Genomic DNA, 115343 nt, shown 5'->3' with positions numbered 1-115343 from the left:
ATCTGTACCACTTAATATATACCGCTACCTATTAAACCGAAGCTGTGGCGGAGGAAGCTGATAATGCCCAAGCCTGGTTTGGTAAGTGTTCTAGGACGGAGAGGGTGGGATTTGAACCCACGTTAAGATTGCTCCTAAAGTAGATTTCGAGTCTACCGCATTCAACCGCTCTGCCACCTCTCCAATTAAATTGAGATGCGAGCTAGAAGTATCTTACCGCACAGTGCGCCACTTTGTAAATCCTTAGAGAAAAGAAGTTTGATTTTCTTCTGATTCCAGAGTCGTCTTAAATCCCGTTGTGGGTGTCCACTGAAGAGCTCCGTCGCGCCCCGTCCAAAAAATCCGGGTTTTGCTTTGGTGCAGTTTGGCTGCGGTTTCTGGGTCGATTTCGTCTGCAGAGGCGATCGCCACTTGCGGCCCAACTGCCTCCAATAACTCGGCTGTCAGGGTTTTTCCCGACCACAACAGCACTTGCGCCGCCTTGAATGTTCCTGCGGCTGCTAATCTTTTTGATAATATATTTTGGGATTCCGGTGTCATGTCACCGACAATCAACCAAGTACGCCCCCTCACCAATAATTCTACTACCGGAATCTCTGCATCCAAGAACTGCAACCGCGTCGAACCCAAATCGATGGTACTGTTAGTTTCTAAAAGAAAGTAAACGCCTTGCCGAGATTGCACAGCCGTCATAAATTTATCATCGTTGCCGCGGTGAATTTGTTTGGAATCTTTATTATCATAAAATGTTTTAATGGGCAAGCGTTCTAGTAATTTTCCCCAACCGCCGCTCAAACCTAAATGACCGTGAGTGGCGATCGCAAAATTCACAGAATTAATACCTTGCTTCTGCAAAAAAGGCAACACTGTAAACTTCACAGTATTTTCATCACCGCTATTAATTAGCGCCACTTTTCCCCGATCTTGAATTACCAAAACTGGATCGCCAGATGTCGCCAGCAAAGTAACTTGAAACACAGATGATTTAACGTGCCAAGCAGGCAAAACTACGATCGCAATTCCCGCCATTAGCGCCAGCGGGAAAATCCAAGCCGCAGAAATCCGCAGCCGAATAACTCTGGTTTTCGCCTGCTTCCCTCTCCCCTTTCCCTGATTTTTTCCTCTTCCTACTTCCTGCTTTCCTCCTTTTTCTGCCTTGCTTCTTCTATTAGTGACATCCCGTAGATCCGTTACATCCCGCACATTGCTCGTTGCCGAACTTCCCCCCAGCCAAACCCAACAGATTAAAATGTAAAGTGCGATTAACTGAAACACCGATACTTGACCGACAGCTACCGAATTACCTGGCAATTGTGAGAAATATTGGGCGATCGCAATTAAGCCCTTTGCCGGATAGTCCAGCAGTTGCGCCAAAACGCTTCCCGCCGGCGGAAAAATCAATCCTGCTAAAGCACTAACCATCCCGCCAATACTCAAAATCCACAGCAAAGGAGCCGCAATAATATTGACTAAAATGCTGTAAGGTGATACCACACTAAAAACGTAAAGTAGCAGCGGCAGCACCCAAACAGAAGCTGCGATCGGAACCACCACAATTGAAGCGATCGCGGGCGGCATCCAGTCCAACTTTGCCATCAGCGGCGGGGCTGTCACCACTAATCCCAAAGTAGCCAAAAAACTCAGTTGAAAACCTAAATCCCAAATCCACAAAGGGTTAACTAGCAGTAAAATAGTCGCAGCAATTAACAGCAATCCTAATGGCTTAACTTCGCGGCTTAACACCAAAGCAAATAATGTGCCAAATCCCATCAATGCGGCGCGGCAAATTGAAGCTTCAAAGCCTGTTAGTGCCACCAACAAAATTAAAGCGCCTACACCAAATCCAAATTGTAACTGTTTGGAAAAACCCTTGGTTAAAGCTATAACTAAAGCCAAAACCATTGAAACTTGAGTGCCCGAAGCTGCGATCGCGTGGGCCAATCCAGCTTGCACAAAATAGTCGCGGATGTTGTAAGGTAAATCGACGGTTTGTTTGCCGAGGGCGATCGCACTTATCAGCGGGCCTTCGGGAACATTCAAATGCGATAATTGCGATCGCGCGATCCGCATCCGCATCGCTTGAATTGGCGATGGCTGCATCCCGGTTGAGTCCCAGAAAGCGCCAGTTGTGCTGTTAACTCGATTGACATCGGCGATCGCCTTTTCTCTCTTCCAGTCAACCTGACGCCCTTTGAGCCCTGCAAAAGCCCCTTCTCGGGCTAAATATGCTCGAAAATCAAAAGCCCCCGGATTCGAGGGCGGCTGTGGTTTGTATAGCGATCCCACAACTGCGATCGTATTGTCGGCGTACAAGCCCGTTGCTTGCAGTAGAGGTACTGTAACGTAGAGTTTGCCTGATACAGGGCGGTTGACGACTACTCCTCCGTCGCTACCGTTGATTCCGCTAACTACATCTGTGTCTAGCCAAAATTGCGATCGGCCCGATCGGGTTAATCGAGGGTTACTCGCCACTCTACCGCGAACTGTCACTACGACTTCTTGAGTGTTTCCCTCCGCCGGAATCAATTTGCTGATGTCATTAATTGCCGGTTGGGGCGATCGAAATACCAAATAAAAGCTAGCTAAAAATGCCAGCAAACCCGCCATTGCCCAAACCCATTTTGCTCTCGGCAGCACCTCCAACAAACTCAATTTTTCCCTCGTCTCTAAGGGTTCTTCTATAGCATTTTTGGGAGTTCTGGTGCGTCTTTTTTTAGTAGTTTTAAAATGTTTTTTAGTATGCTTGAGCAACAACTTAGGCATCGCGATTGCGACGGCGATTCCCAAAGCTAGTATCGCGTATCTACCCCAAAAAACTCCTGTAGAAATCAATCCCAGAATGTAGGCTAGACAGAAAATGACACCCGTTGCTTGATTCATTAATTAGAAACTATGGAATAAGGCAGAAGGCAGACAAGTCAACATAGATCGTGTCCGATCTATTACCACAAGAAAAACGGTTTGTAGTGCGGGCTTGAGTCCGTAGTACGAACCTTAGTTATTGCGATCGATCGGACATGATATTAGACTTTCCGATCGCCTTTTTTTAAGAGATACTTTAATTCTCTTGTCCCCCTTTTTTTAGGAGGTGCCTGGGCGATCGAGTCTAATCTGAATCACAAAAGACTGGTATTGCGTTAAATAGACAGACCCAATTTTAAACCGAAAGCTGCGTGCAGTACCATAAGTGCTAAAGCCGTCGTGCCTAAATAAGCGTGAACCGCGCGCAGTGCTAGCTTGTTCCCGCCAAAACCAGTCAGCGAAATTAAGCTGCTAACAGCCAACAAAACCAGCACTGTCGAACCAGTCCAAAAATGCGGGCTTTCCATCACGGGCTGATGCTGCATCACCAGCGACAGCAGTCCACCAGTGTAGCCCAAAGCTAAAAATAGAAACATCCACGGTGCCAGCTTGCGGTGATCCGAGCGACTTTTGAGTGCGACATCTTTATCGGTGGCCAAACGTCCCTGCCATCCTGTATAGCCGACAAAACTGCCCATCGCGACTACCACGATCCCCATCATTACAGGGTGTCCCCAATGGGTAATTGGTTCGGGAATTCCCAGACTGCGAAATTGACTGGCGATGGGTTCTAGAAGTTCGCTGAGATTGATCATTTGCTTGAGATTCCTAACTTGGCGATCGCTAATTTTGGTTTAACCAACAACTTACTATAAATAGCAATATACCTATCGTGATTTTCAATCACTGTTTCCAGCCAGAAGTCTGTATAAAATAAAAGAACCGGACACAGGAGAAGTGTATTGCCTAGCCTCAGCAGAGGATCTGCCATTTTAGTTAATTTGAGCTGAGCAGTATCCAGTTTTTTGTCCCCACACCAGTAAGAGGATGCTATGGCAGACGGCGCTATGATTAAGCCTTACCGATTTTTGCAGCGAATTGCTCAACTGTTCGCCTACGCCTACTCAGCACTGATTTTCGGTTATTTGATTCTGAGACTGATCTTTTGGGACAGGCTGTGGCCGGTTGCCTTGATGGGGGATTTTGTTCCTTGGATTTTCTTGCCAATCTTCCTGCTGCCAATTCTAGGGTTTTTTCTCATAAAGAAACGCTGGTTCGCGATTGTTTCATCTGTGGCTAGCCTCTGCCTGCTGGGTTGGCTACACGTCGCCTACTTTTCTCCCCAGCCTGCGAACATCAGTGACTCCCAGCCAACCCTCAAGATTTTTTCTCTCAACCTCGGCTGGCATCGCAAATCCCGACAAGCTTTGGTTAACCTCATTCAGTCAGAAAAACCCGACCTCATTTGTTTGCAAGAAATTAACGAGGATTACGCCGAAGAAGTATTCTCTAAGTTGGCCGTATTATACCCGCACCACCTGGGGCGCGGATACCATGTGATTCTCAGCAGATATCCGATTCGCTCTTTCCAAAAGTTAAAGCTAGCCGGTGGGAACGAACCACAACAACGAGCTATTATCGAAATGAACCAGCAAGATGTAGTTCTTTATAACATTTCAACAACCCCACCGTGGTTTCGCCAGCATAAAATTTTGCCTTTTCTCAAAATCCCAGTTTACGAGTACGGCGACCGACCAGCACAAATTCAAGATTTAGTGCGGCGACTCCAGAAAGAAACGCTGCCGACTATTGCGGCCGGGGACTTTAATCTGACTGACCAGTCTCAAGACTACTATTATTTGAAAGCGGTTATGCAAGATGCTTTCCGAACAGCAGGACTGGGTTTTGGCTTTACTTTTCCTCACGGGTGGGATCTGAGTTTACTGGTTAAACAGTTAAACTGGAAATTAAATTTTCCCCTCGTGAGGCTTGACTATGTTTGGTATTCTCAGCACTGGGGGGCGAAATCAGCCAAGGTTTTACCGGCAATCGGTTCAGAGCATCTGCCGGTGGGGGCAGAACTGCGGATGCGACCGAAATTGGGACGAGTGTAGGGGTGCACAACACTTTTGTGGGCCAACCATAAGGGAATTGGTGTCAATTTAAGCTCCGGGCGAAAATCATGATGATGTTGGCGAATCCGTGAAGGGTGACACCCCACATTGGCTCCCGTCGCACCCCTCTTAGATTTTCAGTAATTGCCCGCAGTTAATTTTTCGGCGTTGCTGATTTATGGTATGAAAAGCTCAAGAGGAAAATCATACAAATGATTATTCACAAAGCTGCTGGATTTTCAACTGATTTTTTTTTCATACCGTGATTAAGCAACGCCAATTTTTCTATTACTCTTTCTCTTTCTTCTTCTTTGGCGTACTGGCATCTTGGCTGTTCACTATTAAACCCTCCCAAGGAAACCAAGTATTGATCCGCCAAAATTCTCATGGAATTCGTGGCTATCCAAACCAGGAATTTTAGACAAATGAAGCTGTTTTCAATCCAGCACACACTAATGGCTTGAATTAAGCCTTGCCGGCTTTGCATTTGACTTCTGAATCCCTCGTTGGTCATACTCCTCGGTCTGCGATTCACCCAATCTTCACAGCCTCATCATCGATCTGGATGTCAAATTTGACCTGCCTGCTCAAAGTTAATTTCAATTCCTTGACTTTTGAATGCCAAAGTGGGAAATTAACATCGCAGCAGACGAGCAGTAGCACTTCTACATTTTGTTTGTTGATCGCTCTCAAGGGAGAGTCAATTGCAGCACCAAAAAACTAGGGGTTCCAAGTTTGAGGCGAATTGCATAAACTATGCCGTCTGACTGGTGGGAGTTCGATCGACTCAGCGCTAAACTGAATGTCTGAAGGCACTCTCAAAGCACCCTTGTCGGTTGAGCTACCATCAGTCTACAACCTTTAAATCCTCTCAATTAAATCGTTGGGGGTTGCCGTTGTAGCAGACAAGCACCGAATTTCGGGCTTAACCTACCTCGGAACCGTACCATCGCTAAACTCACGGCGCCGTCGCCAAAGTAGCTTCCGCAGGTTGGATGTGATACTTCACCAGATTTGCCAGTTCTTGTAACTGACTAATCGCTTCGGCACCTTCGAGTTTCATCAGTTCGCGATCGTCCCGCATCTCAGTCCAAGTGATACCGTAATCTGACACTAAAAATCGAATCAGATGGTTGTCCGTCAAACTGACCATAAATGAGGCACTGTTCATCTGACCCCCGCAAGTGTAGCAGGATGCCAAATAACCCCTACGCTCTAGCACGATCGCCAAAGCCTGAAGGTTCATTACCAAATCTTGGACGAATTTACGGTGTTGTTCTGCAAGTCTCAGAAACACAGTTGTTCTCCTATCACCACGCCGTGTATTTTACACCCAATTTAATAATTTCTTAAGTATTGGGTATTTAGGTGCTGGTTCAGTATATGTTTAGTATGCTCAAAAAAAATCGAATTAGCGACCTCTTCAGCTTACTTATACTAGATTAACCGAGTTGCGAGCGCAACTAAGTATCAGCAGCGACATTCAGCCAAAACAGGCTTTCCTCCGGGACTCCAGCCTCAAAAATATCCTACAATGACGGTTGATTCAGCCCTCGGACAGGCCAAAGATACAAATAACTAATCATAGCAATCGGGTTAGTTAAGAATAAGAGTTCAATCGCCCTGGGGATATTCCTCCCAAAGTGTCGTAGTCTGCCGCAAGCTCAGAAAATCGCCATTTCCCAAGATCAAGTGATCCAGCAGCGGAATCGACAAAAACTGCGCTCCCGCCAGCAACTGTCGCGTCAAAGCAATATCCTCGGGGCTCGGATCGACAATTCCCGAGGGGTGATTGTGCGAGATAATCGCCCGCGTCGCCCCTTGGCGGATCACTTCTCTAAATATATCCCTCGGGTGAGCTAAAGTTTCGGTAGCTGTGCCGATCGTAATTACCTGAGTTCCCAGCAGCCGATTTTTTACATCCAGCAGCACCACAGCAAAACGTTCCTGAGACTGCCACATCAAATCCTGACTCAGAGCATCCGCAGCCGCTTGGGGAGAGTCAACCACAGCCATTTCCGGCGGTCGCGACTGAAACACCCGTTTCCCCAACTCCACCGCAGCCAAAATCGAAGTCGCCTTAGCAGGGCCAATCCCGTGAATTTGAGTCAACTCCTGAACGCTAATACTGCGGAGCACCGCCAGAGGGTCACGGGAATGCAAACTCAACTGATTTAAAATATACTGTCCCAGCCCGACGGCCGAAAGTTTACCTGGCCCCTGACCAGTACCGAGCAAAATCGCAATCAATTCCGCCGTCGCCAAACTTTTCGGGCCGCCCGCCATCAGCCGTTCCCGCGGCCTTTCGCTGGTTGGCAAATCGACAATTCTGAGGCTATAAGTCATAGATGCACTCTTTACCGCAAGCTCAACAATTAGATCATGTTAGCCGATCGATTTGCGTTCTTCACATCAGTAAGATTACCGAAAAAATCCCAGGCCTTAACTGATGTTTTTGGCGATCGTAATTTTCGTGAAAAAAACCGATTTATCGCCCTAACCTGGCATAACTCCTGGTAAAATTTTTCGTAACGCTGCCACAAAAGTGAGGTGTACGGGCAGCTACGTTCAGCGCAAAGGTTCGCTGACCATAGATTCTTGGCATTGAGTTGAGGCTAGCAGCGCCGAAGCAACTGGCTGCGGCGGCTTAGGTGCTGTCACTCCCACCAAAACAAACGAAACTGCCATCAAAACGCCGTATAAACTTATAGATAGCTTGCGATCGCCCATTCCCACCCATTGCGGATTCACCAGACCCAGACAAAAAGCTGGCATTGAAAACATAAAAGTTAAAACAAACAAGCTAGACATCACAGCACCTCCGACTCGCTAACTCCACCGATCAATTACTTCTCTCTTCCATTAACCCATCAAAAATCCGCTAAAAAAAGTTGTAATTGATGATTTATGACTTGGGAAGTATTCCCTGTTACTAAACAATAAAAAAATCAGTTAAATCTACTACTTGAGGTATATGTTAAAAGAATTAATAGCTTTTGATATCATCAATAAATCACGTTTAAAATAGACACTAAATTTCTCAATCAAAATATGCAAGTCCGCTTTAACGTAGTCCGCCAAAATCAAAACGAGGCTCCCCGCGTTCGCGCTTACACCCTAGAGGTGGAAGAAAGCAATACCATCCTAGACTGCCTCAACAGTATCAAGTGGGAACAGGACGGCACTTTAGCTTTTAGGAAAAATTGTCGCAACACAATTTGCGGCAGTTGTTCAATGCGAATTAACGGGCGATCGGCCTTAGCTTGCAAAGAAAATGTCGGTAGCGAACTCGCCAGACTGCAAAAAATAGCTAATTCCAGTTCAGCAGAACAGCCTGCCGATTTTATCCCAGAAATTACCGTCGCCCCAATGGGAAATATGCCGGTAATTAAAGATTTGGTTGTTGATATGACCAGTTTTTGGGACAACCTAGAAGCAGTGGAACCATATATCAGCACCGCCTCCCGAGCAATTCCCGAACGGGAATTTCTGCAAACTCCCGAAGAGCGATCGAAACTCGACCAAACAGGCAACTGCATCCTCTGTGGCGCGTGCTATTCTGAGTGCAACGCCCGCGAAGTCAACCCGGAATTTGTCGGCCCCCACGCCCTCGCGAAAGCTTACCGCACGATCGCCGATTCCCGCGATAGCGAAACCGAAAACCGGCTCGAAAAATACAACGAAGGTACTTCCGGCGTGTGGGGATGCACTCGCTGTTATTACTGCAACTCGGTTTGCCCGATGGAAGTTGCGCCGATGGATCAAATTGGTAAGATTAAACAAGAGATTCTCGATCGCAAAGACGACCAAGCTAGTCGATCGATCCGCCACCGCAAAGTATTGATCGAACTCGTCAAAGAAGGCGGTTGGATAGACGAGCGCAAATTTGGGATCGAAGTAGTAGGAAACTACTTCCGCGACGTTAAAGGTTTGTTCAGTCTCGGCCCCTTGGGCTTGAGAATGATCGCTCGCGGCAAATTTCCCCTGTTTTTTGAGCCTTCCGAAGGTACCGAAACTGTGCGGAATCTGATCGAATCGGTTCAAAATTTAGAAAATTCAGCAGATTAGCTATCGGCTGTCATTTTCCGGTAAATTGGAAGTTGTGCGATCGCAAAACTTCCCAAAAATCTTGTTTCAAAACTCGCCACTCAAAACATTTAAATGACTGCTAAAACACCTCCATCTCCCCAACCAACAGCCCCAAATACCCCAACACCAGCAGCACCAGCCTTTGGCTGGAATGCCTACTCCGAAAGAATCAACGGACGATTTGCGATGGTGGGATTCGTGGCACTTTTGCTGCTAGAATTCTTCACGCGCCAGGATTTTTACACTTGGCTCGGCCTGCGTTAAATCGATCGCCATCTGCGCTAAAAATGCTAGGAAACCTGCTTATTTAACGATTCTATGGCTGTCACCAAGTATTTTTGTTAAAAGACTCGGTTTCTGGCAACCCATGCGTAATATCAAATCAGTTAGCATCGGAATAGTAAATTCAGGCGTTGACTGTTGACTGTTGACTGTTAACATCATGTATGAGTGTAACTGGAATTGATATAATATCGTGTTCGATCGGCGATCGTAACAAAAACTGTTCGTAGTGCGGAATGCGATTCCGCACTACGAACCAATTTTATCTTTTTCAATCGATCGCACACGATATAAAAAATAGATAATTATCTATTTTTTACCTGAATCTCTGCTTTATCAAAGCGGGAATAGAGTTAAGTTGTTGCAAATTTAACCTGTAATTGTGACCCTGGTTTGTAACTCGCAGATCGAGGAATTTTAGAAATAGATAATCGATTTCGAGACAATTAATCTGGTGCTGTTTCGCGGACGGTCAAACTGTACTTACCTCTACCTTTGGGAGGCGCATCGTAAGCATTGACAATGACGCGGTAGCGACCGCTCGCAGATAAGGTAACAGTCAGCTCTGAATTGGAATTTTGCTGCGTGACATCATCATTTTCTGCAAGTAGCTCGCCCTTGGAGTTGAAAATAGCCAGATAAGTATCAAATTCGCTACTTTCTACGCTAATAACCACTTTCTGACCCTGATTCCCTTCAAAGGTATACTCGTCGTACAAACTGCTGTCAGAGGGCAGTACAGAAGACTTAGCAGGGCTGAGTTCTCCCTTTTGATCTAATATGACCTTAGACGAAGCCCCTGCTGGACTTGGCGAAGGTTCGACAGTTGGACTCAGAGTTGGCGAAGGCTTGGGGCTTGCTTGAGCTAGAACAGCTTTGCTTGTAGAACTCGCATCAGGTGAATTTTGAGGCAATTCTGCTGAAATGAGGGTAGAACTGTTGTTAGCAACTCCTTGGGAGTTTGAAACTGGCACCGAGAAAGTCGGCTTGCTAGAAAAAGTAGCTAGTAAAGCAATTGGCGCGATCGCCCAAAATCTAAATTGACGCATGAATTACCTCGATTTGCAACGAAGGAAGAAGGAAGAAGGAAGAAGGAAGAGGGAAGAAGGAAGAAGGAAGAAGTTATTAGTTATTGGTTATTGGTTATTGGTTATTGGTTATTGGTTATTGGTTATTAGTCATCAGGAAGAAGGAAGAATAAAAATAATTCGACCAATGCCCACCCTTCGACTTGCTTCGACTTGCTTCGACTTGCTTCGGCTTCGCCAGCGGACAAGTCGTGATCGGGCAAGATGCCCTGTTTTGCCAATGCCCAATGCCCTGTTTTGCCAATCCCTCCGCTTCGCTGGGGCCAATTCCCAATGCCCTGCGCGGGCCAATTCCCAATGCCCTGCGCGGGCCAATTCCCAATGCCCTGCGCGGGCCAATTCCCAATGCCCAATTCCCAATTCCCAATTTTCAACGGACAGTTAGAGTATAACGACCCCGGCCCGAAGCATCAAAAGCATTGACAACTACGCGGTAGCGACCCGTAGCGGGCAAAGTAACACTCAGAAACGCATTTTTAGTCGCATCGCTCACATCGTCATTTTCTGCCAGCAATCGGCCGTTGGGGCTAAAGATAGCCACATAGGGATCGAAATCTGTACTTTCTAGGGAAATGGTTACAGACTGACCCGATCGACCTTCAAAAGTATACTCGCGATACAGACTGTTGTCAGACGGCAATACCGGGCCGCCTGCGACTAAAGCGCCTTCTTCTTGCAAAATCGCCTGAGAAGGTGCTGTAGAAGCACTCGCTTTCAGTTCTAACGTATAAGCCCCGGACTGCCTAGCTTGGTAGGAATTTGCCAGTAGGGTGTAAGTGCCGTCTGCTGGCAGCCTGAGCGTTATTTTGGCGTTTTTACTACCTGCACCGTCATCGTCTTGCGCGATTTCGCGCTGGTTGGGCCCGAGTAAAATTAAATAAGGGTCAATTTCTTGACTTGTCATTTCAATTGTGATTTCCTGGCCCGCTTTTCCTTCAAAGGAGTAGAGGTCAAAAAAGCTGTTGTCTGCGGGGAGAACGCTAGACTGGGTGGTGAGTTTGCCGCTCAGGGCGGGCCCGTTTAACGCAACTTTTTGAGGTGATTTGTTGCCAAAGGGCGATCGCCTCTGAGCAACGCGGGGAGCTCGCCCTTCTCGCACGGCTGTCAGGAAATCGGGTACTTTGTCTGCTGAAATTGCAAAACCAATACCGATATTGCCTCCACCTTGACCGCGAGTAAAAATAGAAGTATTGACGCCGATTAATTCTCCAGAACTGTTGAGCAGCGGGCCTCCTGAATTGCCGGGATTGATGGCTGCGTCGGTTTGAATTAAGCCCCGCTGCGGATCAATGCGGCTGACTATTCCGACTGTCAAAGTACCTTGAAATTGACCGAAGGGATTGCCGATCGCAAATGCTTGTTGTCCGACTTTCACCGAACCGGGACGGGCGATCGGAATTGTGGGCAAATTGTTTTGACCGCGAATCTTTACGACCGCTAAGTCTAGACCATCTTCGCCGAATCCGACGACATCGGCGACAACTTTTTTGCCGTCTGACAGAATTATATTCACCGTACCGCCTGCGGAAACAACGTGGGCGTTAGTTAACACCATGCCGTCGGGGCTGATAATTGTGCCGCTACCGTTAGATTTATCTGTATCGACGGTGACAACCGCCGGACTTGCTTTTTCGTAAACTCGAATGTTGATTTGTTCTTCGGCATTATTTTGGGCGATCGCACCTGGGAAATGCACCGAGTTAAATTCCTTTAAATCAGCCTCCGGCCGCCCCGGGATCGCCGCAACAACCGCAGCAGGGCTGGCTGCAACCCCAATTGTGACAATTCCTGATACTGCTAAACTTAAAAGTTTGAAATTCATGGTCGTGAATTAGTATTTAACTGCCAACAGGTAGCAGTTAGCTTTTCGGGCTAATGCTAACTGTTACCTCTAATTATTTTAGGACTTGCGCGAGGGTATTGAAAAATTGAAAGTTGAGATTGCTTGAATTTTTCACCTGCGGCTGGGTTTTGGGAGAATTGGTCGATCGCCACAGGGTGAGTTTTTTGTTCGTAAACTACGAGGTTCCAACAGTTTCGGCAATTCTAGAATCGAGTGGGCGATCGATATAATGAACATTAGCTTGCCGCACCTTAGCATCCTCATTGCCATAGAAAAAAGACAGCAAAGCAAAACGCTGCCCGCTAATCACCGGTGTTGCTTCGTGCAGCAGAGAACACGAAAAAATAATCGCCGTACCAAAATCCCCTTTATAACCGTGCGGCGCGTACTCAGGAAACCGCAAAAATCCCCCCGTATACTCCGCCGGATTCAAGTTGAGAGTCATCGCAAATCGGCGGTGCATAGTACCTTTGCTCGTATTGTCGCGGTGCGGCCGGAAATAACCGCCGCTCTCAGCATCGTAACAGCCCACCAAATACCGTTCAAACCTAGTAATTGTAAACTGGAAAGCTTTTTCAACTTCCGGCTGCACCCGGCGCAAAATAATCGCACTCAATCGCTGCTGCAATTCGGCGTCTTCAATATAGAAATCCCGGCGTTTCTTAAAATTATCGTCATGAATGCCAACAGTTTTCCCGTCTATTTGCCTCATAAAGCCCGAGGGACTGCCACCGTGAGTTTTGTATAAATCGATCAAAGCGCCGCAAGAAGCTTTGTCTAAAACGTTAGGAATTACTAAGACGGGGGCGTGTCGAGTAGCTTGTCGGGCTGTCTCTAAGGGCGGCAAATTTTTGAGAAAATCCAATACTTGCAGCGCGTGTTGGTGGGGATCTCCCATCGGGACAATGTTAATTACCTGAAGGTTTTCGTTGAGAACAAAAGTTTGAGGTGCATAGTGAACTCCGGCTACTCCATTTTCTTCGATATCTCGGCAAACGCCGTACTCTTGGCTGAGTTTTTTATCAAAATCCCAGAAAAAGATGAATGACGGAGCAATTGTTGTCCGTCTGTCTTGTTCTTGGTCTTGGTCTGCAGCATCAACGCTAACTCCGAACAGCGGTACTTGCAAGTTTTGGAATTCTGCTGAAAGTTCTTCAAAGCTTTTGAGCATAACTTGAATTTCTGCGAAAGCTGTGCTGGCAAAGAAAAATAGCACAGTTCGTCGGCCGCCAACCGTCGAAAAATGAAATAAGGGGTTATTGGAGGCAGCTATGGAAAACCAAGGCGCGGGATCTCCTATTTGTAGTATTGGCATATTGCTGATTCGAGGTTTGAGATTTCATATTTGAGACCTTTATATTTTTTGTTTGTTCCACAAGTTGTATTTTGGGCGATCGCACAGGTTTGTAGTGAGGACTTTAGTCCTTCTCAAATGCGAACCAAATTCCTTGCTACAAACCTGCAAAAAACGTTGCTTGGGAATATCATTAAATATTTTAAATAGTGTTTCTTGTATTAGTTTTTATTTTTATTTTACTTAATCTAGCTAACTTGATATTCATATTTTGGTGTTATTTTAAAAATATCATAATGTTTGAAAACATAGCATTCTTCCTAAAAATCGGATGAGGTATTGACCGAGGAAGCATCTGGTGTTTTGTATTAAGAGTGCTGTCCCCGATCGCGATTTGTACAAAACTCGCTCTTCGGGGACAGCACTCAAGCAAAAAAATAATTTTTACAATGCAGGAAATGCTTCCTTGACCGATCGATCCCTCAATCCTTCAATCCTTCAATCCTTCAATCTTTCAATCTCAACTTGTTGAGAAAGGCTATAAGTAGATGGGCATCGATAAACGCAACTTAATATTTTGCCTTGCTGGCGCGAGAAATGTTGAGTTTCACCCACCTACTTATAGCGGTTCTCAAGCGTCATGAGGTATGCCCGATGCCCGATGCCCGATGCCCAGCGGCACCTCATCTTTCGCTCGAAATGCTATATATTTTCCTATTTGTCGAAACTGGGAGAATTATCCGGTTGGTCTTCCGGGTATTCCACTGGTCGGTACTCTACGTAGTCTGATGGCGGTGCTTCCACATCGCGGGCGGTGCTGGGGCGAGACCTCGACCCTTCCGCAGGACGGGTTTTTTTGGTTCTCGGCGGTGTGTCGGAACTCGGGTTTTCCGAAGCGGGGGGGCGACGGTTGCGGCTGCGGACCGGTCTTTCTTCGGGGTTGTCTGAAATGTCCCAGTTGTCTGAATCTTGCGCGGGCGGGGTTTCAGGGCGGGAAGGACGTTTGCGCGATGGTCGATCGACCATCGAGTCTGGCTTGGATGTATTAATGCTGCCGTTGCGACTCGAAGGACGACGGCGCGACTCGTCGTCGTAGGTTTCCCGCGAAGAACGGTAGTCTTGGCTACCCCTAATACGGGGACGCTGCGGGTAGTCTTCTTCTGGTTCTAGCTGGTCGATGTCGCTATCGTAGCCCTCGTAAGCGTAGGCGTTGCTGACGGGCCGCTCTTCATCTACGTATTGGGCGCGACTTTTGGCTTGGGCTGTGGTCGCTCCCCGCAGCTTTATGCTTTCGGCTGCAAAAAATATTGCCGAACCGGTGAGCAAGAACTGACCGAAGGCCAGAATTGGATCGAGCCGCCATCCTTGAAATAACAGAATACCGCCACACAGCAGACCGACTGCTGCAAAAAAAATATCGTGGTCTCGGGCTAGTTTGGGACGCCACGATCGCAGAAAGTACAGTCCTGCCCCTGCTACTGCTAGGATGATCCCTAGCAGGCTGCTCCAGTTCAATCCTAAATTGACCATTAGCCTATCTCCTATGTCTTTCCTATGTTAGCGAGTTAGATTTTAGGCGTTGCTTAATCAGGGTATGAAAAAAATAAGTTGAAAATTCAGAAGTTTTGTGGATTCTGGTTTCTATGACTTGCATATTTAGCCTTTCATACCGTAAATCAGCAACGCCAGATTTTAAATCTATCAATAAGTCTGTTATCCCGACTGTACTTTTAAATGGCAGCACCCACCCAGGCTTTCAGCTTGGTTCGGGAACCTTATAGTAATGAGTTTAACGGGAAAAAACCTCAGCGAAAGCCCTCAACCGAAGGTTTTGCCTTCACAGTTGCTGGTAGCCGAGGTTTCTTGGATCGGGGAAATGCCCGACGTGTAGTCGAAAATTGACTTTCACGCCGGACTTAGAAACCCCCAGACTTTTTAGGTGCGCTTGATTTTGTCTTTTTGGCTGATGAAGATCAGACCGATCGTTGCTGGAATCACTACTACCGCCACGCCCGCCAGCAGGCTGTACAAAAAGTTCGCGAGTGAAGGAGTCATAGATTCAAGACCTTTGTTACAAGAGTTTGATTTTTATTAATTTTATCAGCACTCAGTTCTTACGGGGAAGTTCGGCCAAGGATGTTGCAATGGATGTAGGGATGTCGCGGATCTAGGGCCGAAGCAATATTTTCCCTCTCGCCAACTCGAACCCTCGCACCCTCAAAGTCTAGCACTCTGTCGCTTTGAAGGTATAAGACCGGAAAAAATCTGCCGTTTTTGTTCGATCGCACCTGTGAAACGGTTAAAATTATGAAAAGCTGACTTAACAAAACTTAAAATTTCGAGATAAGACCCATGACTGGTATTACCGTTGCAAGTTGGATTCTGGGCTCTGTCCTAGTGGTGATGACTTTACTATTTATTTTTCGCATCGTCCTGACTTGGTATCCCGAAGTAAATCTGAGCAAATTGCCGTTGAGCCTGATTGCTTGGCCGACGGAACCGTTTTTAGCCGTAACTAGAAAGATTGTACCGCCGATCGGCGGAGTGGACATTACACCGATTATTTGGGTCGGTATCTGTAGCTTGTTCAGGGAAATGCTTCTCGGTCAGCAAGGAATCCTGACGATGATGATGTAATAGTCAGTTGTCAGTTGTTAGTTGTTAGTTGTCAATTGTTAGTTGTCAGTTGTCAGTTGTCAGTTGTCAGTTGTCAGTCGTCTTGACTACTGCCAGAAAGAAAATTTCGAGTTCTTAAGGATATTCTTCACCAGATTGACGCGGGCCGCGCAGGCATTGCCCACCTTAATCCCACTAAGGCCCACTGCCCACTGACCACTGCCTACTGCCCACCAATAACAACTGCCCACTAACAACTGCCCACTGCCTACTGCCCACTAACAACTGCCCACTGCCTACTGCCCACTGACAACTGACAACTGCCTAATGACCATTTTGGTTCATAAACTGTTCGACAAAATTCGTATAAACTTCGCCGCTGAGAAATTCGGGGCTATCGAGGATTTTTTGGTGGAAGCTGAGGGTGGTAGGAACTCCGGTGATGGCGCATTCCCGCAATGCCCGTTTCATCCTGCTGATGGCTGAAGGTCGATCGCGCCCCCATACAATTACTTTACCGATTAAAGAATCGTAGTAAGCAGGTATTTCGTAATCGGTGTAAACGTGAGAGTCCATCCGCACGCCGGGGCCGCCGGGAGGCAAATAACCGCTGATGATGCCGGGGTGAGGCCGGAAATTGCGATCGGGATCTTCAGCATTGATCCGACACTCGATGGCGTGGCCGCTGAGAATTACTTGATTTTGCTTGATTTGCAGTTTTTCACCTTGGGCGATGCGAATTTGTTCGGCGATCAAATCCAGGCCCGTAATCATCTCCGTGACAGGATGTTCCACTTGAATCCGGGTGTTCATTTCCATGAAATAGAACTTGCCCGATTTGTCAAGCAGAAATTCGACAGTACCCGCACCGGTGTAGTTGATAGCTTTTGCAGCAGCCACCGCCGCGTGACCCATTTGATCTCGGAGTTTCTGGCTGAGGGCGGGACTGGGCGCTTCTTCCAGAAGTTTTTGGTGCCGGCGCTGAATCGAACAATCTCTCTCACCGAGGTGGATGACATTACCGTAGTTATCCGCGAGAATTTGGATTTCGATATGTCGGGGCTTTTCGATGAATTTTTCCAAGTAAAGTCCCGGATTACCAAAAGCTGCATCGGCTTCACCTTGGGCTGCATGGAAAAGTTTGGGAAGTTCCGACGCTTCTCTGACTAGCCTCATACCCCGGCCTCCCCCGCCGGCGGTAGCTTTAATCATCACAGGATAGCCGATGTCGCGGGCTACCGACAAAGCCTCATGTTCATCTGCCAGCAATCCGCCGCTACCGGGAACAGTCGGAACTTTCACCCGCTGCATAGTTTCTTTCGCCGTGGATTTGTCGCCCATCGCCCGCATTGCTGCCGGGGACGGGCCGATGAAAGTAACTTGATGGTCAGCACAAATTTCGGCAAATCGGGCGTTTTCCGCGAGGAAACCATACCCCGGATGAATCGCTGCGGCGTTGCGCGTCAGGGCCGCCGAGATAATGTTAGGGATGTTTAAATAACTTTTACTGCTGGTGGGGGGGCCGATGCAAACGGCTTCGTCTGCTAACTGGACGTGCAGGGCGTGTTTATCTACGGTGGAGTGAACGGCGACCGTGGCAATCCCCATTTCCTCGCAGGTGCGAAGTATGCGGAGGGCTATTTCCCCCCGATTAGCGATTAAAATTTTTGAGAACCCCATCTTCGCTGCTTAATTCACTCAATATTCTGTACAATAATGCCTTTCGGTATGTTCTGGACAATGCTTTTGCAGAAATTGTTCATAAAAATTTATTTTACATTTTGCGCGTAGTGGTGCTATGATTCTAAATCGGCGGTGCAAAAGGGCAAGTCACAAGTTAAATGTCAGGAACCTCAACCTGTGAATCTTTAACTCGTAACGCAAAAAACCCAGAGATTGCCGGAAAGAGCGGATGTGGCGGAATTGGTATACGCGCACGCTTGAGGTGCGTGTGGCATTATGTCCTTGCGAGTTCGAGTCTCGCCATCCGCATGGAATATGTAAAACAACTGTTGACGGTTTTGGCTGTCGGCAGTTGTTTTATATTTGATTTTGAGGCGTTGCTGAACCAGGGTATGATGAAGTTGTCCTCCGAGCGCCAAAAATAACACACATTTAAAATAAATATTATGCAATGCCCTGAATGCAATTCAACTCATATCAATAAAAATGATCACAAAAAAGGCAAACAGAATTATATTTGTGCGCAATGCAAAAGATAATTTATAGAGGACTATAAGCCTCAAAGAGGATATTCGGAAGAAGTTAAACCTGAATGCCTAAAAATGTATGATAATGGCATGGGCTTTAGAGCAATTGAAAGAGTCAAAAATGTACATCATACTACAATCATTAATTGGGTAAAATCAGCCGGTAACTCTTACCAGATTTTGACGAATCAAAAACAAATCCCGAAGTGGGAGAATTAGATGAATTACAAAAATTGGTGGGCTAAAACGAACAAAGCCTCGCTGTGGAAAGCGGTAGATCATTTTAAGCCAGGTATTTTAGAATTGGTTTTAGGCGACCATAGCGCCAAAATTTTTGAACCACTATGGGCGGAGGTTAGTAAATGAAAATGCTACTTTTCTGTAACAGGTGAGTGGAAAGTTTACCCAAATTTTATCCCGGAAGGATACCCGGTTTTCAGCAAAACCTATATGACAAAAATTGAGGGTAAAATACAATATTTAGACATTATTTGGTCAGGAAAAAAAGAGAATTATTTTGTTATTTTCGCTTATAAAAAAGCCAGGGCATTCAATTAAATTACTAATTCATGATTTAAAATTTGGAGATGTTCCAATTACCACCAAAATTCCAGAAATCATTTTCGGCTCCCCTCTCGTATTTTTGCCCGTATCATACTCTGATTCACCAGCGCCGATCAAATAGGCTTACCAGAAAAATTGGGTTTAAAGCCCTGTCCTTATAGGACGACTTTAGTTTCTACAAAGTGTAAAGAATGATTAAACATACGCATTTTGTAAACATAGTGTTTCGTAGTACGGTAAGATACTTGAATGATCGCATTAGAGTTTAAGTTGAAAGCCAAAGCGAAGCAATACCGAGTCATTGACGAGATGATTAGGACGGCTCAATTTGTCCGAAATAAAACTCTTAGGTATTGGACAGAGAATCAAGGGGTTAAGTTGGTTGACCTGTACAAACAATGCGCCATTATGGCAAAAGAGTTTGAAGGGGCAGGTAAGCTTAATTCGATTGTACGTCAGGCTTCAGCCGAACGTGCCATTTTTGCTATCCAACGTTTTTGGGCTAATTGCAAAGCCAAGAAACCAGGAAAAAAGGGATACCCGCCTTTCAAGAAACACACTCGTTCGGTCGAATACAAAACGTCAGGATGGCTACTTTCTACTGACAAAAGATGTCTGACATTTAAAGACGGTTTTGCTGCTGGGAAGTTTAAGTTGATCGGTAATCGGGATTTGCATTTCTCGGTGCCTGACGAGATCAAACGAATCAGAGTTGTGCGTCGTGCCGACGGCTACTATGCCCAATTCTGTATTAACGTGGAGCGAAAAGAGGAGCCTGTTCCTAATGGTAAAGCTATGGGGATAGATCTGGGATTGAACCGCTTTTACGAAGATAGCGATGGTAAGACGGTTGCCAACCATCGCTATCTTCGTAAAAGTGAAAAAGCTTTTAAAAGATTGCAGAAGCGGATTTCTCGAAAGAAGAAAGGTTCTAGCAATCGAAGAAGAGCGCTCAACAAGTTAGGAAGAAAGCATCTGAAAGTCAGCAGGCAGCGCAAAGACTTCGCCATTAAGACGGCCTTGTGCGCGGTAAAATCTAGCGATTTTGTAGCCTACGAAGATCTTCAGGTGCGGAATATGGTGAAAAACCATAAGCTTGCGTTGCGAATTAGTGATGCAGCGTGGTCACAATTTACACAATAGTTAGAATACTTTGGAAAACTGTACGACAGAACAGTAATTGCTGTTGCAGCTCAGTACACTTCTCAAGACTGTTCAAACTGTGGCAATACTCTCAAAAAAATACTTTCAACTCGCACCCATATTTGCGGTTGCGGTACGAGATTGGATCGGGATCGTAACGCCGCAATTAACATTTTGGGAAAAGGTTTGAAAGCCCGTGCAGGAATCACTTTAAATAGGGTGGGATACACCGAAATTAACGCTTGGAAACCGATCTCTACTCGTTGGTGGCAGCATCAACGAGCAAATTAACTGATTGATCCAAGAATCCTCGCGTCTTCAGACCGAGGAGTGTCAAGCAGTTACTAAACTGATAAGATGCGTTGCAATGCACGCTAGGCCGAGTGAAAGCTTTTGAGGTGAAACATGAAACGTCTGGTTATTTGCTGTGATGGAACTTGGCAACAGCTATCGAGTCCTTACCCAAGCAATGTAGTTAAGCTGGCTCAATCTGTGAAACCGATCGCAAGTGATGGAGTTCCACAGGTAGTGTTTTATGACGAAGGCATTGGCACCGAGAGTCAAAAGATTTTAGGCGGAGCCACGGGACTCGGAATCGATCGCAACATTGAGGATGCCTATCGGTTCCTCAGTCTCAACTATGTAGATGGTGACGAAATTTATCTATTCGGGTTCAGTCGCGGTGCTTACACCGTCAGAAGTCTAGCGGGAATGATTTATTGCGCTGGTCTGCTATCGCGCCCTCACGTGACTAAAACCCACGAAGCTTACGAGCTTTACCGTCATCGAGACGTTAAACCGCGGGATAAAATGGCTGCCGATTACCGCGACACCTATGGCGATCGCGTCCCGATTACCTTGATTGGTTGTTTCGATACCGTCGGTTCCCTAGGAATTCCTAGTGTACCTGCCTTCAAGCAGGTTCACGAACAACTCAACAAGCGCTACAGATTTCACGACACGACTTTAAATAAAGGGATTCAGAATGCGTTGCACGCCGTGGCGATCGACGAAATCCGCGAAGCTTTCGACGTAACTCCCATGAAAAAGCATCCTGATACTGAGAACCAGCGGGTAATTCAAGTTTGGTTTCCCGGCGGACATAGCTGCGTAGGCGGTGGAACGAAAGAATACAGTGGGTTATCAGATGCCGCCTTGCAGTGGATGTTGGATTCAACCCGTAAACTGGGACTTGGGCTAGAATTCGATCCTAGTGTCATTCCAACAGGTATCAATCCTAATTATGAGTGTGACTTTAAGAACGATCCAGGGGTTTTCAAATTAGCAGGAATCAAGTTGCGTGAAGTGAGCGATGCAATTGAAGAACTGCATGAAAGCACGATCTTGCGCTTGCAAAACCGCCAGGATTACCGCCCCAAAAATCTACAACGACATCTCCCAAAACTTGATTCCATCCAGCAGGCAGAAAAGACTGCATCACAATCTGAAAAATTAGCAACATCACCACCTAGAACCGAGCAATACCGAGAATCTGAAAAATTAGCAGCATCACCTCCTAGAACCGGAAAATACCGAGAAAGAAAAACCATCATGGCAAGCAAAAGAGATACTTCACGGGACGGATTTAAAAACAAACTGGAGACGGCAGCTTTAACTGGCTTAAAGCCAATTTGGAGCTTTATTCAAAACAATTCAGGTCTTGCCAAAAAAGTCAATAAGACGCTGATCAACAATGCCATCAATAAGATTCCGGTTCGTCCCTATCAGTTTAGCACTATGTCTCCCTACACATCTTGGGATTCATTGATCGATCGCTCGTACTCTGGACTCCAGTTGCCACCTTTAGATTGGAAACCCTTGACCAACGAAAATCACGTCGGCATTAATTTAGCGCCTACCGAAGAGTTTGAGAAAAATCTGCCGCCGATTCAGGATTTGGAAATTTTGTATCGCAAAGACGGGGAGACACAATACTCGCCCAAATCTTCACTGATGTTTCCCTATTTTGTGCAGTGGTTCACCGATAGCTTTCTGCGTACAGCCCGCGACGATCACCGTAAAAATACTTCCAACCACCATATCGATCTGTGTAATGTCTATGGGTTGAACCCCAAGATTACACAGATGTTGCGATCGCACAAAGGCGGCAAGATGAAAAGCCAATTTATTAATGGCGAAGAATATCCTCCGTTCTACTACGACGAGGATGGACGAGCCAAAGAAGAATTCGCAGAATTACCTCATCTTTACACCGAAAATTCCATCCCAAAATCCGAGACATTCTCTCCCGAAAAAAAACAAAAATTATTCGCGATGGGAATTGAATTAGAACGGGCAAACGTGCAAATTGGCTATGTCATGCTGAACGTTCTTTGCTTGAGAGAACACAATCGCGTGTGCGACATCTTAGCAGAAAACTATCCAGCCTGGGATGATGAACGTCTGTTCCAAACTGCCAGAAACATTGTAGTAGTTGAATTTCTCAGGATTGTGTTAGAAGATTACATCAACCATATTACTCCCTATCACTTCCAATTCTTCACCGATCCACAGGCCTTCACTAATGAAAAATGGTATCGCCATAATTGGATGTCGGTAGAATTTAGTTTGGTATACCGCTGGCACAGTATGTTGCCTGATACTCTCATTCACAACGAAGAGACAGTACCCATGCCTGCCTCCATGTGGAACAACAACATGATTATCAGCAAGGGGTTAGGAGGCATCTTTGAAGAAAGTTGTTCCCAACCCGCCGCGCAACTGAGTTTATTCAATACGCCTGAATTTCTGTTACCAACCGAGTTAGCCAGTATTCGCATGGCTCGTCAATCAAAACTGAGAAGCTACAACGATTATCGTGAGTTGTGCAAGTATCCCCGCGTCACCGATTTTGATCAGATTAGTGGCAATAAAAGAGTTCAACGAGAACTAAAAAGTTTGTACGGACACGTAGACAATATTGAGCTTTATGTCGGACTCTATGCCGAAGATTTGCGTCCCAACTCAGCCCTACCTCCTTTGGTGGGACGATTAATCGGAATTGATGCGTTTTCTCAAGCGTTCACCAATCCTTTATTAGCAGAAAACATCTTCAATCCAGAAACTTTTTCGCCTGTGGGCTGGGAAATTATTCACAATACCAAAACGCTTTCTGAGGTAGTACACCGCAACATTCCTCAAGGTAAAAACTATCGAATTTCGTTTTACCGCTACAATTGGAAACCCGTTTAATCAGCAAACGCATCAAGGAAAATATGAGCAATAAGTTGTTTACAGAATATCCCGAACAGAATGAACGTGAATATTGCGATCGCCTAGTCGAGCAAACAAATATCCGCATGGATAATCTTTATAAGGACAAGGAGCGGGCGCTGCGAGATACTCACACCAAAAGCCATGCTGCTGTTAAAGGAATTCTCGAAATCTTTGACTTTGATGAGGAAGCGATTAAACGCGAGTTGAACAAACGCGCCTCGTTGACTTCTTCCCAACTCAATGCTATTTCCCTGAAGCAAGGCTTACTCTCTTTGCCCAAACAATATCCTGTTTGGCTGCGATTTGCCAACGGGGCTTTCCAACCCAAAAATGATTGCGAACCAGACACCCGCTCAATGGCAGTGAAAGTGATGGGAGTTGAAGGGGAACGGCTGGTGCAAAGCTATGAGTCGAAAACCCAGGATCTGATTGTTCATAATTCAGCGTTTTTCTTTGTTGAAAACATCAAAGATTACTACGGCTTTTTTTCTGCCGTCGTTGAGTCGAAGGAGGCAACAAAGAAGTGGCTGTATCAACATCCGAGGCAATTCTTAGCACTCCTCAAGGGTACGAGTTCGACTCCAAAAAGTTTACTAACAGAACGATATTGGAGCAGTTCAGCCTCTGCTTTGGGTCTCAAACCCGATTTTGATGCTTCCAAAACGAGTCTAGTTCCTGTCGAATATCCGGCTGTGATTAAATATGCGTTTACTCCAGTTTCAGGCGAACCGCCGCACAACAAGATTTTATCTCAGTCTCGACCTGGGATTCCTAAACTTCCTTTTAGCGATCGCGCCAAAGCTTTAGGTTTAGATCCCAATAAACTCGACAATTACTACCGGGATGACATCATTCAAGCCCTTTTCCAACCTGATGCTCAATTTTGTTGGGACTTTGGCATTCAATTCCAAACCAACTCCAAGATGTCGATCGACGATACCACGATTACTTGGAAGGAAAGGGAATCTCCTTTCTTCACAGTAGGTCGTCTCACTGTCAAGCATCAAATCATTAATTTTGAGAAACAATACGATTTCTGTGAAAACCTGCGATTTTCTCCTTGGAACGGTCTAGCAGTCCATCGTCCGGTTGGTGCAATAAATCGGCTGCGTGGCATTGTTTACCCGGTTGTCGCTTCCTATCGCTATCAGAAGCTAGGTCTGAGCGACCCAATCCCAGAACCAACTGGAAACGAGACCTTTTGAAGAAGACTGGGCGGCATGGGGCCTAGGGCATAGGGCATAGGGCATAGGGCATAGGGCATAGGGCATAGGGCTATCCTCACCACGCTTGAGAACCGCTATAGACGCGCTGTAACAAATTTTGAGGGCTTCAGCCCTCACTGCGAACCTAGTTTTGTGCTAATTTGGGCGGGCGGCCCATTAAGCCGGTCATCAGCCGCAAGGATACAAATCGGACTGGGGGAATTGTTCGCAAACACCACAATCCGAAGCGGCGAAATGCTACAATAGGCAGCCAAGTATTAGAAAATAACCTGTCTAGAAAATCGGTAAATCCTAACACAATTAAATTTTCTTTTTTGCGCCAGTTGTGATACCGTTTTAAGACTCGCAAATCGCCGATGTCTTCGCCTTTTTGGTGGGCTTGCTGCAAGATTTGGGCGATCGCCCCTGCATCCCGAATGCCCATATTTAAGCCCTGTCCGCCGACGGGATGGCAGCAGTGGGCAGCGTCGCCAATTAATGCTAATCTGGGCAACACGTAGCGATCGCTCTGCATTAACTGCACCGGGAACAAAAAGCGATCGCTCTCCAACTCCAAACTGCCCAAAATCCCGCCCGTGCGCTGTTCCAACAAAGTCAAAAACTCTGTTTCGTCCATTGACTGCAAAACTTTTGCTTCCGCATGGGGTGCAGTCCAAACTACTTGACAACGGTTCCCAGGTAATGGTAAGACTCCCATCGGGCCGCTCGGCCAAAAGCGCTCAAAAGCGATATCGTTGTGCGGTTTTTCTGCTTTAATGGTGATAGCAATGCAGGATTGCCAGTATTTCCAGCCGCGCGTGCTGATGTTGGCTTCGGTGCGGATGCGCGATTTAGATCCGTCGGCGGCAACTAATAATTTGGTGCGAATTGTGCGAGTTGCACCGTTTTGTGTGATGAGAATTTCAGCCGAATTAGTTAAATATTTTACTTCGACTACTTCGGCAGGACAAAGCCAATTAAAATTCGGGTTTTTTGCCAAAGATTCCTGCAAAGCTGACAGCATGACTCGGTGCTCGCCAACGTAACCTAAAGCTGTTTTTGGTACCGGCAATTTGCCAGTATTTCCCAAATCCGGGCGGTGGAATTCGACGACACCGGGATAGTCGCCGTCGCAGAGACTAATTTGCTCGAAGGTGGTGATTTGTGGCAATATTTGCTCCCATACGCCGATACCTTCTAAAATCATTCCCGACAGTAAAGTAATTGCATAAGCTTGTTTTTTGGCTGCTGCTGCTGCGGGGAGTTGGGTTTCAATTATGGCGATTTTTAATCCTGAATCTTTGAGGGCGCAGGCTAAGGTAGCGCCAACTATGCCGCCTCCGACGATGGCTATGTCAAAGTCGAGTGTTGGTGTCTGGAGGGGGGCCACTGTTTGAGAAAGTTGGTTTACAGGCATTTTCAAGGGATTTTGTCAAAGTTAATTGGATTGTTACTTTTTTATTGTAAAGAGTTATTTCGATTTAGGGCGATCGAGCGACGGAGACGGGAGATGGGGAGACGGGGAGATGGGGAGACGTTGAGAAATTTATGATTAATGACAACCATCAACTGCCCACTATCAACTGTCAACTGTCAACTGTCTAATGACTGCTGACCATTTCCTTGACGTTTTCTGCAGCCAGGGCTAATAATTTCTGGCAAATGGGAATCTCTACGATAAACTCTGCACCTTCCCCGGGTGCGGAAACACACTGCAATTGGCCTCGGTGTTTCTCAACAATAATCTGATAGCTGATTGACAGTCCCAATCCGGTGCCTTTGCCAACGGGTTTAGTAGTAAAAAATGGGTCGAACAACTTGCGAATGATTTCTTGATTGATTCCGATTCCGCTGTCGGCTATCCGAATTGTTGCGGTGTCTGAATTCGCACTGGTGCTAATCCGAATTGTGTTGGGAGGAGAATATATTTCTTGGGAAGAATGATTGCTGTTGTATTCTTCTAGGGCGTCGATCGCATTTGCTATAAGATTCATAAATACTTGATTGAGCTGACTTGGATAGCACTCGACTTTTGGAAAGTTGCCGTATTCTTTGATAATCTTAATAGCCGGACGACCTGCATTAGCTTTGAGTCGGTGCTGCAAAATTAGCAAAGTGCTTTCGATTCCTTCGTGAATGTCTACTAGCTTCATCTGCGATTCGTCGAGTCGGGAAAAGTTCCGCAAGGATACAACTAAGTCGCGGATGCGATCGGCTCCTACTTTCATTGATTCCAAAATCTTCGGAAAGTCGGCCATTAAGAAGTCGATTTCCATATCTTCCGTTGCTTCGGCAATTTCTGGGAGGGGATTTGGGTATTTTTTCTGGTAAAGGTGGAGTAAACTGAGCAAGTCTCTGGCGTATTCGCTGGCGTGGGTGATGTTGCCGTAAATGAAGCTAATCGGGTTGTTAATTTCGTGGGCGACTCCGGCAACTAGCTGGCCGAGTGAAGAGATTTTTTCGGTTTGGATTAGTTGAGTTTGAGCTTGGTGCAAGTCGCGGAGAGCTTTTTCGAGCTGGACTGCTTGCGATCGATATTGTGCGGCTGATTGTTCCATCGCTGCCAAAACTTGCACTCGATCGCTAATATCGGTGTGAGTTCCTACCCACTCGCGAACGCTGCCATCGGCTGCCAAAATGGGGACGGCGCGCACCCAGAAGTGTCTGTAGCTGCCGTCTGCACCCCGCAAGCGGTGCTCGACTTCGTAGAGACTTTTTGTTTCTCTGGCGCGCATCCAAGCTTGTATTGTGCGATCGCGGTCTTCTGGGTGCACTGCTTGTATCCAGTTGTCCGTCATCTCTTCCAAGCTCATGCCCGTGTAAGCCATCCAATCCGGCTGAGGTTTGTCGAAGAGTCCGCTAGCGTTGGTCATCCAAACCATCTGTGCGGTGGCCCTTGCCAGCGATCGATATCTTTCCTCGCTCAAACGCACAAATTCTTCGGCTTGCCGGCTGGCTGTCACGTCGCGCAAAATAGCTGTGAAGATGATTTCGCCTGCAACTTCGAGTTTGGAAATAGAAGCTTCGGCGGGAAATTCCGTACCGTCTCGGCGGCGCCCGAAAATTTCTTTGCGGTTGCCCATTTTTCGGGCTTGTTTAACGCCGCCGAAATTCCTGACGAGGTGACTGTGAGAGGTGGCAAAAGCTTCGGGCAACAGTAGGCTCAGGGATTGCCCGATCGCCTCCGCTGCAGTACACCCAAAAATCCTTTCTGCACCTTGGTTGAACAGGATAATTTTTTGGTCAGCACCGACGGAAATAATCGCGTCGTCGGCAATTTCTACAATCCCGGCGAAACGAGCTTGAGACACTTGCAGCGCTTGTTCAGCTTGTTTGCGATCGCTCATGTCGCGGGCAATAGTTGAAATGTATGCGAGTTTGCCGTCGGATGCCGAGTGGGATAGGATGACTTGGCTGACGGGAATTTCCAGGCCCGATGCTGAGACAAAGGTTGTTTCTCCACTCCAAAAGCCCTCGGAAACAGCGGTGGCGATCGCGCCTTTCAAAGCACTGCGGGCTGAGGCTGCCGTGAATTCTGCAACTTGTCGGTGGGATATATCTGTATTTTCGTCGATACCCACCATTTTTCTGCCTGCTTTGTTGATGTAAACGGCACGTCCTTCGAGGTCGCAGATACCTACAAAATCCGGCGTTGCTTCCAGAATTGCTGCCAGACTTCTGTTGGCAATTTCGGCTTGTTTGCTCTCAGTAATATCCCGCGCGACGCTAACTATTCCGCTGATGTTTCCTTGCCCGTCCCGGTAAGCGTTTTTTGTCGAAAGAAATGTCCGCAAATTGCCTTTAATTGGTAGTTGTTCTTCGATAACTTGCGTTTTTCCCGCTGTTACAATCTGGCGATCTGTTTTCCTAATATTGCTCGCAATTTCGGGCGGAAATAACTCGCTGTCATCTCTGCCGATAATTTCGCCGACCGATTTGCCAATTATACTAGCGCCCGCATCGTTTAGCATGATGTAACAACCATGAATATCTTTGACAAATAGGGCTGTTGGCGTACTGTTAATGACTGTCACCAGCAGGTTGTAGTTTTTTTCAAGCGCCTGCTTTGTTGTTTGAGAATTTATAATTTGTTGCTGCAATTGCTCGTTGGCGAGTTGCAGTTGGAGAGTCCGTTTTTCAACTTGAGTTTCTAAGTCTGATTTAGCTTTCCTAAGTCCCAGTTCTGCTCGATAGCGCTTCCGGTCTGCGGTACACAGAGTTTTCGCGTTCTGCCAAATCAGAACTGTAAAAACGATCGCATTCAAGACACTTAACAGCGATAGTCCTAGCTCTGGTTCGTAGGCTTGAAATCGCTCTCCGTAAATGATTAAAAAACCCGCTAAAGGCGGAATAATGATTGCCTGTGGCAACAAGCGCCTTGCCATGATGCCGCCCGCGCGATCGCTCGCCATTACTGCTATTAATCCTTGCTCTGGATTGGTAAATAAAATGCCGAGGCTGAGCAACATAAATGCTGCGGACGTGTGCAAAGCCATGCCTGTATGATCGCCAATTCGGTAAAATAAAGCTTTGCCGTAGAAATAGCCTATCAAACCCAGAAATGCAATTAAAAATGTACAACAGCTTAATATTTGAACCGGCGGGTATTTAGGGCGGCGTTGTGACAGCAGCAACTGGGCTGTTCCCAGAAATAAAAAAGCAGCAGCAGTATTCGGTGCCATGCGTCCTGGTGTTCCGGGGTTTGGCAAGGTGTAACTTTCTTTAAATAACAGTTGGTCGATGCCTAATTCTAAATTAAAGCTGTATTGAACTAAGGTTAACAGGCTAATGAGTATGATTAAAATGGAACTGCTAACAATTAAAAATTTAGATATTTTTTGAAGTTTTATTGTTGTTAATTTGGCGCGTCCTTGTTGTTGGAGGCACAGAGAAAGCCCGCCCAAAATAAAGCATACCGCTGTATTGGCTTTCATGGTTACGAGTCCGGGCAGAATGCTTTTTAAGAGTTGCAGATCGAAGATCCAACCCAAAATGACTGTACAGCCGATCGCGATTACTGCAATTCCAGCTTTTTTGGCAAAAGACTGGAGCGCAACAATTGTGGTTGAAGGTGGCTGCGCTTGTGCGGGTTCAAAACGTTCCAATTTCTCGATACCTCAAATTATTGGAGTTTATACTTATCTAAGGTAACAATAAAGACTGTCGTTATATTGTTGCGCCTTATACAAAGCTGCTTAATATCTTGTGAAAATTGCCTAGCCCAAAATATTAATTATCTTATCTAATTTCAGAGAGAGTGTCAACTAAAAGTAGAAGGCTAGAGATGTAGAAAAAATTTGGCGTAATTCAAGATTTTTTTGGGCTGGTTAGTGAAAATCAAAGATTGCTTGTTTGTTGTTCCTTCGGTTTTTTTCATTCTATGTCAAAAATTAGCCATCGCCCGATTCATCGGTTCAGGCGAGTGTTTGCAGTCAGTCGTTGGAGGGGTTATGGTGGCGGATTGTGCGATCCTCTACGTTGATCAGCCTCCCATAGGGGCGGGCTGCACTAACGGCACAAAAAATAAGACTCGGCGGTTGAAACCGCGTCTACACAAACTTTCGTCCGCGCAACGCGAGACTCAATAGGGCGTATTAAAACCGGATTTTGGTATCAAATCTCACATCAATGGTCTTGGGTTTCGTTCTTTAACTAATGACTAATGACTAATGACTAATGACTACTGTCAACTGTCAACTGTCAATTGTTGAAGTGCGAGCATTGCTTCGGTTGCTGATGGGTAACGCTGGGGAAAAGCGTACAGCACCATCTGGTCTAAAATGCTAGCAAACTCCGGGGTGACAGTTGCATTTTTCTGCCAGATGAGATTGCCTAAATTATCGACTTTGAGTTGTTTCGGCCGCATCCCTGTCAAGGCTTGAATGCCGATGATTCCGACAGCGTAGATGTCGCTGCAAAATTTTGGCGAACCGATGGCTTGTTCGGGGGGAATGTAGTCTTGCTGGGTGCCGCCGCGCGATCGCGTTTGACCTGTGCTATTTTGCGAAATGTTGATTTCTTTAACTGCTCCAAAGTCAATTAATACAATCTTGCCGTCTGATGCACGCTCGATTAAGTTTTGAGGGTGAACGTCGCGGTGAATTACATTTTGTTTGTGAACGAAGGCCAGGACTTCTAAGATATCTTTTAACAAAGCAATAACGCGATCTTCTTCCCAGGGTTGACCTTCGATTAATTCTTGATACAGGGGTTCTCCTTCGATGAATTGATAGACTAAATAAAAATATCCATCTTCTTCAAATCGAGCTAACAATTCCGGTATCCGATCGTGTTTTCCTAAGCGATACAATACGCGCGTTTCTCGATCGAATAGCTGGCTGGTTCTGTCTGACTGGCTTTTCAGGCGCTTGACGAGACACAAAGGTCGATCGGGCAAATTTTCATCTTCAGCGAGATAGGTATCGCTGTACTCGGTGCTCGCCAAATGTTCTCGGATTCGGTAACGCATCCGCAGCAGTTGTCCCAATATCGGATCCAGAGATTGAGCTGGTTGCGTGCCTTTTTGTACACCTCTGATGATGCAGTCCCAAAGGTTTGCTCCGACTACTCTTTCTTCTGCTTCAATAATTCCTGCTTGCTTCAGTACCTTGGTGAGGTCTTTCCACAAGTTGTAGCCGACATACCGCGCCAGGTAGCCCACTGTGTAGCCACGGGCGGATCGTTTTGCTGAATTTCTTGATACGTCAAACCCCCTAAAACGCCTCGCGCGATCGACTGTTGCAACCGAGTTAGGCGTTTTTGGGTTTGTTCGTACACCAGATTGTCTAAAAAATTTATTGCTTCTTCTACTGTCATATTTTCATGGTTTAAGTTACTCGTGCAGCCGCTATAGGTTTTGTTTTTATGTTTCTGTTATGGGCGGTTTATGTTCAACTGATTAGTCTTTTAGGATCGAAAACTTAATAACTTAAGCACTTCCTACAGTCTTTTCGTATCTAAGGATCGAAAACTTAATAATACCAATTTCATAAAGTAGCGCTAGATATTACCCCCCCCGAACTCGCGGGGGGCTAAGACTTCATCTATAGCACATCTTTAGAAAAATGGTATAACTTAAGCACTTCCTACAGTCCTCTCTCCAGAAGCCGCGAGATAGAAGGAGGCAGAGCCTCCGCACCTGCATTACCGGGCAGAGCGAAAGTAACGAGCAATTTGTTATTTGTTGATTATAATTCCGAATTGCCAACTGCCAACAATCAACTGCCAACTGCCAACTACTTAATCTTGTTTACGTAGCCCCACAAACTGTAATCGCGGCTCAGCCAACCCCGAAAAAAAGCCATTTGACTCGGATCTTCTTGCACCCGTTTGTAGCGGTAAATAATCCGTTCGTTAATCATTTGTAGCGCTGTATTTTTGTTATTAGCGACTTTCAATGCTTCCCTGGTGCGCGAATCAAAAATACCAGTTTGGGGCAATCCTAAAGCTTGCTGCAAAAATGTAATAGAATTGTTAATACCGAAATTAACTGCGGTGTCAAACATGACGATCGCCAAAGCAGGCTGCATAGTTCCCGAAAGACTAGAATCCCAGTAATATTTATAAATTTCTAGGAGCTCTGCTTCCGACATTTGCGTCACGTCAAGGGGCGGCAGCCCGCGACTGTAGCGGTACGAGTTGTATTCTGTTTGCAGGATGCCCCGATAGGTTCTGCCGCCTTTATCGGCTGGGTGATTGCTGAATCCACCCTCAAAATATAAGGTGAAATAAAGAGCAGTTTGAAATACTCGCTGCCGAAAGTTCGCTGTTTGCTGCTGTGCGAGAGTCTTTTGGGCAAAAGGCAAGGGGATTGCTAAGGCTAACAAGAGTATCCCCAGCAGGAGGTTTGGCTTCCACTTGATGTTAGGTTGGTGCTGTGTCGCTTGCTTGTCGCTCATAAATTCTCTGTGACGATCGCGCGTAATTCCGCTAAAACTGGTACTCTGCAAAATAATATAGATTCAACCTTTAACTTGATAGCACAGATAGGCCGCCAAATGAATTCCGATTTTCGCAACCAATCCGAAACACCCCAATTTGAAGATGCTGCATCGCTGACAGTCGTTGCAGAAACCTATTACTCCCAAGGTGATTTAGCAGCAGCAGTCGCTGCTTGTCGCCAAGCTCTGGAATTGCAACCGGATTGCGCGGCGGCTTACGTGACAATGGGTAACGTGCAGCAAGCCAGCGGCCAAATTGAGGAAGCGATGCGGTTTTATTCGGAGGCGATCGCCCTGAATCCCGATTTTGCTGAGGCCTATGCTAATTTGGGCAGTATGCTCTACAAGCAAGGGCGTTTGGTGGAGGCGACTGTCAACTACCAAAAGGCGATCGAACTCAAACCAACTTTGGCCGCTGCTTACTGGAATTTGGCAGGGGCGATGAAGCAGCAAGGGCAGTTTGATGCTGCTGTAGCCTACGAACAAAAAGCTCTCGAACTCAATCCCCATCTGGCTCAGGTAGATTTTTACATAAATTTGGGAGATAAATTAGCGCGGCAGGGAAAGCTAGATGAGGCTGTGGCTGCATGGCAGCGGGCGATCGCATTAAAACCCGATTTACCCGAAGCATACTGTCAAATTGGCATAATTTTGCGCCACCAAGGCAAATTTAAAGACGCCATACCCAACCTGCAAAAAGCCCTAGAAATTAAACCCGATTTTATTTCGGCCCACCAACATTTGTGCGGCATCCTCAGAGATACTAGCAATTTAGCAGCCGCCCGGCAAGCCGTGCACGCATACAGCCAAATGTGCGCCGAAACCGATCCGATTATGACGGCGATTTACTTCGTCAGCACCTATCAAGTATCGGGATTGAATCAAATTGCAGGCGATCGATTTTTAGAATTAGAATCCTACTTGCAGCAAAACTTAGAAACGGCAAGTTCGGTAGAAATTAAATCGCTTTATGCAAACTTCTTATTCAGCACGCCCTATCTGCGAGATGACTTGGCAGCCAACTCTCAACTTTACAGATTAATTGCCAAAAAGTACGTTGACAAATGTATCAAACCTAATTTTCCTCAACCTGCAAATTACAGTTACCAACCAAAAGCCCCAGGTAGCAAATTAAAAATCGGCTTTTTATCCAATCACTTCAGCCGCCATTCTGTAGGTTGGTGCAGCGCTGACATCATTCGCGAATTGTCCGGCATCACACCCAACCTGCATTTATACGCTTCCGAAAGAATTGTTCCTGACGATCGCACTCAGCAATTTGAAAGTTTCGGCAAACTGACTTTTCCCAAAACTTACCCGAACGGACTTGCCAATTCCGCAGAAATTATCGCCCAAATTCAGCAAGATGAATTAGACGTTTTAGTCGATTTAGATTCTCTCAGCGTACCGATTCACGCAGACATTCTCTACCAAAAACCAGCACCAGTTTGTATTTCTTGGTTGGGATTTGATGCACCTTACATATCCTCGGAAAATTACTTTCTTACAGATTGGCACTCGCACCCAGAAGGTCGCGAAAAATATTATGACGAACAGCTAATTAGGATGCCGGATTCTTTTGTAGCGGTGTCAGGTTTTCAGAGGTACGGAGTCGATCCGGTGGCATTGAGAAGGTCGAATCGGATCGGTTTGGATCAGATAGTTTACCTGTGCGTCGCTCCGGGCCGAAAATTTAATCGCGACTTAGTAAAAGCACAAGTTGCGATTCTCAAACAAGTGCCGAACAGCGTTTTAATTCACAAAGCTTTGGGCGATGCTGCGGTGTTTGAGGCTGCGTATCACCAAGCTTGCGAAGCTGAAGGAGTCAGCAAACACCGAATTAAGTTTTTGCCGAGGTTTGCTACGGAGGAAGAACACAGAATTGTCTATTTGCTGGCAGATGTTTTGTTGGATTCCTATCCTTATAATGGAGGAACTCACACTTTAGAGGCTTTGTGGTTTAATTTGCCTGTGGTGACTCGTACCGGAGAGCAATTTTTGTCGAGAATGGGTTATTCGTTTTTGCAGGTTTTGGGGATGGAAACTGGTGCCGCTCAGTCTTGGGAGGAATATGTGGATATGGGTGTAAAATTGGGTAAAGATGGTGATTTGAGACAGGCAATTCAAGCATATTTGATGAAGTCTAAAGACCCAGCTAATTTGTCGCCGCTGTGGAATCCTAAAAAGTTTGCTGATGATATGTATGGGTGTTTAAAAAGTTGTGTAAAATAGGATGACTAATATCATTTCCGGTAACACCGGAATGATGTTGACTGTTGACTGTTGACTGTTGCCAACTAACAACTAACAACTAACAACTAACAACCAACAACTAATGACTAATGACTAATGACTACTGACTACTAACAACTGGCTAATGACACTACCAACTATTAAGTTTTTGAAGCAGCCGACTTCGGAAGCTTGGATCGAACAGGCGATCGCCCATTTGGATACAATTTTGTTAGATCATTCTCACTGCGAGCGGAAAGCGGCGGGAGTAGCGTTAAATTTAATGTTTCGCTATCCAGCGCGGGAAAAGTTGGTGAGGATGCTAACAGCGATCGCCAGGGAAGAATTAGAGCATTTCGAGCAAGTCAACCAGCGGTTGGAACAGCGCGGTATCGCTTTGGGGCCTTTGGCTGCGCCTCCCTACGGTGCCGGTTTGTCCGCCCAAATTCGCAAACAGGAACCGGAGAGACTTTTGGATTCTTTGCTGGTTTCTGCTTTGATTGAAGCGCGGAGTCACGAACGGCTGGGGCTGTTGGGCGATCGTTGTCCCGATGCCGAATTAGCTAAGTTTTACCGCAGTTTAATGGCTTCGGAAGCGCGCCATTATGGGATATATTGGATTTTAGCAACAACTTATTTCGATCGCGCTTTGGTGATAGAACGGCTGGAGGAATTATCATTGTTAGAAAGTGATTTGCTGGCAACTCTTTATCCTGAACCGAGAATTCACAGTTAAAAATTGGGTGTATTTCTATACTGTAAAGCACAAATAATCAGTAGTTTTACGGTTGCTACAGCAAACCAATAAGTATAATTTTCAACAACCCATGAAAACCCAACATTTAGATTTTTTGATTCGTTCCTGGGAAACGCGCGATCGGGCGGATGCGTTCAATTTAATTAAAAATATTTTAGCAGAGTACGGTTTAAACTGTGAGCCTTGCGGGGCAGATCGAGATGTCTATGATGTCGAATTATTTTATCATAAAAATGGTGGAGAATTTTGGGTAGTAGAACGGCAAGAAGAAATCGTGGGTACGGCCGCTTATTATCCGATTGAACGCGGTAATAAGGCTGTAGAAATTCGCAAAATGTATATTTTGCCGACAGTAAGGCGAAAAGGTTTGGGAAAGTTTTTACTGCAAGAGTTAGAAAGTACAATAATGGCTCGCGGCTTTGATGAAATTTGGATCGAAACGGCTAGCGTTCTCAAGGAAGCTGTTAAGATGTACGAAAATAGCGGATATTTACCGACGACTGGTGTGGAAACGCCAAGGTGCGATCGGGTTTATGTAAAATGTTTAAGTTAAAAGCCAAGTCCAAAAAACCAAGTTCGTAGTGAGGACTTTAGTCCTTCTTTCCCCAAACCCAGTTTGTGGGAATTTTACGGGTTTTAATTTCTTTTTTGCCGCAGCGGAATCTCGATCGCAAATTCGGCACCTTCTCCCACTACAGAATTGCACGACAACTGACCGCCGTGTTTTTCTACGACAATAGAGTGCGAAATTGCCAATCCTAAGCCAGTGCCTTTGCCGACTGGTTTTGTGGTAAAAAATGGGTCAAACAAGCGCTGTTGCACGTCTTCGCTCATCCCTGGGCCGCTGTCTGTTATTCGCATCGCCACGCAGTTATTTTCCGTTACTTCGGTACGAATCGTAATTGTGAGATTTTTGCCCGTGCGAGCGAAATTATCATTTTCCATTTCCACAGCGTCGATCGCATTTGTCAACAAATTCATAAATACTTGATTTAACTGACCGGGATAACATTCCACTAAAGGCAAGTTACCGTATTCTTTGACAATATTAATAGGCGGGCGATCGGGTTTATTTTTCAGGCGGCTTTGCAAAATCAGCAGCGTACTTTCGATGCCTTCGTGAATGTCAACTTGTTTCATTTCAGCTTCGTCAAGTCTTGAGAAAGTCCGCAGGCTCAAAACAATGTCGCGGATGCGATCGGCTCCGAGTTTCATAGATGATATCATTTTCGGTAAATCTTCAATAAGATAATCAATTTCCAACTCTTCTCTTGCCTCTAAAATTGTGACAGGTGGCTGCGGGTATTCCTGCTCGTAAAGTTGCAGAATTTTTAGCAAGTTTTGAGTGTATTCACTGGTGTAGCTGAGATTACCGTAGATAAAATTAACCGGGTTGTTAATTTCGTGGGCGACACCTGCTACTAACTGTCCCAAACTCGACATTTTTTCACTTTGAATTAATTTAGTTTGGGTGCGTTGGAGTTGGTGCAAAGTTTGTTCTAGGTGTTGAGTTTGAGCTCTAGCTAATTCAGCCGCTGTACGGGTTTGGGTGTATAATTCTGCGTGGTCGATCGCGATCGCAATTTGAGCAGTTACCGCTTGCATCAGCTCGACTTCCGAATCGCTCCAATGGCGCGCTGACACAGCCTGATAGCAGCTAATCGTGCCTATATCGCCGGAAGCAGTATGAACCGGCAGCGACAGCACTGAGTTAATTTTAAATAACTGAAAAATTGCGCGCACTTCTACATCTTCAAACAAGCTAACATCATCAACTCGCATAATTTTTCTGCCCAAAATCTGCTGCACTGCGGCACTAGATTTGTCATCTACAGCATAAGTACCCAACAAACTCGGCAAATCGGCATTCTTCGCTTCGCAAACTATTTCCCAAACCGGAGGATTGCTGTTGGGGCGATACCAAATGAAGATGCACCAATCTAGCTGGATAAGATTGCGAATTTCTTGAACAGCGGTTGCTAAAATTGTGTCTAAATCCAAAGAATTTCGGATTTGGTTGGCAATTTGATTCAACAGTTGTTCTCGTTGAGCTTGCTGTCTCAGGGCTTGTTCCGATCGCACTAAAGTGTCTTCTGCAAGTTGGCGATCGGTTAAATCTTGGACGACCGCTTGGATATGTTTTTGATTTCCCACTTCGATGGCTGTCAGCACGACTTCTGCAAGAAACTCAGTACCGTCCGAGCGCTGGTGCAGCCAATCAAAACGGTGGTTTCCGCGCTCAAAGGCGATCGCCATCATTTCGCTCGCCAATGTCGAAGAATCTCTGCCATTGGGTTGAAAAGGCGGCGACAATTTACCCGGATGATTGCCAATAAACTGCTCTTTGCAAGTATATCCAAATAGTTTTAATGTGGCGTTATTGACATCGTAAATACTATTTTCATCGGACATAAAAACAGCTATAGTGGTTAATTCGTAGAGCGATCGAAATTTGGCTTCCGACTGCTGCAGTGCGGCTTCTGTTTGCTTGCGATCGGTAATGTCGGCAACCATTGCCAAAGCCCCGACATAGCGCCCTTCTTTGTCAGACAACGGATTAGTAGAAAGTATCGCCCACAAGTCGCTGCCGTCGCGGCGACGGAACTTAAAATCGTGCTGTTCTTTAATTCCTTGACGGCGGCGCTCCAGATTGAATTGCGCGATCGCGATGCCTTCTGCATCCATGAAAGCAAATAGCGACTTCCCGATCGTCTCCTCTACGGTGCAGCCGAGCATATCGGCCATTTTTTGGTTGACAAAAGTAGTTTTACCCTCCGCATCGATTATCCAAATTCCTTCATCGGCTGTCTCGACAATGCACCTGTATTTTTCCTCGCTTTCCTTGAGGGCTTCTTCTGCCAATTGGCGCTCAGTAATGTTTTGAGTCATCAACAATCCGCCGGTGATTTCTTGCCGTTGGTTTCTGACTGGCAAAGTGTAAGCGAGGTAGATGCGATCGCGGTAAGTAAATTCTGTTACAACTGTTTCTCCTGCCAGGGCTGCCCGATAATTTGGCTCGACAGCAGCGCAAAAATCCGGCTCGAATACTTCCCAGATTGTCTTGCCTTCCATCAATTCTTTGGAAAGCCCCACTGCTGTTAATTCTGTACCTTCTACCAGGGTGTAGCGCATTTCTGTGTCAAACAGCATCACCGCACCGTTAGGAATGTTGCTTGCCATCGTGCGGTATAGCTGTTCGCTTTTTTCCAGTGCTGCTTCTGCTTGTTTGCGATCGCTAATGTCAATCACGAGTGCACCGATGCCGATCGCCTCACCGTCTTTGTCGAACAGAGGAAAATAAGAGCCTGTCATGTGTCGCACAACCCCCGGCAGCATGGGATTTTCAGCGCTCATCTCGATATTAATTAAGGGAGTTTTCGTTCTCAATATTTCTTCGTACAAAGGCTCTACTATTGGAGCCATATGCGGCAATATTTCGCGTAGAGTCTTGCCGAGGTGTTCTACGGCAGTGAGGCAATTTATTTGTGCTAAAAATTGATTAATTTGCACGTAGCGCAGTTGCGAGTCAAAAATGCAAATTCCCGCCGGGGCTTCCTGCAAAAAGCTATCGAACAGTGCTTTTTTTTGTGCTAATTCTTGTTCTAAAACTTTGCGATAGCTGATATCTGTCAAATAGCCAACCATCCCAATAACTTCTTCCGTCTTGTCTTTCAGCAGCGAAAGTGACAGGTGCGATTCAAATTGTTCTCCAGACTTGCGACAGGTAATAATTTCTACTTCGTGAAAACCTTTTTTTTGTAGGGGTTTGATAACTTGCTCTAATAAAAATTCCTGCTGTTGGGGAGGGTAAATTATAGAAATATGCTTTCCGATTACCCAATCTTCTTGATATCCGTATAACCTTTCGGAGGCTTGATTCCAACTGGTAATATACCCGTCGATATTGGTGCAAATCACCGATTCTCGAATTTGGTCTAAAACCAGACTGTGGTGGTGCAGTTGCGATTTTGCCACTTTGAGTTCGGCGTTTTTTTGTTGGAGTAGTTCCTGAGTTTTTGCCAGTTCAGCAGTCTGCTTCGCGAGCAATTTTTCTAGATTTGAATTGCTGTGTTCTGTTGATTCCAGCGGCTCGCTATTGTCATTCTGAATATTAAAAATTTCTTCCGCACTCAACCAAATCGCGGACTCTCCTTCTGTTTCAATTGTCCGCTGGGAAACTCGCACGGGTACGAGATAGTTATTTTTATGTTTATATGCTGCAGCGCACGATCGCGTAGAGCTATTTTTAGTAAGATTTTCTCGATCTTTTTTTGTTTCAGCGCAATCTGTTTGCAGAATTTCCCAGTAGTTGAGCTTGATAGTTTCTGCAACTGTGCGCCCGATCGTACTTGCAAAAGCTGGATTTACGTCCAAAAAAGTCCCGTCCGCGCGGCACAATGCTAGCCCGATCGGACTTAGTTCTAATAAGTTGCGGTTGCTGCGATCGCTCCGGTCTTCTCCTAACTGGCTTTGCATCTGACTTAGCTAGACTTGGGTGATTCAATTGGGAGCATATGGGGCTTTGTAAAAAGCATTTTTTTATTGAGAGTGTTCCGCGCGTGCATTCATTGTAAAACTCGCGAGCCGGGACAGCACTCTAAATGTAAAACAGAGACGCTCCGATTCAATTATATCTTTATTATCTAGTTTATTGTAACTTTTATAACTCGGTAAGGAAGTTCGACCAAGAAAGCCGAACTTCCCTCTATGCGTTACATCAGTTAAATCTGCGATCGAATCCGTTGCGGAACTTCGTTCAATTAATCGCGGGCGATACCTTCGGCGCGGGCGGCCAACTGCACTGCATCGGCGACTGCTATCGCAACTCTTTCGTCAAAAACAGATGGTATAATATGTTCTTTGTCAAGTTGAGAAGAGCTGACTAAAGAGGCGATCGCGTAAGCTGCACCCAAATACATACTGGTCGTAATCGTGCTAGCTTTGCAGTCCAAAGCACCTCGAAATATCCCCGGAAATGCCAAAACATTGTTAATTTGATTTGGGTAGTCGCTGCGTCCGGTAGCAATAATCGCGGCATCTTCCATAATTAATTCTGGCTGAATTTCGGGAATGGGATTTGCCATTGCAAAAACAATCGGATTCTCGGCCATCGATTGCACCATCGATCGCGTCAGCACGCCGGGGGCGCTAACGCCTAAAAATACATCCGCACCGGCGATCGCATCTGCCAAAGTACCGCCCTTGGCCACAGCAAATTCTAGTTTTTCTGGGTTCATATCCGTGCGGTCTTTGGAGAGGACGCCTTTGGAGTCGCACATGATGATATTTTCGGCACCTGCTTGGCGCAGCAAGCGGGCGATCGCCACTCCGGCCGCACCGGCACCGTTAATCACGATACACACTTTGGCGAGGGATTTTTTCACGAATTTCAAGGCATTAATTAATGCTGCCAAACTGACAATTGCAGTGCCGTGCTGGTCGTCGTGAAAAATTGGAATATTTAAAGTTTCCCGCAATCTTGCTTCGATTTCAAAACAGCGCGGAGCAGAAATATCTTCGAGATTTACTCCGCCAAAAACCGGGGCAATGTTCTGCACAGTACGAATAATTTCTTCGGTATTTTGGGTGTTCAAACAGATAGGAAAGGCATCAATTCCGGCAAATTCTTTAAATAGCATGGCTTTGCCTTCCATGACCGGCAGGGCGGCTTCTGGCCCCAGGTTTCCCAGTCCTAAAACTGCGCTGCCGTCGGTAACAATGGCAACAGTATTTTGTTTGATTGTGAGGTTGTAAACTTGTTGCGGATCGTTGGCGATCGCAGTGCAGATGCGGCCGACTCCGGGGGTGTAAGCCATTGCCAAATCAGACTGGCGTTTGAGGGAAATTTTGCTTTCTACGGTGATTTTTCCGCCGCGGTGCAAGTGGAAAGTGCGATCGTACACGTCGATCACTTTGATGTCCGGTAGCGTTTTTACTGCTTGGACTATTTCTTCGCTGTGCTCGGTGCTCGAAGCATCGACGGTGATATCGCGCACCGCAGTGGCGCGGGTTTGCTCGATCGAGTCGATTTGTCCTAAGTTGCCGCCTGCAGAGGCGATCGCGTTGATGACGCTGGCGAGCATTCCCGGCTGGTTCGGCACAGCAACGCGAATCGTTAAACTAAAGCTGGGGTTCGGTGTCAGTTTTACCATGATGGCTTAATTTGAGATTTGAGAATTTCAATCTTAGATTTTATCGCCCATGTTAGACATAAAATTTAATAATTAAAATTTTCAACTTAAATTTTTAACAAATTCTCCGATCGCGGCAGAGCGATCGCACTATATATCGCCGTAGGGTGCGTCAGTTTCAAAGTGTTTTAACTGTGTCAAAAATTGGGACTGACGCACCCTACTAACTACTAACGATATATCGCCGTAGGGTGCGTCAGTTTCAAAGTGTTTGAATTGTGTCAAAAATGAAGACTGACGCACCCTACTAACTACTAGCGATATATCGCCGTAGGGTGCGTCAGTTTCAAAGTGTTTTAACTGGAGCGAAACTGCAGGCTGACACACCCTACTAACTCTCAACTGTCTTTTGAAGCGAGACACCCGGAAATTTTATGCGGCGTTTTAGCGGCTTTGATGGTGGAGCTAAAAAGTAGATGCACGGCTGTTTGAGCCTGCAGGTAAAATCAGAGCGACTGACAAGCGAGCCTTTTATATATTAATTTTCCCGACTTGTTTAACACTCTTTTATAGCGAGTGAAATGTTGATTTCGATCGAATTACCTGCACGATTTGCCCTCTAGATTCCAGCAACTGAACTAACAAGCAATCTATGCGATGCCTGCACGCTGCACAGCTTGGGCAGATCGCAGCGATTTGCTGGTTGCTAACTGTCAATTTTAGCGATCGGTCTCCGCATCCGCACAAATAACAGTAAAGAATTTGCAAGCAATACAATCGGGAGGAACTTTTTCGGAGTTTGGGAGTTCGACAGGTTGCTCGTCTTCGCTGTCGGTGGGAAAGATGCACAGGCCAACTTGTCTGACTCCAGCCATGAGTTCGACAACTCGATCTAAAATGCTGTCGATTCTTTGAATTAGTTCGTCTGCTACATCCAGACTCGGCGCGATGATGAAAAAGGTTTTGACTCCTTCGGGACAAGCGGCGAAGCCGAGGGTGCAATCTTCTAATAGTGCTTGAGTTGAAAGACTCAGAGGCTCATCGAAGCGATCGATTACTGCTCGATCGAAGGCTTGTGTCAGAGAACGATCGCCAAAAACAGGTTGAGATAACATAACTACTTCCTTTCGTAGGATTTTTGGGAGCATTGAAAAAATTTTAACATACCTTAATGTAAGCGATTTAACAAAATTATTTAGCGATCGCGATCGTTGACTATATGTGATCTTGACAGGTTTGTTTGGCGATCGCCATTGTGATAATCTGTAGTCTAAGATACGAAACGCTGTGATTGAGGTCAGGATAGAAAATATTATCGAGGGGGAAATCCCCCCAGCAGTAAAGCTAAAAGTTGCGATCGACCTCAACCCCTAGCGTTTAAAATAAATATCCAATCAAAATATTAAAGATGAACTCGATCGCCCAACAGTTAAAAACCAGATTTGAAAAAGCCTTCACCTCCGCATTCGGCGAGAGTTATGCGGGTACAGATCCGATGCTAGCCCCTGCGGGAAATCCCAAGTTTGGGGACTTTCAGTGCAATGCAGCTATGAGTTTGGGCAAAAAGTTAGGCAAGCCCCCACGGGCGATCGCCTCTGCTATTATTGAAAATCTAGACATCGCCGACATCTGCGAAACCCCAGAAATCGCCGGGCCCGGTTTTATCAATTTGAAGCTGAAACCGGCTTATTTGGAAGCGCAAATAAGTGAGATCGCCGCCGACACCCGTTTGGGGATTGAACCGGTGAAAACGCCTCAGAGAGTGGCGATCGACTTTTCCAGTCCGAATATAGCCAAAGAAATGCACGTCGGACATTTGCGATCGACAATCATCGGAGATGCGATCGCCCGCATCCTCGAATTTCAAGGCCACGACGTACTCAGAATCAACCACATCGGCGACTGGGGCACCCAATTCGGGATGCTGATCGCCTATTTGCGCGAAGTTCACCCGGAAGCATTAACAACCGCTGACGCTCTAGATTTAGGCGATTTAGTGGCATTTTATCGCCAAGCAAAACAGCGCTTCGACGCAGACGAAACCTTCAAAGAAACCGCCCGCCAAGAAGTAGTAAAACTGCAAGCAGGCGCAGAAGACACCCGCCGCGCCTGGAAACTGCTGTGCGATCAATCCCGCCGCGAATTCCAAGTAATATACGACTTACTAGACATCAAACTAACCGAACGCGGCGAATCCTTTTACAATCCATTATTACCCGCAGTAATCGCAGACTTAAACAAGTTAGGTTTGCTAGTAGAAAGCGACGGCGCAAAATGCGTTTTTGTAGACGGTTTCTCCAATAAAGAAGGCGAACCGCTGCCGCTAATTGTCCAGAAAACCGACGGCGGCTACAACTATGCAACAACAGATTTAGCAGCCATCCGCTACCGCATCCAAAACGACAGTGCAAAGCGCATCATTTACGTCACAGATTCAGGACAAGCCAACCATTTCGCCCAAGTATTTGCCGTAGCCAGAAAAGCCGGTTGGATTCCCGAAGATGTCGAAATTGTCCACGTTCCCTTCGGTTTAGTCTTGGGAGAAGAAGGCAAAAGATTAAAAACCCGTTCAGGAGAAGCTGTGCGCTTGCAGGATTTGCTCGATGAGGCGATCGTCCGCACCCGCCAAGATTTAGAAGACAGATTAAAAGCCGAGGAAAGACACGAAACAGAAGAATTTATTGCCAGCGTCTCTCAAACAGTTGGTTTAAGTGCCGTCAAGTATGCCGATTTAAGTCAAAATCGCGCCAGCAACTATGTATTTAGTTACGACAAAATGCTTGCATTGCAAGGAAATACCGCACCTTATATGCTGTATGCTTACGTGCGCGTCCAGGGCATTCGCCGCAAAGGAGAGATTGATTTTGACAACTTAGATGCTGGTGCAAAAGTAATTTTGCAGTCAGATGCCGAGTTAGTATTGGCAAAGCATTTATTACAGTTCAATGAAGTTATAAATGCTGTGGGCGGCGACTTGTTACCGAATCGAATTTGTCAGTATTTGTTTGAATTAAGTCAAAAGTTCAATCAATTTTTTGAGCAATGTCCGGTTTTGAAAGCCGAGGAACCGCTGCGGACTTCGCGGGTAATTTTGTGCGATTTGACGGCGAGGACTTTGAAATTGGGGTTAGGATTGTTGGGGATTCAGGTATTGGAGAGGATGTAAATTTTTAACCGCCGATCGAGAAAGAGCGATCGCCTTTTTGAAGATATGACTAGATTCAATATTGACTGATTCATACTAAAAAAAGCGTTCGTAATCATCGTGTTTCCCAATCCAAAACCATGTCACTGTATCTCCTTGTAAAATCCCTACTGCTCGATAGCTCCGCGTTATTCTCACAGACCAGATATTGTCTTCTTGGTTGATAGACTTGAAGTACAAATATCGATGAAAGGGATTTTCCAGCCAGAAACTATAAGCTTTTCTAGCTTGCTCTTTTACTCTAATGTCAAGAGAATTGTAGTTTTCCCAAAAAGAAGGAAGGGTAGCAGATTTCATAACTCATTCAGTTTCATTTCCTGTGCCTTTCCTTCAGCAATTTCTTGTTTTGCGCGTTGGGCAGCAGCCACAAGTTGCGGTTGCGTTTTCTGGAAAGATTCGTCCCATCGAAGCTCATCTTTTAAGTCTTCGATATACTCTTTCAAGTATTCTGCTACTCGCTGCTGTAAAGTTTCTGGCAGAGACTCCATCATCTCGCCGATCGCTGCATCAATACCTTCCCACAGTTCAGAAAGCGGTACAGTCTCTCCTGTCATTGCTTCGTGCCATCCTTGACGAAAACAGTCTTCGGCTGACTTCAGCGGTTCCTCATCAGCAAGAACAATAACGCGAACTCGGCGACCCGAAAATTCTGAAGCATAAGTAAGAACTTCTTCCCAAGTTCCCTCTAGTTCTAACATTTGTGATGTCATTTTTTTTTATTTTGATTCTTAACCGTCAGGACGGACGATCGCTATCCTCTTCATCTTCTATTTCTTCAGGAATAGTGGCATCATTCAACTGGCTAATAATTTGTAGAATTTGCTCTACTGAAATATCCACTTGTTCTGATTTTGCATAAATACTCATCAAAAAGATTGCTGTAGGCATCAGAACGTAATATATTAGTCGATACCCAGCACTTTTGCCCTTTTTGATATCGCTGTTTTTGACACGCACCTTAAAGACAATATCATTAATTCCCGGTATTCGATTTCCCGGCAATTCTCCAGCTTGAAGTTGTTCGACAATCGGCTGAACGTCAGAGCGAATGTGGCGGTACTTTTTGGAAAGTATGCGTAAATTGCGCTTAAATTCATCGGCAAAGTACACATTAATTGAAGGAGATTTACTCTGCATCAATTCCATCCCACAGTTCTGATACAGGTCTAGTTTTTCCTGTCTTTATTTCTAGCCATGCTTGTCGAAAACTTTCTTCTGGAGATGGGAGTGCTTCTTCATCTTCGTTAGCAAGAACGATGATGCGGACTCTGCGTCCAGCAAAGTTTGCTGCTTGCGCTAGAATTTCTTCCCACGTCCCTTCTAGTTCTAACAATTTTGTTGTCATTGGTTTTGCTTTTTTTAAGAGTTGGATTTAGTAAATTGTAGCGCATTCCTCAAATGGAGCATTTACGGCTTTTTGTTAAAAATCAAGCTCTCCAGAAGACCTTTAAACATTGTTACCACAATTTGGCGATCGTTATCTCTCACAAAAATATCGTAATTGGGACTTGAGTTAATTTCAATTAACCAATATGCTCCGTTTTTATCTAGCGCTATGTCAAACCCAGCATAATTAATCGCCATTTCATCAAAAACAGGTTTAACAAAATCTTCAATCTCCGACTTGAGAGCGGGATTAATTATATGTTTGGCTTTTGCACCTTCCCAGTGCAGCGGGCTTAAATTCCCCGCAAATTCAGCCTGAGATTTGTCTTTCTCGTACAGCAAAACTAGCTTTTCTTTGCAGAAGACAGCCCGATATTCGCGGGCAATTTCGATATATTCTTGAGCGAGCGCCACATAGTCATAATCTTTGCTGTTGACGTTAAATATAATTTCTAGGGCTGCTTTAATTTGCTCTATAGTTTTACACAAAAAAACATTGTTGCCACCAGCACCGCGATTTCTTTTGAGAATCACCGGGAAAGCAAATTTTTTGTTTACTTCTAAAACAATTGATTCAATATCTGGGAAAGTTAAATATTTTTTATACTTCTCCTCGCAGTGAGGCGAGACAAAACCGAGAGTTTTGGGAGTATTTATCTTGCCGTTTAAGATTTGATAGGTATATTCTTTGTCTTTAAAAATCTCTGCTGCTGACGCGCTGTTAAATGGCGTCATGTAATTGACAAAATAATATTCTTCGCCGCCGTGTTTGATTCTAATCAAGTTTTGGGTAGGATGCAGGATTTCGCAAGGGATATTTAATTCCTCACAAGCTGCCAGCAGGATTTCAATATTCGTTAGCATAATTTGAACAGGATAAATTTTTAGGACTTACGCGCCCTGACCTCAGAAACCCGGTTTCTTAAAACTCGTAGAAACCCGGTTTCTAGCCACCATGGGTAAGCCTTGATTTTTTTCATTCATACTGTACCACAGGAGGAAGCAATGAGACTAAAAGGGCGATCGCTCTTTGCAGAACAACCCTATACCCCTCATGCTGCTACTGCTTCATCCGAGGCAGTCTCCTCTGGCAAAACATAAAAATCTACATCAATTGCCGCATTCAATTGATGTACTTTTTCAACAATATATTTATCAAAATGAATCGCTGGGATGCTGCCACTTCTGTAATAAATGACGCAAGAAATCTCGACTTTACAATGCTTACACAACTCTACCAAAGATAGCCATCCCGGTTGAAGTTGTTCCATCACAGATTTAATGTGAGATTCTAAGTCGTCCGACTTGCTAAGTTGAGAATCTACTCTCCAGCCATTGTACTTTTTGCGGATAGTAGCCTTTGAGTGAATTAAATCGCCAATTTTCCAAGTTTTACTTGGTTTTATGCCGACTTTTTCTGTTACCTCTTCTGGAGATAAGTCAGTTCCAATTAAGGCAAAATAAGCGTAAATCTCTGATTCCATCCTCAAACTCCTGTTTAATATGATTAGAAATCATTAATGTTTATATCTGTTGGTTCGCCCGGACTCATACCGCCTTTAGGTTTGACATATATGTTTCCATCTCTGTCTTTGTAAAGGTCTTTTTTAGAGGCATTTTCTTCATTTTTGATTTCGTGTATGTCAATTTCTCCTGTTTTCAATCTCTCAATCTCCTGCTTGGTAAGCAGCTTGTCTTGTCTCCAGTTTCGCTCTTCTGCACTATTCCCTGATATTATTTCCGCTATTCCTTACACCAAAAAAAGCTGAGGTTTGAACATTTCTCTCAAACCTCAAATTGAATCAAATTTTATCCAAACAACCGCTGCTGCCCGTTTGCCGCATCTTTCCCGGCATAAATCTCGCGCGTTCCCTTGGGAATGTAAATCCAATCGAATTCTTGCAAGCGGTTTGTCAAGTTGGAAATACTGACTCCCAATTCATCTCTCATTTTATATAAGTGCGACCATTTTGTTAAATCGCGTCCCTGTCTTTTATCTTCCAAAACAACTCGGGGCATTAACAAACAGCTTGCAAAATATTGGGCTTGCCATTCGATCGACGCAATTTTGGTATTCGCGATCGCACCCCGACAGACAAACGGTTCTTCGACATCAGACGCTGTTTTTCCTCGATCGCCCAAATTGAGTTCCAACTGTTCCACAGTGCCGTCTGCTTCGTCTTGATTGACGTGCAGCACCCAGTGGCCGATTTCGTGGGCGATCGTCGATTCGATGAACCCCGGCGGTTTTTCGAGAATCAATTCGTTGATTTCGATTAACCGCTGCTGGGGTAAAATCCTGGCGGCGATCGCACCTTCTTCATCCGGCTCAATGTAGTCCCAAACTACGCCCAAATCCAGAAAATCAGCAACCGTCGTCGCTTCAAAAGGCCATTTCGGAGCAAACTTTTGCGTTTTCTGCATCTGCATCAGGATGTCATTTGCCAAACGCTCGATCGATTCTTTGGGATAGAAGCAATACGGTTTAAAAATACTCACTATCAGGGGCCTCTCTTACGCTTCAAAAGATTGTTTGAGCCAATCTGGATTTTCTTGCATCCGGCGGAAAAGAGCCTGCATTTCCTTCGGATTTTGCTTCAGCAGCGCTTCGTACTGCTGCGGCAGCCTACCCGCCAAAAAAATCAATTCCTCTTCGTTAATATCGAGATTCCGCGCCAATGCTCGAATTACGTCCTCTTTTGGCGCGTAATCGGCGCGATCGTTCTCCAACTTCGACAAATAAGTAAAATCCACACTTAGCATAGCAGCAAGCTCACGTTGTGAGTAAGCCTTATCCTTGCGAGCTTGACGGATCAGTCTTCCAAATGTTTGTTCCACGGTTTTTCGCCTCCTGACAAGCATTCTAGCCTGTTTTGATGAAAACTTCAACAAAATACTTGACGGGAAAATCAACATACGTTACTATAAATTTAGTTGACGCTTTAGTCAACTTTTCGACCGCACTGCTGTGGCAAAAAGTGGAAATCATCTAAAAAACACGCTATATATAGCGCTGCAAACTTGAGAGGAGCGATCGCCACCCGGCATCTAAACCCTTGTACGCAGCCAATAAGGAGGAACAGATAGCAAATGCTGAGAACCTGGACAGACACGCATTACAAGCTCGAAGACGATGATTGGCTATACATCGCCACCCACGAAGAACAAAGCTCAGCCTCACTGGTTTGTCCGGGCTACGCGCGGGATGGCGAAGGCTTTAGCATCCACTTCACCCCAGCGCACCTAGAAACCTTAGAGCATTTGCTCACCGCCCTGCGGATTATCAAAGCTCAACAAGAGGCGATGCTGGAGTATACCTATCCCGAACCAAAAGCCACAACACATCTTATTCGGTAATCGGAAGGGGAGATGGGGAGATGGGGAGATGGGGAGAGGGGGAGAATTAGCCAATTACCAATTCCCAATTACCAATTCCCAATTGTCTGTAAATCAATAAAGAACTAAGGAAAAACAACAATGACTACTACAAAAGAAAGACCTACATTTTCAGTATTTGGAGCCAAACCAAGCAACGCTTTGCTAGTACCAGAAATCCCGATCGCAGTACGTAACAATTGCCAAAGCGGCCAATGGGCGATCGGCGATACCGATTACGGTTCCAAGTGTTCGATTACCATCCTTAAATTTGCCAAATTTTTCGGTTCCCTCGGTCAAACTTCCCACACACTTTGGGGTCAACTTTGGTTCGTCGCAGAAACAGGCGAACTCCCCCAAGGAGTTGTCATGGTGACATACATCAAAAACCGCAGCTTGAACGATTTTAACCGTTTAGTCGCATCAGTTCAATCACGCGGCGTAGAGCCGGCAACCGGAATCTTTGTTCCCGAATTCGTCAAACATTCCGGTCAAAAACCAGACGACAGCGGAGTAGTAAAACCAATCAATTACTACAGTTTAAAATGGTCGTGGATGGAGCGAAAAGACTGGGCAGTTATCGATCAAGCAGCAGCAGTTTTGTCCGATCCGAGCAATCAATCGCGGATGATTGACTTAGAAGGAACCAGGGCTATGATCTGTTTAGATAACCTACCAGCAGCACAAGTTGCGTCCTTGATGGCCGCTCACACTAGCGGTGAAAACGATGCTATTGCTTTGAATTCTAACGGCGGTATGTCGCTACCGTCAGCGGAAGATAGAGCAACTGCTGACTTGTTCTAATTTTGTGGAAAAGGCGCGATTAAATCGCGCTTTTTCCGTAACTGTGACAGCGAAGAGTAAAATGAAAAAAGTCACTAAAATTAAAACCAAACCAAACCTGCAAGAAAGCCGTTTGAGAGAGAATTTTGAGATGCTCGATCGCATTCGGGATGATACAGTCAACGACATCGAAAGTCTTACCGAAGACTTCCAGCACATGACTGTAGTTGCCGAATCTATCCGGCGGAATTACCGAGCTTTGCTATCGGAAAATCAACTGCTAAAAAACACGCTTTTAAGTATAGTTGAGGAGTGCGAATGCTGGCAAAGCAATCGGTGCGATCGCTGTCAAAAAATTCTCAAATCTCTAGACAGCAATCATCCCGACTTTCCACCGAATGCAGCCAAAGAATACCGAGCTATTCTCAGCCAACTGCGGAACTTAGAATAGCTAAAAACGTCTCACAAGCCAACCCTGCAAAAATTTGAATCAGGAGCAACAAACCTTATGACACTAGCAACAGCCAAAGATAGCAAAACCAAGATTTTGCAAAATTTTCAGCAGATTTTAGCAGACAAAAAAAAGATTGAATCTAAAGTCGAAACTAAGGAACAGTCAGCGGAAAAAGCCAAAAGCAAACAACTCCTAGAAGTTGCTTCTACCTACACAATCGATAGCATTGTTAAAGGCTTGGCAGACTTGCAATTAGATTTCGGCAGCATCACCAGCGGACTTTCGGAAAAACTGAAGGCGGAATCTGCGAAATTAGATGAATTAAAACGGGCGATCGAAATTGAAGCCGAACAATTGCAAGAGTTGCAGCAAGTTAGAGTTGTAGCAGACGCTCTCCACATTTTAACTCAAGAGCACCGGGAAAAACTGACGCTCCTCGAACAAAACGCCGCCAATCAGCGCGAAGTATTGGAAAAAGATACAACCCAAAAGCGCAAGATTTGGGAAAAAGAACAGCAAGAATTTGATGCAGCATTTCAAGAACAAACTGCACTCACAACTAAACAGCGCCAGCAGGAAACAGCCGATTATCAATACGAATTGCAACGCGACCGCAAAATTGAAACCGACGAATACGAAGAAACGAAGCGCAAACTAGAACGGGAATTGCAAGAATCTACCCGCGAAAAAGACAAAAACTGGGCGGAAAGAGAAAAAGTCCTCAGCGACAATCAAGCGGAGTTTGAAGAGAATCAAAGGAAAGCCGCTGGATTTGAAGAAGAACTCAAACAGGCTTATATGAAAGCCAAAGAAGAAGCTATTCAAGAAGTTTCCCGCGAAGCTAAAGTCAAGGCAGATTTAGCGGACAAGGAATGGGAAGGAAGCAAGCAGGGATATGAGTTGAAAGTGCAATCTTTACAGCAGACAATTGCGCGGCAAACTGAACAAATTGCTGAGATTTCCGCGCAACTGCAAGCTACGATGAAGCAAGCGCAAGATTTGGCAATGAAAGCTTTTGCGAGCAAATCTTAAAGATTACTCGGCGGTTGAAACCGATCCTACACAAACGAAGTCCGCGCAACGCGAGACTAAGAATTAGAATTGAAACGAGACCAAATTTGCCCAACTATTAAGAGATGGAAAGTTGTGAACAAAAAAGTTAGCGACAAAAGCACCAAGGCTGAAATCTTAGAAGCGTACAAGGAAGCCGCAGAAGCAAAGGCTGCTTTGGAATCGCAACTGAAGCATATCAATAATAACCAACCAGCAAATGCTTCCCCAAAGCAAGCAGCAGTTTCTGAAAAACTTATTGTGGAGGCACAAAAATCAATGGTTTTAACTCAAACTCAACAAAAAATGCAGTCCACAATCGACAATCTGATTTTGCTGCAATTTGGCTTTGGTGGCGCTGTCAGCGAGTTGTCTGAAAAGTTAACTTCCGAAGCTACTAAATTGGAAGAATTGCGGCGCGTTGTGGGGGAAGAAGTTCAACAACTGCAAGAGTTGCACAGTTTAGAAGATGTTGCGGAAGATACGCTGGATAATTTAATTCAGCAGTACGAAGAAAGTGCGAAAACTTTTACTGACGAACTCAGCGAACGACGCGAAACTGTTGAACAGGAGTTTTTGGAACTGCGGCTGGCTTGGGAAAAAGAGCAGGAATTGCAAAAGTTGACTGTTACAGAACGTAATGATAATCAGCAAAAAGATCGCAGCCGGGATGAGGAGTTGTATGATTACGATCTGAATCTTCAGCGAAATCTGGATATCGAAGAATACGAACAGCGCCAGCAAAGGCTTTATCAAGAAATTGAAGAGTTTCGCCAGGAACAGGAGAAACAGTGGGCGGAACGCGAAAAATCTATTTCGGAACGGGAAAAACTGTCTGCGGATGTTAAGGCTAAGGTGGAAGCTTTCCCGAAGGAACTGGAAGCTAATATCAAGAATGGGAAGGATACTGGTCGCAATATTGGCAATTATCAAGCTAAGGTTAAGGCGGATTTGTTGGCTAAAGATATTGAAGGACAAAAGCAAAATTATGAACTGCAAATTCAAGGGATGTTGCAGACTATTCAAAATCAAGATGCGCGGCTTGCTAGTTTGTCACAGCAACTTGATTCTGCTTTGAAACAGGTTCAAGATTTGGCTGTGAAGGCGATTGAGGGTTCGTCGAATTTGAGTTCTTTCCAAGCTGTGAGGGAAATTGCGATCGAACAAGCGAAGACTCAGCAGAAAAATAAGTAGATACAGCGCTTTTAGGAGTTAATTAGGTTGCTTTAGATACCCGATTTCTTGAAGAAGTCGGGTATCTGGGTGGGGTGAAGTAAATGGCGTTTATGCCTAAGTCTTGGAGATAATCTAATTGTTACATGACACCCCATAAGTCGCCGCCTTTTTAGCCTTGAAGGGTGGGAATTTCGTGCCATTGTTCCCAAAGAAAGTTTTGCAGTAGCCGTCTGCGGGGTTGTTTACTTCTGGCGAAGCGATCGGGGAATTTTTGATAAAATATAGCGTTCTTAACCCTAACCCAGTCTGGTGTTTGAATTTGCATATTAGTCTTGCTGACCTTCTATAGGCTAAGGCTACAATTATCAGGGCTGCTTTTGAATCTAACTTTTGGTATAACCCCTACCTGTTAAGTAATATTACTTTAAATAAAGTTTTATTGATATTCCCTGATTTTTTCAGGTTTTTGCTCAAGATTAAGTATATGCGTAGTGTGTTGTAGCATTCGGGAAGTTAAATCAATGGTTACTCTTCGCCTTCAAGAATTAGCTGAAGCAAAGGCTTTATCTTTACTGAGTCATATTTCAAATATTCCAGAAGAAAATATTCCAGTATTATCTAGAGAAAACTTAGGAAAACTTGCTTCTGCATTAGGAAACTCAGGAGGCGACGAATTTTTTGAAATATCAATTTCCCAAAAGGCTCGAGAACAAGCTTTATCTTTACTAAGTCAGGCAGCGGGCATTGATGAAACTGTTATTCAAAAATATGCCAAAGAGCAGATTGAAATAACAAAGGCTACTGCTACAGATTTGACAAAGATTGCCGAAGTTTTAAAAGTTTCTACTGTCGAATTAGTTAATCCTGTTTTGAAAATAGAAGCCGTAAAGCTCAAAATTAGTGAATTGATTCAGGCAAATAATACATCTTTAGAAGACTTAAGTGCTAAGACTCAAATAGACTTACCAACTCTTTGTTTTTACAGCACGCAACCTATAGGGAAGCAAAAACTAAATGACTCTCCAATACGCGACAATCTTGGAAAAATTAGTGAAGCGTTGGGTCTCTCTAGCATAGAAAATTTACTGGATGCAGATGTAGAATTGCCCCCGACAAGACTTCGCATTCTAGAGGTAGCCAAAGAAATAAATCTAAGTTTAGAAGAATTAAGTTTAATTTCAGGTATAAACCCCCATCTCCTAGATTTGTTAGCCAACCATCCTGTAGATATAACAGCTCTAAAAATTTTAGATCCTATATCTTGGAACACAGAAGGAATACTTTGCAGATTAGTTTGTATAGTTTTAAATCGGACTAACAATTGTTTTTGTGAATAATTAAAATCTATAAAAAAAATGAAATCTCATGAAAAAGATATTAGAAGTTGTGAATATCGAGGTCAAAGTTTAAATAATAAAAATTTTTCAAATGCCTGTTCAGGACAAAAACCTTTAGAAAAAATAAAAATCGTTAGTTTGGGTATCCTCGGATGTTGTCTATCGAGTATTGTACCTTTTCTTTCAGGTGGCTTGTTAGAAATTGTCTGGACGACAACAAAAGCAGATTATTCAGTAGACTTAATTAAAAGTGTATCCATTACCTTATATCTAACCAATTTAGTTTGTATTGGACTTTTAGGCTGGCAAGTTGCTACAGCGATCGCGAGCGTAGTATTGATGTTTATAGGAGCTATTATTTACATTACTTTTGAAATAAATAGTTCCAATTTAGGAATAGGAGGCGTTGCTGTTGCTCAAGGCTTTAGCATGGCTTTAGCTTGGGGAGGGGCAATTAGTATAGCATTTTTTATGAGTTTAAATGATTTATGTCTGGGAGCTGTCGGGAAATCATTAACACTTTTAGGAGCTGTAATTTCAACTGAAAGTATAATTTTATTAGGTTTAAAGTTTGTGAATAATCCAAAAGCTGAATCTGGTTTTATTCATAGCATTGCAGCCCTCGTAGTCATCCTTACAGCCAGTATTATCGCTCAACAAGTAGTGAAAGGTTCGCCCAAATTTGCTTGGCTTGCAGATGAAGCGCTTTTATGGGCGGCAAAAGGTGGAACGTCTTTTTATGGAGTCGATTTAACAGAGGCTTGCTTTGATGGCGCACATTTACCCCATACAGATTTTAGAAAAGCAAATTTAACTCGTACAAGTTTTAAAGGTGCAACCGGATTAGAACTGGCTCTTTTAAAAGATACGATATTAGAATCACCTAAAATCAGAGATTTATTGACAAGTCACGAAGGTGAAGGGGAAATTTATAGCGGATTATCTTTAAAAGGAGCAAACTTGAAAGGAGCCGATCTCCAAAATTCAAACTTTATGGAAGCTGATTTATCGGGTGCAGATTTGAGAGGGGCGAATTTAGAAAGAGCTATACTTACAGGATCTAATTTAAACAATGCTAATTTAAAAGAAGCTAAATTAAACGGCGCGAAATTAGTAAAAATACAAGCATTAGGGGCAACTTTTTCAGAGGCTTCTTTAACAGGTTCTTGTATTCAAGATTGGAGTATTAATCAAACTACTGACTTTGATGATGTCAGATGTAAGTATATTTTCCTGAAATTAAGTCAGCATCAAGGTGTAGAACGGCAACCCACTGATAGAGAATTTCAACCCGGAGAATTTGAGAAATGGATAAAAAAATCCAATCAAGTGTTTGATTTAATTTTTAGGCAGAAATTAGAGTTAAGTGCTTTTTTGATTGCTTTAGCTCAAACTGCTAACGAACATGAGGGTGTTGATACTTCTCATTTTATTATAGAAAAAAATGGGAATAGTATCTTAGCTAAATTAGGCGTTTTTCAAGGGGCTGATACCTCAGTTATTCCCCAGAGCTTTATAAATTATTATAAAGATGCGGTGGTTATTCAGGGTGAAGAACATAATATTGTAATGAATTCAAATGCAGAGGTAAAAATCGTGGAAAAGAAAAAAGAAACCCATGTAGGCGGCGATCTCATTGGTGGAGATAAGGGAAATAAGACTACAGTTGGTAATATCACTGCTGGCGATGTCACGGGTTCAGCACTGGTAGGCGATCTCAGCGGTCAAGTTTCCGTAACAATTCAACAGCTAAAAAATGTAAAAGCTGTCGATAGCGATGAGTTAGCAAGTATTCTCACGGCTTTACAAGAAGCAATTCCTGGTGACTCTGCTCTTTCTGAAACACAACAGAGAAGTGCATTAAAAGCAGTGGAAACAATAGCAAAAGAAGGCAAAAAGCCACCTAAAGAACGCGATAGTGACATTTGTTCGATGGCTTTGGATGCTCTGACAGGTGTTACCGCTACTGTAACAAATGTTAGCAAACTAGCAGAACTTGTTGAGAAATATCTACCGACTCTTACTCAACTACTAAAAATTAGTTTGTGATTAGCTATACTAAAATCAGCATCCCCAACCCATCAACAGTTATGGTACAACAACTACCCGCCGAAACTGTATCCGAAATCATCTACCCCGATCGCGACGGAGAACCAACAGCAGACAATATCAAACAATTCCGATGGATTGTCACTATTAGCGATCGCCCAACTTGAACAAGAACGACATCGTTATCAAGCTTTGCTACAACAAATACAGCAGCAAACCATAGACCCCGACCCTAGTAATTAACAAAACGAATCCAACTAAATCAATATCCCTTAGTCCAGTTTCCCAACTGTCTACTCCCACCAAGTCTTTCGAGAGCCTCAAACCCTATTTAGAGCATTATAGTTTTTAGTAAAAAGCCCGATCGCCCTGTGCACTTCTAGAAACTGTCCTTTGTTCTCCTGACTGCTTCATTCACGCTCATTATTGTATAAGTTAATCAACCAAAAAATATATTTGGGGCTTAAAGATTATGTCACAACAAATCATACGTCAAAAAGATACTAATGCTTGGATTCTGCAGTGCTGGGTTTCTTTTATTGTTGCCATTTCTGCAACTACTGTTGGTGTGATTTATTTACAGGTAGATCCTTGGCAAAAAGCTTTTATGGGTATGGGTTTAACTTTTTCGGTTGGCTCCTCTTTTACTTTAGCAAAAACCATTCGCGATAACAACGAGTCAACAAGATTGACTGCGAGAATCGACGAAGCGAGAGTTGAGAAAATTCTCGCGGAACATCATCCTCTCAAATGAATTTTAATTATACAATATATACGACAAACAGCCCGGGCGGGCTGTTTTTGTTGAGCTTGAGGTTAAAACCTGCGGATTTCAATGGCTACCTTTGAACTGACGATCGCCCTTATTTTTTTGGCGCTGGCGAATGCCGGCCTGAACCGTAGCCATATCTACGGGAAAACCAACGACAGGAATCACCTGATCCTTGCGTTCTTCTTCCAGATTCTTGAGTTCGGTGTAGTCAACCCAGTGAATGCAATTTACCGGACAAGTGTCGATCGCCTCAGCAATCAACTCTTCAGAATCCCCGTCTTGTCGAACTACGCGCGATCGCCCGTAATCCGGCTCAATGTAGAAAGTATTGCGAGCAACATGAGCGCAGTGCTTACAGCCAATACAGGTAATCTCATCAACATAGACACCTTTTTGGCGAAACACACCGCCTAATTCCGGTTCCAAACCAGAGCGATCGGGCGCATCCCGCAAAAATCCGCCCAACTCCGGCTCCAAACCAGTGCGATCGCTTGCTGTATCTATTCCGAGTCCAGAAAGCTCAGACATTTAGATCCCTCAGAATAATCAATAAGTCCAGGCGGACTCGAATCTTTCCCCGATCGCCAGCAACGACTTGCATTCCTGGCTGCGAACAATCTGTAAATTTTTAAGCACACCAGCGCTGAACCACCAAGCGGATCGAACCGTCTTGATTTTGCTTTTGCTCAGAAACTTGGAAACCCTGCTTAGCGCTTTCATTAACCACAGTATGGTAAGCATAGCGCTGAGTCACCTTATTCAGAAAACGGTCTACAGACCAAGCTTGCTGCCAAAATTGCAAATCGGCCACCAATTCATACTCAGTCCCGTTCCAGCTAAAACCTAAGTCATAGCCGTTTTCTTGCTCGATTACAACCTCAGCGGTGCTGGTGAGGCCGCGATAGCCGCGCACCTCAGTCGGGCCCGACTTCCAGTCGATACCCAAATCAGTTAAAGCAGCTTCCAAAGAATTCAAATTGCGGATCTGGGTCTTAATTTGGCTAAAGTGTGACATGGTGATTCCAAAAAAAATTTAAGTGAACTCAACAAAAAAGATTACCAATCGCTAAAAGCCACTTGGGCCGTCGCTTCGGCTGACTGATTGAGCGCAAGCGCGAAATATTCAGATGTTGACTCTTGATGAAGCACCACGCCAAGCTGGGCTTCTATAGCAGCAGTTACCTCAGCGCAGGAAGCACCGACAATGCCGGTGACTGTTTCCTGTACGCGGCCATCTGGATAAATCACAAATTCTAGTGTTTCCATAATCCGGGCTGACTGAATAGGAACGATGAAATCAGACACCGACGCCAGCAAGCTTGGTACGATGCCTCCTGAAGTCGCTTCTTGAGAGTTGGCTGACTCGCCACTATATCAATTTTGACTAATTGATAGGTTTTGAGTCACAACTTAACAGAACTTATTAATAGGTGGGATCAATACGTCAGTGTTATGTAAAGTTTCGCGTACATCGTGACATCAGTCAAGTCGATTTGAGATTTGAGATTTGAGATTTGAGATTTGAGAAAGAGGAGGAAGTTCGGCAACGGATTGTATAGCGGACGTAACGGATGTAATTGATGTATGTAATGGGTGGATGTTGAGGTTCGAGGGTAGAAGAAAGATTTTGCCCAATCTCCCAATCTCCCACTCTCCCAATCTCCCCCTCTCCCAATCTCCCAATCTCCCCCTCTCCCCCTCTCCCCCTCTCCCAATCTCCCCCTCCCCCAATCTCCCACTCTCCCTTCTAATTCCCCCTGGGGTCTAAAACGTCTCGCAGGCCGTCGCCTAAAAGGTTGAAACCGAGAACTATCAAGGTAATTAGCAAACCTGGAAACAAAATAGTCCAAGGAGATGAAAGAGCATATCCGCCTTTAAAAGCATCAGAAAGCATCGTCCCCAACTCAGGAACCGGCGGCTGTGCGCCCAAACCCAAAAAACCTAAACCAGCAGCTTCTAGCGTGGCTGTACCAGTCGAAAGAGTTGCTTGTACAACTAGCGGCGCGAGACTTCCCGGCAAAATGTGGCGAAAAATAATCCGCAAGTCGCTGGCGCCCAAGGCTTTGACTGCTAAGACAAATTCTTGTTCTCGCAGCGATAGCACCATGCTGCGCGTTAGGCGGATGTAAATGGGAATTTGCACGGCGCTGACGGCGATAATTACGCTTTGCAGGCTCGGCCCGGTGACGGTGACAACGGCGATCGCCAGTAAGATCGAAGGAAACGCTAGCAAAATATCCGCAAAAGTGCCGATCGCTACCTCAGCCCATCCGCGAAAATATCCGGCGAAGAGTCCCAACAGCCCTCCCACAAACAATCCCGCAGCCACAGAAACTAAGCTGACGAGCAAAGATATCCCCAATCCGTGCCACACTCGCACCAACAAATCTCGCCCCAAACTGTCGGTGCCGAACCAATGCTGGGCGCTAGGAGCCACTAATCGGGATAAATAATCGCGATCGACCGCCGGATTGTAGGGGGAAAGTAGGGGAGCTAACAGTGCCGAGAAAATCAGCGCTACAGTCAAAATTAAGCCGATTTTCCCGGAGGTCGATCGGGCGAATCGCTGCCAAGCAGGCTGTCGAAATATTAAATTTTGATGCAATTTGGGATTTTCCATTTTTAATAATGTCAAAAAAAAACAGTTGTGCCCGATCGCAGTTTTTATAGCCAATGACAGATGCCGAATCCTCGATGCCTTCGTTAAAGACCATTTAAGATATAGAGAACAAATAAATTTAAAACCCTAATGACATCAACCCTGCTCAAATCATCCTCCCGATCGCCCCTAAACGCTCCAACAGTGCGCCATTTCCCCAACGGCCTCACAGTTATAGCCGAACACTTACCAGTCGATGCCGTTAACCTCAGCGTGTGGATGAATTTAGGCTCAGCCGTAGAATCCGACGAAATCAACGGTATGGCTCACTTTTTAGAACACATGATTTTTAAGGGAACTCCCAGCATTCAGAGTGGAGAATTTGAACGGGCGATCGAACAACGCGGCGCTGTCACCAATGCCGCCACCAGTCAAGATTACACGAACTATTACATCACCACAGCTCCTAAAGATTTTGCTGAACTAGCCCCCCTGCAAGTCGATGTCTTGCTCAACGCCAGCATTCCCGACGATGCCTTCGAGCGCGAACGGCTCGTAGTATTGGAAGAAATTAGACGATCGGAAGACAATCCGCGCCGGCGCACCTATCAGCGATCGATGCAATTAGCCTTTGAAGTCCTGCCCTACAAGCGACCGGTACTGGGCCCGACTTCCGTCATCGAAAATCTGAGGGCCCAACAAATGCGGGATTTCCACAGCAGCAGATATCAGCCAGGGGCGATGACAGCAGTCGCTGTAGGTAACTTGCCGGTCGATCAACTAATAGAAATTGTCGCCGAAAGTTTTGCCAGCAAAAGCACAGCACAAAACAGCACCATAAATCTGCCCGCCCTCAGCAACTTTCACCCAGAATCCGAAATTCTCAACTACGGCCAAGAATCGCCCTTTACCGAAACAGTTCGCCGCGAATTTGTAGACTCTGCCCTCCAGCAAGCTCGACTGATCGTGATGTGGCGAGTCCCCGGCTTTGTGGAAATGTCCGAAACATACGCCCTCGACGTTTTGGCGACAGTATTGGGGCACGGGCGCACAACTCGCTTGGTTAAGGATTTGCGCGAAAATCGAGGGCTAGTCTCGTCAATTTCCGTCAGCAACATGACTCAGCGACTAGGCGGGGTATTCTCGATTTCCGCTCAACTGGCGACAGAAAATATAGCCGAAGTGGAAGCAGCCATCGTCGGACACATCCGCACTCTGCAAACCGAACTGGTGACTGATGCCGAAATTTCCCGCATCCGCACCCAAGTAGCAAATCGGTTTATCTTCGGTAACGAAACTCCCAGCGATCGAGCAAGTTTGTACGGTTACTATCAGTCGATGGTAGGAGATATCGCTCCCGCCCTCAACTACGCAGCCTGCATCCAATCTCAGACAGCCGAGGATCTCCGGGAAGCCGCCGTCAAATATCTGTCTCCCGATGCGATGGGTGTGGTGGTAATTCGCCCCGAAGCAGCATAAACCCGACTGCTTCTTTCCCAGACGCAATCGTTTGCTTGTCAAGCTAGGGAGCACAAAGAAGGTAAATCATCGCCTTCTTTGATTTGAAAATACTGTGTCAGATCGTGTCTGATCTAGGATGGTAACAAAAAAAGGTTAGTAGTGCGGACTAAAGTCCGCACTACTAACCCATCTTATTTCGATCGATCGACTGGACAGGATATCAAGTTCGATCGCACTCCGCCTTAAAGGTTTTGTATCGAATCATGAATTTAAAGCTTTTAAGGTACGGACGATCGGTAGAATGGCCGTAATTTTCTGAGAGTATAAACTTGGAATCGTTGAAGTGTGCAGGGAAGCATGAAATTACAAAACTTTCTCAACTCAAAAATTAGGTACGATGCCAAAGCAATCGCTGCCGACAACGAGCTCAGCCGCCAAATTCAAAGCCGTCTCATTGACCTGGGTTTACTGAAACCTCCAGTAGACGGCATCTTTGGCCCACTTTCTACCGCCGCCCTCCACCAATTTCAAACCTTGATGAAGTGCGGCGAACCGGGTTTTTTGGGAGCAATCACAGCCAAAAAGCTGATCGAAACGAAAACGACGGACATTCCCACACCTCGCCCGATCCTGAAAACGACCAGAGACACTATTTTTAAATCAAAACCCCTAGCGTCTTCTCAACTTCAGGACTCAGAAAAACAAGTAATCCCAGCGGGAAAAGAGTTTGAACTCCTGGCTTTTGTTCCTATTCGCGGTCACATTAGGGTTGCTCTCCGCAATGAATCTTTCAAAGGTTCAGGGATTTGGTATGTTTACGGAGGACACGCTCAAGTTACTTTAGACGGCGTTTTGCTTTATCCCAAACCAAACCCGCCCACTGTCCGACTTGGCATTCCTTATCGATCGCAATTAGATAATTTTTACAATCCTACAGGTGCTTGTAATGTAACTTCCATAGCGATGTGTCTGGACTTTTTGAGAGTGCCGCGGCGCAATAGAAGCGGACAATATGAAGATGAACTCTACGAATATGCGATCGCCAAAGGTTACAGTCGCTGGGATCCCTATGATTTAGCAAAGATTGTTAAAGATTACGGCGCTCAAGATTACTATACCGAGAATGCAACTATTGAGGACGTTCAAGATTGGCTGGCCAGCGGAAATCCCGCTGTCATCCACGGATACTTCACGTCTTTCGGTCACATTATAGTTGCTGCGGGCTACGACAGCGAAGGATTCTTCGTTCACGACCCCTATGGCGAGTGGTTCCCAGGCGGCTACGATACAAGTGTCAGCGGTTCTTATTTGCACTATTCCTATCGTTTAATCCGCAGCGTTTGTATGGCTGACGGAGATTTTTGGGTGCATTTTATCTCGAAGTAGTTGTTTGTTAGTGGTTATTTGTTAGTAGTTAGTTGTTTGTTAGTGGTTATTTGTTAGTGGTTGTTGGTTAGTGGTTATTTGTTAGTGGTTATTTGTTAGTGGTTATTTGTTAGTGGTTATTTGTTAGTGGTAATAACAAATAATAACTAATAACTTAACCAATATAGAATTTACGCATTTCAATCTAATGATGTCATTCTGAATGAATGCCGACCCTAGGTTCTGCAAGTAAAGTATGAATATCAAACCCTTGCAAACCGCCCTTGCGTAAGTTCTACTAAATAACAAATAACCAATAACCACTAACAAATAACCAACAACCAACAACCAATAACCACTAACAAATAACCACTAACTATTAATTTTCATGCTCAAATCCAGCCAAGTCGATCGCGTAATTGGAGCACTGGTAGAAATATAATCAACTCCGGTTTCCGCCACACTCCTAATAGTTTCTAAAGTAACATTCCCAGAAGCTTCAATTTTTACCCGATCGCTCTTTTCGCGAATTATGACCACAGCCTGCCGCATTAAGTCAAAGGACATATTATCCAACATGATAATATCCGCCTTGTGTTGCAATGCTGTCTGCACTTCAGCCAGAGTTTCGGTTTCGACTTCGATTGTCAGCGGATAGGGGATAGAATTGCGAATTAGGGCGATCGCCTCGGCAATTCCCCCAGCCGCTGCAATGTGATTATCTTTAATCATCACTGCGTCATCTAATCCCATCCGGTGATTGCAAGCGCCGCCGACTTGAGTTGCGTATTTTTCCAACAATCTCAACCCCGGTGTTGTCTTGCGGGTATCGACTAATTGCACGGGTAAATCGGCAATTTTGTCAACATATTTCTGAGTTAATGTAGCGATGCCGCTCAAACGCATTGCTAAGTTTAATGCTACTCTTTCTCCGGTTAGCAGCGCGTCGAAATTGCCGGAAATCTCGGCAATTACTTCTCCTTTTTCGCACAGTTTCCCTTCGGGTACTTGGGGGAGAAAACTGAGGCTGCTGTCTAAAAGTTTAAATGTGCGATCGGCGATCGGCAATCCGGCAATGACTCCAGCTTCTTTGACAATCCATTTAGCGGTACCCTGGATGCTGGCTGCGGGAAATAAGGCCGATGTTGTGCGATCGCCCCTACCGATATCTTCTAGCAGCCAGTTGTGCAGTAGGGAGTCTAAAACTATCCAAGGTGGCAATATTGCTGTCATGTTTTCTTTGTGATTCCTGCTACTAGGAACGATAGTCGATCGCGTAATTTTCGGCAAGTTGCAAGATAGTGATGGTGTTGGTGCGATTTTGGGCGATCGCACTACATAATGGGCTATTCTGTTGCTGACATTGGGTTTTGGTGGTTTAATGGAGTAGATGGGCGATCGCGAGCAGAAACCATGATACAGCCAGTCATTTTAGAAAAATTAGCAGAACTTCCTGAGTCTCTTCAGACAGAAGTGCTTCATTATATTGAGTTTTTGATTGAAAAGCAGGCTAAAAACTTAAGTCAAGAAAAGCAGACAAAGCGAGGCGGACTTGGCATTTGGAAAGGTAAAATCTGGATGTCTGATGATTTCGATGAACCTCTAGAGGAGTTCTAGAAAATTTTCTATCAGCATCAGTCTCATTTCAGACAAAGATTGAAAAAGAAGTTATAATTATTGTAGTACGGTTGTTCAAAATCCTATTTTGTCTCTATGTCTAATTGCTTTGAAGAGTTGGCTGTAAGAGCCTCGGAGTTAAAATTATGCTTTTATTGCTCCAATTCACTTCCGGCATCAAACCAAGAACACATATTTAATGCTTCTTGGGCGGGTTCCCATCAAACAAGACAACTAATTTGTAATGAGTGTAACCAAAGTTTTTCAACAATAGTTGATCGAGCATTTTTAATCTACACAAGTTTTATCATGAATGCTTGGTCATTTAAAGGCAAGCGTCACCAGTCAATACCTATCATTAGTAGATTGGAAGGTAACTATTTGATTGAGGCAGGGGCAAAACTAAGACTGAAGGAGCCGTTGATTGAGAAAGAGACTCAACCTAATGGACAAATCACGTCAAAAATTTCCTTTAATTCGCGGGGAGAAGCCAAACGCTGGTTAAAAGGTGATGCGGAGTCATATTTAGGAATAGCTTTGAGCCAAGAAGAGCAAGACGAGATAATTAGGCAAGCAAAGTCTCGATCGGAAGACGCACAACCACAGAAGGCTTCAGCGAATCTTAATCTTCAAGAACAGTACCGTTCAGCCACACACACAATATTGAAGTGTTTAGCCTTTTTCATCCCTGATTTGGCTTACCATGAGCAAACTAAGCAAGTTCGCGAATTTGCCCGCTATGCTCGGGGTGATTGGCAGCTATTTGCAGTTGAAGCGGAACAGCATCTTTCTTTAGCTGATATACCTGTGAGCTTATTAGGAGTTCATCACAATTCGGTAGAAATTTACTGGTGTTCCTATTTGAGAATGGTGATTGGAGTTGTGACAATTCTTGATCGTGTTAAAAGAGCAGTTGTAATAGCCAAAGACTATTCAGGTCCAGATAGGGTTTTATATGTTTTTGAAGACACGCATGGTTCTGGAAAGCCTCCTCGTGCATTTCAAGCAGAAATAAATTCACAAGACTTCTCTATGCCTATTATTGGGATTCAGTATTTTGCCTCCCCAACTCGGATTAATCACGTTTTTCAGAGCGAACTTTTAGGGCTTACAACTATTTACTATCCCATAGATGCTCTTACAGCCAAGCTCATGAAAACGATTGAGGATGTAAATCAAATAAGTGTGCAAGTTGATGAGAAGATTGTCGAGAAATATCGAGAAGCTGTTCTAGATTTTTTCACTAATCTGGGTAAGGTTTTAGGAAAATCGATAGACTTAGATAAAGTTTTATCAAAAATGTCAGATTATGGATTTGAAACTTTAACCCACAGATTTGCTGGTAGAAACTGTTGTGACATGGAGTTTGAATCCTCTGTAGACCAAATATTTCAAAATCTTCTGAATCAATACTTCGGATAGTTTTTGATAGCCAACCGTAGAATAAGGGTTTCAAGGATCGGCGACAAGTTCGCTATTCATAGGTTTTGATATTTATCGCGAGAAACAAGTACCTTAAGTGTTCTTGACCAAGACAGTACGGATTGTTTCGAGTCGGATGTTTAACAATCATTTTGTAGCGGGGGTCAAAAGTTCCCTTTTGCCTGTCAAACATTTAACCCCCGATTAAAATAAAGACGACTGAAAGAGGCAATTATTCTGACTATTCGTGAGATCGCGATCGCCCTTATTGCAGCAACTTCCAGAATCATTCTTGCCAGAAGTCAGCGAATTCATCGACTTTGTGATGCACCAGCACCAAAATAGAATAGCTGAACCCAAACTCCCAGACGATATTGCTAAAGCTTGGGCAAAATGGTTCGAGGAAGTCGATCGCTTGGAAGTAATGACTAATCAGCCGAAGAGCGAATATCAGCAACTCCTACTCAATAAGTATCGGCAACAAGGTTTAGAACTATGATCCTATGCGATGCAGAAGTTTTACAACGAGGAATGGTTGGGTTTAAAATGAAGAGGCTATCAACCTATCCCCTATGAGCGAAACCCTCTACATCGAAACCAGTATCTTAGGCTACCTAACAGCTCGATCGACCAAAAACCTAATCCTGGCTGCCAATATCGAGGTAACAAAAGATTGGTGGGAGTATCGCCGCAGTGCTTTCACAATGTACATCTCACAGGCTGTCCTAAACGAGGTAGCACAAGGAGACACAGAAATTGCGGTTCAACGTATGGAACTCCTTCGCGGTGTTCCATTGCTAGAATTAAATCAAGCTGTCCGAGAGTTAGCCGCACAATTTCTTGCACGCAGCAATCTTCCCCCTAAAGCAGATATCGATGCAATTCACATTGCCGCAGCCACCGTTCACGGCTTGGATTACCTGTTAACCTGGAATTGTAAGCATATCGCAAACGCTCAAATCCAGGGAAAACTTGCAGAAATCAGTTTTGATTTCGGATATCAGTTACCCATCCTTTGTACGCCCTATGAACTACTAGGAAATTAATTTATGTTGCAAGATGAAATCGTAGAAGAAATTCACAAAATTCGTGAAGAGTATGCCAAGTCTTTCAATTATGACTTGGAGGCAATATTTGCAGACTTGCAGAAGAAACAAGCTGAAAGCGGCAGAGAAGTTGTGAAATTGCCACCAAAGCGCGTTCTAACAGGGCGTTGGAGCGGACGAGGTAAAAATATTCTGTAAAAAAACTAAAGCTCCTTTCCGTTGTTGCGGGAAAAGAGCTTTAATTTATTATTAACCTGGCACCGAGCTATTTTACCGGGCAGTGACCCGCCGAGTATCTTCGCCATAGCAACGTTTAACAACCGAGTTCGGGATGGATCGGAGTGGTTCCATTACATCATAAGCACCAGGAAAGCTTTGAAAACTTTAAATCCTGTGTCTGCGTTTAGTTTGATGCGCTGCATCTCTTTCGCTCGACCTAATTACCTTACCAAGCTCTCCCCAGTTTGTCAACCCCTTGGTGAAAAGTTTTTTTTCGATGATGTCATGGAGTCCGATGAGAGGCGAGAAACCGGGTTTATTATGAAAATATTTCGTTGCACGCGACAGATTCCGAAAAAACCCGGTTTCTGGGAGTCTGAGCGCGTCAGCCCAATCACAAATCCAAAAACGCCGCATCCGTTCCCTGCTCTCGGCGAACCTTCCCGTCCTTTACAAACCACGCCACAACCTGCTTAACTGTTAATTGCTCGATCGCACTTTCAGATTCTGCCGCAATTTGCTTCAACGGTCGCAAAGACGCAACCACCAAATTAGTAAAAAAGTTTTCAAAACTAGCATCAACTTGAATCGACCGTTGAATGCTCTCATCATTCTTAATCCAATCCATCACCTGCTGGTTAGACACCTCAGTTATCGGCAAACCAGTCTCCCCAGCAATTTGCTTGAGCACCCTCAAACCATAAATTGCCAACCGAGTCGAAAACTTTTCCTTCGACGACAGCAGCGCCATATCAACTTCCGCGCACTCTTCCGGCTTTAAAAAATCTGCTAGCGGTTCCATAGTTATTAGTTATTTGTTATTAGTTATTAGTTATTTGTTATTTGTTATTTGTTATTTGTTATTGCTAATCGGTGACATCGGTGACATCCGTTACCAAATCCGTTGCCGAACCGACATCCGTTAAATCCGTTACACTCATCCGCTGCCGAACTTCCTTCCTAGCAATCAAATAACCGCAGCGGTGTTCCCCATCAATAATCCAGTGAGTCCGCTCCACAATACAATCTGGCAAAACCCCCGCAAACATTTCCAACTCATTGCCGCAAACACTCGGAAAAGTTTCCGCCACATTAGAAATAGCACAGTTGTGTTCCATCAACACAAATCGATCGCCCTTAACATCGCGATCGCACATTTCCACACCTACAGATTCTACAGGATAACACTCAGCCATATAACCTTCAGCCCTGCGGAGTTCCACCAACTTAGTCACCCGCTCTTGCAGCGAACCCGAACCCACCAGCCGCCGATAGTCCGTAGCCTTGCGCTGCCACTGTTTTCGCAGGATACTAATCACTTGCTCGCGGCCGACGGTTTCCGCCAAAGTATCCAAGAAAGACACAGCAAAATCGCCGTAACGATTCGGGAAGCGATCGCGCCCCAGACTGGTAAGCTCATAAATGTGCTGCGGCCGCCCCATACCAGCCTGAACCGACTGATACCGAATCAGCCCCTCCGCCTCCAAATCCTTCAAATGACGGCGAATCGCCTGCGGGCTCATCTCCAAAGACTCCGCCAACTCAAGAGCCGTCCCCTGACCCCCCTTGAGCAAATATTGCAGGATGTCCTGTTTCGTGGAAGTCTGCTGAGTGGTCTCCATCTTCACAAAAAATTATTAATTTGACTTTGACAAGATCGCTGTTGTTAATGTAGCTTAAAATATACTAAAGCAACAAACTTGTTGTTTAACTTCCCCAAGCAGCCCCCAGAACTAGCCGGGCCCCGGACAGTTCAAGCGTCTGCCATCTTTGAGAGACTTATCCAGAACACTCGAAAGCGCAAAATTCATGAGCTCTACAGTCACAACCCTAGTCAACCAGCCCTATAAATACGGTTTCGTTACCGACATCGAGTCGGACACCATCGCCCGCGGCTTGAGCGAAGATGTAGTCCGCCTGATTTCCTCCAAGAAAAACGAACCGGAATTCATGCTGCAATTCCGCCTCAAAGCATACCGGAAGTGGCTGACAATGACCGAGCCTACCTGGCCTCATGTCAACTATCCCGCGATCGACTACCAAAACATTATCTACTACTCCGCCCCCAAACAAAAGCCCAAAAAGCTCAACAGTTTGGACGAAGTTGATCCGACACTATTAGAAACCTTCGAGAAATTAGGAATTCCCCTATCCGAACAAAGACGACTGGGAAATGTCGCCGTCGATGTTGTTTTCGACAGCGTTTCAATTGCCACAACCTTTAGAGAAAAACTAGCCAAAGACGGCGTTATCTTCTGTTCCATCACAGAAGCCATCAAAGATTATCCCGAACTAATCGAAAAATATCTTGGCACAGTCGTACCAGTCGGCGACAACTTTTTTGCAGCCCTCAACTCCGCCGTATTCACCGATGGTTCCTTCGTTTACATTCCCAAAGGCGTAAAATGCCCGATGGAATTGTCAACTTATTTCCGCATCAACAACGAAGATTCCGGCCAGTTCGAGCGCACACTAATTGTCGCAGAAGAAAACAGTTCCGTGTCTTACCTAGAAGGCTGCACCGCGCCGATGTTTGACACCAACCAACTGCACGCCGCCGTCGTGGAATTGGTAACAATGGACAATGCCGATATCAAATACTCAACAGTCCAAAACTGGTACGCCGGCGACGCCAACGGTAAAGGCGGCATTTACAACTTTGTGACAAAGCGCGGTTTGTGTCAAGGAGTCAATTCCAAGATTTCTTGGACACAAGTAGAAACAGGTTCAGCGATTACTTGGAAATATCCCAGTTGCGTGTTAGTCGGCGACAACTCCGTGGGCGAATTCTACTCAGTAGCCCTGACAAATAACAAGCAGCAAGCTGACACCGGCACCAAAATGATCCACGTCGGCAAAAATACTCGCAGCACGATTATTTCTAAGGGAATTTCGGCGGGGAATTCTGCAAACAGCTATCGCGGATTGGTAAAAATGGGGCCGAATGCTAAGGGCGCTCGCAATTACTCTCAGTGCGATTCGATGCTGATTGGCGACAACGCTCAAGCGAATACTTTCCCTTATATTCAAGTGCAGAACCACACTGCTAAAGTCGAACACGAAGCTTCTACTTCTAAGATTGGGGAAGAGCAATTGTTCTTCTTCGCACAGCGGGGAATTTCTGCAGAAAATGCTATTTCGATGATGATTAGTGGTTTCTGTAAAGATGTTTTCAATCAGTTACCGATGGAATTTGCGGCGGAAGCTGATAAGTTACTGAGTCTGAAGCTGGAAGGCAGTGTGGGATAATTGTGGCTGGCGATAAACCCTTCCAGGCCGAGTCTATTGCTGACAACTTAAGACTGCAATCCATAAATAATGTCGCTTTTATTCGAGTCTAGATCCCCCTAAATCCCCCTTAAGAAGGGGGACTTTGAGAATACTATTATTCTTCCTTAATAATGGGGACTTTGAAAACACTCTTGTCCCCCCCTTATTAAGGGGGGTTAGGGGGGATCGAAACTTCGATACAAACAAAAGAGACGCTAGGTTTTACGTTAAGTTGTCAGCAATCGGCACAGCCTAGAAACGAAAAAAAAACTGTAAACTGCATTGAGGCAAAGGAAAAAAAAGATGATTGTTGAAAATAGTCAAGTGGTGTTATCCGTCCGCGATTTAACTGCGAATGTGGATGATACCCAAATTCTTAAGGGCTTGAATCTGGAAATTAAATCGGGTGAAATTCACGCGATTATGGGCCCCAACGGTTCAGGTAAAAGCACTTTGTCCAAAATATTAGCTGGCCATCCTGCTTATACAGTGACAGGTGGAGAAGTTACATTTTTGGGACAAAATTTGCTGGAATTACCGCCGGAAGAACGTTCTTTGGCTGGCATATTTTTGGCTTTCCAATATCCTTTGGAAATTCCGGGCGTTAGTAATGTGGATTTCTTGCGCGTGGCTTACAATTCTCACCGCAAACATCGGGGATTGGAAGAGTTGGATGCTTTTGATTTCCAAGATTTAATCGAGGATAAGCTGGATGTTGTGAAGATGAATCCGGCTTTTTTGAGCCGCAGCGTCAATGAGGGTTTTTCTGGGGGCGAAAAAAAGCGCAACGAGATTTTGCAAATGGCGCTGTTGGAACCGAAGTTAGCTATTTTGGATGAGACTGATTCGGGTTTGGATATCGATGCTCTCAAGATAGTCGCCGGCGGTGTGAATCAGTTGTCAACTGCTGAAAATTCGATGTTGGTGATTACTCACTATCAGCGGTTGCTCAATTACATTATTCCTGATTTTATTCATGTCATGGAAGCGGGCAGAATTATCTTGACTGGCCCGAAAGAGTTGGCGCTGGAATTGGAAGAGCGCGGTTATGATTGGGTTGTGGAAGAGGAAGCAGCAGGAGTTGGCGCGCGATGATAAATACGCAAGTTGCTACTAGGGAAATGTTTTTGGCTGATTTAGTTAATCAGTGCAGCAAGTTGGAGGTTGCTAATAGCAAAGATTCGGCTTACGGGTTGCAGGATTTGCGGGATGCGGCGACTGAATACGTGCTTGCTGCAAGTTTTCCGACGGTGAGGGATGAGGAGTGGCGCTTTACTGATTTGTCGTCGATGTTGCAAGTTCCTTTTCATGTACCGCAAAGCTATCAGTCAACGGTTAAGCTGGCTGATATTGTTATGCCTGTGAAGAATCGGGAGGATTTACCGTTAAGATTGGTATTTGTTAACGGTTTTTATGCGCCGGATTTGTCAACGGTGAATTTGCCGGACTTTTATGCAGGTAATCTATCTAATGTACCCGAAAAATATCGATCGCGCATTACCGATGTTTTGAGCAAGCACAGCCAGCCAACGGAAGTGTTTACAGCGCTGAATACTGCGGGTTTGGCAGATTCTGCGGTGGTGTTCGTGCCTGCCAATGTGTCCGTCGAAATGCCGATTCACTTGCTGTTCCTCACCGCACCCGGTGCATCTGCGACGATGTGTCAGCCGCACTGCTCAATCATAGCTGAGGCTGGCAGCAAAGTTACACTGATTGAGGATTACACCACAATCGGTAATTTACCCGCTTTTACGAATGCTGTGACGGATGTTTTTGTGGGCGAAAACGCCACGGTGAACCACGTTAGGCTGCAGCGGGAAACTTTGAATGTGGTTCATATTGGCAAAAGTGCGATCGAGCAATCCCGCAACAGCAGCTATACTTGTCATGCTATCAGCTTGGGCGGCAAAATATCGCGCCACAATTTAGAAGTATTTCAGCGCGGCGAAGGCACGGAAACAAATTTAAACGGCTTAACCGTAGCCTTTGGCGAACAGTTAGCAGACACTCACAGTTTAATTGATTTCAATCACCCCCACGGCACAAGCAAGCAATTGCACAAGTGCATTGTTGGTAACAAAGCTCGCGCAGTATTTAACGGCAAAGTTTTCGTTCGCAAAGCCGCACAATTGACAGATGCCGGACAGTTGAGCCGGAATTTGTTGCTGTCGCCGAGGGCGCGCATCGATACCAAACCGCAGTTAGAAATTGTGGCGGATAACGTTAAATGTTCCCACGGTGCAACTGTCAGCCAATTAGAAGATGATGAGCTTTTCTACTTGCAAAGTCGCGGTTTGGATTTGGAAAGAAGTCGCTATTTGCTGATTGATGCTTTTGCGGCGGAAATTCTCAATATGTTGCCGATTATTGGGGTGGCGAAAATGCTTTCTACTTGTGTGGCTGTGCAAGAATAAAGGAATTAGCAACAGGCTGGGTGATGTTTTATTGTCGCAATCAAAGCCGGAGATCCCGCCTAGCCCCCCTTAATAAGGGGGGAACAAGAGCTTTCTCAAAGTCAACCCCTACTCCCCTTATTAAGGGGGATTTAGGGGGATCTCCCGATTCAACAATACGCCCTATAAGCGAGTTTCACAACAATACTAACTTCAAAAAATATGACACTTATTCAAGAAAAAACCTTAGCCTCAAAAGTTCGCGCAGACTTCCCAATTTTGAATGAAAAAGTCCACGGGAAACCGCTAGTTTATTTAGACAATGCAGCTACTTCTCAAAAACCCTTAGCTGTACTCAACGCTTGGCGCGATTACTACGAACAATACAATGCTAACGTGCACCGCGGCGCTCACTCTCTCAGCGCTAAAGCGACTGATGCTTACGAAGGTGCGAGAGATAAAGTTGCAGCGTTTATCAATGCGGCTTCGCGACAAGAAATTGTTTACACTCGCAACGCCACCGAAGCGATTAATTTGGTTGCTTATTCTTGGGGTTTAAACAATCTGCAAGCCGGAGATGAAATCATCCTGTCGGTGATGGAACACCACAGCAATCTGGTGCCTTGGCAAATGATTGCTCAAAAAACTGGCGCGGTGCTGAAGTTTGTTGAGTTGGCGGAGACTCAGGAGTTTGATTTGGAACAGTTTAAAACGCTGATTTCAAATAAAACTAAGTTGGTGTCTGTAGTTCACGTTTCTAATACTTTGGGTTGTATCAATCCGGTTAAAGAAATGTGCGAAATTGCCCACAGTTTCGGCGCAAAAGTTTTAATTGATGCTTGCCAAAGCGTGCCGCACATGGTAGTAGATGTGCAAGCAATGGATTGCGATTGGCTGGTTGCTTCGGGCCACAAAATGTGCGCTCCGACTGGCATCGGTTTTTTGTACGGTAAACTGGATTTATTGAGAGAAATGCCTCCGTTTTTTGGCGGTGGTGAGATGATTGCTGATGTGTTTCTCGAATATTCTACCTATGCTGATTTGCCGCACAAGTTTGAGGCGGGGACTCCGGCAATCGGAGAGGCGATCGCCCTTGGTGCCGCAATCGATTATCTTAATAACATTGGCATGGATAAGATTCACGCCTGCGAAGCCGAGTTGACGGCTTATCTGTTCCAACAATTGCGGCAAATTCCACAGATTAAAATTTACGGGCCGCAACCGGACAGCAACGGCGAAGGTAGGGCAGCTTTGGCGGCATTTACTGCGGGAGAAATTCACCCTCAAGACTTGTCTACTCTGTTGGATCAGGAGGGGGTCGCGATTCGTTCGGGGCATCACTGCACGCAAGCTTTGCACCGCTATCTTGATATTTCATCTACGGCGCGGGCGAGTTTGTATTTTTACAATACTCGCGAGGAGATTGATGTGTTTGTTAAGGCGTTGAAAGAGACGATCGACTTTTTCGGTTAGATGATGGGGTAAGTTGATAAGGTGGGTATGGGGAGCATCTCAGTTTTGCAAAAAGGTACAATACGCGAGCGGAAACGCTCGCACTATAAATGCAAAACTGAGATATTCCCTGGGTATTTCCCCACCTTTTTCTTGATCCGCGTTCATCTGCGTGCTTCTGCAGTTGAATAACCTCTTAATTTAGCTTTTAAGAGCGAGTTTTAGGACGCAAAAAGAATTTAGGCTCGTTACCAGGCTCTGCCTGGTAATGCAGATCCGGAGGCTCTGCCTCTCTTTAACCCTGGGCTTCTGGAGAAAGAGGAGTGTGGAAGATGTTTAATTTATTAAATTTTCGTTCCTCAGCTAAATTTGTGGGGTGGGCAAATGCCCACCTTTTTCTTCATCCGCGTTCATCCGCGTGCATCTGCGGTTAAAAAAGATGGCTCTTTCGGAAGTCTCATTACCCGTGATAAAATAAAACTATAGTTTGCTCAACTCAAGGAGATTTTGAGATGATTGCTACTACTTCAAGTTTAGCCGAACAGAGAACACTGCTAGAAAATATTAGCTGGTCAACCTTTGAAACCTTGCTCAAAGAAATAGGCGATAGCCGAGGTTATCGCATAGCTTATGATAACGGGATGTTGGAAATTATGAGTCCTTTATACGAACATGAAAATCCCAAGATTAAGTCTGACCGCTTCATTTTTATTTTAGCAGAAGAACTAGGCATTGAAATCAAAAGTGCTGGCTCAATGACTCTCAAGCGAGAACGGGCTAAAAAAGGCATAGAACCTGATAATTGCTATTATATCCAAAACGAACCAGCAGTCAGAGACAGGCAAGAACTAGATTTAGAAACTGCACCCCCGCCGGATTTAGCAATTGAAATAGATATTACCAGCAGTTCAATTAATAAGTTGGCAATTTATTCAGCACTTCGCGTCCAGGAACTCTGGCTATATAATGGACGAGTTTTGAAATTTTATCAGTTGGTAGAGACAGAATATGTTGAGTGCGACTTTAGTATTGCTTTTCCCTTTGTATCTGTAGCGGAAATGGCTGGGTTTTTTACTCGCACTCAAACTATGGGAGAAATGGCTTTGCTGAAATCCTTTAGAAATTGGGTTAAAGGAAAAATAGAGAAGTTGTAGGATGAATTTTAACTACAAAAATCTTACAGATAAATAACGATCGCCCTTTCTGACTATCCGCATCTCATTTTTGTAAAAAGCATTTTTTTCTTATAGTGCGAGCGTCCCCGCTCGCGTATCGTATAATACGCGAGCGGGGACGCTCGCACTATTAAATGCAAAACACCAGATGCTCCCTTTCTTCATTTGCGTCTATCCGCGTTCATCTGCGGTTAAATCACCTCTTAATTTCGCCTCTCAGATCTAGTTTTAGGACGCCAAAAGAATTCAGAAAACTTGATTTTGGGATTACCTAACCGTTTTCTCAACCCTTCCATATAAATGTAAAAGACTGGAGTCAAATACAGGGTTAAAATTTGCGAAAACAGCAATCCGCCGACGATCGCAATTCCCAACGGGCGGCGCGATTCCGAACCGCTACCCACGCCCAGGGCGATCGGCAAAGTGCCAATTAATGCTGCCATTGTCGTCATCATAATCGGGCGGAAGCGCACGACACAAGCTTCGTAAATGGCATCAAAGGCGCTGTGGCTGCTGTCTTGTCGCTGTTTCTCGATCGCAAAATCCACCAGCATAATCCCATTTTTCTTGACAATTCCCACCAGCAAAATAATCCCGATAAACGAATACAGATTCAATTCCACCCCAAAAATTACCAGAGTTAACAGCGCACCAAATCCGGCTGATGGTAAACCTGATAAAATGGTCAGCGGGTGAATAAAATCCTCGTATAAAATGCCGAGAATTAGATAAATTACTAAAATTGAAACCACTAACAACCAACCTAAATCGTTAAATGATTGGTTGAATACCTGGGCTGAACCTTGAAAACTTGTTGTTACTGACGGCGGCAAAACTTCCTGGGCAACTTTCTCAATCGCGGCGGTTGCTTGACTCAGCGATGTGCCTGGAAGCGTATCAAAAGAGATTGTAGCAGAAGGCAATCCGCTTAGGTGATTGACTGTGAGCGGGCCGACTGTTTGGGTGATATTTGCGATCGCACTTAACGAGATCATTTGTCCGGTATTCGATCGCACGTACAGCATCGACAAAGCACTCGGATCGCGCTGAAACTCAGGCTTTAATTCCAACACAACCGTAAATTGATTGTTGGGAGTATAAATCGTCGAAACCTGTCCTGAAGCGTAAGCAGCGCTGAGGGTTTTCTGCACTTGTTGCGGGCTAACACCGACAATTGCTGCTTTAGCGCGATCGACTTTAACCTCAAGCTGAGGCGTGCTCAATTGCAAATCGCTATCGACACCGCGCAATCCCGGCAGCGTTTTAACTTTAGCTAACAATGCCGGCACCGCTTGACGCAGCGCTTGCAAATCTAAACTTTGCACCGTAAACTGATATTGCGAATTCGTTTGTTGACCGCCAATCGGAATTGCAGCCGGAGAACGCAAAAAAGCTTGAATGCCAGGAATTCCGCGCAATTTCGGAGTTAGTTTTTGGATAATTTCATCCGCACTGAGGCGGCGTTGCGATCGCGGTTTGAGCCTAATTGTAATCCGTCCGTTATTCGCCGATGCGTTCGGGCCACTCGCACCTACAGTTGAATTCAACGCTGCAATATTTGGATCTTTCCGAAGGATATCAACAATTTGTTGTTGGTGAATCATCATATCATCAAACGAAATATCTTGCGCTCCTTTCGTGTTAGCCATCAATTGTCCGGTGTCTTCAGTCGGAATAAAACCTTTCGGAACTAAAACAAACAAATAAGCCGTAAATACCAGGAGAACAACCGAAACAATCAGCGTTAAAAAACGGTATTTCAAAACAGGTTTAAGCGTCCATTCATATCCTTGCAAAAGTAGCTCAAATCCCCGCTCCCAGAAGCGGTAGAAGCGGTTGTTTTTTTGGTGGTGGGACGGAGATTTAAGAAATCGACTGCACAACATCGGTGTCAGGCTCAGAGATACAAAGCCCGACACCAAAATTGCTACAGCAATAGTTACAGCAAATTCGTGAAACAATCTACCGATTAATCCACTCATAAACATCAGAGGAATAAACACTGCCACCAATGAAAGCGTCATCGAAAGAATAGTAAAACCAATTTCTTTCGAGCCTTTTAATGCTGCTTCTAGGGGTGCTTCTCCCATTTCTTGGTGGCGGACAATATTTTCCAGAACTACGATCGCATCATCCACCACAAACCCCACTGAAAGCGTCAGCGCCATCAGCGACAAGTTATCTAACGAGTATCCCAACTGATACATCACAGCAAAGGTGCCAATAATCGCCACAGGCAAAGCTAAACTCGGAATTAGCGTCGCTGTGATGTTCCGTAAAAAGATAAAAATTACTAAGACAACCAGACACACCGACAACATTAAGGAGAACTTCACATCGTCTACAGAAGCCCGAATAGATTGAGAACGATCGTACATAATTCCCATTTCGATCGATTGGGGAATTTGTTGTTTTAGTGAAGGTAACATTCGCACTACCGCATCGACAATATCAACGGTATTTGCATCGGGTTGAGGCTGCACTGCAAGCAAGATTGCAGGTTGATTGTTGACTTGTCTATCGCTGTACAAATTCAACACTTTGTTGTTCTGCACGTCATCAAGGACATTGCCTAAATCTTGCAGCCGCACTGCTGCGCTATTTTTGTAAGCAACGATCAGCGATCGATATTCTGCAGCAGTATTTAATTGACCGTTTACCTGAATTAAATAGCTTTTTTTATCGCCAGAAAGGCTGCCAGTTGGTAAGTTAACATTTCCTTGAGTAATGGCGGTTCTAATTTGATCTAATCCGATTCCCCTCGCAGTCAATTCTCGCGGATCGAGTTGAATCCGCACGGCATATTCTTTCTGCCCGTAAACCTGCACTTGCGCCACACCATCTATCGCCGAAATTGGTTGGGCCACCGTCACTTCTGCGGCTTCGTCTACTGCTGCAATGGATAGGGTTTTTGAGTACAAATAGAGGTAGAGAATTGGCGAAACAGAAGGGTTAACCTTGCGGTAGCTGGGCGCTTTGGTCATTCCAGCGGGCAATGAACCTGCGGCGGCGGCGATCGCAGCTTGTACGTCTTTAGCAGCAGAATTGACACTGCGATTGAAGTCGAATTGCAGGGAAATTCTGGCGCTACCGGTGGAACTTGTTGAGTTAAAAGAATTCAGCCCTGCTATTTCTGTAAACTGTCTTTCTAGCGGTGCGGCGACGGAGGATGACATGGTTTCTGGCGTTGCACCGGGTAAGCTGGCGGAGACACTGACAAAGGGATATTCTACGTGCGGCAGGGCGCTAATTGGTAGCAGAAAATAACTCATTAAACCGAAGATTAGAATGCCGACTGTGACTAAGGTAGTCATTACGGGGCGGCGGATAAAGATTTCTGATAGGTTCATAATTATGAAGGAAGAAGGAAGAAGGAAGAGGGAAAAAGTTGTATGGTGCGTCAAAAAAATATTTAACTAAATATCAACAATTTCATGGCGACGCACCCTAGGACAAGGTTATTTTCACCGCTCTCCTTTAAATGAAAATACTTGCCCAAACTTCACCTGACTAAGCTTCTTTCGCCACGATTCCATGTAGATGTAAAATACGGGCGTGAGATACAGCGTCAAAACTTGTGAAAATAACAGTCCGCCGACAACTGCAATACCTAACGGGCGGCGAGATTCTGAACCTGCACCAACTCCCAACGCAATTGGTAATGTGCCCATTAATGCCGCCATTGTAGTCATCATAATTGGTCGGAAACGCACTAAGCAGGCTTGATAGATTGCTTCCGCCGGTTTTTTGCCATCTATGCGCTGGGCTTCGATCGCAAAATCGACCATCATAATCCCATTTTTCTTGACAATTCCTACTAGCAAGATGATACCGATGAATGAATAAACGTTGAGTTCGACTCCAAACAACATTAATGTTAATAACGCCCCAAATCCCGCCGAAGGTAATCCCGACAAAATTGTAATCGGATGGATAAAATCTTCGTACAAAATGCCGAGGATTAAATAGATGACCAAAATTGCGATCGCCAACAACATCCCCAAACTAGGTAGCGAACTCTGAAACACTTGACTCGCGCCCTTATAATTGGTGGAAATGCTCTCAGGAATCAGCGATTTGATGATTTGGTCGATCGCGCTATTTGCATTTCCCAGCGCCACCCCAGGCGCGAGGTTGTAGGAAATTGTCGCAGCATTCATCCTACCGACGTGGTTGACAATTAACGGTGCAACTCCTAGAGAAATTTTGGCAACCGTTGCTAGCGGCACCTGTGTTTCACCCCCAGAAGCATCGCTAGAATTACCCGCTGTACTGATGTAAAGCTGCATCAAAGCATTCGGATCTTTTTGATACTTTGGTTCTAGTTCCAAAATAACTTGATACTCGTTACTCGCACCGTAAATCGTCGAAACTTGGTAAGCGCCGTAGGCATTTCTCAGGGTGTTTTCGATTTGACTAGCCGTAATTCCTAATGCTGAGGCTTTGTCGCGATCGATATCAATTTTGATTTGAGCAGTCATCTGCAAATCGCTGTTAACATCCTGAATTTCCGGTATTGCTTTCATTTTTTCAATGAGTTGCGGTACGTATTTACGCAGCGGTAAAACATCCGAACTTTGCAGCGCCAGTTGGTACAATCCCGTGCTTTGTTGAGTGCCCAGCGGGATTGCTGGAGGATTTTGCAAGAAGACTTGAATGCCTGGAATTTCGGCTAATTGCGATCGCAAACTCTGCACAATTTCGTCGGCACCCATCTGCCGCTGCGAGATCGGTTTGAGGCGCACAAACAAGCTGCCGGAATTCCCCGCAACCGCAGCCCCGCCGCCATTGGCGCTCGAACCTGCCCCGATATTCGAGTTTACTGCTTCCACGTTTGGATCTTGGCGAATCGCACTGACAACCGCTTGCTGGTGGCGAGATAATTCATCAAAAGAGGCATCTTGGGCGGCTTGGGTAATTCCGGTAATTTGTCCCGTATCTTGGCTGGGAATAAAGCCTTTGGGAACTACAATAAATAATCCAACTGTAACGAACACCATTGCTAATGATAAAATCATCGTGGTGCGGTGATATTTTAAGGCTATTTTGAGACTCCAATCGTACAGGCTTAAAATTCGATCGAATACGTACTCAGAAGCTTGATAAAGCCGACTTTGATTTTCGTGATTTACCGGGCGCAAAAAACGGCTGCACAACATCGGTGTCAAAGTCAAAGAAACAAAGCCGGAGACTAAAATAGAAACCGCAATTGTGACGGCAAATTCATGAAACAAGCGCCCCAACAACTCGCTCATAAATAACATCGGAATAAACACCGCCACCAAGGAAAGCGTCATCGATAAAATCGTAAAACCGATTTCGCTAGAGCCGTTTAGCGCGGCTTCTCGCGGGCTTTCTCCGGCTTCGATGTGGCGGACGATGTTTTCGAGCATGACGATCGCATCATCGACTACAAAGCCCACAGATAGCGTCAGGGCCATCATTGACAAGTTGTCGAGGGAGTAGTCGAACAAGTGCATGATACCGAAGGTGCCGATCAGCGATACCGGTAGCGCTAAACTGGGAATGACTGTGGCAGAAAGATTGCGTAAAAATACGAAAATTACTAAGATGACAAGGGCGATCGTCAAAACGAGGGTAAACCGCACATCATCCACCGACTCGCGAATCGATTGAGACGCATCGTACATCACCCCAAGCGCGATCGAACTTGGAATCTGAGTTCTCAAATTGGGTAGCAATTTTTGAATCGTATCTACCACTTCTACGGTATTCGTCCCCGGCTGTCTCTGAATCGTGAGGATAATTGCGCGATCGTTATTGTACCAACTAGCAAGTTGAGTATTTTCTACACTGTCAACCACTCGCCCTAATTGTTCGAGATAAACAGGCTGTCCGTTTTTATATGTCACAATTAAACGGCGGAATGCAGCAGCATCTTTCAGTTGTCCATTAGTTTGCACCGCAAAGTTTTTATAACTTCCCGAAAGGCTTCCTGTAGGTAAATTAACATTGCCTTGTTGGATAGCAGTTTGCACTTTATCTATGCCAATTTGCCGCGCTGCTAACTGTTGCGGATCGAGTTGAATTCGGGCCGCATATTTTTGAGAACCGTAAATCTGCACTTGCGCCACACCGTTGATTGTCGAAAGCTTTTGCGCGAGATAACTTTGCGCGTAACTATCAACCTCAGAAAGCGGCAAAGTTGGCGAAGTAAGATAAAGATAAAGAATTGGCCCGTCGGCGGGATTGACTTTGCTGTAAGTCGGCGGATTTGGCAAATCGTTAGGCATTTGGCCCGAGGCTGAAGAAATTGCCGATTCGACATCTTGCGCCGCATCATCAATATTATGACTGAGATTGAATTGCAGGGTAATTTGAGTTTTACCGCTGGTACTGGTAGAAGTCAGCGTATCGAGTCCCGCAATACTCGAAAATTGCTTTTCTAGGGGGCGCGCTACCGATGCGGCCATCGTTTCCGGGCTAGCACCGGGGCGGGAAGCGCTAACTTGAATTGTGGGATAATCGACGTTGGGTAAATCGCTAATGGGTAGCAAGCGATAACTCATCCAACCAAAAATTATAATTGCCGCCATCACCAATGTGGTCATAATTGGACGACGAATAAATGGTTCTGATAAATTCATTTAGTTACACCAGTTTAAGATCAAAATAAAATTGCATTCATTTGGTATATTTCGTTTTTTCCTGAGTCTCTATCCCCCTAAATCCACCTTAAGAAGGGGGACTTTGAATGCTTCCGATTTTCACGTCAAAAAGGGGGCTTTGAGCGCTTCCTGTGATAAATTTCGTTTTTTCCTGAGTCTCGATCCCCCTAAATCTCCCTTAAGAAGGGGGACTTTGAAAGATTCTGATTCTTCCCTTAACAAGGCGAACTTTGCTCGCTTCCGGTTCCCCCTTTCTTAAGGGGGGCTAGGGGGGATCTAGAGCCCATCGTCACATCCAAAATCTAAACTCGATCGCCCTACGGATTATTTCGCGATTTACCTGACTTATTTCCCGACTAATGGGAGTCAGCGCCAGATTTTTTATCCCCTGATGTGTCTGACTTATCACCTTTACTAGACTCAGAATTATCTCGATCGTCCTCTGCATCTTTAATCCGAATCTTGCTACCATCAACCAGATTAGCTTGTCCGTCGGTGACAACATCATCACCAGCATCCACACCTTTTTTGATGACACTTAATCCGCCGATCGTATTTCCCACAACTACAGGCACATTGTCTACTGTATCGTCGTCTTGGGCGACAAATACAAACTGTCCGTTCGGCCCGGTTTGTACTGCTTGGGAGGGAACTACAATTGCATTTGGCTGTTGAGATAATGTTAAGGTAGTATTGACAAATTGACCGGGAAATAGTTTCCCATCGGCGTTATTAAAATCGCCAATCAGTTGAATAGAGCCTGTGGAATTATCAACCGTGTTGTTGACAAATGACAAGGTTCCTGATATTGGGCGATTGTTGCCGGCAAAGGTGACATCAACTTTTAGCTTGCCATTTTCTACGTATTTTTGGATGTCTGGAAGGTTGGATTCGGGAACAGAAAAGGCAACTTGAATAGGATTGATTTTCGAGATTGTGACTAAGGGTTTGTCTGTGCTTGGTTGCACTACATTGCCTTCTGTGACTAGGATATTGCCGGCGCGTCCGTCGATCGGCGCAAACACTTTAGTATAGGATGATTGCACCTGAGCGTTTTGCAAACTACCGCCGTCGGCGCTGACACTAGCTTGAGCACCCTCGATCGCCGATCGATCGCCATCAACGACAGCCCGAGCATTGTCAATCCCCACCAAATCGCTCTTCACCGCCGTCTGAGCGTTCTCAATTCCCACCAAATCGCTCTTCACCGCAGTTTCAGCATTTGCGATTGCCACGGAGTCACCTTTGACGACAGACTCCGCATTTGTGATGCCAATGCGATCGCTCTTTACCGCCGTTTCTGCATTGGCGATCGCCTGTTTGTCAAGCTCCACCGTTGCCGCCGCAGCTCGACTGCTGGTAGCGTATTGTTGCGCTTGATCTTGACTAATTACTCCTTGTTTGTAGAGCTCTGCGTAACGTTGACTTTGAGCTTCGGCATACTCGGCTTGCGCTCGATCTTTGCTCAAAGTTGCCATCGCCTGCTTAACCGCACCTAAGTCTTTTTCCAACGTCATTTTCGCCTGTTCAACAACTCCCTTATCTTTCGCCAGAGTCATTTTCGCTTGTTCGACAACACCCAAATCTTTTTGCAGAGTCGCCCTAGCTTGTTCGACAATTCCTCTATCTTTATCCAAAGTCGCCCTAGCTTGTTCGACAATTCCCTGATCTTTAGCAAGATTAGCCGTCGCTTGTTGCACCTGGGCCCGGTCTTTTGCTACGATACCCTGAGCTTGTTGGATCGAAGCATTTTGAGAGCGATCGTCGATCGAGAAAAGCAACTGTCCTTTCTTAACTTCTTGCCCTTTCTTAAAATAAACTCTCGTCACCCGCCCGCTAGCCTGTGCAGTCACCGAAACAGTAGCACCAGATTGCACAGTACCGATCGCCTGTAACTGAATCGGTACAGTTTTTTTAGTCGCCGTCGCCACCAGAACCGGAGTTATTTGCATTTTACCACCGCGACGACTCGCTTTTTCCGGTTTAGGGGCGATCGCCCGTTGCCAAACCAAAAATCCCAAACCACCAAGCAACAACAACCCCAGCAAAAACATCGCAATTCGCCCTTTCGCCAGAACCTTTTGAGGCTTCGGTTCTTTTGCTAAAATATTATTTGTAGGCTCGCTTTCCGGCAAACTCGGAGATTCCAGAGCCACTTCAGGAACAGTGTCATTCGGAATTTTATCAACAATTTCCAAATTCTGCGTCGGTTCCTCGTTCAGCTTCAAATTTTCATCAGAAACTTTAGGGCGAGTGCCATTTCGACTGTCACTAATAATTTCTTCTATCATCACAAACCTCTTAACAATAGCCCTCATCTCATGTCCCGTCGATGAGCGCAAAAAAACGTTTGGCAGGGCGGAATTTAGTGCACTGTTGAAGTTCGTAGTGCGCTCAATCCACCGGACACAATATCACTCTTCATAGCAGTTATTAGATTTTCAGTAGAATTCCCTTTGCTATCTTGAATTTATCTGAGTAAATCGGTCTTGATCTGCCTCGATAGGCGGTTAACCTATTACTCAAACATTTATGAAATTCAAGTTTATTATAGGGTGCGTCAGACCCAAAAGTTAGCAATTACTGAAAACATTAAACCCCTGACACACCATACAAAAACTGAAAACGAACAAAACTTGTTCTTAGATCATTTACTTAGCTTTAGCTCCAGACTGCCCATTTTGCGAGCGAGGATAAGCAGCCTGGAGAATCCCCTTAACTTGGGTTTTTTGCTCAGCACTGAGGTTTAGCTCGTTAAGAGCTTTCCGCATTTTTTCGCCTCCCTTGATTTTGGAGTCCAACTGTTTCACCTGCTCGGGAGTTAGCACCGCTTCGACTTGTTTGCGAAGTTCGTCGCGTTTCTGGGCGCGTTGAGCAGGAGAAAGCTTCGGTTGTCCTGAAGTTGCTGCATTTGCCGCCACCGCGTTAGATTTGGTGACATTAGAAGCGTTGGATGGCATACAACCAGACAAACTACCTACCAAGATGGTGCCGGCGAGGATAAATGCTGCTGCGATGGTATTTCTTTTCATGATTGACTTTCTGTAAATTAATCTTCACCTACAAATCTTAGAAGCTTAAACCAGCCAGCGCATCACGCAATACTCCTAATCTAACCAGTCAAAAAGCACATAGCACTTGTGACTTTTTTCCTAGTCCCAAACCCCAAAATCAGCCACAAAGGCTCTAACGCAATCGATCGCACCTTCGCTAAGCTGTTATAGCAAAAGGGGGAATGGGAGAGGGGGAGAGTGAGAGAGGGGGAGAGTGGGAGAGTGGGAGAGGGGGAGAATTGCCCAATTACCAATTACCAATTATCAATTACCAATTCCTTCAACATCCATCCATGACATCCGGTGACGAACTTCCTTCACCATAGGGGGAATAATATGTTCTTTGACTCCAAAATACCATCTATAATTAAATCATTGCGATTGCTTGAATCGCTTCAGATATTGATGGGAAAAAGTTCTATGATTCGGCTAAACTATCCGTCCTTTCGTTTGTTGCTTTATTTGGAGTGGCTGCTGCTAGCGACGGCCGCAGTGATAGAAATGCTGCATCAGTTTCAGTCGCTGCAGTCGCTAATATGGCGCGTGGGGGCGATCGCACTTTTCGGCATCATCGGGCTGCGTTTACCAACAGTTAACTTACGCAAAAAAGTTTTATTCACCGCCCTCGAATTTGGATTAATTTTCCTACCAATAGTCCAACAAGGATTATCCAGCAGATCGAGCTTTTTGCTGTTTCTCGTTTTGCTGATGCGGAGTTGCCTAATTTTCCGGCAGCCCGGACAGATAGCAGTCTTAAGTTTAGCAATGGTGTCCTATACTTCGCTGCTGTTGTTCAAACCAATTTTACCAGAAAAAGTCATTTCCACAGTTTGGGAATGGCGGTTGAGCAACGTGTTATTATTTGGGTTGACCTTAGTATTTGCCTTGCTATTAATCAATGCCTTAATTGCCGAACGTCAAAGCCGAGAGGAATTAGAAATTGCCCACGATAAACTAGCGGTGACTCACCAGCAACTGCGCCACTACGCACTGCGAATAGAAGATCAAGCAACATTGCAGGAACGCAACCGCATTGCTCGCGACATCCACGACGGATTGGGACACACCCTTGCAGCTCAAACAATTCAGCTCAATAACGCCCTATTGTTCTGGAATTCTGAGGATGAAAAAGCCCTGGGATTTCTGAAACAAGCCAAACAACTCGGTTCAGAAGCATTGTTAGAAATTCGCAAATCTGTTTCTGTATTGCGATCGAATCCTTTGCAGGGATTATCGCTCGAAAGTGCGATTAACAAACTGCTCCAAGACTTTAAGTGCATGACTGGTAGCGAAATTTCTGACTCAATTAACTTACCTGTTAGTTTATCTCAAGAAATGAATATCACGCTTTACCGTATTGTGCAAGAATCGCTGACCAATATTCACAAACACGCCCAAGCAACGCTCGTCATAGTTAAATTGCAGCAACACGCCGGACTGATTCATTTGTCGATTTCTGACAACGGCAAAGGCTTCGATCCGGCCCAGAATACTACAGGATTTGGAATGCAAGGAATGCGAGAACGAGTGGCGGCGCTGAGCGGTCAATTTGCCATTTATAGCGAGTCAGAAAACGGTTGCCGAATTTCAGTTTCTTTGCCTTCTCAAAATATTTAGGGTTGATAAGTTGATAATATGATTAGAATATTGCTAGTAGACGATCAGCATATTATTCGTCAAGGACTCAAAAGTATGTTAGAGTCCAATTCAGATATGCAAGTAATCGGTGAAGCAGAAAACGGACAGCGGGCGATCGCCCAAATCCCAAGTTTAGCACCCGACATCGTATTGATGGACATTCGGATGCCCGTGATGGACGGCGTAGCAGCAACCGAGGCGATCGCCAAATCCTATCCCGACACAAAAGTCCTGGTACTAACCACCTTTGACGACGATGAATATGTCAGCAAAGCAATGCGAATGGGTGCCAAAGGCTACCTGCTAAAAGACACCGAACCCGACGAATTAGCCCTAGCAATTCGCGCTGTTTATAAAGGACACACCCAACTAGGCCCCGGATTGTTTGAAAAAGCCCTCATGACACCTGCGGTAACTAATTCTCCGGCGGTTTTGCCACCAGAATTAGAGCAACTCACTCCCCGAGAATTAGAAGTATTGTGTTTAATAGCTTCAGGTGCAAATAACCGAGAAATTGCTCAAACCTTATTTTTGTCAGAAAATACAGTCAAAAACTATGTAACAAATATTTTGAGTAGATTGAATTTGCGCGATCGAACTCAAGCGGCGCTATTAGCTCATTCACTATTTAATCCCAAAATCTCATGAGACCTTATAGTAATGTATGATGGTTTCTATAATTAAAATATTGAAATGCGATGCTTTCCAAACTATTAACTACTGCAATTGTTTTTCTGTCTGCCACCACCCCTGGTTTGGCGATGACTCCCTCAGAATTAGCAACATTTGCAACCAACTATAAATACAATGAAAATGCTCCGGTAGCTTATTCTTATTATGACAAAAGTTGTCAAACTACTGTTTCTGTGCCGCTGGTAAAAACTCTGGATTTAGGTAGTGGAAGAATCGGAGGAATTACTAACAAATATCTGTGTTGGGGAGCTACCTATACTTATTTTGAAATGACTCGCGGCAACTTAGAATCTATTCGAGTCTTTGCGGAAGTAGGTGCAGGCCGATCGACTCGTTATACAAACTGGGGCCCCGTGGCAAATCCTGGGGATGATTTAACTCAGGATCAGCTTATATCTGTAGCAAAAGCGATCGCCAAACATACGCAATAAGCTAGCTTTTTGTACAAATATTCGATCTGTTAACCGCAGATTTCCAGCAGATAAACGCTGATTGACGCAGATAATTGAAAAAAGAGCGATCGCCTGAATGCAATTGTGTTTAATGTGTGCTTAATGACTGCATTTAATACTCTCTAATTTCAGGATGGGTGAATTGATAACCAGCAGCCTTAATCTTTTGATTCGACACCTTCGCATTATAAGGCCGCACGCTAGGACTTCCATCCCAAGTAGCTTTTGGCAGATTGTGACGTTCAAAAATGCGATCGAGCAATTCGCGACTCGACAGCGATACATCCCCAACTAAATTGTAAATTCCCTGCAATCGATTGTCCAAAGCAAAGGTTAATCCCCCAACAACATCATCTCGATGTACCCAATTTGTACCATCTTCCCCCCTACCCGGACGAGTGGTTCCAGCCCAGCCTCCAAAGATTTTAACTAATTCTCGCCCGGGCCCGTAAATGCCACCCAAACGAAGAATGCAGGTGTGAAGATTTGGACTCGATGCTGCTAATAAAATTCGTTCTGTTTCGGCGAGAATTTCACCGTTGGGATTGGCTGGCTCCACGGGCGATTCTTCGTTTACAAGTTTACCTTGTCGATCGCCATACACAGAATAAGTACCCGTATAAATCACCTGCTTGACTGTCGGTACTTGCTGTAAAACTGATACCAAAGTTGTCGCCGTCTCTAAGTAACTTTCTCGATAAGCACTAGCATTTGGAGCGCCGACGCACAGCATAACAGCATCTTGGTCTTGCAGTAAACTGGCGATCGCACTTGCATCATTTCCCTTAACTACAGCTACCCGCTGGGCGACAGCCTCCAATTCACTGACTCGGCTCGCCGTCGTAGTTGTCGCCGTCACGGTACAATCCGGTTTAGCGCGTAAATATTGGGCTGTCGCAGTACCGACATAGCCACAGCCGACGATCGCCACTTTCATCAAAAATTCTCCCTTGTATCATTCCATCTCAAATTATTACCGATTTTGGCGATCGATTAGTCAGTCAGAACGATCGCACCTGAAGCCATCATTACAAACTGGATTAGTTGGGATTTTTCAGTTTTTAAGCGGCTTACCTTCTCGATTCACAATACGGCTTTCACCATCCTTAGCCGTGACATTTTCATAAACTCCTTCATCCCGCTTCACGTACTTGCTGAAACCAGAATTTTTATAATCGGTGTCGGATGTCGGCTTCATCAACCTTGGAGCGCTCAGCAAACGGCGCACCGGAGCATCTGCGGGGGTGTCTCCGGGTTCGCACTTAGCCAACTCGCACAGTTGGCCCCAAGTCGAAACTTCCAGATTCATGCTGTGCGAAACTTCTAACTGCTGGTTGTTTTTTGAACAAAAATAATCGTAGACAGGCATACTAAAAATCTCGTTGGCTACTACTAAAATTATTAATTGCACGGTAACAGCCAGTATTATAGCTCAACATTACTAAATGTTCAAGCCCAAAAAATAAAATTTACTATTTTTAACGGTTGTTGAAACACGAAATCAGCTATATTATTAACCCTGTGCTGTTGCTCCCGGATGCGCTCGATACCGAGCCCAAAAGTACCCTACCGTGAAATCGTCTCGCGCGATCGCTCGATCGACGGTTAGCAAATGCCTGCAAGACTTCCCTAAATGCAGTCAAAAGAGCGATCGTCAATTTCAGACTGCACCCAAATAACAAATTCTAGTTTTCAAGTTTATTCATCTACTCACCAGCGAGGATTTACCGATGAGCGATTTCAAAGTTACACCAGAAGTAGAGCTGAACATGGCTCAAATGTTGGAGAGATACCAACTACAAGACGAGACAATTCTGCGGCGTTGGGCAAAACTGCACGGTATCAACAGCACTCGCGGTTTCTTCTATCCCGGTGAAGTAGATTTGATGGATCACGCTCACCACCACATTTATAATTTGGGAATGAGCATTGGTGAATATCAAAGTCTTTTAGACCGCCGCCGCAGCAATTCCGACACATCGGGCGATCGCAATAAAACAGTAGCAACTCAAGTTGCTGACGAAGCATACGATGCCATAGAAATGCTGAAAGAACAGTATTCTGAAGCAGTTGATTTAATGGGAGAACGTATAGCAGATCATTTTATCGACGAACTAGATTTATCAGTGATGCGACACCTTTCTCAAAAAGTTAAAGACCGCCGTGATCTCAACGGTCAAGCTAAAAAACCCAACCGTTTTCTGCAAGTGATTAAAGCCGTATTGCAACCGAGCAGCGAAAATACGCTTCTAGTCCCCAGAAAAGATGACGACTCTAGTTTAGAACTAGAACAGCATCACCGGCTAGGCTAGCCTGCGAAATTTGCCAGGTGAAACGCTACTTATAGCGGTAGGGTGCGGTGTGCTTCGCCCCTACATAATTAAGTTGTGCCGCAGGAGCAGGAAAGCAATAAATTTGCTGTTTGTTACAACTCTAATTCACCTTTAAATTATCAATTTAAGACTGGAGAGAGATGTATTTTGTGGCAGATATACATAAAATCATAGTTGAATCTCAACCGTCAATCTAACAAAAGGTAGAGAAATGATTAAATCTTGGATGGTAATTGGAGGTGTCGCCTTTGCGGTAGCACTGTTGGCTAACTTGCTCTCGCCCAGCGACATTAAGTGGTTCAACCGCTTGCAGCGTCCGAAATGGCTAGTATTTGAAAAAGCAATTCCCATCATTTGGACAGTAATTTTTATTTGTGCAGCTTGGTCAGCAGTGATTGTTTGGGAAAAAGAACCGGGAACTCAGGAGACTTGGCTGAGAATGGGTTTATACCTGCTTTTAGAAATAGTAACCATATCTTATACGTCTGTGATGTGCAAACTTAAGAGTCTAAAAGTCGGCACAATCATCGGCGGAACGGGCGCTATTTTAAGCGTAATACTAGCTTTAAGCGTGTTGCAAGTTTCGCAGCCTGCGGCCCTGTTATTGCTACCTTACATACTCTGGAGTCCGATCGGCACTTACACGACTTGGGCGATGATGCACCTCAATCCGGCGGATGTTTAGCCTTTCATGGAATTAGTCATTTTAATGGGATTGCAAGCATCAGGAAAAAGCACCTTTTGCCGCGACTATTTAGCTGCAACGCACGTTTTGGTCAGCAAAGATTTAATGCGAAACAATAGAAATAAATCGCGCCGACAAATTCAATTAATTGAAAATGCACTCCAAGCAGGTCATTCAGTCGCGATTGATAACACCAATCCCGCAGTTCTCGATCGCAGACCGTTGATTGATATCGGTCGCACCTATCATGCCCAAATCATCGGTTACTACTTTGAATCAATAGTCAGCGACTGTTTAGCTAGAAATCAAAAGCGATCGGGCAAATCTCAAGTTCCAGACATAGCAATTTATGCTACTATAAAAAAAATGGTAGTGCCCAGTTACGACGAAGGGTTCGATCGGCTGTTTTCCGTCCGCATAGCAGACAACTTTAACTTAGACATAAAAACCTTGCCAGCAGAGGAAGTTATTCATGGACAATCAGATATTTGAAAAAAAAATGCGGGAGCTAGAATACTTTCATAGCTTGCGTTTATTGCCGGAAACTCACACAGTAATTCGCGCCGACGGTCGCAGTTTTTCAAAATTTACTTCCTCAAGTTTTGATAAGCCTTTCGACTTAAAATTCCACGAATTAATGGTGGAAACCGCCAAAGCGCTCCTGTCAGAACTAGGTGGCATTTACGCTTATACCGAAAGTGACGAAATCTCAGTTTTGTTTCCTCCAGATTGGGATTTATTTGACCGCAGCTTAGAAAAAATTGTCTCTATTTCTGCCAGTATTGCCAGTGCAACTTTCACTTGTGCCGCCCAAACAACAGTCAATTTTGACACCCGCATTTGTTCCGCAGCGAACAAATCGCAAGTAGTAGATTATTTTCTATGGCGCCAAGCAGATGCAGCGCGCTGCGCTTTGAATGGCTGGAGTTATTGGATGCTGCGAAAAAATGGCGAAACGGGTGAAAATGCAACAGTTATATTAGACAAACAATCGGTGGCTTTCAAAAACGAATTGCTGTTTCAAAACGGAATTAATTTTAACGAACTGCCGGCTTGGCAGCGCCGGGGAACGGGATTGTATTGGGAAAAATACGATAAACCAGGTTATAACCCGATCGAACGCAAAGAAGTTGTGACAGTGCGGCGGCGACTCAAAGTCGATGAAGAGCTGCCCATGAAAGAGGAATACAAAGAATTTATTTACCAATTTTTAAATGTTGACCATTAACTCGCCAAGGATATCTTGTCAAATCTGGTGGCAATTGATGAATGCTCAGTCTGTTTTAACCGAATGCAAGCTTTGAGATGGGGGTTTAAACCCCCTGCCCAAAGTCTGGCAAGAAGTTAACCTAGGGACTCGGAGACGGGCTCGGAGGCTCGGTTTCCGGTGGCTCGGGAGCCACCGCCGGAGATTCGGCAGGCGGAGGATTCAGGGACTCTTCCCAAACTTTGATTTGCGATCGCGCTTGCTCAAAAGCCCGAGCTCCCGAGGGAATTTTCTTCAAAGTGGCGATCGCCCCAGCCAGATCCGACGACGACTGTTCCACAGCAAGCCCCAAAATCCGCTGGCTCCACTCATCAATCGCCTCACTCGCCTGCCAGCGGAGCGAACTCGACTCTGGTACCTGAAGAGCAAGGGAAATTGCCGTTTCCAAAGCGTCAGCAGTCCCCGGTATGGCTGCCTGACGGGCGCTCTGCAAACCTTGTTCGCCCAAAAATTGAGCCTGCCAAGTCCGAATGTTCGATCGAGCTTCCTCATAAAGCACCCTTCCCGATCGAATCCGGCGGGCCATCTCAATTGCCCCCGCCAAATTGCCGCTTGCTGCTAGCTGCTGAGCTCTATCCAAAAACGGCTGGTCTTGAAGGCGCTGTCTTCTCTCGATCCAAGCTTGAATTTTGGTTTGAGCTTCCCGGTAAAGCGTCCTACCTTGACCGATCCGAGAAGCTTGAGCCACGGCGGCCTCCAGAGAATTCGGATCGCCCGCGCTCGCCAAATCGTTAGCTCTTTGCAGGTACGGACTGTCTTCGAGCAGCTCGATTTGACGGCTCAAGTTAATAATTTGAGTGCGAACTTCCCCGGAACGGGGATTTGATTGGGGGACTGTTTGCAATTGCGCGATCGCAGCCCTCAAATCCTTCACTCCTCCCGGTGCCGCCAGCCTGCTTGCCACATCCAAAGTTTTCACATCAGCAATTTCTTGCTGCCAGCGGCCAACTAAATCAGCAGCTTGTTTGTACAAAGGGCGACCGTCCTTCAACTTTTGAGCAATCTCGATCGCCTTAGACAAACCCTCAACCGAGCCAGTCAAAGCCTGAGCCGTAGCACTCGCCAACTGGTTAAAATCTTCAACTTGTGCTTTTAAATTTGCCGCATCTGGAATCTTGTTAGCGATCGCGACCGCCTCCTGCCAATCGCCCGCCTGCAAGCGTTTTTGGGCGATATCCAGAATTTTTTTGCTAAATTCCGCGATCAACTTATTGGCAGCCTGATACAAATAACTGTTTTGATCGATTCCCTGAGCCAGCTTAATACCCGTCACCAGATTGTCCAGCCCTCCCGCCGACGCTGTATTTCGGGCTTTGATCAGCTTATTGCCTTCAGCCTTTGTCGTGTCAATTGCCTGAGTCAGTTCCTCATACTTCGTCGATTCCCAGAAGGTATTTCCCGTATCCAACAGCAGATTAGCTTGGCGGAAAGCTTGGCCCCACTCTTCCTGACGCAAGTAGGCGACTGCGGCAGCGTAAATTTTCTCTGCATCGTTCCATATCGACTGCCACTGTTGAATCTGCTTTTCCACCGCCGGGTAAGCGGGAACGTTTTGAGGAACCTTGCGGGCGATCGCGATCGCCTCCTCCAGCTTCCCTTCTTGGAATCTAGCATTTCCCAACTTGAGAATATCCTGCGACCACCGATCGATTTGACCGTTAATTCTCGGTCGCAGGGGGTGATCTGACGGCAAAGCATTCACTAATTCGATCGCCCTGAGCAAATCATCCACCGTCCGCTTGCTAGCTGCTTCTTGAGCGCAAAAAAAGCGATCGTTAGCAGAAGCCGTCGGCCAAAAAACCTTCGAGCAATTCGACTCCGCAGTCAAGTTGAGCAAAGACGCAATTGCCACAAACCCCATACCCACCGACAGTATCAAACTCACCGCCAGCCAAAACTGCCAGTTCTTCGACCACCTCCGCCACAAAGGATTATGTTCCTCCGGCTGCCAGTTTTCCCCAGACTCTTTGGGCCGCTGTTCCAGATACCCTCCCGGCTGTTTTCCCGAAGTCACCAACTCACGGATTTCTTTAAGTCGCTCAGCGCGGTTTTTCCTGGCGGGAATTGGCACTAGCGAGGAAGTATCCTTTTTTGACTCGAAGGATTCTGATGCAGACCAATGGTCTGGTGTTTTGCGATCTTGACTCATAAATCTCCGCTCACCACAAACAGCAACCAGCCTGTCTTAATTATTTCAAAACTGCGATCGCTGCTATCTACTGCTCTATAGAATGTATTCATTACTTTTACATACTCCCGTCGGCCCAAGACTGCTTTGGGCCGATCCCCAAACTGCCAAAATTTTAATTTTGCGATTAGGTAATTGATAATGCGTAATTGGCAATTGGTCAAGGCCGTCATCCCTAACTCGCACTCAATAGAGCCAATTACACATTATCGTCTCAAGAACCGGAGTCAGAGCGCAAATCGCCAATCAGTTCAGCCAATTCGTCGCTGTTAGCTTTGTAAACCTCGTTGCAGAAATGGCAAGTAGCCTCAGCCCCGCCATCTTTTTCGATCATGTCTTGGAGTTCCGCTTCGCCCAACATTTTGAGAGCTCCCAAAACTCGCTCGAACGAACAGCCGCAGTGAAAGCGCACCATCTGAGTTTCCGGGAAAATTTCTAGCCCCATATCACCCAGTAACTCTTCGAGAATCTGGTGCAGCGTTTTGCCCGATCGTAACAGTGGCGTAAAGCCCGACAGTGCAGCCACCCTAGATTCTAGAGTTCGCACCAGTTCTTCGTCCGCTGCAGCCTTCGGCAACACCTGCAACAGCACGCCCCCAGACGCTTGCACCCCGCCCGCCCCAACAAACACCCCCAAAACCATAGCCGAAGGAGTCTGCTCCGAGGTTGCCAAATAGTGAGTCAGATCGTCGCCAATTTCGCCGGAAACCAATTCTACCGTACTTGAGTAAGGGAACCCGTATCCAACATCCCGCACCACGTACAAATAGCCCTCACCGATGGCCCCGCCGACATCGAGTTTACCTTTGGCATTGGGCGGCAATTCCACTGTGGGATTGCTCACATAACCTCGAACCGTGCCATCAAGTCCCGCATCAACCAGAAGTCCGCCCAGCGGCCCATCTCCTTTGATGCGAATGTTGACCCTCGATTCGGGGCGCTTCATGCTGGATACGAGTAACAGCCCCGCCGACATCGTGCGTCCGAGGGCGGCTGTAGCCACGTAGGAGAGGTTGTGTCGCCCTCTTGCTTCTTCAGTCAGACGGGTGGTAATGACGCCTACAGCCCGAATTCCGCCATCTGCTGCTTTCGCGCGAATTAATTGATCGGCCATGAAAAACCTTACTTTTCTCTTTTGATACTTCCTTCAACTATTTTAGAAGCTCTTGAAGGTTGTCGCAGCAGGTAGCAGCAGACTCGGCGGGTATGGGAGGGCGATCGAACTTCACAACTCCCGTATTTTTAAAGGTAAAACTTTCATCAATCTACTATTTTTTAACAAATAGTCTGATTAATTATCAAAAATCAAGTTCTGACTGCATAATCTCTATACGTAGGGCGAAGCACACCGCACCGCGAGCCAGATAAGTAGTGTATAAAACCACTCTTTGCCCTGAGTCTTAAAATAAATATTTATTTGAAAAACCCCGAATAACAAGTGCATTTATTTTTCCGCTCCCGCCCGCACTCATTCAAGTTATAATTACTAACAACTAATGACTAACAATTCACGCTTATCTTACCGCACTCATTCAGGTGATAATTACTAACAACTAACAATTAAGGACTAATAACTAATGACTGATGACTAAAGTTTATCTTACCGCTAACCTGGCGATCGCCAAACCTTTACCTTGGTAAGCTAAAGTCAGATTCGTAGGTCTGACACTAATGTTTTTTAGCTGGAAATAACGGATATGCCACCAACATCTAAAGCACTTTTAGCGGAAGTCCAGCATAACACAGGAGCGACTCGAAACTTGCATTTTTATGCCAAGGGCGAAACCATTCCTTTGATGTCTCAAGGACTTTGGCGCGTCTGTCAAGGCTTAGCACAACTGAGCACGCTTTATCCAACCGGGGAAGAAGGACTTTTGGGTTGGGTTGGGCCTTCGATGTGCTTCGGTTTGTGGTTGACAAATTTGCAGACTTACCGAGCTACGGCGACATCTGATGTTTATTTGATTTGGTATTCTATGGTGGAAATCGAAGCTTCTCCTCAATTGGCTCAGGAGTTGCTGCCTCAAATGGTTCGGCGGCTGCGGCAAATGGAATCAATTTTGGCGATCGCCGGACAGCGGCGAGTAGATCACCGTTTGTATCAGCTCCTGGTATTATTGCAACAGGACTTCGGTCAGCCTGTGGTTGAGGGAACTCGTTTGAGCATCCGCTTGACACATCAAGATATTGCTAATGCTATTTGTACGACTCGGGTAACAGTAACTCGAATGCTGGGAAAATTGCAGCAGCAAGGGTTAATCAGTCGAGATGGCGATCGGCATTTAATACTTAACAAAGATGTTTTTGCCTCTACTTCGGATTTGTTTGGCTGCAATCCTCAAGGAGTGTAGCAAGCGACAGGAATTTGCATCTATTTGCATCTACTTGATAATTATTTGTGTTGCTCTTGCTCCCGCTATCTAGAGCCATAGATTTGTAGCCGGAAAAGATATAATTAAGCGGTGCATCTATTTAGGAAGAAATTCAATGGCTAACTCTACTCAAGAAACACCAAAACCAGACAAAAAAGAATTAATTGACATCACAGCTAAACCTCAAGAACAAGAAGAACCGCCAAATAAAGGTGACGGACGGAAATAAATATAGTCTTGGAAGCAAAAACCGGTTTTTTTACCAAGATTGCGGTTTTAAGCAAATATTTTGGTGAAAAAACCCGGTTTCTAGCTACCTGCGCTTCCAGCAAATAATTTGACAAATTACTCGGTTTGTGCATTGCCGTTGGTCGATCGCAATTTCGGCTTTCCAGGCATATTTCTGCGTCCCTCCAAAGAAACAACATCAGCCTCAGAAGTCTCCCTAGCAACCCGAATCAGCAACCCCGACAACAAAAAACTCGCTACCATCGATGAGCCCCCGTAACTAAAAAACGGCAGCGGCAAACCCGTAGTCGGCAAAACCCCCGTCGCCACCCCAATATTCAGCAGCGACTGTCCCACCATCACCACCATCGCCCCAATCGCCACCAACTGACTCTCAATATTCCGGGCCCTCGTCGCCACCCTCAAAGCCACAGTAGTGTAAGCCGCCAACATCAGCAACAGCGAAAAACCTCCCACCAAACCAAACTCCTCAGCAAACACAGCAAAAATAAAATCGCTGTACTGAATCGGCAAATAAAATAACTTTTGCTGCGACATCCCCAAACCAACACCCCAAATCCCCCCAGAACCCACAGCCAGCAGGCTTTGAATCAACTGATAGCCATCCTGCATCGGATCGGCCCAAGGATTGAGAAAAGACATAATCCGGCGGCGCTGATATTCCCGAAAACTAATACTTAAAACCGCCAACATCATGCCCCCCAAAGCCGTTGCGCCCAACTGCAAGTAAGGCAACCCCGCCGCCAAAGCCACCAACCACAAAGTCATCCCGCACAAAGCCGTGGTGCTCAAATTTGGCTGCAACAAAATTCCCAACAGCATTGCGCCGAAAATTAACAGCCAACTAAGGCGAACTTTATTTGTCAACCGGGGCCAGTTGCCGAAAATGCGGGCACTTTGGAGTACAAAAAACGGCTTGATCAATTCCGAAGGTTGAATAATCGGCACCGGGCCCAGAGATATCCAGCGAGTCGCCCCGTTGACTGTGGTTCCCACTCCCGGAATTAAGGTCAACCAGAGCAATCCCAGCAGCAACAAAATGCCTAACTGAGCTGATTTGAGCAGGTAGCGCAGGGGGGAGTAGACCATTAAGTTAAAGCCGGCCAGCCCGATCGCCACTGCGATGAGCTGTCGTTTAAAATAGTAAAGGCCGTCTCCAAATTCTGAATTTGCAATGGGATAGGAAGCCGAAAACAATGCTGTCAGCCCTACAAACAGCCACAAAAAAGTCAGCCACCTGAGCCAGCGGGCCTCAGCGCCCCATTGCGACGCGCTGGGGTCTAAAAATGGAATGAAGCGTCGAATGTCATTAGTCATTAGTGAGTTGTCAGTTGTCAGTTGTCATTAGTTCTTAGTCTAGTTTGCGATCGCACAGACTGTTAGAAACCGGGTTTTTTCACCCAATATTTGCTTCAAACCCTCAATCTAGATGAAAAAACCCGGTTTCTTTTAACTGGTTCCAAGGCAGAGCCTGGGAACCCATATCACTCTTACTCTGCCTCGGCAGAGGATTAAGGAGGCTCTTCCTCACCCATCTGCGTTACTTTCGCTCGAACTGGTAACGACTAGAAAAGTCAACCGCTGGGGGAATGGGCTACGAAGTCAACCGGTGTAGAGTGCACACCCAACAAATTACTACATTCTTCCGTCTTCCGTCTTCCGTCTTCCGTCTTCCGACGGACTTACATCCGTTACATCCGTTACATCCCGTACATTGCTCGTTGCCGAACTTCCTTGTTCCGTCTTCCTTGTTCCGTCTTCCTTCTTCCTTCTTCCTTCTTCCTTGTTCCGTCTTCCTTCTTCCTTCTTCCTTCTTCCTTCTTCCTTCTTCCTTCTTCCTTCTGCTATCAAATCATAACAAACAAAAAAAGAGGCCGCGATCGACCTCTTGCCCTCTACAAATCCATTCTCGGATCTTAAAGTAGACCAGTATTAGCTCCGGGCTTACCAGTAGCCAATTGCACTTTAATAATTCTGCCGCCCATTTTCATAATTCTTTGCTGTTCCCGGAACCAGTTGTCATAGGGAACCAGCTTAGTAAAATAGGTATTTTGCAATTCGCGCTGAGTGCGGATGCGAGTTTGGCTGGGGACGCAAGCAGTCACTTTAAACATTCTCATGGGAAACTAACTCCTGAGTAGGTTTACAGATTTTTAGATGGATTTTAAAAAGATTGAAGTCAGGGAGTTAGGAGTCAAAACTAGCTCGTTAAAACTTGTCGGGCTTTCTCGACTGGCCTTTGACGGTCTAGCAATCACTCGTAACTTCCCTGACCTCTTTGAAAGCTAAAGGTAGCAAGTCCAAAGTTAAAAGTTTAAGGTTAAAAGTTTAAAGTTAAAAGCTTAAAGAGGTAAAAAATAATTTTTTTTTCCTTCTTCCTTCTTCCTTCTTCCTTCTTCCTTCTTCTTTCTTCCTTCTTCCTTCTTCCTTTTTCCTTCGATTTAGCTCAAGCCAGAGCAGATGTAGTCGAAATAGACGCCCATTTCTTTACCAGCGTCAGAACCAACCAAACCGGCGGTGACTTCTTTCATTGCTTGGATTGCTTGTACGGTAGAACCGATGGGCACGCCCAAGGAATTGTAGGTTTCTTTCAAACCGTTGAGCACGCGCTCGTCGAGGATGGAAGGGTCGCCAGCTAGCATTGCGTAGGTGGCGTAGCGGAGGTAGTAGTCCAAGTCGCGGATGCAAGCTGCATAACGACGAGTGGTGTACATATTGCCGCCGGGACGAGTTACGTCTGAGTACAACAGAGACTTAGCAACTGCTTCTTTGACGATTGTGGCTGCATTGGCGCTGATAGCGGTAGCGGCGCGGACGCGCAGTTCGCCAGAAGCGAAGTAGTTCTTGAGCTTGTCTAATGCGCTGATGTCAAGGTACTTACCTTGAACGTCAGAGGAATTGATTACGGCGGTAATTGCGTCTTGCATGGTTGTCTTGTTTCCTAGAAAGTGGCTGAGTCAGTCCAATTTTGGAGCTAGAATCTGGGATTTGGGATTGGGGATTTGAGATTTTTAAGTGGTTGGTTATCTGCAAAAGCTTTTAGCTTGCTGTCAGCAACCCCCGATTCTTCAATCAAAAATCAAAAATCAAAAATCAAAATTCCTTACTGCATCGCACCGATAACGTAGTCGAAGTAAGAGGAAGCTTCGGAAGCATCTTCTCCAGACAGCAGCGAGGAAGCTGCACTCTTCATAGCGCGGACGCCTTCGGCGACGGCTGCAATCGGGGTTCCGAGAGAGTTGTACATTTCGCGGACGCCGACAATACCGATTTCTTCGATCGGAGTAATGTCGCCAGCTACGATTCCGTAGGTGATCAAACGCAGGTAGTAGTCCAAGTCGCGCAAGCAAGTTGCGGTCATTTCTTCGCCGTAAGCGTTGCCGCCGGGAGAAACAACATCAGGGCGCTTTTGGAAAAGTTGGTCGCCTGCTGTTTTGACGATACGTTCGCGGGATTCGCTCAAAATTTGGGCGATGCGGACGCGGCGTTCACCAGAGGTGACGAAGCTCTTGATCCGATCTAATTCACCTGGGCTCAAGTAGCGAGCTTCGGCGTCTGCGTTGACGATTGATTTGGTGACGATACTCATCTTGTGTGTACCCGCTGGATATTTTGCTATACGAACTGCTCTGCGTTGAGCTAGCGGCGGCGGGCGCTTTCATCCCGTACCTTTCGCTTCGCTGGTCGCAGGAGCTTTGACGGGGAAGGGCGGACTTTCCAGAGCTAGCAAGTGTTGAATTTGCTTGCTGGTGACTGCCTTCGGTGTTTGACGGCGCTGGTTCTTCACGCCGGTGCGCTTGTGAGTGCCCGCACTGTGCCTGTCGCTTAGAATACCACAAATGACTGATGCGATCTTTAAATCTACGATCGAGATTGCAGCAGATCGCTAAGTGGCGATCGAGTAACTGTCGGGCAGTTAGTCAGAATATTGCTTGTCTGACGCAACTACCTCTCGCAAGTATTTTGAGGCATTATGTTCACATTCTGAGTGTTACTGTAATAGTTTGTAACATTCCTTTTCATATTGGGGCCCTAGTTGGGTTCTGATAGGTGCAAATTTGACAGTCAAGAAAAACGCTGAAATTATTTACTAGCAAAGGTTGCAGACGATCGCTCTAGGGACTGGTTTGTCCCGAAAACGGTGCCGCGAGGATCGGAGACTTCTGTCTCAAAAAAAGGTGCGGGAGACGGGAGGAGACAGGGTGGCGACTGGTGCGGATCGGAAATGGTGACTTTCGGGCTTGTAGCTAAATTTGACTCTGCCAAAAAGGGAGACAAGCCCCCGACACTCGTCGCGATCGACCTAAAATTTTAGATCGAAGTCAGAATCCCACATTGACGGAGCTGCAAGTAATGCCATCTCCGGTCAAATAAAATTGGATCGAGCGTGCGGAATGTTTTTTTTACCAGCGTAGACCGGACATGATATTACGGAGCATCTCACTTTTACCATAACTATTTTTTGACGGCTGGCGATCGCCACAGCTCGCTAAAAATACAAAACTACAGATGCTACCCCAACCAAATCTAAAATCTAAAACTCGTACTGAGCGACTTGTGAGCCAGCGTAGCCGAAGCAAGCCGAAGTATCTAAAATCTCAATATCGATTGACTCTCACTTTATAATTCAGGTGCGCCGTGAAAAGAAATCTATCAGCCATTAAAAAAGCTTTGCAGTTTGGGATTAGCGGTGCTGTCGGCGGTTTTGCCGGCAATCTCATCACCGAACCTTTCATGCAGCGGCTCAATAATTCAACATCTGTTTTTGACAGTGTATTGTCCACAACTCGCTGGTTTGGATTGGTAGGTGGCGGGATTGCTACTGCGATTATGCTCGGCTATTATTACTATATTAAAGGCAAGCCCCAAATTAAACAAGCTTTAAAAAATGGCGGATTGTTTGGCTTAATAGCAGGGGCAATTTCTGGAGCGATTGCCGAAGGTATTTTTAGCGGAATTGGCGACGGCGAAAACGAAATATTGCGAGTAATTTGCTGGGGAATAGCCGGCAGTTTGTTGGGACTTGGACTTTCCAAACGAATTCCTAATTTGGGAGCGCTGCGTGGCGCGGGAGGCGGCGGTGTTGGCGGGCTTTTGGGCGGTTGTTTGTTTATTCTGTTTGCTTACAATTTATCCGGTACGGCGGGCCGTTTAGCTGGCTGTGCTGCGATCGGCTTTTGGATTGGAATCATGTTGGTTGTAGCCGAAACTTTGTTTAACAAAGCTTGGCTGGTAATTAGTTACGATAATGGAGCGAATCGCACTCTGACTGTTGGTGCCGAACCGGTGACTTTTGGTAGCGATGAAAATTTGTCTATTATCTACATTCCTGGTGTTTCGCCTTTAGCGATGCGGTTTCAATTAGAAGGCGGTCAAATTGCTTGCGAGAATGTCGATAGCGGGGCGGTGAGTTATTTGCGATCGGGCGACCAAAAGAGAATCGGAAACTGTACAATTACCGTAGGAAACTCTGACTTACCCGCTGCAAGTTCGCCTCCTGTCAGCCAGACTATTATATCACACAAATCCCCAGCCGATTCTTCTAACAACGGTCAATTTTTTCTGAAATTGGGAAGTCGAGTGATGCCTCTGACTGCAGGAACTCAGCTATTAACATCGGACATCCCTAGTTTAACAGCTACCGCGTCTAATGGTGTTGTAGCGCTGGTTAATTCTCGTTCAAAAGACCAGCTTTCGTTGGGATTGACTAATTTGGGCGATCGGGCTTGGTGGGCCACAGACATTCAAGGCGACATAAAAATGATTGAACCTGAAAGCACCCTAACTTTAGCCTTGGGAACTAAAATCGAATTCGGTGAAATTGAGGGCGAAATTGTCAGAAGCTAAATCATTATTTGGTTCGATCGTTCGGAATGCGATTCCGCATCCAAATTAGCGGACTCGCATTGCTCACTACCAACCTTTTTGACTTCAGATCAATCAAATCGCCCATAATAAATTCAAGCAGAACTACCACTAACACCAGTAATAACCGCCGCACCAATCAAATGAGCCAAACGCAAAGCTTCAGGAACCTTACCAGTATCAGTCAAACGCTGGAGTACCAGCGCGATTACTTCCGGTTGTTCGCCGCATACCTGAAAAAAGAAAGGTTCAAAAGCATAAATTTTTCCAGCCCGACGCAACAATTCTAAACGGTATTCCAAGTCCGGTAAATAGCCGAGGGCTTTTTCAATAGCAGCTAAATCTGGTTGGCGGCGCATCACAGCAACGCAAGGAATTTGCAGCCGCGATGCTAACTCCCGAAGGTCAATAATATTGAAGCCGCCGAAAGCAATTCCATCTAGTAAAACGAGATGCAATTGCGGCAGAAATTTGCCTCCTAGCAGTAGCTGACAAATAGCATCAGTGGAATCTAATCCGTCTGGGAGGACTTGTCCCCACACCATTCCTTCAAATCTGGTGCCCCCGCAGACTACTCCGGCGACGGACACCAGACCGCCGCTGGTACGAGAAAATGGAGCGTCGTCAAAGCCAATAACCTTAATTGTGCGATCGAGTCTGAGCAATTCTGCTAGTTTCAAAGTAGGGACTTCCCTAAACTAAAAATTTTTAGATTAATTTGACTTTTACATATTATCATAGACGTTAAAGACTCGAACGCTCAGTAAATTGACTTAACTAAACCTAAAATACATATTGCTCAAAAGGTTGCTGTTTATGTCTTCTTTTTTCTTATGTCTTCTTTTTACCCGCTTGCAAAGCCGAAGGGCTTCCTTCTTGTGACTGATGAATAATGAATCCTTCCTTCTTCTTGTTCTTTCTTCCTTTGTATGACTAATGACTGATGACTAACCTTCGACTTCACGAGCGGGTAAAATGACTAACAACTAACAACTGAGGGCGGGGACGCACCATCCACCGCCCCTACCAACTAACAACTACCAACTAACAACTGAGAGGGCGGTCACGCACCATCCACTGCCCCTACCAACCAACAACAAACAAATAACAAATAACAACTAACAACTAACAATCAACAACCAACAACTTCTACTTAAAAAGGTTTTAAACAATTGACAAAAAAATACGTAGCAGCGATCGACCAAGGAACCACCAGCACTCGATTTATCATATTCGATCGCCAGGGACACATCATTTGCAGCAACCAACAAGAACACCAGCAGATTTATCCGCAACCGGGATGGGTTGAACATAATCCCGAGGAAATTTGGCAGCGCACCCAAAGCGTCATTAAAAATACCCTAGAACTAGGTAAAATTGACCCCAAAGATATTGCGGCTCTCGGCATTACCAACCAGCGCGAAACTGCAATTGTTTGGAACAAAAACACCGGAAAACCTTACGGAAATGCGATTGTTTGGCAAGATACCCGCACTCACCAAATTTGTACTAGCTTAGCAGAAGTTGACGGCAAAGATCGATTTCGAGAACGATGCGGTTTGCCGCTAGCAACTTATTTTAGCGGGCCGAAAATCAAGTGGATGTTGGACAATATTGCAGGATTGCGGGAAGCTGCAAATCGAGGCGAGGCGATTTTTGGTACTGTCGATTCTTTTCTAATTTGGCACCTCACCGGCGGCGCGCACGTTACTGATGTTACCAATGCTAGCCGCACAATGCTGATGGATTTACCAACCCTCGATTGGGATTCTGACACTTTGGAAATAATGGGAATTCCCCGCTCTATGCTGCCAGAAATTTTCCCTTCTAGTCACATTTTTGGTACTGCAAAAGGATTGTTAGATGGTGTTCCAATTGCTGCTGCTTTGGGCGATCAGCAGGCTGCTCTGGTGGGGCAAACTTGTTTCAATGTTGGGGAGGCGAAAAATACTTACGGTACGGGCTGTTTTATGCTGCTGAATACTGGTGAGGCGATCGTCCCTTCAAAGCAAGGGTTGCTGACAACTGTTGCCTACAAGATGGGAGAATCGCCCGCTGTGTATGCTCTCGAAGGCAGTATTGCGATCGCCGGAGCATTAGTACAGTGGCTGCGGGACAATTTGGGCATCATCAACACATCTGCGGAAGTAGAAACATTAGCAAATACTGTCGAAGACAGCGCAGGAGTTTACATTGTGCCGGCTTTTTCTGGACTCTACGCGCCCTATTGGCAAGACAGCGCGCGGGGAGTAATTGTAGGTTTAACTCGCTACGTGACTAAGGCACATATTGCCCGTGCAGTATTGGAAGCGACAGCATGGCAAACGCGGGAAATATTGGATGCGATGAATCAGGATTCTGCTGTGCAGCTTTTGTCTTTAAAAGTAGATGGTGGGATGGTGGGAAATAGCACGCTGATGCAGTTTCAGAGCGATGTGTTGGGAGTGCCTGTGGTGCGGCCTGTGGTAGCAGAAACTACTGCATTGGGCGCTGCCTATGCGGCTGGTTTGGCGGTGGGTTTTTGGAGTAAATTAGCTCAATTGCGGGATAATTGGGCGGTGGATTGTATTTGGGAACCGCAAATGCCGATCGCACTTCGGGAACAAAAATATCGCTTTTGGAAAAAAGCAGTTACCCGCACATTCGACTGGGAAGAATGAATCGGTGAGTTAACCCCCAAACCCGTATTTAGTGATATCATGAAATCCAGCACTATTTTTCAAATTGCCAATAGATGATTTCCCTAAATAAATTAAAAAAAATTCTCACCGCCTTTCTATTGATACTGACACTAGCATTTGTAGAAATCGCTGCTAATTCCCAAATGGCGATCGCAGATCCAGCTACAACTCCCGAAACTGCAACCGCCGCCGAAGTCTTCAGCGCCAACTGTGCAGGTTGTCACATCAACGGCAGCAACATTATCAGGCGCGGCAAAAACTTGAAACAAAAAGCCTTAAAAAAATACGGCATGGATTCCCTCGATAATATTTCCAACTTAGTAACCAACGGCAAAGGTATTATGCCCGCTTACAAAGATCGTTTGTCGGAACAACAAATTATCGATGTTTCAGCCTACGTGCTATCCCAAGCCGAAACCGATTGGAAATAGAACCTCGGTTATTATTTATGGCTTAGACAATCTTGCCACAGACATCAGATATTTCTTGATCGCAGGTTGAAGCGCGAACAGGGTTTCAGTTTCTGCTGGGACTGTTTCAATTAGCGATCGCCTGAAAAGCGATTCCAACGTCTTAAAAAAATCTGAGTCCCGATCTTGCTGAATATTTGAACACAATTGTTCAATATCAACAGGCTTGACTTCTTTCGCCATGCAGTGCAATAGCTGGATTTCTAAGGATGATAAGCGATTAAACTGCCGAGATAACGTATCGCTATAATCTCCCAGAAATAGCCCATTTTTTAAAAAGTTAGCAATGCTTCCGCCAAACATATCCTTAATAGTTGTTGTGACTATTTTTAACGCTAAAGGATTGCCGCTGTATGCTTCTATCAGTTCTGAGTATTCACATTCTTCAGACAAACCCTTGTTTTTAAGGATTTCCACAGCCGCTTCTCCCAAACTACCCAATTTCAATGACCGTATAGATTGATTTTGACCTTCTAACGCCGCAATTTCTTTAGGTTTTTCGCAGCTAGTCAACAGCAAGCAACTTTGATGCTGCGATTTTGCTACTTGTTTCAGCAATTCCCCATACACTTGATATCCTTCTCGATAATTTCCTGTTAAATGCTCAGTGCTGAAAACAGCTTCCCACTCATCTAAAATTATCAGGCAGCGATGCTTTTGTAAACAATGAATCAGCCGCTGGATACCATCAGCGATGATTGTCTGTTCTATTGCATTTGTGGAAGCAATTAGACTGTCCAGGTAAAATTCAAGGTGCGATCGCTCTCGGAGAGCGATCGCAGCTTGAAAAAATATTTCTTTAGACTGACTAACTAACCCCAATCTCTCTAAATCAATTGGCGGTTTATCTGATAAAAATTCGATTAAATTTACCAGAGTATCTGCCAACAGAGGTGCATGACTGAGGTTGAGCCAAATCAATCTGTCAAACGAGTATTTAATCAGATCTGTTAGCTTAGATGCTAAAGCAGTTTTGCCAATGCCGCCCATACCCAATATAGCAACTAAGCGACAGTTTTTTTGTAAAATCCATTGCTCTAAGTTAGCAAGTTCTGCTGTGCGCCCGTAGAAAATAGACGTATCAGCCAACATCCCCCATTCAGTTGGATTTTCAATGGGAGTTTGGGGAGTTTGGATATAATTTATCAATGTAGGATGCAATGTTTCTACATTCCCCTTTTGTTTATAACCAAATATTTCTAGCATACTTGGGATTTCTCTCCAGTCTTTGGGTTGTTGGAGCGTCAAAACTTCTATGTAGCGATACAGCCCTCTCGATAAGTCTACTCTAATACCGGCGCATTCGCGGTGGAGTGCGGTGGCAATTTCCGGGGGACTATAATTGCAAAGCAATCCTCGCAGGTAAGTTTTTTCTAAAGGAGTGAGTCGCTGCTTTGTACTGCTAGCGTACTCTTGTTTGGCTGCTGTCAAGTCTGCATACAACTGTTCGAGATTCCAGCAAGCCGCAGCCTCTATAAACTTCTGTTCTGGTATTTGTAAGGATTTATTTAGGTTTGTCATGCTATATTTATAATTATTTATAATTATTTACAATTTTACCTGTTTAAGGCACTAACTTTTTGTGTATTCTTCTCCCACATTCCGCACCCTCAACTGTCGCAATCGGTTTTTACTTATTTTTATCGAACCCTCAAGCTATAAATTATACTGATATACCGTAGATAAAAAATATTTTTCTAATAACATATAACTTTTTACTTGAAAAATTGATTTTTATAAGTAATTATGCTGTGTGACACCGTAGGGTGCGGAATGTGGGTTTTACTGATGTCAGACAATGTTTTACATAAATTGTTAAATTTATTTAAAATAAAATTAATTCCCGCGTTGGTATATTTTTTACAAAAATACCTAATAAAAATACTAATAGCTCTTAGGTTACTTATCAGTCTTAAGTGTTTTATAAATGTAGAAGGCAGTATTTTATAACACCTGCTATCAAAAAAGTTAAGAGGACAGTTTAAATGGCATCAGTTCAAGTGACAAATCAGTTAACTGCAACTGACAAGGATATCCCGACTCCTAATCCTAACGATGGTTCTGCAAGAACTCGCGCTAAAGATTACCTTTTAAAAGTAGATTTAGTTAATCAGCCTATATCAATTGATCTTTTTAAAGATCTAAGCACTGGCTTCGACCCTTACGTGCAAGTCTTTCAGGTACCCAAAGACAGCACGGGTGCGAATGTCGCTGATACGAGGGGTCTTCTTGTTGCTCAGGATGATGATAGCGGCGGCTTCCCAAACCCAAAAATACCGGGTTTTGGTACCATATACTCCAATGGTGCTTCTAACCCGCTTACAAGTGTGCCTGGTGTGGACTATGTAGTCCGCGTGACTAGCTATAATACGTTAAACGAACTTCCTCAGCCTTTCACATTACAGGTTTCAACTCCCAGTGGCAATGTCACCTTGAATGATGTCCTAACAGGTGCGCCTGTAAATCCAGGAGGCAGTAGTGGCGTTCCCGTGGCGCGTTTCTTTGACAAGACGGCAGGAGGGCATTTTTATACTACAGATCCAATAGAGAAAAGTGACCGACTAACCAACCCTTCTCGTTTCCAGAGTGAAGGCGATGAATTTGTTGCTCCAGGCGACGGTAATGCCAAGGTTGAACGCTTCTTAAATACGGCATCAGGAACCTATTTCTTTACGAATAAACCTGGTGAGATAAGCTTTGTTCGCACCTTACCCCAGTTCCGCGATCAGGGGGAGGTTTTCAATTCATATAGCACGGCAGTTCCGGGTGCGATACCCGTCTATCGTTTTACTAACCTGGCGAGGGAACGGGAAAATTCGCTAAATATTACACACTTTTTCACAGCAAGCGACGAGCAGCGGCGTGCGGTACAGGGGAGGTCAGATTTCCGGGATGAGGGAGTTGCTTTTTATGCTCTTCCCCCTGCCTAAGCAGGCAGTTGGATTGATCGAGGTTTAAAATGAGTAGTAGGGTGCGTGCGACGCATCCTACTTTTTTATGTATTAAACTTTTGGGTAACAAGCGATATTTTGGTCATCCTATGAACAATCTCAGTAAAAAACCTTCCTTTTTCCAGGCTTTAACAATCATTAGCTTGTGTTTGTATCTAACCTTAACTCTCAGCCCGCCCGCTTTCGCCTCGATTCACAAGTATCCAGAAGCGGGCGACAGAGTAATGTTTCGTTCCGTACAAAGCCTGCGCGATACTGATGACAAAGCGTGGCAAGTGGTTTTGTACAAACGAGTAAAGTCGGGAATAGTAAATTCTTTTAATCTGAGATTGGTAGGGTTTCCAGGAACAGAATTGCAGCACCCTGTGCCGCTGAATGTGGCTGCGGGAAGTCGCGCAATGGGCATGGCTAATGATATTTGGAGCGAGTCGGATTTGCCGATTAATGTCGGAGAATACGATTTTAAATCAATCATTACACAAGTCGAAAGTAATCAGCCTTTGCGGTTGAACTTGCCTGTGAAAGGTGAAAAACAAGCTGCGTTGCTGGTTCCTCCTTTTGCTGTCAGAGAATGGCGACTGTTGTTAGAAACCAACTAATGCCTGTGACAATAAATTGTGCTACATTTTTAAATTTGATATCATTTTTAAAAATTAGATGATTCCTAGACATGGCAAGGGATTGCCAGTTTTTTTTCAAAGTATCCTACACTGTTTATGTGTAGCTTAAGTTTCAAGAATAGCTGTTAAATCATCAATTGAATCGCATTTTTGAGTAAAAATTGATACAATTCTCCACTGATAAATCGATAGATTAAAATATGCCTTAAGGTAGATTTGACCTATTTGAAGGGCGATCGCGAAACAAACTAAAATCAGAGTTAGTCTGGTGACAAAACTCCAATGTTTACGTGCGTGCCTTCAGGGTGAATCTACTATGACTTTAATCAGTACCATTGTCCAAAAAGCTTTAAAAACGGGTTATTTAACGGTTGAGGCAGAAGAAATGTTGCGACAGCAGTTGCAGATGACTAAGTACGGTTTGGAAGATTTTGAGGCTTTTATTACTTTGCAAAAAGAGGTGATGGAGGGCCGGGTAAGACATCAGGCTTTGGAATTGTTGCGAACTAGCAGGTGTTCTGCGACTGCTTGAATTTGGATAAATTGGATAAAAATGTCCAGCATCTTCTGTTTTTATCCCTAACAGTTCGCGACATTCAGACCAAAGAAACCGGGTTTTTTATCCTTACTCTGGGTGAAAACGCGCCTTTTCGTAAAAAAAACCCGGTTTATGACCGCCTTTGCGTGCAAGACTGCCTAATTAGAAAATTGCGGCGCACCGGAGAACTTGACAAAAATACCCAAATCAACAATAATTGTAGATTGTCTGTCTAAATCCTGCTCGGATCAGGTCGAGACATTCCAAAAGCTGGAGAGCAGCCGTCAAAAGTCCACAGCCAAAAGTCCACAGCCAAAAGTTCATAACTAATGACTGATGACTAATGACTAATGACTAATGACCAATGACTAACCAGCTACCTGTACGGCAAACCCAACGACTATCCCATGACCTACGCAATTATTGAGACCGGCGGCAAACAATTTCGAGTAGAACCGGGCCGCTTCTACGACATCGAACTGCTTCACGTCGAAGCTGAATCACAAGTCACCATTGACAAAGTATTTCTGATCCAGCACGAAGACGACGTTCATATCGGCCAGCCTCTAGTAGAAAATGCCACAGTCGAAGGAACTGTGCTGCGGCATTTCCGGGGCCGCAAAGTCCTCGTCTACAAGATGAAGCCGAAAAAGAAAACTCGGAAGAAAAAAGGACACCGCCAAGAAACAACTCGGTTTATGATTGACTCTATTACAGTCAATGGTGTTGTTTTGGCCGCGAGAGATTTGTCTCAAGCAGTTGTGGAAACTCCCCAAACTGGCGAAATTGAATCAGAATAAACAATAGTAAATAAAGTTGAGGACATTATGGCCCATAAGAAAGGTACAGGCAGCACACGTAACGGACGCGACTCTAATTCCCAGCGTCTTGGTGTCAAAAAGTACGGCGGTCAAGTTGTCAAAGCTGGCAACATTTTGATTCGTCAACGCGGCACGAAAGTTCACCCCGGTAATAATGTTGGTATCGGCAGAGATGATACTTTGTTTGCTTTGGTTGATGGTGTTGTGACTTTTGAAAGAAAGGGCAAAACTCGCAAGAAACTCAGTGTTTATCCTGTGGTTGCAGCGGCGACTGAAGCTGTGGCTGAAGCTGTCGCAGTTTAATTTTATGCGTTCCTGGGTTTTGCCTGGGAACGTATATAATTGGGGATATGTTTCCTGATTTCATATCTCAATATACCCATATCCTCGACTTCTTAAAGAAGTCGGGGATGTCATGTTTGGTAGACAATTTTTGTGAGAAATTCGGAATGATTTAACCGCAGAGGCCGCAGAGGCCGCAGAGGAAGAGAAGAGAGAGATGAATCATTTGGATGCCAAGGGATTTGATATGATTCGCTCGCTTTGTGGCTAGCCTCCTCCGACGATTGTGACTACTTCTAAGATGTCGCCCTCTTGGATGTTTGTGGTTTCCCAAAATTGTTTGTGCAGGATTTCGCCGTTGTACTCCACAGCTATTAAGCGCGGGTTTAATCCTAGTTGTTCTAGTAATTTGGGTAACGGTGTGTCGATCGCACAATTGCGTTTTTCTCCGTTAACTTCCAGCGCAATTTGATTTGTCATCATTTAAATATTATCAGTTTTTAGAGCTGCCTCGGTACCAAAATTATATTTCAATATGTTTGAAATGAAAAGACTCGCCGGTTTGAACCGCCAGAAAGTCAGACAAAACCCGAACTCAGACGGGTTATATCGGTATACGAAACCCGCCCGACAAATTGCTAATCAACTAAGCTAATAAATTTAGCTTGTCCCTCGCAAAGCTTTCTGGGCCTTCAGATTCTGCATCCGAATCAACTGCGAGATCAAAAACTGCGTGACTAAAGTAGGCTGTTCTGCTTCCATGATCGATCGCACTACGGCAACTCTTTGAGATCCAGCATTCAATACTTGATCGAGGTTGTTGATATCAATTCCGCCGATCGCAAACCAAGGAACAGGCGACTTATCAGCAGCATACCGCACATAGTCCAAACCCGCCGCCGGCTTGTTTGCTTTCGTCGGAGTTTCGTAGACAGGCCCAACTCCAATATAGTCGGCTCCCGCATCAATAGCTCGCTGCATTTCCTCGCCATTGGTAGTCGAACAGCCGATAATCCGTCCCGGGCCGAGCAACCTGCGCGCCTCGGCTACAGGCAAATCTTGCTGCCCTAAGTGTACGCCGTCGGCATCCACTGCGATCGCCAAATCCACGCGATCGTTCACAATCAGCAAAGCATCGTAGCGGTGACAAAGTTCGCTCATCTGCCGCGCGTTGGCCAACCTTGCGCCGTCGTCAGAGGTTTTGTCGCGGTACTGCACCAAAGTCAGCCCGCCTTGCAAAGCAGCTTCCACGACTTGTAACAAATTGTCTCGGGGCGAAGTTACCAGATATAAGTGCGATCGAAGTAACTGCTGGTAGCGCCGGTAAGCCAGCAAATCGCTTTCGAGAGTATACACCCGATAGCGCATCTGCTTAAAAGCCTTGCCCATATTTGGATCGTAAACTTTGCCGTACTCTTCCAGTACCCGCAGAGCTTCTTCCACCCGACAGAAATTCGCCTCCAGTAGCTGCTGGATGCTCGATCGCTGCTCTTCCTGCGGGTGAGTCAACTCCGTCCCCGGATCTGCCGGCGTATCCCTAGCGCTGCGTAATTCTGCCGTGTGCCAAGCCGCCAATTCCTGACGCAGTTGCTTGCACGCCAGGGCCTTTTCGGCGTTGTTAAGACCAAACCTGCACCATTCTTCAATAATTCTCAACCCTTCGCGCGCGCGGTCTAGATTTGCATCTAAAATCCGGCAGAGGGCCGGCTGTGCCGGTAAAGTTCTGTTTTGTTTCTCGGTCATTCAGAACCACCTTAATTAAAATTAATCTTACCTGTCAAACTGCTACATTTTCCCACACCGTCAAGATTGTGGCAAAGTGCGATCGACCTAATTTTCGCCTCAACGGATCTAAATTTGACAAATTTTTAAGTTTTAGGGAATTTGAAAAAAACAAAGCATAATAGATCAAACTTGATCAAAGTGGAATCGTTAAACTGCATACCACACTTCGGAGGAGAGCCGTGAGGTTAGCAGAGCACAAAAGATTAACAGCAGAAAACCCCAGCAGGCGGGTGAAATTAAAATGCGATCGCCAGAACCAGATACAAAACAGCGGATGCGAAATTTGGCTCAAAGATAAATTGTGTTTTTTTATGTTTCTAAATTCAAAACAGAGCGAGTGCAAAGAAAATCGTAGCTTGCGGGGCGGAACGCCATCGCCAAGGAAAGCTTTAAGTTCTTGCTTGCTGCTCGTCTTTGCCAGCACAGCTTTTTATAGCCCTCAAGCTTCAGTTATCGCTGCGGGTATCCCCCCGGTGCAGATTCTTTCTCAAGCAGCAGAAAGCGACATTAACATACTGTACGTGAGTTCTAGCGGCGGTAGCGACACAGGAGGTAACGGGAGCGATCGATCGCCATTCAAAACCCTCACCTACGCCTTAAGCGTAGCCCCGCCCAAAACAGCAATTTTACTAGCGCCCGGTACTTACAGCGCTCAAAGCGGCGAAAAATTTCCATTAATGCTCAGACCCAGCGTGACGGTGCAGGGAAATCCCAACACTCGCGGCCAGAATATTGTGATCAAAGGCGGAGGAGAATTCCTCAGCCCGACTTCGGCGGGTCAAAACATCGCAATTTTAGGCGCAGACGGGGCGGGACTTAGCGGGGTGACAGTGACAAATACCAACTATCGCGGTTACGCTTTGTGGATCGAATCGAGTTCTCCGACGGTTGTCAACAATACTTTTTCGGGGAGCACTCACGACGGGATTTCGGTAGTGGGAACTGGAAGGCCGACGATTGGCGGCAATGTTTTCTCGAAAAATGGAGCTAACGGGATTACGATTTTTGGCAGTTCCCGGCCGGAAGTTCGAGATAATGTGTTTGAAGACACTGGATTTGGCGTGAATGTAGCGCAGAACGCTTCGCCTCTGCTGATCGGTAACAAAATTACTCGGAATAAGGACGGCGTAGTGGTGCAAGCTGATGCTAGACCGGTGCTGCGTAACAATTATATCGAAAGCAACAAGCGGGACGGAATTGTGGCGATCGCCCGAGCTCTGCCGGATTTGGGAACTGCTGCCGAACCGGGAGGCAATGTCATTCGCAACAACGGTCAGTACGATGTCAACAATGCGGCGAAAGGTCAAGTAATCCCAGCTTACGGCAATCAATTGTTGAGCAATCGCACGACGGGTTCGGTAGCTGTGGCTGGAACTTTTAGCCCGCCTGCGCCCATTGCGGGCCGTGGTTTGCTGCTAACGTCCGATCGATCTGCGAGTATCGGCGGCCCTGAAACTTCTCTCCCTGTTTACACTCCGGGGCGGTTAACTCCCCAAGTTGAAAGAGCGCTAATTGTGCCACCACAGCCTGTTTCCATGAGGTCGCCTAACCCTCAGTTGCGGCAAGAAATTGCTCCGATAAATGCCACTGCTACATCGATTGTTCCAGGGGCGATCGCAATTCCCGTACCAGATCCCGATGCTCGATCTGTTCGAGAAAGTTCAGTAGAGCAACCAATAATTTCGCCCAATTTTGATAGTTCTAGTTCGGTTTCTTCCGAGGGTAAATTGCCGGTTCCTGGCCGCAACATTCCTCTAGGGAGGGGTGGCTACGTACCTGCTATTTTAGGGGGGAATTCTGTGGCAGGTTTGGAGAATTCGCCGTCATTCGATCGAGCTATTGCTTTGGGTTTCCGGTATCGAGTTGTGGTGGATGCCCAGAGTTCAAACGACAGACAAAAAATACTCTCCTTGGTTCCCGATGCTTTTCGGACTTTTACCAACGGGCGATCTGTGATGCAAGCCGGTGCTTTTCGGGAGCGCGAAAAAGCTGACGAATTGCTCCAAATTCTCACCGTTAACGGCTTGAATGCTCGCATTGAAGATATTAAATGAAATGGGCTTGGCAGTTGGCAGTAGTCAGTTGGCAGTTGTTTGTTGTTATATCATCAATTCCGGTTGCATTCCTCATGATGTTGACTGTTGACTGTTGACTGTTGACTGTTGACTGTTGACTGTTGACTGTGAATCGAATAACTGAAAATTGCACCGAGATAGGTGGTGATTTGTAAAAATCATTCATGAATTGCCCTCTAATTTATCACCTGACGATGCAGCAGGAAAGGATATTATTAAGCTGTAAGGTGTAGCGCAAATAAACATTGCATATTCAGGGCGGGCGGGACACCCCACTCATTGTTTTATTGTTTTTTGATATACAGTTTAAATGCCGCAACAGCTTAGCTAATGCCAACCACCAACCCAACTGCCAACCACCAACTGCCAACTGCCAACTGACAACTGCACGCAAAATTTTAGGGCCTAGCATATCGGATGCCAGACCCTAAAACATTTGTGAGTTAAATTGATTCAAGTGGGTTTTTAGCTGTGCTGAAATCCAGCAAAACTACTACTAAGGTGTACTTTTTGGCAATTGCTCTGCGGGCGATATAGCTAATAGCGGAGCCTATGCAGACTTCT

General features: G+C 45.3%; 107 protein-coding genes, 2 tRNA genes, 1 rRNA gene and 4 pseudogenes. 54 read left to right on the top strand and 60 right to left on the bottom strand.

Features of this window, described 5'->3' with window-relative positions:
- Window positions 1-96 precede the first annotated feature (96 nt).
- The 4 genes from QUA01_RS01300 to QUA01_RS01285 all read right to left on the bottom strand — a co-directional run bounded on the left by QUA01_RS01300 (window position 97) and on the right by QUA01_RS01285 (window position 3793).
- Window positions 97-183 (bottom strand) — tRNA-Ser (locus QUA01_RS01300).
- Window positions 184-243: 60 nt separating this feature from the next.
- Complete coding sequence (locus QUA01_RS01295) at window positions 244-2880, bottom strand: ComEC/Rec2 family competence protein (protein WP_333088779.1); 2637 nt, start codon at window positions 2878-2880, stop codon at window positions 244-246.
- Between the two features lie 257 nt (window positions 2881-3137).
- On the bottom strand, window positions 3138-3617 hold the full coding sequence (locus tag QUA01_RS01290) for a DUF4079 domain-containing protein (RefSeq protein WP_333088777.1): 480 nt from the start codon (window positions 3615-3617) through the stop codon (window positions 3138-3140).
- Window positions 3614-3793 carry a hypothetical protein gene (locus QUA01_RS01285; protein ID WP_333088776.1) on the bottom strand — a complete coding sequence of 60 codons (180 nt, stop codon included), beginning with the start codon at window positions 3791-3793 and terminating at the stop codon, window positions 3614-3616. Before QUA01_RS01285 ends, QUA01_RS01290 begins: the two co-directional genes overlap by 4 nt.
- 61 nt (window positions 3794-3854) lie before the next feature.
- Between QUA01_RS01285 and QUA01_RS01280 the strand changes: the two genes are divergently transcribed.
- Window positions 3855-4916, top strand: coding sequence for an endonuclease/exonuclease/phosphatase family protein (locus tag QUA01_RS01280; RefSeq protein WP_333088773.1), 1062 nt, complete (start codon window positions 3855-3857; stop codon window positions 4914-4916).
- Window positions 4917-5136: 220 nt separating this feature from the next.
- On the opposite strand, the gene QUA01_RS01275 is transcribed toward QUA01_RS01280, so the two are convergent.
- The 4 genes from QUA01_RS01275 to QUA01_RS01260 form a co-directional block, all read right to left on the bottom strand.
- Window positions 5137-5430 (bottom strand): hypothetical protein, encoded by a 294-nt coding sequence (locus tag QUA01_RS01275; protein ID WP_333088771.1) that lies wholly within the window; start codon window positions 5428-5430, stop codon window positions 5137-5139.
- Between the two features lie 444 nt (window positions 5431-5874).
- Window positions 5875-6213 (bottom strand): DUF1815 family protein, encoded by a 339-nt coding sequence (locus QUA01_RS01270; protein ID WP_333088770.1) that lies wholly within the window; start codon window positions 6211-6213, stop codon window positions 5875-5877.
- A gap of 317 nt (window positions 6214-6530) precedes the next feature.
- On the bottom strand, window positions 6531-7262 hold the full coding sequence (gene radC, locus QUA01_RS01265; RefSeq protein WP_333088769.1) for a RadC family protein: 732 nt from the start codon (window positions 7260-7262) through the stop codon (window positions 6531-6533).
- A gap of 222 nt (window positions 7263-7484) precedes the next feature.
- Window positions 7485-7727 carry a hypothetical protein gene (locus QUA01_RS01260; RefSeq protein ID WP_333088767.1) on the bottom strand — a complete coding sequence of 81 codons (243 nt, stop codon included), beginning with the start codon at window positions 7725-7727 and terminating at the stop codon, window positions 7485-7487.
- A 240-nt stretch (window positions 7728-7967) separates the two neighbouring features.
- On the opposite strand from QUA01_RS01260, the gene QUA01_RS01255 reads away from it, so the two are divergent.
- Both QUA01_RS01255 and QUA01_RS01250 read left to right on the top strand, forming a co-directional pair.
- On the top strand, window positions 7968-8984 hold the full coding sequence (locus QUA01_RS01255; RefSeq protein WP_333088766.1) for a succinate dehydrogenase/fumarate reductase iron-sulfur subunit: 1017 nt from the start codon (window positions 7968-7970) through the stop codon (window positions 8982-8984).
- Between the two features lie 93 nt (window positions 8985-9077).
- Entirely contained in the window at window positions 9078-9269 is a 192-nt protein-coding gene (locus QUA01_RS01250; RefSeq protein ID WP_333088762.1) for a chlorophyll a/b-binding protein, read from the top strand.
- 464 nt (window positions 9270-9733) lie between these two features.
- On the opposite strand, the gene QUA01_RS01245 is transcribed toward QUA01_RS01250, so the two are convergent.
- A complete protein-coding gene (locus tag QUA01_RS01245; RefSeq protein ID WP_333088761.1) occupies window positions 9734-10336 on the bottom strand; it encodes a DVUA0089 family protein in 603 nt (200 codons plus the stop codon).
- Between QUA01_RS01245 and QUA01_RS01240 the strand changes: the two genes are divergently transcribed.
- Window positions 10328-10465: a hypothetical protein gene (locus QUA01_RS01240; RefSeq protein WP_333088760.1), complete on the top strand. Its 138-nt coding sequence runs from the start codon at window positions 10328-10330 to the stop codon at window positions 10463-10465. The genes QUA01_RS01245 and QUA01_RS01240 overlap by 9 nt on opposite strands.
- Here QUA01_RS01240 and QUA01_RS01235 read toward each other — a convergent pair.
- The 5 genes from QUA01_RS01235 to psbX all read right to left on the bottom strand — a co-directional run bounded on the left by QUA01_RS01235 (window position 10462) and on the right by psbX (window position 15567).
- Entirely contained in the window at window positions 10462-10749 is a 288-nt protein-coding gene (locus tag QUA01_RS01235) for a hypothetical protein (protein ID WP_333088758.1), read from the bottom strand. The genes QUA01_RS01240 and QUA01_RS01235 overlap by 4 nt on opposite strands.
- The gene (locus tag QUA01_RS01230; protein WP_333088755.1) at window positions 10746-12197 is read right to left on the bottom strand and encodes a trypsin-like peptidase domain-containing protein; all 1452 of its coding nucleotides are present in this window, start codon (window positions 12195-12197) and stop codon (window positions 10746-10748) included. Before QUA01_RS01230 ends, QUA01_RS01235 begins: the two co-directional genes overlap by 4 nt.
- 196 nt (window positions 12198-12393) lie before the next feature.
- On the bottom strand, window positions 12394-13533 hold the full coding sequence (locus QUA01_RS01225) for a 2OG-Fe(II) oxygenase (RefSeq protein ID WP_333088753.1): 1140 nt from the start codon (window positions 13531-13533) through the stop codon (window positions 12394-12396).
- 693 nt (window positions 13534-14226) lie between these two features.
- Complete coding sequence (locus QUA01_RS01220) at window positions 14227-15042, bottom strand: Ycf66 family protein (RefSeq protein ID WP_333088751.1); 816 nt, start codon at window positions 15040-15042, stop codon at window positions 14227-14229.
- A gap of 405 nt (window positions 15043-15447) precedes the next feature.
- Complete coding sequence (gene psbX / locus QUA01_RS01215) at window positions 15448-15567, bottom strand: photosystem II reaction center X protein (RefSeq protein WP_333088749.1); 120 nt, start codon at window positions 15565-15567, stop codon at window positions 15448-15450.
- A gap of 297 nt (window positions 15568-15864) precedes the next feature.
- On the opposite strand from psbX, the gene QUA01_RS01210 reads away from it, so the two are divergent.
- Entirely contained in the window at window positions 15865-16149 is a 285-nt protein-coding gene (locus QUA01_RS01210; protein WP_333088747.1) for a YggT family protein, read from the top strand.
- A 303-nt stretch (window positions 16150-16452) separates the two neighbouring features.
- On the opposite strand, the gene accC is transcribed toward QUA01_RS01210, so the two are convergent.
- Entirely contained in the window at window positions 16453-17808 is a 1356-nt protein-coding gene (gene accC / locus QUA01_RS01205) for an acetyl-CoA carboxylase biotin carboxylase subunit (protein WP_333088746.1), read from the bottom strand.
- 228 nt (window positions 17809-18036) lie between these two features.
- Here accC and QUA01_RS01200 point away from each other — a divergent pair.
- From QUA01_RS01200 to QUA01_RS01175, 6 genes and pseudogenes are all read left to right on the top strand, one after another.
- A tRNA-Leu gene (locus tag QUA01_RS01200) sits at window positions 18037-18120 on the top strand.
- 137 nt (window positions 18121-18257) lie between these two features.
- Window positions 18258-19001 (top strand): annotated as a pseudogene (locus QUA01_RS01195) (IS1 family transposase).
- Window positions 19002-19151: 150 nt separating this feature from the next.
- Window positions 19152-20045 carry an RNA-guided endonuclease InsQ/TnpB family protein gene (locus QUA01_RS01190; protein WP_333088744.1) on the top strand — a complete coding sequence of 298 codons (894 nt, stop codon included), beginning with the start codon at window positions 19152-19154 and terminating at the stop codon, window positions 20043-20045.
- A 12-nt stretch (window positions 20046-20057) separates the two neighbouring features.
- Window positions 20058-20336, top strand: a pseudogene (locus QUA01_RS01185) (zinc ribbon domain-containing protein); the annotation flags it as partial.
- Window positions 20337-20450: 114 nt separating this feature from the next.
- A complete protein-coding gene (locus tag QUA01_RS01180) occupies window positions 20451-23237 on the top strand; it encodes a phospholipase effector Tle1 domain-containing protein (RefSeq protein ID WP_333088742.1) in 2787 nt (928 codons plus the stop codon).
- 23 nt (window positions 23238-23260) lie between these two features.
- Complete coding sequence (locus QUA01_RS01175; RefSeq protein WP_333088741.1) at window positions 23261-24466, top strand: catalase; 1206 nt, start codon at window positions 23261-23263, stop codon at window positions 24464-24466.
- A 145-nt stretch (window positions 24467-24611) separates the two neighbouring features.
- On the opposite strand, the gene QUA01_RS01170 is transcribed toward QUA01_RS01175, so the two are convergent.
- The 5 genes from QUA01_RS01170 to QUA01_RS01150 all read right to left on the bottom strand — a co-directional run bounded on the left by QUA01_RS01170 (window position 24612) and on the right by QUA01_RS01150 (window position 32364).
- The gene (locus QUA01_RS01170) at window positions 24612-25883 is read right to left on the bottom strand and encodes an FAD-dependent hydroxylase (protein WP_333088740.1); all 1272 of its coding nucleotides are present in this window, start codon (window positions 25881-25883) and stop codon (window positions 24612-24614) included.
- A gap of 184 nt (window positions 25884-26067) precedes the next feature.
- The gene (locus tag QUA01_RS01165; protein ID WP_333088739.1) at window positions 26068-29571 is read right to left on the bottom strand and encodes a PAS domain-containing sensor histidine kinase; all 3504 of its coding nucleotides are present in this window, start codon (window positions 29569-29571) and stop codon (window positions 26068-26070) included.
- A gap of 581 nt (window positions 29572-30152) precedes the next feature.
- Complete coding sequence (locus QUA01_RS01160; RefSeq protein WP_333088738.1) at window positions 30153-31127, bottom strand: serine/threonine-protein kinase; 975 nt, start codon at window positions 31125-31127, stop codon at window positions 30153-30155.
- Window positions 31067-31282: a hypothetical protein gene (locus tag QUA01_RS01155; protein WP_333088737.1), complete on the bottom strand. Its 216-nt coding sequence runs from the start codon at window positions 31280-31282 to the stop codon at window positions 31067-31069. The genes QUA01_RS01160 and QUA01_RS01155 overlap by 61 nt, the downstream gene beginning before the upstream one ends.
- Window positions 31283-31701: 419 nt before the next feature.
- Window positions 31702-32364 carry a glycoside hydrolase family 108 protein gene (locus QUA01_RS01150; RefSeq protein ID WP_194009441.1) on the bottom strand — a complete coding sequence of 221 codons (663 nt, stop codon included), beginning with the start codon at window positions 32362-32364 and terminating at the stop codon, window positions 31702-31704.
- Between the two features lie 99 nt (window positions 32365-32463).
- On the opposite strand from QUA01_RS01150, the gene QUA01_RS01145 reads away from it, so the two are divergent.
- The 3 genes from QUA01_RS01145 (at window position 32464) to QUA01_RS01135 (ending at window position 35948) form a co-directional block, all read left to right on the top strand.
- Complete coding sequence (locus QUA01_RS01145; RefSeq protein ID WP_333088734.1) at window positions 32464-34638, top strand: O-linked N-acetylglucosamine transferase, SPINDLY family protein; 2175 nt, start codon at window positions 32464-32466, stop codon at window positions 34636-34638.
- 145 nt (window positions 34639-34783) lie between these two features.
- Window positions 34784-35374 (top strand): tRNA-(ms[2]io[6]A)-hydroxylase, encoded by a 591-nt coding sequence (locus QUA01_RS01140; protein WP_333088732.1) that lies wholly within the window; start codon window positions 34784-34786, stop codon window positions 35372-35374.
- 91 nt (window positions 35375-35465) lie between these two features.
- Window positions 35466-35948 carry a GNAT family N-acetyltransferase gene (locus QUA01_RS01135; RefSeq protein ID WP_333088730.1) on the top strand — a complete coding sequence of 161 codons (483 nt, stop codon included), beginning with the start codon at window positions 35466-35468 and terminating at the stop codon, window positions 35946-35948.
- An 83-nt stretch (window positions 35949-36031) separates the two neighbouring features.
- On the opposite strand, the gene QUA01_RS01130 is transcribed toward QUA01_RS01135, so the two are convergent.
- From QUA01_RS01130 to QUA01_RS01115, 4 genes are all read right to left on the bottom strand, one after another.
- Window positions 36032-39871, bottom strand: a complete 3840-nt coding sequence (locus QUA01_RS01130; protein ID WP_333088728.1) for a PAS domain S-box protein — start codon at window positions 39869-39871, stop codon at window positions 36032-36034.
- A gap of 284 nt (window positions 39872-40155) precedes the next feature.
- The gene (locus QUA01_RS01125) at window positions 40156-41547 is read right to left on the bottom strand and encodes a malic enzyme-like NAD(P)-binding protein (protein WP_333088727.1); all 1392 of its coding nucleotides are present in this window, start codon (window positions 41545-41547) and stop codon (window positions 40156-40158) included.
- Between the two features lie 129 nt (window positions 41548-41676).
- Entirely contained in the window at window positions 41677-41949 is a 273-nt protein-coding gene (locus tag QUA01_RS01120) for a hypothetical protein (RefSeq protein WP_333088725.1), read from the bottom strand.
- 296 nt (window positions 41950-42245) lie between these two features.
- A complete protein-coding gene (locus QUA01_RS01115; RefSeq protein ID WP_333088723.1) occupies window positions 42246-42641 on the bottom strand; it encodes a hypothetical protein in 396 nt (131 codons plus the stop codon).
- 293 nt (window positions 42642-42934) lie between these two features.
- Between QUA01_RS01115 and argS the strand changes: the two genes are divergently transcribed.
- Window positions 42935-44692, top strand: a complete 1758-nt coding sequence (argS, locus tag QUA01_RS01110) for an arginine--tRNA ligase (RefSeq protein WP_333088721.1) — start codon at window positions 42935-42937, stop codon at window positions 44690-44692.
- Between the two features lie 75 nt (window positions 44693-44767).
- Here the strand turns inward: argS and QUA01_RS01105 are convergent, their stop codons facing one another.
- From QUA01_RS01105 to QUA01_RS01065, 9 genes are all read right to left on the bottom strand, one after another.
- Window positions 44768-45028 carry a ParE family toxin-like protein gene (locus QUA01_RS01105; protein ID WP_333088720.1) on the bottom strand — a complete coding sequence of 87 codons (261 nt, stop codon included), beginning with the start codon at window positions 45026-45028 and terminating at the stop codon, window positions 44768-44770.
- Window positions 45025-45441, bottom strand: coding sequence for a hypothetical protein (locus QUA01_RS01100; protein WP_333088718.1), 417 nt, complete (start codon window positions 45439-45441; stop codon window positions 45025-45027). Before QUA01_RS01100 ends, QUA01_RS01105 begins: the two co-directional genes overlap by 4 nt.
- Before the next feature lie 25 nt (window positions 45442-45466).
- A complete protein-coding gene (locus tag QUA01_RS01095) occupies window positions 45467-45868 on the bottom strand; it encodes a type II toxin-antitoxin system RelE/ParE family toxin (RefSeq protein ID WP_333088717.1) in 402 nt (133 codons plus the stop codon).
- Window positions 45858-46076: a hypothetical protein gene (locus tag QUA01_RS01090; RefSeq protein ID WP_333088716.1), complete on the bottom strand. Its 219-nt coding sequence runs from the start codon at window positions 46074-46076 to the stop codon at window positions 45858-45860. Before QUA01_RS01090 ends, QUA01_RS01095 begins: the two co-directional genes overlap by 11 nt.
- A 62-nt stretch (window positions 46077-46138) precedes the next feature.
- Window positions 46139-46981, bottom strand: coding sequence for an ATP-grasp domain-containing protein (locus QUA01_RS01085; RefSeq protein ID WP_333088713.1), 843 nt, complete (start codon window positions 46979-46981; stop codon window positions 46139-46141).
- 188 nt (window positions 46982-47169) lie between these two features.
- Window positions 47170-47601 (bottom strand): DUF4279 domain-containing protein, encoded by a 432-nt coding sequence (locus QUA01_RS01080; RefSeq protein ID WP_106147661.1) that lies wholly within the window; start codon window positions 47599-47601, stop codon window positions 47170-47172.
- Window positions 47602-47624: 23 nt separating this feature from the next.
- Complete coding sequence (locus QUA01_RS01075) at window positions 47625-47807, bottom strand: polymorphic toxin type 33 domain-containing protein (protein WP_333088835.1); 183 nt, start codon at window positions 47805-47807, stop codon at window positions 47625-47627.
- A 119-nt stretch (window positions 47808-47926) separates the two neighbouring features.
- Complete coding sequence (locus QUA01_RS01070) at window positions 47927-48616, bottom strand: ImmA/IrrE family metallo-endopeptidase (protein ID WP_333088710.1); 690 nt, start codon at window positions 48614-48616, stop codon at window positions 47927-47929.
- Between the two features lie 15 nt (window positions 48617-48631).
- The gene (locus QUA01_RS01065; RefSeq protein WP_172189318.1) at window positions 48632-48955 is read right to left on the bottom strand and encodes a helix-turn-helix domain-containing protein; all 324 of its coding nucleotides are present in this window, start codon (window positions 48953-48955) and stop codon (window positions 48632-48634) included.
- A gap of 252 nt (window positions 48956-49207) precedes the next feature.
- Here QUA01_RS01065 and QUA01_RS01060 point away from each other — a divergent pair, with 252 nt between their 5' ends.
- From QUA01_RS01060 to QUA01_RS01040, 5 genes are all read left to right on the top strand, one after another.
- Window positions 49208-49474, top strand: coding sequence for a hypothetical protein (locus QUA01_RS01060; protein ID WP_332966511.1), 267 nt, complete (start codon window positions 49208-49210; stop codon window positions 49472-49474).
- Between the two features lie 120 nt (window positions 49475-49594).
- Window positions 49595-50296, top strand: coding sequence for a hypothetical protein (locus QUA01_RS01055; RefSeq protein WP_333088707.1), 702 nt, complete (start codon window positions 49595-49597; stop codon window positions 50294-50296).
- Between the two features lie 61 nt (window positions 50297-50357).
- Window positions 50358-50726, top strand: a complete 369-nt coding sequence (locus tag QUA01_RS01050; RefSeq protein ID WP_333088705.1) for a hypothetical protein — start codon at window positions 50358-50360, stop codon at window positions 50724-50726.
- A 57-nt stretch (window positions 50727-50783) separates the two neighbouring features.
- Window positions 50784-51761 (top strand): hypothetical protein, encoded by a 978-nt coding sequence (locus QUA01_RS01045; RefSeq protein ID WP_333088704.1) that lies wholly within the window; start codon window positions 50784-50786, stop codon window positions 51759-51761.
- Window positions 51762-51875: 114 nt separating this feature from the next.
- Window positions 51876-52973, top strand: a complete 1098-nt coding sequence (locus tag QUA01_RS01040; protein WP_333088703.1) for a hypothetical protein — start codon at window positions 51876-51878, stop codon at window positions 52971-52973.
- Between the two features lie 124 nt (window positions 52974-53097).
- Here the strand turns inward: QUA01_RS01040 and QUA01_RS01035 are convergent.
- Window positions 53098-53280 (bottom strand): annotated as a pseudogene (locus QUA01_RS01035) (alpha-amylase); the annotation flags it as partial.
- A gap of 196 nt (window positions 53281-53476) precedes the next feature.
- Here QUA01_RS01035 and QUA01_RS01030 point away from each other — a divergent pair.
- The 4 genes from QUA01_RS01030 (at window position 53477) to QUA01_RS01015 (ending at window position 57095) form a co-directional block, all read left to right on the top strand.
- Window positions 53477-54292: a hypothetical protein gene (locus QUA01_RS01030; RefSeq protein WP_333088701.1), complete on the top strand. Its 816-nt coding sequence runs from the start codon at window positions 53477-53479 to the stop codon at window positions 54290-54292.
- An 18-nt stretch (window positions 54293-54310) separates the two neighbouring features.
- A complete protein-coding gene (locus QUA01_RS01025; protein ID WP_333088699.1) occupies window positions 54311-56341 on the top strand; it encodes a pentapeptide repeat-containing protein in 2031 nt (676 codons plus the stop codon).
- Window positions 56338-56508 (top strand): hypothetical protein, encoded by a 171-nt coding sequence (locus QUA01_RS01020; RefSeq protein WP_442921520.1) that lies wholly within the window; start codon window positions 56338-56340, stop codon window positions 56506-56508. The genes QUA01_RS01025 and QUA01_RS01020 overlap by 4 nt, the downstream gene beginning before the upstream one ends.
- Before the next feature lie 305 nt (window positions 56509-56813).
- A complete protein-coding gene (locus QUA01_RS01015) occupies window positions 56814-57095 on the top strand; it encodes a YiaA/YiaB family inner membrane protein (RefSeq protein ID WP_333088697.1) in 282 nt (93 codons plus the stop codon).
- 78 nt (window positions 57096-57173) lie between these two features.
- Here QUA01_RS01015 and QUA01_RS01010 read toward each other — a convergent pair whose 3' ends face one another.
- The 4 genes from QUA01_RS01010 to QUA01_RS00995 form a co-directional block, all read right to left on the bottom strand.
- Window positions 57174-57641: a ferredoxin gene (locus QUA01_RS01010; RefSeq protein WP_333088695.1), complete on the bottom strand. Its 468-nt coding sequence runs from the start codon at window positions 57639-57641 to the stop codon at window positions 57174-57176.
- A gap of 100 nt (window positions 57642-57741) precedes the next feature.
- Window positions 57742-58128: a DUF1257 domain-containing protein gene (locus tag QUA01_RS01005; protein ID WP_193974477.1), complete on the bottom strand. Its 387-nt coding sequence runs from the start codon at window positions 58126-58128 to the stop codon at window positions 57742-57744.
- Window positions 58129-58169: 41 nt separating this feature from the next.
- Entirely contained in the window at window positions 58170-58379 is a 210-nt protein-coding gene (locus tag QUA01_RS01000; RefSeq protein ID WP_332966526.1) for a DUF2997 domain-containing protein, read from the bottom strand.
- 481 nt (window positions 58380-58860) lie between these two features.
- Window positions 58861-59733 carry an ABC transporter permease gene (locus QUA01_RS00995; protein ID WP_333088692.1) on the bottom strand — a complete coding sequence of 291 codons (873 nt, stop codon included), beginning with the start codon at window positions 59731-59733 and terminating at the stop codon, window positions 58861-58863.
- Window positions 59734-59862: 129 nt separating this feature from the next.
- On the opposite strand from QUA01_RS00995, the gene QUA01_RS00990 reads away from it, so the two are divergent.
- Together QUA01_RS00990 and QUA01_RS00985 are read left to right on the top strand one after the other, a co-directional pair.
- Window positions 59863-61191, top strand: coding sequence for a M16 family metallopeptidase (locus QUA01_RS00990; RefSeq protein WP_333088691.1), 1329 nt, complete (start codon window positions 59863-59865; stop codon window positions 61189-61191).
- 339 nt (window positions 61192-61530) lie between these two features.
- Entirely contained in the window at window positions 61531-62559 is a 1029-nt protein-coding gene (locus tag QUA01_RS00985) for a C39 family peptidase (RefSeq protein WP_333088690.1), read from the top strand.
- 351 nt (window positions 62560-62910) lie between these two features.
- Here QUA01_RS00985 and nadC read toward each other — a convergent pair whose 3' ends face one another.
- Window positions 62911-63771, bottom strand: coding sequence for a carboxylating nicotinate-nucleotide diphosphorylase (gene nadC, locus QUA01_RS00980; protein WP_333088834.1), 861 nt, complete (start codon window positions 63769-63771; stop codon window positions 62911-62913).
- A 108-nt stretch (window positions 63772-63879) separates the two neighbouring features.
- Between nadC and vapB the strand changes: the two genes are divergently transcribed.
- From vapB to QUA01_RS00955, 6 genes and pseudogenes are all read left to right on the top strand, one after another.
- Entirely contained in the window at window positions 63880-64155 is a 276-nt protein-coding gene (gene vapB, locus QUA01_RS00975) for a type II toxin-antitoxin system VapB family antitoxin (protein ID WP_333088689.1), read from the top strand.
- Window positions 64156-64251: 96 nt separating this feature from the next.
- Window positions 64252-64431 (top strand): annotated as a pseudogene (locus tag QUA01_RS27280) (HNH endonuclease); the annotation flags it as partial.
- 33 nt (window positions 64432-64464) lie between these two features.
- Complete coding sequence (locus QUA01_RS00970) at window positions 64465-65577, top strand: hypothetical protein (RefSeq protein ID WP_333088687.1); 1113 nt, start codon at window positions 64465-64467, stop codon at window positions 65575-65577.
- 247 nt (window positions 65578-65824) lie between these two features.
- On the top strand, window positions 65825-66076 hold the full coding sequence (locus tag QUA01_RS00965) for a hypothetical protein (RefSeq protein WP_333088685.1): 252 nt from the start codon (window positions 65825-65827) through the stop codon (window positions 66074-66076).
- A 73-nt stretch (window positions 66077-66149) separates the two neighbouring features.
- A complete protein-coding gene (locus QUA01_RS00960; protein WP_333088684.1) occupies window positions 66150-66623 on the top strand; it encodes a type II toxin-antitoxin system VapC family toxin in 474 nt (157 codons plus the stop codon).
- Between the two features lie 3 nt (window positions 66624-66626).
- The gene (locus tag QUA01_RS00955) at window positions 66627-66821 is read left to right on the top strand and encodes a hypothetical protein (RefSeq protein WP_333088683.1); all 195 of its coding nucleotides are present in this window, start codon (window positions 66627-66629) and stop codon (window positions 66819-66821) included.
- Between the two features lie 54 nt (window positions 66822-66875).
- Here the strand turns inward: QUA01_RS00955 and rrf are convergent.
- The 3 genes from rrf to sufR form a co-directional block, all read right to left on the bottom strand.
- Window positions 66876-66992, bottom strand: a 5S ribosomal RNA gene (rrf, locus tag QUA01_RS00950).
- A 244-nt stretch (window positions 66993-67236) separates the two neighbouring features.
- On the bottom strand, window positions 67237-67644 hold the full coding sequence (locus tag QUA01_RS00945) for a hypothetical protein (protein WP_333088682.1): 408 nt from the start codon (window positions 67642-67644) through the stop codon (window positions 67237-67239).
- A 64-nt stretch (window positions 67645-67708) separates the two neighbouring features.
- Entirely contained in the window at window positions 67709-68464 is a 756-nt protein-coding gene (sufR, locus tag QUA01_RS00940; protein WP_333088832.1) for an iron-sulfur cluster biosynthesis transcriptional regulator SufR, read from the bottom strand.
- Between the two features lie 187 nt (window positions 68465-68651).
- Between sufR and sufB the strand changes: the two genes are divergently transcribed.
- The 5 genes from sufB (at window position 68652) to QUA01_RS00915 (ending at window position 75111) form a co-directional block, all read left to right on the top strand.
- On the top strand, window positions 68652-70091 hold the full coding sequence (sufB, locus tag QUA01_RS00935; protein ID WP_333088681.1) for a Fe-S cluster assembly protein SufB: 1440 nt from the start codon (window positions 68652-68654) through the stop codon (window positions 70089-70091).
- A 324-nt stretch (window positions 70092-70415) separates the two neighbouring features.
- Window positions 70416-71207, top strand: coding sequence for a Fe-S cluster assembly ATPase SufC (gene sufC / locus QUA01_RS00930; RefSeq protein ID WP_333088680.1), 792 nt, complete (start codon window positions 70416-70418; stop codon window positions 71205-71207).
- Window positions 71204-72526: a Fe-S cluster assembly protein SufD gene (gene sufD / locus QUA01_RS00925; RefSeq protein ID WP_333088679.1), complete on the top strand. Its 1323-nt coding sequence runs from the start codon at window positions 71204-71206 to the stop codon at window positions 72524-72526. Before sufC ends, sufD begins: the two co-directional genes overlap by 4 nt.
- 201 nt (window positions 72527-72727) lie before the next feature.
- Window positions 72728-73978: a SufS family cysteine desulfurase gene (locus QUA01_RS00920; protein WP_333088678.1), complete on the top strand. Its 1251-nt coding sequence runs from the start codon at window positions 72728-72730 to the stop codon at window positions 73976-73978.
- Between the two features lie 491 nt (window positions 73979-74469).
- Window positions 74470-75111 (top strand): Uma2 family endonuclease, encoded by a 642-nt coding sequence (locus QUA01_RS00915; protein ID WP_333088677.1) that lies wholly within the window; start codon window positions 74470-74472, stop codon window positions 75109-75111.
- 224 nt (window positions 75112-75335) lie between these two features.
- Here QUA01_RS00915 and QUA01_RS00910 read toward each other — a convergent pair whose 3' ends face one another.
- The 4 genes from QUA01_RS00910 to QUA01_RS00895 form a co-directional block, all read right to left on the bottom strand.
- Complete coding sequence (locus QUA01_RS00910) at window positions 75336-78482, bottom strand: efflux RND transporter permease subunit (RefSeq protein ID WP_333088674.1); 3147 nt, start codon at window positions 78480-78482, stop codon at window positions 75336-75338.
- Window positions 78483-78596: 114 nt separating this feature from the next.
- Entirely contained in the window at window positions 78597-81740 is a 3144-nt protein-coding gene (locus QUA01_RS00905; RefSeq protein WP_333088671.1) for an efflux RND transporter permease subunit, read from the bottom strand.
- Between the two features lie 377 nt (window positions 81741-82117).
- Complete coding sequence (locus QUA01_RS00900) at window positions 82118-84052, bottom strand: efflux RND transporter periplasmic adaptor subunit (RefSeq protein ID WP_333088668.1); 1935 nt, start codon at window positions 84050-84052, stop codon at window positions 82118-82120.
- Between the two features lie 360 nt (window positions 84053-84412).
- Complete coding sequence (locus QUA01_RS00895; protein WP_194071190.1) at window positions 84413-84793, bottom strand: hypothetical protein; 381 nt, start codon at window positions 84791-84793, stop codon at window positions 84413-84415.
- A gap of 441 nt (window positions 84794-85234) precedes the next feature.
- Between QUA01_RS00895 and QUA01_RS00890 the strand changes: the two genes are divergently transcribed.
- From QUA01_RS00890 to QUA01_RS00880, 3 genes are read left to right on the top strand one after another with little or no spacing between them, the layout of a single operon-like run.
- A complete protein-coding gene (locus QUA01_RS00890) occupies window positions 85235-86431 on the top strand; it encodes a sensor histidine kinase (protein WP_333088666.1) in 1197 nt (398 codons plus the stop codon).
- An 18-nt stretch (window positions 86432-86449) separates the two neighbouring features.
- Window positions 86450-87100: a response regulator transcription factor gene (locus QUA01_RS00885; RefSeq protein ID WP_333088664.1), complete on the top strand. Its 651-nt coding sequence runs from the start codon at window positions 86450-86452 to the stop codon at window positions 87098-87100.
- 50 nt (window positions 87101-87150) lie between these two features.
- Window positions 87151-87576, top strand: coding sequence for a hypothetical protein (locus QUA01_RS00880; protein WP_333088662.1), 426 nt, complete (start codon window positions 87151-87153; stop codon window positions 87574-87576).
- Window positions 87577-87709: 133 nt separating this feature from the next.
- On the opposite strand, the gene QUA01_RS00875 is transcribed toward QUA01_RS00880, so the two are convergent.
- A complete protein-coding gene (locus QUA01_RS00875; RefSeq protein ID WP_333088661.1) occupies window positions 87710-88534 on the bottom strand; it encodes an NAD-dependent epimerase/dehydratase family protein in 825 nt (274 codons plus the stop codon).
- 117 nt (window positions 88535-88651) lie between these two features.
- Window positions 88652-89008 (bottom strand): zinc ribbon domain-containing protein, encoded by a 357-nt coding sequence (locus QUA01_RS00870; protein ID WP_333088660.1) that lies wholly within the window; start codon window positions 89006-89008, stop codon window positions 88652-88654.
- A 319-nt stretch (window positions 89009-89327) separates the two neighbouring features.
- On the opposite strand from QUA01_RS00870, the gene QUA01_RS00865 reads away from it, so the two are divergent.
- The 4 genes from QUA01_RS00865 to QUA01_RS00850 all read left to right on the top strand — a co-directional run bounded on the left by QUA01_RS00865 (window position 89328) and on the right by QUA01_RS00850 (window position 91843).
- Complete coding sequence (locus QUA01_RS00865; RefSeq protein WP_333088659.1) at window positions 89328-89909, top strand: hypothetical protein; 582 nt, start codon at window positions 89328-89330, stop codon at window positions 89907-89909.
- 232 nt (window positions 89910-90141) lie between these two features.
- Complete coding sequence (locus QUA01_RS00860) at window positions 90142-90615, top strand: TspO/MBR family protein (RefSeq protein ID WP_194070276.1); 474 nt, start codon at window positions 90142-90144, stop codon at window positions 90613-90615.
- A gap of 6 nt (window positions 90616-90621) precedes the next feature.
- A complete protein-coding gene (locus tag QUA01_RS00855) occupies window positions 90622-91107 on the top strand; it encodes an AAA family ATPase (protein WP_333088657.1) in 486 nt (161 codons plus the stop codon).
- On the top strand, window positions 91088-91843 hold the full coding sequence (locus QUA01_RS00850) for a tRNA(His) guanylyltransferase Thg1 family protein (protein ID WP_333088656.1): 756 nt from the start codon (window positions 91088-91090) through the stop codon (window positions 91841-91843). Before QUA01_RS00855 ends, QUA01_RS00850 begins: the two co-directional genes overlap by 20 nt.
- 121 nt (window positions 91844-91964) lie before the next feature.
- Here QUA01_RS00850 and QUA01_RS00845 read toward each other — a convergent pair whose 3' ends face one another.
- Window positions 91965-94031 (bottom strand): hypothetical protein, encoded by a 2067-nt coding sequence (locus tag QUA01_RS00845; RefSeq protein WP_333088655.1) that lies wholly within the window; start codon window positions 94029-94031, stop codon window positions 91965-91967.
- 253 nt (window positions 94032-94284) lie between these two features.
- On the bottom strand, window positions 94285-95184 hold the full coding sequence (gene hslO, locus QUA01_RS00840; protein ID WP_194070284.1) for an Hsp33 family molecular chaperone HslO: 900 nt from the start codon (window positions 95182-95184) through the stop codon (window positions 94285-94287).
- Between the two features lie 583 nt (window positions 95185-95767).
- Here hslO and QUA01_RS00835 point away from each other — a divergent pair.
- Window positions 95768-96421 (top strand): Crp/Fnr family transcriptional regulator, encoded by a 654-nt coding sequence (locus QUA01_RS00835; RefSeq protein WP_333088653.1) that lies wholly within the window; start codon window positions 95768-95770, stop codon window positions 96419-96421.
- A gap of 366 nt (window positions 96422-96787) precedes the next feature.
- Here QUA01_RS00835 and QUA01_RS00830 read toward each other — a convergent pair whose 3' ends face one another.
- The 6 genes from QUA01_RS00830 to QUA01_RS00805 form a co-directional block, all read right to left on the bottom strand.
- Window positions 96788-98008: an FtsW/RodA/SpoVE family cell cycle protein gene (locus QUA01_RS00830; protein WP_333088652.1), complete on the bottom strand. Its 1221-nt coding sequence runs from the start codon at window positions 98006-98008 to the stop codon at window positions 96788-96790.
- 318 nt (window positions 98009-98326) lie between these two features.
- The gene (locus tag QUA01_RS00825; RefSeq protein ID WP_333088650.1) at window positions 98327-98542 is read right to left on the bottom strand and encodes a hypothetical protein; all 216 of its coding nucleotides are present in this window, start codon (window positions 98540-98542) and stop codon (window positions 98327-98329) included.
- A 65-nt stretch (window positions 98543-98607) separates the two neighbouring features.
- Window positions 98608-98811 carry a phycobilisome linker polypeptide gene (locus QUA01_RS00820; protein WP_006634929.1) on the bottom strand — a complete coding sequence of 68 codons (204 nt, stop codon included), beginning with the start codon at window positions 98809-98811 and terminating at the stop codon, window positions 98608-98610.
- A gap of 321 nt (window positions 98812-99132) precedes the next feature.
- Window positions 99133-99618 (bottom strand): allophycocyanin subunit beta, encoded by a 486-nt coding sequence (gene apcB, locus QUA01_RS00815; protein ID WP_006634930.1) that lies wholly within the window; start codon window positions 99616-99618, stop codon window positions 99133-99135.
- 176 nt (window positions 99619-99794) lie between these two features.
- Window positions 99795-100280, bottom strand: coding sequence for an allophycocyanin subunit alpha (gene apcA / locus QUA01_RS00810; protein ID WP_333088649.1), 486 nt, complete (start codon window positions 100278-100280; stop codon window positions 99795-99797).
- 69 nt (window positions 100281-100349) lie between these two features.
- The gene (locus QUA01_RS00805; RefSeq protein WP_333088647.1) at window positions 100350-100478 is read right to left on the bottom strand and encodes a hypothetical protein; all 129 of its coding nucleotides are present in this window, start codon (window positions 100476-100478) and stop codon (window positions 100350-100352) included.
- Window positions 100479-101329: 851 nt separating this feature from the next.
- On the opposite strand from QUA01_RS00805, the gene QUA01_RS00800 reads away from it, so the two are divergent.
- Complete coding sequence (locus QUA01_RS00800) at window positions 101330-102538, top strand: hypothetical protein (protein WP_333088645.1); 1209 nt, start codon at window positions 101330-101332, stop codon at window positions 102536-102538.
- 113 nt (window positions 102539-102651) lie between these two features.
- On the opposite strand, the gene QUA01_RS00795 is transcribed toward QUA01_RS00800, so the two are convergent.
- Window positions 102652-103236: an endonuclease dU gene (locus tag QUA01_RS00795; protein WP_333088644.1), complete on the bottom strand. Its 585-nt coding sequence runs from the start codon at window positions 103234-103236 to the stop codon at window positions 102652-102654.
- A gap of 492 nt (window positions 103237-103728) precedes the next feature.
- On the opposite strand from QUA01_RS00795, the gene glpK reads away from it, so the two are divergent.
- The gene (gene glpK / locus QUA01_RS00790) at window positions 103729-105216 is read left to right on the top strand and encodes a glycerol kinase GlpK (protein ID WP_333088641.1); all 1488 of its coding nucleotides are present in this window, start codon (window positions 103729-103731) and stop codon (window positions 105214-105216) included.
- A gap of 74 nt (window positions 105217-105290) precedes the next feature.
- On the top strand, window positions 105291-105668 hold the full coding sequence (gene petJ, locus QUA01_RS00785) for a cytochrome c6 PetJ (protein WP_333088640.1): 378 nt from the start codon (window positions 105291-105293) through the stop codon (window positions 105666-105668).
- A 15-nt stretch (window positions 105669-105683) separates the two neighbouring features.
- On the opposite strand, the gene QUA01_RS00780 is transcribed toward petJ, so the two are convergent.
- Window positions 105684-107228 carry an NB-ARC domain-containing protein gene (locus QUA01_RS00780; protein ID WP_333088639.1) on the bottom strand — a complete coding sequence of 515 codons (1545 nt, stop codon included), beginning with the start codon at window positions 107226-107228 and terminating at the stop codon, window positions 105684-105686.
- A 464-nt stretch (window positions 107229-107692) separates the two neighbouring features.
- Here QUA01_RS00780 and QUA01_RS00775 point away from each other — a divergent pair, with 464 nt between their 5' ends.
- The 5 genes from QUA01_RS00775 to rpmA all read left to right on the top strand — a co-directional run bounded on the left by QUA01_RS00775 (window position 107693) and on the right by rpmA (window position 110940).
- Window positions 107693-108637 carry a hypothetical protein gene (locus QUA01_RS00775; RefSeq protein WP_333088638.1) on the top strand — a complete coding sequence of 315 codons (945 nt, stop codon included), beginning with the start codon at window positions 107693-107695 and terminating at the stop codon, window positions 108635-108637.
- A gap of 110 nt (window positions 108638-108747) precedes the next feature.
- Window positions 108748-109257 (top strand): DUF3122 domain-containing protein, encoded by a 510-nt coding sequence (locus tag QUA01_RS00770; RefSeq protein ID WP_333088637.1) that lies wholly within the window; start codon window positions 108748-108750, stop codon window positions 109255-109257.
- Between the two features lie 337 nt (window positions 109258-109594).
- Entirely contained in the window at window positions 109595-109810 is a 216-nt protein-coding gene (locus tag QUA01_RS00765; RefSeq protein WP_333088635.1) for a hypothetical protein, read from the top strand.
- A gap of 413 nt (window positions 109811-110223) precedes the next feature.
- Entirely contained in the window at window positions 110224-110616 is a 393-nt protein-coding gene (gene rplU, locus QUA01_RS00760; protein ID WP_194008993.1) for a 50S ribosomal protein L21, read from the top strand.
- 27 nt (window positions 110617-110643) lie between these two features.
- Window positions 110644-110940 carry a 50S ribosomal protein L27 gene (gene rpmA / locus QUA01_RS00755; protein WP_194008994.1) on the top strand — a complete coding sequence of 99 codons (297 nt, stop codon included), beginning with the start codon at window positions 110644-110646 and terminating at the stop codon, window positions 110938-110940.
- A 246-nt stretch (window positions 110941-111186) separates the two neighbouring features.
- On the opposite strand, the gene thiS is transcribed toward rpmA, so the two are convergent.
- Window positions 111187-111399, bottom strand: a complete 213-nt coding sequence (gene thiS, locus QUA01_RS00750; RefSeq protein ID WP_194009021.1) for a sulfur carrier protein ThiS — start codon at window positions 111397-111399, stop codon at window positions 111187-111189.
- Window positions 111400-111579: 180 nt separating this feature from the next.
- Entirely contained in the window at window positions 111580-112662 is a 1083-nt protein-coding gene (locus QUA01_RS00745; protein WP_333088632.1) for a thiamine phosphate synthase, read from the bottom strand.
- A 221-nt stretch (window positions 112663-112883) separates the two neighbouring features.
- Here QUA01_RS00745 and QUA01_RS00740 point away from each other — a divergent pair, with 221 nt between their 5' ends.
- Complete coding sequence (locus tag QUA01_RS00740; RefSeq protein WP_333088630.1) at window positions 112884-114758, top strand: DUF1565 domain-containing protein; 1875 nt, start codon at window positions 112884-112886, stop codon at window positions 114756-114758.
- Window positions 114759-115343: the final 585 nt, after the last annotated feature.

The organism is Microcoleus sp. S36a_B3 (assembly GCF_036700745.1).
Lineage (GTDB): Bacteria > Cyanobacteriota > Cyanobacteriia > Cyanobacteriales > Microcoleaceae > Microcoleus.
Note: the sequence above shows the minus strand (reverse complement) of the source record. Positions and strands in the feature narration are given on the sequence as shown.

Coding starts and splice junctions, on each gene's coding strand:
- QUA01_RS01295 (WP_333088779.1), bottom strand. CDS start 2,880: ATGAATCAAGCAACGGGTGTCATTTTCTGTCTAGCCTACATTCTGGGA.
- QUA01_RS01290 (WP_333088777.1), bottom strand. CDS start 3,617: ATGATCAATCTCAGCGAACTTCTAGAACCCATCGCCAGTCAATTTCGC.
- QUA01_RS01285 (WP_333088776.1), bottom strand. CDS start 3,793: ATGGCAGATCCTCTGCTGAGGCTAGGCAATACACTTCTCCTGTGTCCG.
- QUA01_RS01280 (WP_333088773.1), top strand. CDS start 3,855: ATGGCAGACGGCGCTATGATTAAGCCTTACCGATTTTTGCAGCGAATT.
- QUA01_RS01275 (WP_333088771.1), bottom strand. CDS start 5,430: ATGACCAACGAGGGATTCAGAAGTCAAATGCAAAGCCGGCAAGGCTTA.
- radC (WP_333088769.1), bottom strand. CDS start 7,262: ATGACTTATAGCCTCAGAATTGTCGATTTGCCAACCAGCGAAAGGCCG.
- QUA01_RS01260 (WP_333088767.1), bottom strand. CDS start 7,727: ATGTCTAGCTTGTTTGTTTTAACTTTTATGTTTTCAATGCCAGCTTTT.
- QUA01_RS01255 (WP_333088766.1), top strand. CDS start 7,968: ATGCAAGTCCGCTTTAACGTAGTCCGCCAAAATCAAAACGAGGCTCCC.
- QUA01_RS01250 (WP_333088762.1), top strand. CDS start 9,078: ATGACTGCTAAAACACCTCCATCTCCCCAACCAACAGCCCCAAATACC.
- QUA01_RS01245 (WP_333088761.1), bottom strand. CDS start 10,336: ATGCGTCAATTTAGATTTTGGGCGATCGCGCCAATTGCTTTACTAGCT.
- QUA01_RS01230 (WP_333088755.1), bottom strand. CDS start 12,197: ATGAATTTCAAACTTTTAAGTTTAGCAGTATCAGGAATTGTCACAATT.
- QUA01_RS01225 (WP_333088753.1), bottom strand. CDS start 13,533: ATGCCAATACTACAAATAGGAGATCCCGCGCCTTGGTTTTCCATAGCT.
- QUA01_RS01220 (WP_333088751.1), bottom strand. CDS start 15,042: ATGGTCAATTTAGGATTGAACTGGAGCAGCCTGCTAGGGATCATCCTA.
- psbX (WP_333088749.1), bottom strand. CDS start 15,567: ATGACTCCTTCACTCGCGAACTTTTTGTACAGCCTGCTGGCGGGCGTG.
- QUA01_RS01210 (WP_333088747.1), top strand. CDS start 15,865: ATGACTGGTATTACCGTTGCAAGTTGGATTCTGGGCTCTGTCCTAGTG.
- accC (WP_333088746.1), bottom strand. CDS start 17,808: ATGGGGTTCTCAAAAATTTTAATCGCTAATCGGGGGGAAATAGCCCTC.
- QUA01_RS01190 (WP_333088744.1), top strand. CDS start 19,152: ATGATCGCATTAGAGTTTAAGTTGAAAGCCAAAGCGAAGCAATACCGA.
- QUA01_RS01180 (WP_333088742.1), top strand. CDS start 20,451: ATGAAACGTCTGGTTATTTGCTGTGATGGAACTTGGCAACAGCTATCG.
- QUA01_RS01175 (WP_333088741.1), top strand. CDS start 23,261: ATGAGCAATAAGTTGTTTACAGAATATCCCGAACAGAATGAACGTGAA.
- QUA01_RS01170 (WP_333088740.1), bottom strand. CDS start 25,883: ATGCCTGTAAACCAACTTTCTCAAACAGTGGCCCCCCTCCAGACACCA.
- QUA01_RS01155 (WP_333088737.1), bottom strand. CDS start 31,282: ATGACAGTAGAAGAAGCAATAAATTTTTTAGACAATCTGGTGTACGAA.
- QUA01_RS01150 (WP_194009441.1), bottom strand. CDS start 32,364: ATGAGCGACAAGCAAGCGACACAGCACCAACCTAACATCAAGTGGAAG.
- QUA01_RS01145 (WP_333088734.1), top strand. CDS start 32,464: ATGAATTCCGATTTTCGCAACCAATCCGAAACACCCCAATTTGAAGAT.
- QUA01_RS01140 (WP_333088732.1), top strand. CDS start 34,784: ATGACACTACCAACTATTAAGTTTTTGAAGCAGCCGACTTCGGAAGCT.
- QUA01_RS01135 (WP_333088730.1), top strand. CDS start 35,466: ATGAAAACCCAACATTTAGATTTTTTGATTCGTTCCTGGGAAACGCGC.
- QUA01_RS01130 (WP_333088728.1), bottom strand. CDS start 39,871: ATGCAAAGCCAGTTAGGAGAAGACCGGAGCGATCGCAGCAACCGCAAC.
- QUA01_RS01125 (WP_333088727.1), bottom strand. CDS start 41,547: ATGGTAAAACTGACACCGAACCCCAGCTTTAGTTTAACGATTCGCGTT.
- QUA01_RS01115 (WP_333088723.1), bottom strand. CDS start 42,641: ATGTTATCTCAACCTGTTTTTGGCGATCGTTCTCTGACACAAGCCTTC.
- argS (WP_333088721.1), top strand. CDS start 42,935: ATGAACTCGATCGCCCAACAGTTAAAAACCAGATTTGAAAAAGCCTTC.
- QUA01_RS01105 (WP_333088720.1), bottom strand. CDS start 45,028: ATGAAATCTGCTACCCTTCCTTCTTTTTGGGAAAACTACAATTCTCTT.
- QUA01_RS01100 (WP_333088718.1), bottom strand. CDS start 45,441: ATGACATCACAAATGTTAGAACTAGAGGGAACTTGGGAAGAAGTTCTT.
- QUA01_RS01095 (WP_333088717.1), bottom strand. CDS start 45,868: ATGCAGAGTAAATCTCCTTCAATTAATGTGTACTTTGCCGATGAATTT.
- QUA01_RS01090 (WP_333088716.1), bottom strand. CDS start 46,076: ATGACAACAAAATTGTTAGAACTAGAAGGGACGTGGGAAGAAATTCTA.
- QUA01_RS01085 (WP_333088713.1), bottom strand. CDS start 46,981: ATGCTAACGAATATTGAAATCCTGCTGGCAGCTTGTGAGGAATTAAAT.
- QUA01_RS01080 (WP_106147661.1), bottom strand. CDS start 47,601: ATGGAATCAGAGATTTACGCTTATTTTGCCTTAATTGGAACTGACTTA.
- QUA01_RS01060 (WP_332966511.1), top strand. CDS start 49,208: ATGCTGAGAACCTGGACAGACACGCATTACAAGCTCGAAGACGATGAT.
- QUA01_RS01055 (WP_333088707.1), top strand. CDS start 49,595: ATGACTACTACAAAAGAAAGACCTACATTTTCAGTATTTGGAGCCAAA.
- QUA01_RS01050 (WP_333088705.1), top strand. CDS start 50,358: ATGAAAAAAGTCACTAAAATTAAAACCAAACCAAACCTGCAAGAAAGC.
- QUA01_RS01045 (WP_333088704.1), top strand. CDS start 50,784: ATGACACTAGCAACAGCCAAAGATAGCAAAACCAAGATTTTGCAAAAT.
- QUA01_RS01030 (WP_333088701.1), top strand. CDS start 53,477: ATGGTTACTCTTCGCCTTCAAGAATTAGCTGAAGCAAAGGCTTTATCT.
- QUA01_RS01025 (WP_333088699.1), top strand. CDS start 54,311: ATGAAATCTCATGAAAAAGATATTAGAAGTTGTGAATATCGAGGTCAA.
- QUA01_RS01015 (WP_333088697.1), top strand. CDS start 56,814: ATGTCACAACAAATCATACGTCAAAAAGATACTAATGCTTGGATTCTG.
- QUA01_RS01010 (WP_333088695.1), bottom strand. CDS start 57,641: ATGTCTGAGCTTTCTGGACTCGGAATAGATACAGCAAGCGATCGCACT.
- QUA01_RS01005 (WP_193974477.1), bottom strand. CDS start 58,128: ATGTCACACTTTAGCCAAATTAAGACCCAGATCCGCAATTTGAATTCT.
- QUA01_RS01000 (WP_332966526.1), bottom strand. CDS start 58,379: ATGGAAACACTAGAATTTGTGATTTATCCAGATGGCCGCGTACAGGAA.
- QUA01_RS00995 (WP_333088692.1), bottom strand. CDS start 59,733: ATGGAAAATCCCAAATTGCATCAAAATTTAATATTTCGACAGCCTGCT.
- QUA01_RS00990 (WP_333088691.1), top strand. CDS start 59,863: ATGACATCAACCCTGCTCAAATCATCCTCCCGATCGCCCCTAAACGCT.
- QUA01_RS00985 (WP_333088690.1), top strand. CDS start 61,531: ATGAAATTACAAAACTTTCTCAACTCAAAAATTAGGTACGATGCCAAA.
- nadC (WP_333088834.1), bottom strand. CDS start 63,771: ATGACAGCAATATTGCCACCTTGGATAGTTTTAGACTCCCTACTGCAC.
- vapB (WP_333088689.1), top strand. CDS start 63,880: ATGGGCTATTCTGTTGCTGACATTGGGTTTTGGTGGTTTAATGGAGTA.
- QUA01_RS00970 (WP_333088687.1), top strand. CDS start 64,465: ATGAATGCTTGGTCATTTAAAGGCAAGCGTCACCAGTCAATACCTATC.
- QUA01_RS00960 (WP_333088684.1), top strand. CDS start 66,150: ATGAGCGAAACCCTCTACATCGAAACCAGTATCTTAGGCTACCTAACA.
- QUA01_RS00955 (WP_333088683.1), top strand. CDS start 66,627: ATGTTGCAAGATGAAATCGTAGAAGAAATTCACAAAATTCGTGAAGAG.
- QUA01_RS00945 (WP_333088682.1), bottom strand. CDS start 67,644: ATGGAACCGCTAGCAGATTTTTTAAAGCCGGAAGAGTGCGCGGAAGTT.
- sufR (WP_333088832.1), bottom strand. CDS start 68,464: ATGGAGACCACTCAGCAGACTTCCACGAAACAGGACATCCTGCAATAT.
- sufB (WP_333088681.1), top strand. CDS start 68,652: ATGAGCTCTACAGTCACAACCCTAGTCAACCAGCCCTATAAATACGGT.
- sufC (WP_333088680.1), top strand. CDS start 70,416: ATGATTGTTGAAAATAGTCAAGTGGTGTTATCCGTCCGCGATTTAACT.
- sufD (WP_333088679.1), top strand. CDS start 71,204: ATGATAAATACGCAAGTTGCTACTAGGGAAATGTTTTTGGCTGATTTA.
- QUA01_RS00920 (WP_333088678.1), top strand. CDS start 72,728: ATGACACTTATTCAAGAAAAAACCTTAGCCTCAAAAGTTCGCGCAGAC.
- QUA01_RS00915 (WP_333088677.1), top strand. CDS start 74,470: ATGATTGCTACTACTTCAAGTTTAGCCGAACAGAGAACACTGCTAGAA.
- QUA01_RS00910 (WP_333088674.1), bottom strand. CDS start 78,482: ATGAACCTATCAGAAATCTTTATCCGCCGCCCCGTAATGACTACCTTA.
- QUA01_RS00905 (WP_333088671.1), bottom strand. CDS start 81,740: ATGAATTTATCAGAACCATTTATTCGTCGTCCAATTATGACCACATTG.
- QUA01_RS00900 (WP_333088668.1), bottom strand. CDS start 84,052: ATGATAGAAGAAATTATTAGTGACAGTCGAAATGGCACTCGCCCTAAA.
- QUA01_RS00895 (WP_194071190.1), bottom strand. CDS start 84,793: ATGAAAAGAAATACCATCGCAGCAGCATTTATCCTCGCCGGCACCATC.
- QUA01_RS00890 (WP_333088666.1), top strand. CDS start 85,235: ATGATTCGGCTAAACTATCCGTCCTTTCGTTTGTTGCTTTATTTGGAG.
- QUA01_RS00885 (WP_333088664.1), top strand. CDS start 86,450: ATGATTAGAATATTGCTAGTAGACGATCAGCATATTATTCGTCAAGGA.
- QUA01_RS00880 (WP_333088662.1), top strand. CDS start 87,151: ATGCTTTCCAAACTATTAACTACTGCAATTGTTTTTCTGTCTGCCACC.
- QUA01_RS00875 (WP_333088661.1), bottom strand. CDS start 88,534: ATGAAAGTGGCGATCGTCGGCTGTGGCTATGTCGGTACTGCGACAGCC.
- QUA01_RS00865 (WP_333088659.1), top strand. CDS start 89,328: ATGAGCGATTTCAAAGTTACACCAGAAGTAGAGCTGAACATGGCTCAA.
- QUA01_RS00860 (WP_194070276.1), top strand. CDS start 90,142: ATGATTAAATCTTGGATGGTAATTGGAGGTGTCGCCTTTGCGGTAGCA.
- QUA01_RS00855 (WP_333088657.1), top strand. CDS start 90,622: ATGGAATTAGTCATTTTAATGGGATTGCAAGCATCAGGAAAAAGCACC.
- QUA01_RS00850 (WP_333088656.1), top strand. CDS start 91,088: ATGGACAATCAGATATTTGAAAAAAAAATGCGGGAGCTAGAATACTTT.
- QUA01_RS00845 (WP_333088655.1), bottom strand. CDS start 94,031: ATGAGTCAAGATCGCAAAACACCAGACCATTGGTCTGCATCAGAATCC.
- hslO (WP_194070284.1), bottom strand. CDS start 95,184: ATGGCCGATCAATTAATTCGCGCGAAAGCAGCAGATGGCGGAATTCGG.
- QUA01_RS00835 (WP_333088653.1), top strand. CDS start 95,768: ATGCCACCAACATCTAAAGCACTTTTAGCGGAAGTCCAGCATAACACA.
- QUA01_RS00830 (WP_333088652.1), bottom strand. CDS start 98,008: ATGACTAATGACATTCGACGCTTCATTCCATTTTTAGACCCCAGCGCG.
- QUA01_RS00820 (WP_006634929.1), bottom strand. CDS start 98,811: ATGAGAATGTTTAAAGTGACTGCTTGCGTCCCCAGCCAAACTCGCATC.
- apcB (WP_006634930.1), bottom strand. CDS start 99,618: ATGCAAGACGCAATTACCGCCGTAATCAATTCCTCTGACGTTCAAGGT.
- apcA (WP_333088649.1), bottom strand. CDS start 100,280: ATGAGTATCGTCACCAAATCAATCGTCAACGCAGACGCCGAAGCTCGC.
- petJ (WP_333088640.1), top strand. CDS start 105,291: ATGATTTCCCTAAATAAATTAAAAAAAATTCTCACCGCCTTTCTATTG.
- QUA01_RS00780 (WP_333088639.1), bottom strand. CDS start 107,228: ATGACAAACCTAAATAAATCCTTACAAATACCAGAACAGAAGTTTATA.
- QUA01_RS00775 (WP_333088638.1), top strand. CDS start 107,693: ATGGCATCAGTTCAAGTGACAAATCAGTTAACTGCAACTGACAAGGAT.
- QUA01_RS00770 (WP_333088637.1), top strand. CDS start 108,748: ATGAACAATCTCAGTAAAAAACCTTCCTTTTTCCAGGCTTTAACAATC.
- QUA01_RS00765 (WP_333088635.1), top strand. CDS start 109,595: ATGACTTTAATCAGTACCATTGTCCAAAAAGCTTTAAAAACGGGTTAT.
- rplU (WP_194008993.1), top strand. CDS start 110,224: ATGACCTACGCAATTATTGAGACCGGCGGCAAACAATTTCGAGTAGAA.
- rpmA (WP_194008994.1), top strand. CDS start 110,644: ATGGCCCATAAGAAAGGTACAGGCAGCACACGTAACGGACGCGACTCT.
- thiS (WP_194009021.1), bottom strand. CDS start 111,399: ATGACAAATCAAATTGCGCTGGAAGTTAACGGAGAAAAACGCAATTGT.
- QUA01_RS00745 (WP_333088632.1), bottom strand. CDS start 112,662: ATGACCGAGAAACAAAACAGAACTTTACCGGCACAGCCGGCCCTCTGC.